Annotated in this window: 93 protein-coding genes, 1 tRNA gene and 3 pseudogenes (2 of these 97 cut by a window edge); 68 read left to right on the top strand and 29 right to left on the bottom strand. The window is 64.3% G+C overall.

Annotation, left to right across the window (positions count from 1 at the left end):
• The 4 genes and pseudogenes from MYA_RS22780 to MYA_RS32530 form a co-directional block, all read right to left on the bottom strand.
• A protein-coding gene (locus MYA_RS22780) for a ferritin-like domain-containing protein (RefSeq protein ID WP_011882455.1) crosses the window boundary here: on the bottom strand, positions 1-180 show its 5' end (the start). The gene continues 339 nt to the left of window position 1, outside the view; the window shows 180 of its 519 coding nt (coding positions 1-180); it begins with the start codon at positions 178-180; its stop codon lies beyond the left edge, outside the window.
• 68 nt (positions 181-248) lie between these two features.
• The gene (locus tag MYA_RS22775; protein ID WP_041494193.1) at positions 249-1,154 is read right to left on the bottom strand and encodes a manganese catalase family protein; all 906 of its coding nucleotides are present in this window, start codon (positions 1,152-1,154) and stop codon (positions 249-251) included.
• A 518-nt stretch (positions 1,155-1,672) separates the two neighbouring features.
• Entirely contained in the window at positions 1,673-1,957 is a 285-nt protein-coding gene (locus tag MYA_RS22770; RefSeq protein ID WP_014725235.1) for a hypothetical protein, read from the bottom strand.
• Between the two features lie 373 nt (positions 1,958-2,330).
• Positions 2,331-2,973: pseudogene (locus MYA_RS32530) on the bottom strand (hypothetical protein).
• 194 nt (positions 2,974-3,167) lie between these two features.
• On the opposite strand from MYA_RS32530, the gene MYA_RS22760 reads away from it, so the two are divergent.
• From MYA_RS22760 to MYA_RS22740, 6 genes and pseudogenes are all read left to right on the top strand, one after another.
• The gene (locus MYA_RS22760) at positions 3,168-4,502 is read left to right on the top strand and encodes an NAD(P)/FAD-dependent oxidoreductase (RefSeq protein WP_014725234.1); all 1,335 of its coding nucleotides are present in this window, start codon (positions 3,168-3,170) and stop codon (positions 4,500-4,502) included.
• Between the two features lie 71 nt (positions 4,503-4,573).
• Positions 4,574-5,668, top strand: a complete 1,095-nt coding sequence (locus MYA_RS22755) for a potassium channel family protein (protein WP_014725233.1) — start codon at positions 4,574-4,576, stop codon at positions 5,666-5,668.
• Between the two features lie 101 nt (positions 5,669-5,769).
• Positions 5,770-6,044 (top strand): annotated as a pseudogene (locus tag MYA_RS32260) (IS3 family transposase); the annotation flags it as partial.
• Positions 6,045-6,605: 561 nt separating this feature from the next.
• Positions 6,606-7,796 carry an EAL and HDOD domain-containing protein gene (locus MYA_RS22750; RefSeq protein ID WP_014725232.1) on the top strand — a complete coding sequence of 397 codons (1,191 nt, stop codon included), beginning with the start codon at positions 6,606-6,608 and terminating at the stop codon, positions 7,794-7,796.
• A 214-nt stretch (positions 7,797-8,010) separates the two neighbouring features.
• Positions 8,011-9,708 (top strand): methyl-accepting chemotaxis protein, encoded by a 1,698-nt coding sequence (locus MYA_RS22745; protein ID WP_041494192.1) that lies wholly within the window; start codon positions 8,011-8,013, stop codon positions 9,706-9,708.
• A gap of 654 nt (positions 9,709-10,362) precedes the next feature.
• Positions 10,363-11,238 (top strand): helix-turn-helix transcriptional regulator, encoded by an 876-nt coding sequence (locus MYA_RS22740; protein ID WP_041494191.1) that lies wholly within the window; start codon positions 10,363-10,365, stop codon positions 11,236-11,238.
• Between the two features lie 11 nt (positions 11,239-11,249).
• Here the strand turns inward: MYA_RS22740 and MYA_RS22735 are convergent, their stop codons facing one another.
• The 6 genes from MYA_RS22735 to MYA_RS22710 form a co-directional block, all read right to left on the bottom strand.
• Complete coding sequence (locus MYA_RS22735) at positions 11,250-12,158, bottom strand: D-aminoacyl-tRNA deacylase (RefSeq protein WP_238539588.1); 909 nt, start codon at positions 12,156-12,158, stop codon at positions 11,250-11,252.
• Positions 12,159-12,237: 79 nt separating this feature from the next.
• The gene (locus tag MYA_RS22730) at positions 12,238-12,840 is read right to left on the bottom strand and encodes a LysE family translocator (protein ID WP_011882443.1); all 603 of its coding nucleotides are present in this window, start codon (positions 12,838-12,840) and stop codon (positions 12,238-12,240) included.
• Positions 12,841-13,653, bottom strand: a complete 813-nt coding sequence (locus tag MYA_RS22725) for a formyl transferase (protein WP_014725227.1) — start codon at positions 13,651-13,653, stop codon at positions 12,841-12,843.
• Positions 13,650-16,232, bottom strand: coding sequence for a lyase family protein (locus tag MYA_RS22720; RefSeq protein ID WP_014725226.1), 2,583 nt, complete (start codon positions 16,230-16,232; stop codon positions 13,650-13,652). Before MYA_RS22720 ends, MYA_RS22725 begins: the two co-directional genes overlap by 4 nt.
• Before the next feature lie 3 nt (positions 16,233-16,235).
• Positions 16,236-17,240 carry a PLP-dependent cysteine synthase family protein gene (locus tag MYA_RS22715; protein WP_011882440.1) on the bottom strand — a complete coding sequence of 335 codons (1,005 nt, stop codon included), beginning with the start codon at positions 17,238-17,240 and terminating at the stop codon, positions 16,236-16,238.
• Between the two features lie 9 nt (positions 17,241-17,249).
• Positions 17,250-18,152 (bottom strand): GHMP family kinase ATP-binding protein, encoded by a 903-nt coding sequence (locus MYA_RS22710; RefSeq protein WP_011882439.1) that lies wholly within the window; start codon positions 18,150-18,152, stop codon positions 17,250-17,252.
• A gap of 600 nt (positions 18,153-18,752) precedes the next feature.
• Between MYA_RS22710 and MYA_RS22705 the strand changes: the two genes are divergently transcribed.
• The 17 genes from MYA_RS22705 (at position 18,753) to MYA_RS22625 (ending at position 34,473) form a co-directional block, all read left to right on the top strand.
• On the top strand, positions 18,753-19,562 hold the full coding sequence (locus tag MYA_RS22705; protein ID WP_011882438.1) for a hypothetical protein: 810 nt from the start codon (positions 18,753-18,755) through the stop codon (positions 19,560-19,562).
• A gap of 69 nt (positions 19,563-19,631) precedes the next feature.
• Positions 19,632-20,468, top strand: a complete 837-nt coding sequence (locus MYA_RS22700; protein ID WP_014725224.1) for an alpha/beta fold hydrolase — start codon at positions 19,632-19,634, stop codon at positions 20,466-20,468.
• Between the two features lie 82 nt (positions 20,469-20,550).
• Entirely contained in the window at positions 20,551-22,152 is a 1,602-nt protein-coding gene (locus MYA_RS22695) for an amino acid adenylation domain-containing protein (protein WP_041494190.1), read from the top strand.
• A complete protein-coding gene (locus MYA_RS22690; RefSeq protein ID WP_034195170.1) occupies positions 22,085-22,342 on the top strand; it encodes an acyl carrier protein in 258 nt (85 codons plus the stop codon). The genes MYA_RS22695 and MYA_RS22690 overlap by 68 nt, the downstream gene beginning before the upstream one ends.
• Positions 22,343-22,371: 29 nt before the next feature.
• Positions 22,372-23,295 carry a chlorinating enzyme gene (locus MYA_RS22685; RefSeq protein WP_014725222.1) on the top strand — a complete coding sequence of 308 codons (924 nt, stop codon included), beginning with the start codon at positions 22,372-22,374 and terminating at the stop codon, positions 23,293-23,295.
• 89 nt (positions 23,296-23,384) lie between these two features.
• Positions 23,385-23,621, top strand: a complete 237-nt coding sequence (locus MYA_RS22680; RefSeq protein ID WP_011882433.1) for a phosphopantetheine-binding protein — start codon at positions 23,385-23,387, stop codon at positions 23,619-23,621.
• Positions 23,618-24,523 carry an alpha/beta fold hydrolase gene (locus MYA_RS22675; protein ID WP_041494189.1) on the top strand — a complete coding sequence of 302 codons (906 nt, stop codon included), beginning with the start codon at positions 23,618-23,620 and terminating at the stop codon, positions 24,521-24,523. Before MYA_RS22680 ends, MYA_RS22675 begins: the two co-directional genes overlap by 4 nt.
• 11 nt (positions 24,524-24,534) lie before the next feature.
• Positions 24,535-25,098, top strand: a complete 564-nt coding sequence (locus MYA_RS22670; RefSeq protein ID WP_014725219.1) for a GNAT family N-acetyltransferase — start codon at positions 24,535-24,537, stop codon at positions 25,096-25,098.
• Between the two features lie 65 nt (positions 25,099-25,163).
• Positions 25,164-25,787, top strand: a complete 624-nt coding sequence (locus MYA_RS22665) for a LysE family translocator (protein ID WP_011882430.1) — start codon at positions 25,164-25,166, stop codon at positions 25,785-25,787.
• A gap of 21 nt (positions 25,788-25,808) precedes the next feature.
• Positions 25,809-26,636, top strand: a complete 828-nt coding sequence (locus MYA_RS22660; protein ID WP_014725218.1) for a thioesterase II family protein — start codon at positions 25,809-25,811, stop codon at positions 26,634-26,636.
• A 59-nt stretch (positions 26,637-26,695) separates the two neighbouring features.
• Positions 26,696-28,207 carry a gamma-glutamyltransferase family protein gene (locus MYA_RS22655; RefSeq protein ID WP_238539587.1) on the top strand — a complete coding sequence of 504 codons (1,512 nt, stop codon included), beginning with the start codon at positions 26,696-26,698 and terminating at the stop codon, positions 28,205-28,207.
• Positions 28,208-28,241: 34 nt separating this feature from the next.
• Complete coding sequence (ilvA, locus tag MYA_RS22650; protein WP_014725216.1) at positions 28,242-29,765, top strand: threonine ammonia-lyase, biosynthetic; 1,524 nt, start codon at positions 28,242-28,244, stop codon at positions 29,763-29,765.
• Positions 29,766-29,796: 31 nt separating this feature from the next.
• Positions 29,797-30,393: a LysE family translocator gene (locus tag MYA_RS22645; protein WP_230681291.1), complete on the top strand. Its 597-nt coding sequence runs from the start codon at positions 29,797-29,799 to the stop codon at positions 30,391-30,393.
• A 363-nt stretch (positions 30,394-30,756) separates the two neighbouring features.
• On the top strand, positions 30,757-31,560 hold the full coding sequence (locus MYA_RS22640) for a transporter substrate-binding domain-containing protein (protein WP_041494186.1): 804 nt from the start codon (positions 30,757-30,759) through the stop codon (positions 31,558-31,560).
• 5 nt (positions 31,561-31,565) lie between these two features.
• Complete coding sequence (locus tag MYA_RS22635) at positions 31,566-32,300, top strand: ABC transporter permease (protein WP_014725213.1); 735 nt, start codon at positions 31,566-31,568, stop codon at positions 32,298-32,300.
• On the top strand, positions 32,297-33,064 hold the full coding sequence (locus MYA_RS22630; RefSeq protein WP_014725212.1) for an ABC transporter permease: 768 nt from the start codon (positions 32,297-32,299) through the stop codon (positions 33,062-33,064). Before MYA_RS22635 ends, MYA_RS22630 begins: the two co-directional genes overlap by 4 nt.
• Before the next feature lie 26 nt (positions 33,065-33,090).
• Positions 33,091-34,473 (top strand): LLM class flavin-dependent oxidoreductase, encoded by a 1,383-nt coding sequence (locus MYA_RS22625; protein WP_041494185.1) that lies wholly within the window; start codon positions 33,091-33,093, stop codon positions 34,471-34,473.
• Positions 34,474-34,886: 413 nt separating this feature from the next.
• Here the strand turns inward: MYA_RS22625 and MYA_RS31425 are convergent, their stop codons facing one another.
• On the bottom strand, positions 34,887-35,075 hold the full coding sequence (locus tag MYA_RS31425) for a hypothetical protein (RefSeq protein WP_148278591.1): 189 nt from the start codon (positions 35,073-35,075) through the stop codon (positions 34,887-34,889).
• A 156-nt stretch (positions 35,076-35,231) separates the two neighbouring features.
• On the opposite strand from MYA_RS31425, the gene MYA_RS22620 reads away from it, so the two are divergent.
• Positions 35,232-36,419, top strand: a complete 1,188-nt coding sequence (locus tag MYA_RS22620) for a porin (protein ID WP_014725210.1) — start codon at positions 35,232-35,234, stop codon at positions 36,417-36,419.
• A gap of 237 nt (positions 36,420-36,656) precedes the next feature.
• Here MYA_RS22620 and tssE read toward each other — a convergent pair whose 3' ends face one another.
• The 4 genes from tssE to tssC are packed head-to-tail and all read right to left on the bottom strand — an operon-like array spanning position 36,657 to position 40,485.
• Positions 36,657-37,088 (bottom strand): type VI secretion system baseplate subunit TssE, encoded by a 432-nt coding sequence (tssE, locus tag MYA_RS22615; RefSeq protein WP_011882424.1) that lies wholly within the window; start codon positions 37,086-37,088, stop codon positions 36,657-36,659.
• A gap of 12 nt (positions 37,089-37,100) precedes the next feature.
• A complete protein-coding gene (locus MYA_RS22610) occupies positions 37,101-37,763 on the bottom strand; it encodes a DotU family type IV/VI secretion system protein (protein WP_041494184.1) in 663 nt (220 codons plus the stop codon).
• Positions 37,760-39,106 (bottom strand): type VI secretion system baseplate subunit TssK, encoded by a 1,347-nt coding sequence (gene tssK, locus MYA_RS22605; RefSeq protein ID WP_081057467.1) that lies wholly within the window; start codon positions 39,104-39,106, stop codon positions 37,760-37,762. The genes MYA_RS22610 and tssK overlap by 4 nt, the downstream gene beginning before the upstream one ends.
• A gap of 56 nt (positions 39,107-39,162) precedes the next feature.
• Complete coding sequence (tssC, locus tag MYA_RS22600; RefSeq protein ID WP_014725205.1) at positions 39,163-40,485, bottom strand: type VI secretion system contractile sheath large subunit; 1,323 nt, start codon at positions 40,483-40,485, stop codon at positions 39,163-39,165.
• Between the two features lie 289 nt (positions 40,486-40,774).
• Here tssC and MYA_RS22595 point away from each other — a divergent pair, with 289 nt between their 5' ends.
• From MYA_RS22595 to tssJ, 8 genes are all read left to right on the top strand, one after another.
• Complete coding sequence (locus MYA_RS22595; RefSeq protein ID WP_041494183.1) at positions 40,775-43,258, top strand: type VI secretion system Vgr family protein; 2,484 nt, start codon at positions 40,775-40,777, stop codon at positions 43,256-43,258.
• Positions 43,259-43,672: 414 nt separating this feature from the next.
• A complete protein-coding gene (locus MYA_RS30215) occupies positions 43,673-44,542 on the top strand; it encodes a T6SS immunity protein Tli3 family protein (RefSeq protein ID WP_238539607.1) in 870 nt (289 codons plus the stop codon).
• Between the two features lie 7 nt (positions 44,543-44,549).
• Positions 44,550-46,526 (top strand): T6SS effector phospholipase Tle3 domain-containing protein, encoded by a 1,977-nt coding sequence (locus MYA_RS22590; protein ID WP_014725202.1) that lies wholly within the window; start codon positions 44,550-44,552, stop codon positions 46,524-46,526.
• Between the two features lie 20 nt (positions 46,527-46,546).
• Positions 46,547-47,836, top strand: coding sequence for a hypothetical protein (locus tag MYA_RS22585; RefSeq protein WP_041494182.1), 1,290 nt, complete (start codon positions 46,547-46,549; stop codon positions 47,834-47,836).
• Positions 47,836-51,372, top strand: coding sequence for an ImcF-related family protein (locus tag MYA_RS22580; protein ID WP_041494181.1), 3,537 nt, complete (start codon positions 47,836-47,838; stop codon positions 51,370-51,372). The genes MYA_RS22585 and MYA_RS22580 overlap by 1 nt, the downstream gene beginning before the upstream one ends.
• A 16-nt stretch (positions 51,373-51,388) precedes the next feature.
• Positions 51,389-53,203, top strand: coding sequence for a type VI secretion system baseplate subunit TssF (gene tssF / locus MYA_RS22575; protein ID WP_014725199.1), 1,815 nt, complete (start codon positions 51,389-51,391; stop codon positions 53,201-53,203).
• Between the two features lie 62 nt (positions 53,204-53,265).
• A complete protein-coding gene (gene tssG, locus MYA_RS22570) occupies positions 53,266-54,282 on the top strand; it encodes a type VI secretion system baseplate subunit TssG (protein ID WP_011881747.1) in 1,017 nt (338 codons plus the stop codon).
• A 46-nt stretch (positions 54,283-54,328) separates the two neighbouring features.
• A complete protein-coding gene (gene tssJ / locus MYA_RS22565; protein ID WP_014725198.1) occupies positions 54,329-54,979 on the top strand; it encodes a type VI secretion system lipoprotein TssJ in 651 nt (216 codons plus the stop codon).
• 60 nt (positions 54,980-55,039) lie between these two features.
• Here tssJ and MYA_RS31420 read toward each other — a convergent pair whose 3' ends face one another.
• On the bottom strand, positions 55,040-55,477 hold the full coding sequence (locus tag MYA_RS31420; protein WP_146125851.1) for a hypothetical protein: 438 nt from the start codon (positions 55,475-55,477) through the stop codon (positions 55,040-55,042).
• Between the two features lie 63 nt (positions 55,478-55,540).
• Between MYA_RS31420 and MYA_RS22560 the strand changes: the two are divergent.
• Positions 55,541-58,215: pseudogene (locus tag MYA_RS22560) on the top strand (type VI secretion system Vgr family protein).
• Positions 58,216-58,429: 214 nt separating this feature from the next.
• On the opposite strand, the gene istB reads toward MYA_RS22560, so the two are convergent.
• Both istB and istA read right to left on the bottom strand, forming a co-directional pair.
• Complete coding sequence (istB, locus tag MYA_RS22555) at positions 58,430-59,203, bottom strand: IS21-like element ISBcen13 family helper ATPase IstB (protein ID WP_011881749.1); 774 nt, start codon at positions 59,201-59,203, stop codon at positions 58,430-58,432.
• Positions 59,200-60,228 (bottom strand): IS21 family transposase, encoded by a 1,029-nt coding sequence (gene istA / locus MYA_RS22550; protein ID WP_041494180.1) that lies wholly within the window; start codon positions 60,226-60,228, stop codon positions 59,200-59,202. The genes istB and istA overlap by 4 nt, the downstream gene beginning before the upstream one ends.
• Positions 60,229-60,320: 92 nt before the next feature.
• On the opposite strand from istA, the gene MYA_RS22545 reads away from it, so the two are divergent.
• From MYA_RS22545 to MYA_RS22445, 20 genes are all read left to right on the top strand, one after another.
• Positions 60,321-62,069: a phospholipase D-like domain-containing protein gene (locus tag MYA_RS22545; RefSeq protein ID WP_014725196.1), complete on the top strand. Its 1,749-nt coding sequence runs from the start codon at positions 60,321-60,323 to the stop codon at positions 62,067-62,069.
• 3 nt (positions 62,070-62,072) lie between these two features.
• Complete coding sequence (locus MYA_RS22540; protein ID WP_014725195.1) at positions 62,073-63,359, top strand: SEL1-like repeat protein; 1,287 nt, start codon at positions 62,073-62,075, stop codon at positions 63,357-63,359.
• Between the two features lie 599 nt (positions 63,360-63,958).
• Entirely contained in the window at positions 63,959-65,368 is a 1,410-nt protein-coding gene (gene leuC, locus MYA_RS22535; RefSeq protein WP_014725194.1) for a 3-isopropylmalate dehydratase large subunit, read from the top strand.
• A gap of 3 nt (positions 65,369-65,371) precedes the next feature.
• On the top strand, positions 65,372-65,518 hold the full coding sequence (locus MYA_RS22530) for an entericidin A/B family lipoprotein (protein WP_011881754.1): 147 nt from the start codon (positions 65,372-65,374) through the stop codon (positions 65,516-65,518).
• A 67-nt stretch (positions 65,519-65,585) separates the two neighbouring features.
• The gene (gene leuD, locus MYA_RS22525; RefSeq protein ID WP_011881755.1) at positions 65,586-66,236 is read left to right on the top strand and encodes a 3-isopropylmalate dehydratase small subunit; all 651 of its coding nucleotides are present in this window, start codon (positions 65,586-65,588) and stop codon (positions 66,234-66,236) included.
• Positions 66,237-66,309: 73 nt separating this feature from the next.
• Positions 66,310-67,377 carry a 3-isopropylmalate dehydrogenase gene (gene leuB, locus MYA_RS22520; RefSeq protein ID WP_014725192.1) on the top strand — a complete coding sequence of 356 codons (1,068 nt, stop codon included), beginning with the start codon at positions 66,310-66,312 and terminating at the stop codon, positions 67,375-67,377.
• A gap of 130 nt (positions 67,378-67,507) precedes the next feature.
• Positions 67,508-67,627: a hypothetical protein gene (locus tag MYA_RS32255; protein ID WP_014725191.1), complete on the top strand. Its 120-nt coding sequence runs from the start codon at positions 67,508-67,510 to the stop codon at positions 67,625-67,627.
• Between the two features lie 82 nt (positions 67,628-67,709).
• Positions 67,710-68,831, top strand: a complete 1,122-nt coding sequence (gene asd, locus MYA_RS22510) for an aspartate-semialdehyde dehydrogenase (RefSeq protein ID WP_034195019.1) — start codon at positions 67,710-67,712, stop codon at positions 68,829-68,831.
• A gap of 507 nt (positions 68,832-69,338) precedes the next feature.
• Positions 69,339-71,486, top strand: coding sequence for a FimV/HubP family polar landmark protein (locus MYA_RS22500; RefSeq protein WP_011881758.1), 2,148 nt, complete (start codon positions 69,339-69,341; stop codon positions 71,484-71,486).
• The gene (truA, locus tag MYA_RS22495; RefSeq protein ID WP_011881759.1) at positions 71,486-72,298 is read left to right on the top strand and encodes a tRNA pseudouridine(38-40) synthase TruA; all 813 of its coding nucleotides are present in this window, start codon (positions 71,486-71,488) and stop codon (positions 72,296-72,298) included. The genes MYA_RS22500 and truA overlap by 1 nt, the downstream gene beginning before the upstream one ends.
• Entirely contained in the window at positions 72,295-72,993 is a 699-nt protein-coding gene (locus MYA_RS22490; RefSeq protein WP_041494179.1) for a phosphoribosylanthranilate isomerase, read from the top strand. Before truA ends, MYA_RS22490 begins: the two co-directional genes overlap by 4 nt.
• 55 nt (positions 72,994-73,048) lie before the next feature.
• Positions 73,049-74,242, top strand: a complete 1,194-nt coding sequence (gene trpB / locus MYA_RS22485; RefSeq protein ID WP_014725187.1) for a tryptophan synthase subunit beta — start codon at positions 73,049-73,051, stop codon at positions 74,240-74,242.
• 7 nt (positions 74,243-74,249) lie between these two features.
• Positions 74,250-75,101, top strand: coding sequence for a DNA-methyltransferase (locus tag MYA_RS22480; protein WP_014725186.1), 852 nt, complete (start codon positions 74,250-74,252; stop codon positions 75,099-75,101).
• A gap of 91 nt (positions 75,102-75,192) precedes the next feature.
• Complete coding sequence (gene trpA, locus MYA_RS22475) at positions 75,193-76,011, top strand: tryptophan synthase subunit alpha (protein ID WP_011881763.1); 819 nt, start codon at positions 75,193-75,195, stop codon at positions 76,009-76,011.
• Between the two features lie 63 nt (positions 76,012-76,074).
• Positions 76,075-76,947: an acetyl-CoA carboxylase, carboxyltransferase subunit beta gene (accD, locus tag MYA_RS22470; protein WP_011881764.1), complete on the top strand. Its 873-nt coding sequence runs from the start codon at positions 76,075-76,077 to the stop codon at positions 76,945-76,947.
• A gap of 100 nt (positions 76,948-77,047) precedes the next feature.
• Positions 77,048-78,358, top strand: coding sequence for a bifunctional tetrahydrofolate synthase/dihydrofolate synthase (gene folC / locus MYA_RS22465; protein WP_014725185.1), 1,311 nt, complete (start codon positions 77,048-77,050; stop codon positions 78,356-78,358).
• Positions 78,359-78,387: 29 nt separating this feature from the next.
• Positions 78,388-79,263, top strand: a complete 876-nt coding sequence (locus MYA_RS22460) for an SPOR domain-containing protein (RefSeq protein WP_014725184.1) — start codon at positions 78,388-78,390, stop codon at positions 79,261-79,263.
• Positions 79,264-79,269: 6 nt separating this feature from the next.
• Positions 79,270-79,764, top strand: a complete 495-nt coding sequence (locus MYA_RS22455; RefSeq protein WP_011881767.1) for a CvpA family protein — start codon at positions 79,270-79,272, stop codon at positions 79,762-79,764.
• A 51-nt stretch (positions 79,765-79,815) separates the two neighbouring features.
• On the top strand, positions 79,816-81,348 hold the full coding sequence (gene purF / locus MYA_RS22450) for an amidophosphoribosyltransferase (RefSeq protein ID WP_011881768.1): 1,533 nt from the start codon (positions 79,816-79,818) through the stop codon (positions 81,346-81,348).
• Positions 81,349-81,591: 243 nt separating this feature from the next.
• On the top strand, positions 81,592-82,782 hold the full coding sequence (locus MYA_RS22445; protein ID WP_011881769.1) for an O-succinylhomoserine sulfhydrylase: 1,191 nt from the start codon (positions 81,592-81,594) through the stop codon (positions 82,780-82,782).
• A 123-nt stretch (positions 82,783-82,905) separates the two neighbouring features.
• Here the strand turns inward: MYA_RS22445 and MYA_RS22440 are convergent, their stop codons facing one another.
• From MYA_RS22440 to MYA_RS22430, 3 genes are read right to left on the bottom strand one after another with little or no spacing between them, the layout of a single operon-like run.
• On the bottom strand, positions 82,906-83,874 hold the full coding sequence (locus MYA_RS22440; protein WP_014725183.1) for an NAD-dependent epimerase/dehydratase family protein: 969 nt from the start codon (positions 83,872-83,874) through the stop codon (positions 82,906-82,908).
• Positions 83,861-84,907 carry a GDP-mannose 4,6-dehydratase gene (gene gmd, locus MYA_RS22435; RefSeq protein WP_011881771.1) on the bottom strand — a complete coding sequence of 349 codons (1,047 nt, stop codon included), beginning with the start codon at positions 84,905-84,907 and terminating at the stop codon, positions 83,861-83,863. Before gmd ends, MYA_RS22440 begins: the two co-directional genes overlap by 14 nt.
• A 35-nt stretch (positions 84,908-84,942) precedes the next feature.
• Positions 84,943-86,007, bottom strand: coding sequence for an acyltransferase family protein (locus MYA_RS22430; RefSeq protein WP_011881772.1), 1,065 nt, complete (start codon positions 86,005-86,007; stop codon positions 84,943-84,945).
• Positions 86,008-86,086: 79 nt separating this feature from the next.
• On the opposite strand from MYA_RS22430, the gene MYA_RS31755 reads away from it, so the two are divergent.
• From MYA_RS31755 to MYA_RS22415, 4 genes are all read left to right on the top strand, one after another.
• On the top strand, positions 86,087-86,377 hold the full coding sequence (locus tag MYA_RS31755) for a hypothetical protein (protein WP_158333100.1): 291 nt from the start codon (positions 86,087-86,089) through the stop codon (positions 86,375-86,377).
• A 123-nt stretch (positions 86,378-86,500) separates the two neighbouring features.
• The gene (locus MYA_RS22425; RefSeq protein ID WP_014725182.1) at positions 86,501-88,693 is read left to right on the top strand and encodes a hypothetical protein; all 2,193 of its coding nucleotides are present in this window, start codon (positions 86,501-86,503) and stop codon (positions 88,691-88,693) included.
• An 18-nt stretch (positions 88,694-88,711) separates the two neighbouring features.
• Positions 88,712-90,178, top strand: coding sequence for a flippase (locus tag MYA_RS22420; protein WP_014725181.1), 1,467 nt, complete (start codon positions 88,712-88,714; stop codon positions 90,176-90,178).
• On the top strand, positions 90,175-92,628 hold the full coding sequence (locus MYA_RS22415; protein WP_014725180.1) for a glycosyltransferase family 4 protein: 2,454 nt from the start codon (positions 90,175-90,177) through the stop codon (positions 92,626-92,628). The genes MYA_RS22420 and MYA_RS22415 overlap by 4 nt, the downstream gene beginning before the upstream one ends.
• Before the next feature lie 612 nt (positions 92,629-93,240).
• On the opposite strand, the gene MYA_RS22410 is transcribed toward MYA_RS22415, so the two are convergent.
• Positions 93,241-94,416: an acyltransferase family protein gene (locus tag MYA_RS22410; protein ID WP_014725179.1), complete on the bottom strand. Its 1,176-nt coding sequence runs from the start codon at positions 94,414-94,416 to the stop codon at positions 93,241-93,243.
• A gap of 214 nt (positions 94,417-94,630) precedes the next feature.
• Here MYA_RS22410 and MYA_RS31985 point away from each other — a divergent pair, with 214 nt between their 5' ends.
• Together MYA_RS31985 and galU are read left to right on the top strand one after the other, a co-directional pair.
• Positions 94,631-94,774 carry a hypothetical protein gene (locus MYA_RS31985; protein WP_011881777.1) on the top strand — a complete coding sequence of 48 codons (144 nt, stop codon included), beginning with the start codon at positions 94,631-94,633 and terminating at the stop codon, positions 94,772-94,774.
• Between the two features lie 227 nt (positions 94,775-95,001).
• Positions 95,002-95,889, top strand: coding sequence for a UTP--glucose-1-phosphate uridylyltransferase GalU (galU, locus tag MYA_RS22405; RefSeq protein WP_011881778.1), 888 nt, complete (start codon positions 95,002-95,004; stop codon positions 95,887-95,889).
• A gap of 745 nt (positions 95,890-96,634) precedes the next feature.
• On the opposite strand, the gene MYA_RS22400 is transcribed toward galU, so the two are convergent.
• Complete coding sequence (locus MYA_RS22400) at positions 96,635-97,753, bottom strand: acyltransferase family protein (protein WP_014725176.1); 1,119 nt, start codon at positions 97,751-97,753, stop codon at positions 96,635-96,637.
• 280 nt (positions 97,754-98,033) lie between these two features.
• Here MYA_RS22400 and MYA_RS22395 point away from each other — a divergent pair, with 280 nt between their 5' ends.
• Positions 98,034-98,483 (top strand): HU family DNA-binding protein, encoded by a 450-nt coding sequence (locus tag MYA_RS22395; RefSeq protein WP_011881780.1) that lies wholly within the window; start codon positions 98,034-98,036, stop codon positions 98,481-98,483.
• Between the two features lie 231 nt (positions 98,484-98,714).
• On the opposite strand, the gene MYA_RS22390 is transcribed toward MYA_RS22395, so the two are convergent.
• The 4 genes from MYA_RS22390 to MYA_RS22380 form a co-directional block, all read right to left on the bottom strand.
• Complete coding sequence (locus MYA_RS22390; RefSeq protein WP_014725175.1) at positions 98,715-99,188, bottom strand: VOC family protein; 474 nt, start codon at positions 99,186-99,188, stop codon at positions 98,715-98,717.
• A 355-nt stretch (positions 99,189-99,543) separates the two neighbouring features.
• On the bottom strand, positions 99,544-100,707 hold the full coding sequence (locus tag MYA_RS22385) for a porin (protein WP_011881782.1): 1,164 nt from the start codon (positions 100,705-100,707) through the stop codon (positions 99,544-99,546).
• A gap of 61 nt (positions 100,708-100,768) precedes the next feature.
• Positions 100,769-101,023 carry a hypothetical protein gene (locus MYA_RS31415; RefSeq protein WP_124260004.1) on the bottom strand — a complete coding sequence of 85 codons (255 nt, stop codon included), beginning with the start codon at positions 101,021-101,023 and terminating at the stop codon, positions 100,769-100,771.
• Between the two features lie 82 nt (positions 101,024-101,105).
• Positions 101,106-102,038 (bottom strand): YihY/virulence factor BrkB family protein, encoded by a 933-nt coding sequence (locus MYA_RS22380; RefSeq protein ID WP_014725173.1) that lies wholly within the window; start codon positions 102,036-102,038, stop codon positions 101,106-101,108.
• A 152-nt stretch (positions 102,039-102,190) separates the two neighbouring features.
• Here MYA_RS22380 and fdnG point away from each other — a divergent pair, with 152 nt between their 5' ends.
• The 7 genes from fdnG (at position 102,191) to MYA_RS22340 (ending at position 111,427) form a co-directional block, all read left to right on the top strand.
• A complete protein-coding gene (gene fdnG, locus MYA_RS22370) occupies positions 102,191-105,262 on the top strand; it encodes a formate dehydrogenase-N subunit alpha (protein ID WP_080957658.1) in 3,072 nt (1,023 codons plus the stop codon).
• A 10-nt stretch (positions 105,263-105,272) separates the two neighbouring features.
• Positions 105,273-106,187, top strand: a complete 915-nt coding sequence (gene fdxH, locus MYA_RS22365; protein WP_014725172.1) for a formate dehydrogenase subunit beta — start codon at positions 105,273-105,275, stop codon at positions 106,185-106,187.
• The gene (locus MYA_RS22360; RefSeq protein WP_011881787.1) at positions 106,184-106,810 is read left to right on the top strand and encodes a formate dehydrogenase subunit gamma; all 627 of its coding nucleotides are present in this window, start codon (positions 106,184-106,186) and stop codon (positions 106,808-106,810) included. The genes fdxH and MYA_RS22360 overlap by 4 nt, the downstream gene beginning before the upstream one ends.
• Positions 106,811-106,917: 107 nt before the next feature.
• The gene (gene fdhE / locus MYA_RS22355; RefSeq protein ID WP_014725170.1) at positions 106,918-107,868 is read left to right on the top strand and encodes a formate dehydrogenase accessory protein FdhE; all 951 of its coding nucleotides are present in this window, start codon (positions 106,918-106,920) and stop codon (positions 107,866-107,868) included.
• Positions 107,869-107,934: 66 nt separating this feature from the next.
• Entirely contained in the window at positions 107,935-109,374 is a 1,440-nt protein-coding gene (gene selA / locus MYA_RS22350) for an L-seryl-tRNA(Sec) selenium transferase (protein WP_014725169.1), read from the top strand.
• Entirely contained in the window at positions 109,371-111,299 is a 1,929-nt protein-coding gene (selB, locus tag MYA_RS22345; RefSeq protein WP_014725168.1) for a selenocysteine-specific translation elongation factor, read from the top strand. Before selA ends, selB begins: the two co-directional genes overlap by 4 nt.
• Before the next feature lie 32 nt (positions 111,300-111,331).
• Positions 111,332-111,427: transfer RNA gene (locus MYA_RS22340), tRNA-Sec, on the top strand.
• A gap of 196 nt (positions 111,428-111,623) precedes the next feature.
• Here the strand turns inward: MYA_RS22340 and MYA_RS22335 are convergent.
• The gene (locus tag MYA_RS22335; protein ID WP_011881868.1) at positions 111,624-112,409 is read right to left on the bottom strand and encodes an enoyl-CoA hydratase-related protein; all 786 of its coding nucleotides are present in this window, start codon (positions 112,407-112,409) and stop codon (positions 111,624-111,626) included.
• Positions 112,410-112,786: 377 nt separating this feature from the next.
• Positions 112,787-114,043 (bottom strand): PucR family transcriptional regulator, encoded by a 1,257-nt coding sequence (locus MYA_RS22330; protein ID WP_014725167.1) that lies wholly within the window; start codon positions 114,041-114,043, stop codon positions 112,787-112,789.
• 354 nt (positions 114,044-114,397) lie between these two features.
• Between MYA_RS22330 and MYA_RS22325 the strand changes: the two genes are divergently transcribed.
• Positions 114,398-115,343 carry the 5' portion of a CaiB/BaiF CoA transferase family protein gene (locus MYA_RS22325; RefSeq protein ID WP_011881870.1) on the top strand. The gene runs 299 nt beyond the window's last position, so the window shows 946 of its 1,245 coding nt (coding positions 1-946); it begins with the start codon at positions 114,398-114,400; its stop codon lies beyond the right edge, outside the window.

The raw sequence follows: 115,343 nt of genomic DNA, 5'->3' as shown, positions 1-115,343 counted from the left end.
CAGGCGTGCCTGCTCGCGCGTTTCTTCGATGTGTTGCTCGATGCGCCGCTTCAGATCCGGATAGTGGTCGATCCGACCGGCCATCGACGTGAGCATCGTCTCCGCCTGTTCTTCCATCGCGTGCGCGTCGCGCAGCCAGTCCATCAGGTTTTCCTCTGCTGCGGTCGTGTCCGTGGTCATTGCGTTCTCTCCGTTCGATTGGGTGAAGCGGCGTTCCGCTCGCAAGCGCACATCCGTTGCGTGACGGTTCATGCGTCATCGGGTTCGTCGGCCGCGCCCGGCTGCGGCGTCGGTGCGCCGGAACCGAGCTCCGCGCCGGTCAGCGGATCGCTGTTGCGGTCCGATGCCAGCCGTTGCGACATCGCGTCGATCGCGTCTGCCTGCTCCGGTTCCAGCATGCCCTCCGCAATGCCGGTGCCGCCGTCGACCGCAGGCTCGCCGGGACGAATCTCCAGGCCGGCGCCGTGATTCCACGGGCCGACCAGCGGGGCAGCGTCCGGCTGCATGCGGAAGTACACGCGGTCGTAGGGCTCGACCGGCGGCAGCTTGCCCGGCGGGAAGTTCGCGGTGATCGCGTACAGCGCCTTCTCGAACGACTTCTGATGCGATACCTCGCGCGTCATCAGGAAGCCGAGCGCGTCGCGGATGCCGGGATCGTCGGTCACGTTGATGAGTCGCTCGTAGATGATTTTCGCGCGCGCTTCGGCCGCGATGTTCGAGCGCAGGTCGGCGGTCGGCTCGCCGATCGTGTCGATGTACGCAGCCGTCCACGGCACGCCGCCCGAATTGGTCAGCGGCGTGCCGGCGCCGTACAGCAGCTGCGTCACGTGGCTGTCGTTGCCCGCGCCGTGCAGCTTGCGGTACAGCTCGGCCTGCTCGTCGACGGCCTCGGCGAGTTCGCCCTTCGCGCCGCGATTGAGCATCGCGACCAGCGAGCCGATCACTTCGAGGTGGCTCAGCTCCTCGGTCGCGATGTCGAACAGCATGTCCTTGCGGCCCGGATCCTCCTCGGTGACCGCCTGCGTGAAATAGCGCATCGCGGCCGCGAGCTCGCCCTGCGGGCCACCGAACTGTTCGAGCAGCAGGTTCGCGAGCCCCGGATTGGGCGCATCGACGCGTACCGTGTACTGAAGCCGTGTGTTGTGAATGAACATGAAGTCTCCATGAAGTGGGTTGCGCGTGAAGATCCGCGATGGCCGTACAGCAGGAAGCGATCCCGCAGTCGATCGAGCGGCCGGTTCGTCGCTCGAGCGGTTGCCGCGCAGAGCGTCTGCGCTCGCTGCGCGACGAGCGGCGTGTTCGCGAACGTAGGTGCGGTTCAACGGAGCCTGAGCGGCGCGTGACGCCGCGCGAACGCGTCGTAGTGATGCGCGTAGCGATCGGACGATGACGGTGCGGTTCGGCGCAATGACCTGTGCGGGCCGACAAACGCTTGTGCCGCTACGGCAAAGTTCGTGGCCGTTTGAGGCGCTTTCGCGATGCGGGGAAGACGAGACGCGAGCGGCGCTTTCGCGATGCGTGCAAGCGTCGGCGGATTTTTCAAGCGCTTGTCATTTCGCTTACGCGCGGCAGAAGCAGCTTTATTGGAAGAGTCGATGCGGGGTTGCGTGTGGCCGGGCACGGCAGCTGGCCGGTGGGAAGGCAAGCCCGCGGTTTTCGCAGGCTTGCGTGCTTATCGCGCCTTCAGCATTTCGTCGGCGAGCCGATAGGCGGTAACGGCGCGCTTCGATTCATAGTCGGCGATCGACGACACGTTGCGACCGGCATCGCGCGACAACAGTCCTTGCAGTGCCGCGGCTGCGAAAAAATCGCGCAGATCGGGCATCGGCTGCTGCTCCGGTTGCGGCGCAGGCACGTCGATCGGCGGCGCGGGCTTCCAGAAGGTGGGCGAAGGCTCGGCGGCTTTCGCTACGGAAGCGGGTTTTCTGATGCTCACATCCTGGGACGGCGGCGTCATTTCTTCCCCTTCGATCGGATATCAGTTCGCGAAACAACGTAAGTCCTCGTTTTGCTCGGAGAGCGGCGTATTTTTTGTGTTTTGAAGAAGTACTAACCGATGGATCGACGCGAATATTCGCCGGTTATGCCGATCTCGTCAAAGAAAATAAATGAGTGCCGGCAGGCGGTGTGGCGCAGCACGTTTCGTTCCCGGCCGCGGCAAGGACGACATACGGTGCGCCGCGCGTGATTGATGGTATGGCCGTGCGAGTGACGTCGCTGTGACACGTGCAACGTGCGATGGCGAACAGGCGTGTGCGCGATTTTCGTGGTGATGTAGCGGCCGCGAGCGGATGCATCACCGTACGAACTCGCGCTACGGGACGAACGCGTCAGGACGGCAAGTACGTGAACGGCTCGCCGTCTTCGCGCTCGACGGACAGCAGCCGCCTGAGCTGATCGAGCGCGAACAACTGCTTGCCGTCGGCGGCGGCTTCGTCGATCGCGTCGTCGACCAGTTTGCGCGCCCGTGCGAGTATCACCACGCGCTGTCGCGCGATCTCGAGCACCATGCGTTGTTCGAGGCTGTAGTGGCTCGATTGCCGGTCGCTCGAGCGGCGCCAGCGTTCGCGCAGTTCGGCCCACGTGACGCGCTCGAACGCCGGCATCGTGCGTACGCGTGCGCCGGCTTGCGCCGGCCCCGGTTGCGCGCGCAATGCGCAGCGCTTCGCGAGCGCGCCATTCGTCTGAAAACGGCGCATAGACGTCGCGCGAGCGGCCGATCGGATTGGCGCGTTCGATTTCCTTTTCGAGCAGGTAGGTCAGCCGTCGCAGCGCGGAGCCGTGCGCGAGCATGTCGGGATCGAGCACGCGAATCCGGCGCGATGCGTCGGCGACATGCGCCTTCAGTTCCCACAGCGTCAGACGCAGATGCTGGACTTCCAGTATCAGGCGCTGCACGTCCGCATAGGTGCACTTCGTCCACCATTCGGTAAGGTCGTTCAGCTTCGGAGGATCGAATGGGGGGAGGATCATTGCCACTGCACAAACACTGTATGGATATACAGTTTAGTGCGCGGTAACATAGCGCCGTCAAGACGAAAAAATGGGGACGGCCGCTCGTGTGCCTTGCCGTGTGTTCGCGCACGATCCGACCTTCGACAGCCCGATTCGGCGGCGACCATCGCGAATGGCGATGCGCGGCCGGACACCTCACGCCACCGAGAACGATGACGACCACTTATCCGTTGCACGATGCATTGACCCGCGCCGACGCGGCGTTTCCGGCCGAAGCCGACGTGGTGATCGCCGGCGCCGGCATCATGGGCTGCGCAGCCGCTTACTATTTGGCGCTGCGCGGACTGAAGGCCGTCGTGTTCGACAAGTCGCGTATCGCCGGCCAGCAGTCGACGCGCGCGTGGGGTTTCGTGCGGCAGCAAGGCCGCGAATCCGCCGAAGTGCCGTTGATGATGGCCGGCATGCGGATCTGGGAGGGGCTCGAGCAGACGCTCGGCTTCGACCTCGAGTGGCGCCAGGGCGGCTGCCTGTACATGGCGGACAACGAAGAAGACTGGGCGTCGTTCCAGGCGTGGCTCGCCGTCGCCCGCGAGCACGGGCTCGATACGCGCACCGTCACACGCGCGGAGATCGACGGGCGCGTGAGCGGACTCTCCGCGCACGTGCGCACGCTCGGCGGGCTATATACGGCTTCGGACGGCCAGGCCGAGCCGCGCCGCGTGGCCGCCGCATTCGCCGCGCGCGCGGCCGAAGCCGGCGCGCGCTTCTTCGAAGGCTGCGGCGTGACGGCGATCGAGACGGCCGGCGGCGCGGTGGTCGGCGTCGCGACCGAGCGCGGCACGATCCGCACGCGGCGCGTGATCTGCGCGGCCGGCGCGACCAGCTTCCGTCTGCTCGACGGCGTCGGCATCCGTCTGCCGCAGCACGCCGTGCGCGGCACCTGCATGCGCACCAACGTGCTGCCCGCCGTGTCGGCGTCGACGATCTGGGGGCACGGCCTCGGGATCCGCCAGCGCCGCAACGGTGCGATCAATCTCGCGGACGACATGCAGGTCGACGTCGATCTCACCGTGGGTCATCTGCGCGGCTTGAGCCTGTTCTGGCCGGAATTCTGGTCGCACCGCGAGAAGTTCCGGCTGCATCTGAACGGGGCGGCGTGGCGCGACCTCAGCGCACGGGTCCGCGGCGCGATCGGGCCGATCGAGCCGCGCGATCCGCAGCCGCAGCCGAATCCTGCGCATGCGCCGCGCGCGCTCGGGAAACTGAAGGCGATCTTCCCCGCGCTGAAGGACGCGCAGATCGTCGAGGCGTGGGGCGGCCTGATCGACGTGCTGCCCGACGGGATTCCGGTGATCGATGCGCCTGAGGCGCCGTCGGGGCTCGCGATCGCGACCGGCTTCTGCGGGCATGGCTTCGCGATGGGGCCGATCGTCGGCCGGCTGCTCGCCGAGTGGATCGACACGGGCGAGCCGTCGCTGGACCTGTCCGCGTTTCGTGCGCGGCGGTTCGTCGACGGAACGATGGTGCGTCCGCGCAGCATGCTGTGACGCGCGTGGGCGCGCACGCTCCCGTCGTAGCCCGTCGTAGAATCGAGCCCGCATTGTTCAGGAGAATCCCGTTGGCAACGCCTTCCGACCAGCGCCGTTCGTTGCGCTCACGCCTGCGTCGCGCGCGCGACCCGTGGCAGGCGCCGCGCGTGCGCACGCTGTTCACGCGGCCCGCGACGTCGCCGCGTCGCACGCTGCTGTTTCGTCTCGGCGCGGTGGTCGTGCTGTGCATGCTGGCGTTCCTGGTGCTGTATCTCGACCGCGACGGCCTGCGCGATTCGACCAAGAGCACGCCGATGGGCGTCGCCGATCTCGTGTACTTCACGATGGTCACTGTCGCGACGGTCGGCTATGGCGACATCGTGTCGGTCACGGCGCGAGCACGGCTGATCGATGCGTTCTTCATCGTGCCGATCCGCATCGGCATCTGGTTCATCTTTCTGGGCACGGCGTATCAGTTCGTGATCCAGCGCGTCATCGAGGAATTCCGCATGAAACGGCTGCAGAAGCAACTGTCCGATCACATCGTCGTGTGCGGATACGGACTGTCGGGTTCGATCGCCGTGCGCGAACTGCTCGAGAGCGGCGTCGACCCGGCAACGATCATCGTGATCGATTCGCAGCAGCAGGCGCTCGAAGCCGCGACGTCGCTCGGCGTGACGGGGCTGCTCGGCGATCCGGCGCACGAGGATCTGCTGCAGCAGGCACAGGTGCGTGCGGCAAAGGCGGTGATCATCTCGGTGACCGACGATCCGACCGCGATCCTGCTGACGCTGTCGGTGCGCAGCATTGCGCCCGAGACGAAGATCGTCGTTCGGATCCAGGAGAATTTGTACCAGCGTCAGTTGCGGCAGGCGGGCGCGGACGTGATCGTGTCGTCGACGAAGATCGGCGCGCTGTTGCTCGCCGATGCGGTACACAGCCGCTATATCGTGCCGTTCGTCAACGACATGCTGTCGACGCGCGGCCGGGCGACGCTGGTGGAGCGCACGGCGCTGCCGCATGAGGTGGGGTGCATGACGAACGTCGTGCCGGGGGCGATCGTGGTCGGGCTCGATCGCTGCGGGAAGATCCATTCGTTTTATGAGGATCCGCCGTGCCGGATCGAGGCGGGGGATACGCTGGTCGTGATTCAGTCGGCGAGGATTCCGGAGGGGGATGGTTGAGGGAGGCTGCCTCTGATTAAATCCAAATTCGCTCGCAAAAAAGATTGAGTTGCACCTTGCGCGCATGAGGTGGCGATGCATGCGCGGTCCAGTAGTGACATTTGGCCCACGGGCGCTGCTTCCGGTTGTTCAACGTGATTGAAGATTTCAACCGCGAAGCCCTTGATATCGAGATCGACTTTTCGCTGCCGTCAGAGCGCGTGAGCCGTGCATGGCGAGGCCCAAAACGCTGCGGTGTGGTAACGCGCCGGAGTCTCTGAGCGCGGCGATTTTCGAATGGGCTCGACAGTACGACATTCGGCTGGACTACAGCCGTCCGTGCAAGACGCAGCAGAACGCATACCTCGAACGATACAACCGAACCGTTCGGTACGAATGCTGCCGGTTTTCCGCTCCCCGCGGATGAGATCGATCGCCTTCGCTGTCGGCACTTCATCGATCTTCACGAATCGATGAGGGTTTATCTGCCGTATCCGCGGACGTTGCAACGACGCGGAAGAAAGATTCATCGATTCCCAATTTCATCTGATGATTTAAACATTTCTCATTACGTCCAACACAATATTTTTCTCATCAGCCAATAAAAAAATTAATTCGCAGTTGATCGTTTGCGAGGGCTGGCAGTCACGCTGACGCGTCCGCGTGGTAGGGCAAGCGAACCGATTTACTCGGCCGTCTTGAGAAATGTCTCCTTGGCCGGCGAGCGCATCAATTACAGTAAGTTTGCAATGTGCCGACATACCGGTAAGAAGCGGAAGAAGAGCACGGGCAGGCGTGAACGTGGGTATCGAGCGACCGGCGATTGTCCGGAACATTTCGTACACATGGCGCGCACCGCAACGCATCCGAACCGCCCATCGATACGTATACGTTGCAGGAACCGCGCAGCGCAGCCAGTGACAGCAATAAGAGACGAAAAAAAACGGGGAATCAGGGAATGATCCAGGCTTGGCAACGGGTACTCAATCAGGGCGCATCGACGTTCGTCGCACGCCAGCCGATCGTCGACCGGGACGGCCGGACCGTCGCCTACGAGCTGCTGTTCAGGAACGGCCACACGGCCACCGCCGATGTCGTCGACGGCTTCGGCAGCACCGCACATGTCGTCGAGCGCACCGTGGGTGCGTTGGGCCTCGATACGGTGCTCGCGGGCCTCGACGGATACCTGAATTGCACGTCGCACTTCCTGCACTCCGATGTGCCGCAGATCTTGACCGGTCCGCGATTCGTGCTCGAAGTCCTCGAATCGTGTGAGCTCGACGAGTCGCTGAAAAAGCGCTGCAATGCATTGCGCGCAGCCGGCTTTCGCGTGGCGCTCGACGATGTCGCGAAGCTCACGCCCGACATCGTCGCGTTCCTGCCGGCAGTCGACATCGTCAAGCTCGAGTGGCCGGCATTCGACCCGCCGAGCGCGCGCGCGATGGTGGGCGATCTGAAACGCGCCGGCAAGATCGTGGTCGCCGAGAAGATCGATAGCCACGAGCAGTGGCATGCCGCAATCGGCAGCGGCTGCGACATGGTCCAGGGCTTTTACTTTAGCAGACCGCAGGTGATGGAGGCGCGCCGTCTGGTGCCTGACCTCGGGCAACTCGTGGATCTGCTCAACCTGCTGATCGAAGACGCTGGCGATCATCGCGTCATTCACGCGCTATCCGACATGCCCGTGCTGGTGGCGCAGGTTCTGCGCCTCGCCAACTGCTCCGGCAACGTGAACCCGAAGCGCACGGCCATCGCTTCGCTGCATCACGCACTCGCTGCGATCGGCACTACACGGCTATTCCAATGGTGCAGCCTGCTGCTCTACAACCATCCCGATCCGGAGACGGTTTGTCGAGATCCGCTGATCGCGCTAGCGAGACAACGTGCTTCCTTCATGCTGGACGTCGCGCTCTTCGAGTCCCCGAACGAGACGGCCTTCGCACAGACCGCTTACCTGACCGGCATGCTGTCGCTGTTGCACGTCGTCTACGGCCGGCAACAGGATGAGTTCGCAGAAGAACTGCCGCTCGAGCCGGGTATGAAAGCGGCTCTTACCGGGCGGTCCGGCAAGCTCGGAGAGCTGCTCGGCGCTGCCGAGATATTCGAGCGCGGACGGGATTCCACATCGGAGGGGCAAGGACAGAGATAGCCGATGGCACTTCCTTTGCCCGGCACGTCTGCGAAGGCCGAATGCGTCTCGCGAACCCATCATCGCCGGCCGAAGGAAGTCGCCAAGCGACCCGGAATACCGGGCGCAACTGCAGTGATTTCGATGGCGATCGGATGCGTCGATTTTGCGCTCGATCGCCGGTCGGCTTGATGAGACTAAGTCGTTATATGGAACGTCAAATGGAGAATGGCTTATGAAGTACTTAGTTAACCTGCGCATTGGAACTCGCCTCAGAGTGGGTTTTGGCATCACGTTGCTGCTGCTGATGGTGACGGGCGGACTCGCCATGTTGCAGGCATCGCGAATTTATGGGGGCACCCGTGAGATCGCCGACAACTGGCTCGTCAGCGTTCAGACATTGGGTGAAATCAGGGCGCTCGCCAACGGTGTCCGGCGGGCTACGCTCCGCTCCGTGCTGGAAAGCGAGGCTTCGGCGAAGAACAGCCAGCGTAGTCAGCACGATGCCGCGCTGGCATCCATGAAAGCTGCGATGGCCAGCTATGAGAAGCTCGTTTCTTCGCCCGAGGAGCGACAGCTTTTCGACAGTCTGGGTAAAGCATGGAGCGCATTCCTGGCCTCCGACGCTAAACTTCTGGCGCTGTCGGAATCGGGCGATGCCGGATTTGCTGCGGCCAGATCGCTTGCGACAGGGGAGTCTGCAATGCTGTTCGCGCAGGCATTGGACCTCGTCGAGCAAGATGTGAAGCTGAACCGCGCGGGCGCGGGCGTCGCGACGGCCGAAGCGGCAACCAACTATCACTCGACGATCCTGTTGACCGGTCTGTTGTGCGGCACGGCGCTGCTGCTGTCTGTCGCTGTCGCATGGTTGATTACCCGTTCCATCGTCACACCGCTCGGTCGCGCAGTCGGCATCGCGGAGACGGTCGCGCGCGGCGATCTCACGTCCAATATCGAAGTATCCGGTCGCGACGAGACGAGCCAGCTTCTGCTGGCGCTGCGGAATATGAACGCGCGGCTGCAGGACGTGGTGGGGCGCGTGCGCTCGAGCAGCGAAAGCATCGCGTCGGGCTCCGCGCAGATCGCTGCCGGCAACACCGATCTCAGCCAGCGTACCGAGGAGCAGGCGGCCTCGCTCGAGGAAACCGCGGCCAGCATGGAGCAGTTGACGGCGACGGTCAAACAGAACACGGAGAACGCGCGGCAGGGGAACACGCTCGCCGGCAATGCTTCTGAGGTCGCGGTCCGAGGCGGGCAGGTGGTGGCGAAGGTCGTCGATACGATGCACGACATTTCCCACAGCTCGGCAAAGGTCGCTGAAATCATCGCCGTCATCGAGGGCATCGCCTTCCAGACGAACATCCTCGCACTGAACGCGGCCGTTGAGGCAGCCCGGGCCGGCGAGCAAGGTCGGGGCTTTGCCGTGGTGGCGAGCGAAGTGCGGGCGCTTGCGCAGCGAAGCGCTTCGGCGGCCAAGGAGATCAAGGAGCTGATCAGTCAGTCGGTGGCCAAAGTGGAGGCCGGCACGTCTCTCGTCGACAACGCCGGCGCCACGATGAACGAGGTCGTCGTCGCGGTAAAGCGTGTCACCGACCTCATGGGCGAAATTGCGTCGGCGTCGGTCGAGCAGCATACCGGCATCGAGCAGGTCAACCAGGCGGTCATGCAGATGGACGAGGTCACGCAACAGAACGCCGCGCTCGTGGAGGAGGCGTCCGCCGCGGCGCAGTCGATGGCATCGCAGTCGAACACGTTGCGCGAACTGGTTTCGATCTTCCGCCTGCCTGACGGGATGGCGGTCACGGCAAGCCAACCGGAGCGTGCGGCAGAGGTCCAGCCGCGCCCGAAGCCGGCTGTGCGAAAGACGGTTCAACGCAAAACCGAGGCCGCAGTCGTTGCCAATGAAAGCGCTGCGAGCTGGCAGTCGTTCTAGTCCGTGATGTGTTCTGGTTTCTGATGGACCGCCGGCGGGCGCATGCGCCCGCCAGCGTCGTTTCTTGTTGAACGGGGCGCTGTGATTCGGCCCAGTAAAAATTTCCGACTTCGAAGTCGAAATTTCCGGCGTGACGTTGTCCTCGAGACGAGGAGTCACCCCGTGAAAACGGGCAAGTTCACCGAAGAGCAAATCCCCTGCGCGTATTACCGCCAAAGCAGTGGCCGGCCATGGCCGCTTAGTTTCTGCTTCTGAATTCCACGTAAAGCGGGGATTATCACGCCAGCCTCCTCCGGGACAGCATTCATCGAATCCCGCTGGCTTCGTTCGCTGCGTGCATTTTCCGACAAATTTCGCCGAGATGGCGTTCCTCGCTTTGCGATTCAGTCCAATCATCTGTCCCGTTCCGAATTCGCGCGATATATACCCGTGCAGTCCGGCGCGAATTCGCGACGCATCGTTCGACCATTTGGGGCGCACTTAAGGTAATCTAACGACGCATGACTACACTCGCCGGTGAGGACAGAGCGGCTTCGCGCGTCACTGGCGGAGCTTCCCCGGCGTGGTGCAACGTGCTTCAGAACGCGCGTGCGGTATCTCTCCAGCAGGAAAGCCGTCGTTTCGCATCAGATTCCCAACCTACGATTGCGACACATGTCTTCTTCAAACTCGATTACGGTTCGAGGCGCGCTGAATTCGGCTGGCGCCGAAGTCGTTCGATCCATGCAATTGCCGTCGGGCATCATCCTGTCAGAATGGACAGGTCATAACACGCTGACCGAATATAAGAGTTCGTCCGAGAACGTGCTGAGCGTCTATTTGTCCGGTGGCGAGAATTGTGCGCAGGTCGATGGCCGGCACATCGTACGCCGAGGCTTTAAAAGCGCGGTCTGTCTGTTCCCGGTCGGCGAAGGCGAATCGCAGTGGCGGATTACCGAGCGCCTCAATTTCCTGCATATTTATTTCGATTTGCCCAATCTGGAGCCCAGTCTGATCCGGTCCTTGCGCCAGCCGGCGGAGGCTTACCGGTTCCGCGAGGTATTCCAGGAGGCGTCCCCCGTCATCAGCGCGGCCGCGACCAGCATCGCGCAGGCCGACTGGAACGATGACACGCTGTCGCTCGGCATCGATAGCCTGATGAGCTGGATTCTGCTGAATGCGATCAGGCGTTACGCGATGGCCGACCTGGAGCGCGTGGATGCGCGCGGCCGGCTGTCGGCGAAGCAGGCCGAGCAGATCCGCGAATATTGCAACGCCAATCTCGGTGAGGCCGTGCGGCTCGAGCATCTTGCCGATCTGGTCAATCTCAGCCGCTATCACTTCCTGCGCAAATTCAAGAACACGTTCGACCGGTCTCCGCACGCATTCTTGACCGAATTGCGGATGCATCGCGCGCACGACCTGCTGAAACATACCGATCACAAGATCATGAGCATCGCACTCGAGTGCGGCTACGCCCAGCACAGCCGGTTCTCCACCGCGTTCAAGCGGCATTACGGCTATTCTCCCGGCGCGGTGCGCGGAAAGTGACAACGCCGACGTCAAGCGACGGTTTTCGCATCGTTGATCAGGCCGGCCAGATCGGGTGACCTCAATTTTCGATGCGAGAGCGCGGGAACGCCAAGTTCGCTCGCGAGACTACGCACCTGCTGCTTGTGCGCGCCCTTAAGGTTGTCATGAAACGCGATCGCATCGACACCGCCCTTGATCGATCGGGCACACGCGAGCAGGTCCGCCAGTCGTTCGGGCGAATCGTAACCGTACGCGACCAGCCAGTGATTGGGCAGCACGTGCGATAGCGCGAGTCCTTGCGTGTCGCCGTAATCGCGCAGCAGTTGCGTGAAGCCGGGCTCGAAGTGGACGCCGCCGATACAGAGCAGCGAGATCGCCGGTCGAGCGATTCGCTCGCCTACCGTCAGCAACGCGCGTGCCAGCACGTCGGCGGCGTCGGGGCACGCCCAAGCGTCCGCGGTGCTGCCGATTTCCAGATCGATGACCGACGGCTCGACGGCGGAGACCAGGCAACCGGACTGCGCGCCGTAGAGCGGGCCGGACCAGTGCGTGGCTTCCATCCAGGTCGAATACGAATCCAGGCCCGCTTGCCGGCGCGCGTGCTCGACAGCCAGAAACAGGCCGCGTGTGACGGCTGGGTCCACCGGGCTGAACGTTCCGCTTTCCATGTCGCCGGTGGTCTGGATCGTGAAGATCCGGTCGGGCGCGTTCTTCCCTTCATGCCAGTTGACGATCACGATCGCGTCGGCGTCGGCGAAGACGCTGTTCGCCAGCGGGGCGTAGCGCCGATAGTCGTGGCTGAACACGTTGTCGAGCTGCAGCAGGCTGTAGCGCACCGCGCCGGATTGCGTGTGCAGGATGGGGCGTCCGTCCACGACGCCATCGGCGTGCCAGTCGATGCCTGATGCCAGAAGTCGCGCGAGCACGCGCGACGACACCGGGTCCTTGTCGAGATCGGTACAGAATGCCAGGACGATGTGATTCACGGTCGAGCGTTTCCTTGAGGGGCGAGCGAGTTCAGAACAGCAGGAACACGATCGAAGAGGCGGACAGCAGCGCCATGATGCGCTGGAGCGTCTTGCCGTGCAGCATGCGGTGCATCATGAGACCGCATACCGCCCAGATCGAGTTGCACGGGAAGAAAACGATCCCGAGCGTGAGCGACAGGAGCGTCGCGTCGACGTAGGCGTTCCCCGTCAACGGCAGGAACGTCGACGCCGCGCTGGCGCCGAGCAGCCAGATTTTCGGATTGACGATCTGGAGCAGGGCTGCCTCGCCGAACGTGATGGGACGCTCGATCGAGCGGCGTTCGGCGTGTTCGGACTGAGCCGTGTAGAGCTTGTAGGCGAGGTACAGGATGTACGCGGAGCCGACCACCTTGAGTGCGTGTTGCAGCAACGGGTGACGGCTCATCACGCTGAACAGCCCGAGCGCGACGACCATGAACAGGACGACCACGCCGACCGAGATGCCGGTCAGCGATGGCAGCGTACGCCGATAGCCGAATTGCGCGCAGTTGGCGGTCGTCATCAAGTTGTTCGGCCCCGGCGAAATGATCAGCGGGGTCGAGAACAGGATGATCTGCAGCAACTTGCCGACAAGTGCATCGTCAACGTTCATCTAACTGGTCTCCTTGCCGCGATTCGGGCCTGCCGCCAGCCGGCGGCGAATGGCGCCGAGGTGATGCACGAGTTCGACGAGCGGGCCGCGGTCGCGCATGCGATAGGTGGAGCCGACGTTCGGCTGCGGCTCGCTGCTCCATGCGGCGATGTCGGGTTCGCGCTTCAGGCGCACCACGAGGCTGTCGATTGCGGCTCGTTCGGCGCGCGAATAGAGCGTTTCCGAATTGTCGTCCGCGCAGAACCGAACCGAATGGCGGCTGATGATGGCGCCGGTATCGAGGCCCGCCGACACGCGGTGGATCGTCGTGCTCAGCTTGTCGAGTTCGCCGTGGTGCAGCGCAAAGAAGAAGCAGTGATTGCCTCGGTAGTACGGCAGGTGGCCACCATGGATGTTGATGATGCGGTCGGCCGGGACGAGCGACAGCAAGGCCTCGCCGATCTTCTTGGTGCCCATCACGATATAGACGTCGGAAAGATCGTCGCGCAGCGCATCGAGCACGGTCGTGTCGTTGATCCATGACGTTTCCAGATACCGCACGCCCGCATGACGTCGAAGCGCGTCCCATGTGCGCGGTTCCCGCTCGCGAACGAAGTAGCGCCGCCGGTACGCGTCATAGCCGAACAGCCTGCGTCGCCATTCGTGATAGCGCGTCCACAGATACGCGCGATAGTGGCCGTTGCGCAGCAGGCGCGATGCCTGTTCTCGCCCGGGCTCGACGATGACGCGAACGCGTCCGAACGCGTCGAGGATTTCCGCGGCGAGATACAGATGATGCGGGCCGTCCGAACAAAGCAGTGTGATGTTTGTCATGCTTGCACACTCATGAAGCACCGATCGAGCGCCTGCCTTACCGCAGTCTCGCGCGATTCGCACGATCGCTGGCGTCGGCGCTGCTCCAGCAGGCGGGCGGCGAGTATCGTCAGCGCGGCGTGCGTGTTGCGCGTCGACGGTCCGCCGCCGCCGTCGAGCCGGTCGAACACGTGCGCCCCTTCGAATTCGTCATGGAGACGCCCGAGCAACGCGGCCGCGGCGGAGCCGAGCGGATCCGCTGCGGCATCCGGCGCGGCATCGGGCGGGCTCGACAGTACGCGACCGACCGCCGCGTGAGCGTCCCTGAACGATGCCATGCGTTGCTGCACCAGCGATTCCGCAACGAGCGTTGCGCCTGCGTTGCCCATGTCGATCGCGCGGCGCGCGGCGTTGGCGTCGAAGCGGATGCCGTCGATCGAATAGACGAGCACGCTCAGCATGTCGATGACGAGTCCGCTCATCTCGCTGACGGTTTCCACCGCAGTGCGGCTTGCCTGATAGGAGTTGCCGGTCGGCAGATGCGATAGCGAAGAGAGCGCCGTGGCGCAATATCCGGCGATGCGATCGTGGCCGAGGCGCAGCCATTCGAGCAGATACGGATTGCGTTTTTGCGGCATGTTGGACGACCCGCCGTACATGCCGTCGGGCAGCGTGACGATCGCGATTTCGCGCATCGACCAGAGCTGAAGATCCGTCGCGATACGGTTCAGATTGCTGCTCAACTCGGTCAGCAGGCAGGCGCAGCGCAGCGCCGGATTCTTGTCGGTGATCGCGCTCAGCGAGTTGAGCGGCCCCGTCGAGAAGCCGAGCAAAACCGCCGTGCGCCGCGGGTCGGTGACGAACGTGGTGCCCGCACCGGCGCACGCGCCGAGCGCAGAAGAGCCAAGACCGTCGCGCAGTGAGGCCAGCGCATCGAGCGTGCCGAGCAATATCTCGCACTGCGCGACGAGATAGTGGCCCGCCGACCCCGGCATCGCGGTCTGGTATTGGCTGTAGATCGGCAGCAGGACCTCGGCCGAATCCGCGGCGCGTCGTGCGAGCGTCTCGCCGAGATCGACGACGCGCCGCGTGACATGCGACAGCGCCTGACGCACGGTCAGCAGGAGGTGCGTGGCATTGATGTCATTGCGTGAGCGCGCCGCCTGAATCATGCCGCCCGTGTCTCGTCCGCAGCGGTCGATCACGTACTGCTCGTAGTCGAAGTAGTCTCCGCGACCGGAAACATGTTCGCTCAACAATGCCGGATTCGCCTCCAGCGTCGTTACCGCTTCTCGCAGCGAGCGAAACTGTTCCGCGCTGAGAATCCCTTGTTCCCGCAGCATGATCAGATGGGCCTTCTCGATCGCGAGCAGATTGACCGTCAGCTTGCCGAAGCATGGGGGAGAGGATTCGTAGACGATGTCGTGAATCGCGTCGCGGTCGGGAATCGTCCGCTCCGGATCGTCGTAGAGCACGCGTGAACGCATCCGCAGCGACAGCGCTTTCCGGAGCACCGAGGACGCGCTGCGGCCGAACGAAATCACGTAGCCGGCGCGATCCGAAAAGTCGAACTTGCCGGCGTTGACGCCTTCGTCGCGAAACAGCCCGGCATCCGCGCAGTCGTCCGGAAAATCGATACCGACGTAGCGGCGCCCGACTTCCGGCACGACGAACGCAACGGCGCTGTACAGCGCGGGTGTCGGTACGACGAACTGGCTGCGACCCGACAGATGGCTGCGCACGTACAGGTCGGCGATCGACCACCCATACGCACGTTCCATCAAACGGGGAATCATGCCGCCGGCCAGGCGCGCATTGATCTCGATGATGGCGATCGTGTCGCCGTGGACCTTCAGTTCCGTGTGCGCGGGACCGAACGCGTAACCGACCGCATCGAGCGCCCGCCGCACGGTATCGACGATGCGGGCCTGGGTCATCGCATCGAGGTCGGCAGGCAGGACGTGCGCCAGCTCCAGGAAATGGGGCGGTTTGGTCAGGAACTTGCGTGTGACTGCGAGCACATGGTGTCCGTCGGCGTCGCTGAACGATTCGACGGAGAACTCCGCGCCCGGAATGAAGCGCTGGCAAATGAACGCGCCGCCCGATGTGTCCGGAAAGTCCTGCTCGCGTTCGACAAGGCGCACGCCGATGCTTCCGGTGCCCTGCCTGGGCTTCACGATGACCGGATAGGTCAGCTTGCGCGCGGCATCCGCCGATTCGATCGCCGTCGTGTACGGGTACGGGACGCTATGGTCGCGCAGCGTATCCTGAAGCCGCAACTTGTCCCGGCATAAGGCGACGGCCTCCGCGGGCGTGCCAGGCAGGCCCAGGCGCTGCGACAGTCGTGCGGCGTTCTCGATGAACGCGTCGCTCGTCGACGCGATATAACGCACGTCCGGAATCTCGCCGACGACGCGCTCGAGCGCGTCGACAGACTGCGTGTCGCAATCGATCACCCGAACGGCAGGCGACAGTCTCGCGAGAAAGGGATAGCGCGCGCGGTCGCGCACGAGAAAGCAGGTTTCGTCATGGTTCAGCGACGTGTCGAGCAGGCTTTGCCCGAACCCGGTGGTGTTCGATTCGATGTAGACGATCGCCATGATTCATTGAAACCGGTGAATGTCAGAGCGATCCCATTTCATCCACGCCCATTCCGTATTCGCGTCGTACGCGGTGGGGTGCCCGATCTCCACGGGTCGAAGCTGATCGTAGGCCGGGCTGTCGTCGTTGCTGGCGAAGGTCGTGTCGACATAGCGGGAGCCATCGTCCGGGCTGAGGAATACGATGGGTGCATCCGGATATCGGTTGCGCACGAAGCGGACGACGGCAAACGCGGCGCCGGTGGTCGGCCCGCGAAAATGGCCGGTGGTCTTGTAGAGTTTGCGCGTGAAGTGATCGGCGAGTTCGGAGCTGACCCAATGCACGTCGTCGAACAGCATGTGCTTCAGGTTGCCGGGCATGATGGTATTGCCGAGCCCGCGCAACTTGCGCGGGCCGTCGATCTGGCCGAACAGGACGCTGTTGAATGTGTCTACGCCGACGAGCGTGCAATCCGCACCGCCGGCGCGCAGCGCGGCCGCGATCCCGCAGCTCGATCCGCCGGAGCCGACCGGTGCGACGAGAATCAGGCGAGGGCCGACGATTTCGAGCAGCTCGCGCGCGATGTTTGCATAAGCGAGCCCGTTGTTCTCGTTGTCGTACTGGCGGCACCAGAAGGCACCTTGCTCGGCGGCGAGAATCTCTTGCAGCCGGTCAAGTCGTGCCTTTTGGTATCCCTGGCTGCCCTTCTTGTCCGTGACGATTTCAACCCGGCCGCCCAGCATTTCGAGCTGGCGTTTGAACGCCGGATCGATCGCGGGATCGCCGATCGCCACGAACGGATGGTTCAGGCGGTTGCATACGATGGCCATCCCGAGCGCAAAGTTGCCGCTCGACGTTTCCACCACGGTCTTGCCCGGCTGCAGGTCGCCGCGATCGCGCGCCTTGCTGATGATGTAATGGGCCGGCACGATCTTCATCGCTTTGAACGACACCATGTGCAAGGCTTGCCCGATCGGAAACAGCACGGCGTCCCGCATCGCATCCAGCGACGATTCGTATTGAAGCATGTACGATTCCTATACCGTTGTGTATTGAATGGATTCGATTCGACGGACCTGCAGGCGCGCTTGGGCATAGGCGGCCGCGGTCGCCGTTTCGGGAGCGTTCGCGTCGTAGAGCAGCCCGACGCACGTGCCGGAATGGGTCGCGACGAGGCCGAGCGCGTCGGTCTCGGCGCGCAGCTTGCGCAGGACGTCGATGTGCGGATGAGGATTGAATGCCTGCGACAACTGGCAGCTGCGCGTCGCGATCTCGCCGAGCTCGCGCAGGTCCTGGGCGCGAACCGCCGCTTTCATCCGCATCAGCATGCCGCGATATTCGTCGCGCACTTCCGCGGACGGATCGCGTTTCTTCCGGTTGAACTCGATCGTGTCGCATTCGCCGCCGCGATCGGCGCTGACGATCACGAGCGCGGGGGTCTTGCCGAGTCGCTCGTCGAGCTTTACCTCGCGGTGATAGAACGACACGACGCCGTCGTACATCACGCCGTCCGTCGGTTCGATGGCGCGCAGGATCGACTCGATGGTCTCGGGCGCCGGTGTTCGGCCGTACGCGTATGCGGCCGCACGGATCGCCGCGACCATGTCGGCGGACGAACTCGCCAGCCCCTTGCCGACCGCGAACATCGACTTGAAATGCAGCATGCCGCCCGGTGGCAGCCCGTGCAGGCGCAGATAGTCCTGAACCGCGCGACATGCCTTGGTCTTGAATCCGACATCCACGGCAACGCGATCGGCGCCGGTGATCTCGAACTCGACGACGCTCTTCAGGTTGACCGGCAACGTGACCAGGAAATGTCGATTGTCCGGCAACACGCCCTGCATCAGCTCGCCGAACGTTCCGTGACATTCGCCTCTGGGGAAAAGCGACAGGAACGCGTCGTTTCGTAGCGCATCGTCTTGCTCTGACAGAACGGCCATTTTCTCCTCTCGGAATGAAGGCAAATCGTGATGTCGAGCCCAGAGCATAGCGACGGCCGCTCGTCCGCTTCTTTATGAAAATTGCGCACTAGTATCGAAATGTTGCTCAGCCGCGCGTGGCGGCGCGAGCCGGATCGATTGAAAAACGCGTGCGGCCGGAGCGGATTCCGTCTCGCCAAAAGCGCCGACGAAGCGCTTCGGATCCTTGCTGGGTATGGGTTTGAGGCCGGGTGAGCGGTGCAGCGTCAGGGACGCTGAGATCGCGCGGCGATGCCGGTGGCGTGGCGAGCTCGAGCGAGTCGACCACTCTTTACGTACGCGGCCGGTGCGGGATAGAGTGTTTCCACCACGGAAGACGGCGTGCCCACTCTCGTTGCAACGAGCCGGTGCGCACGGCATCCGTCGTTGCCCGAGTTTCGTCGAAGTCGACATCGCACGATCGAACATGGATCGGACCGCCGTGTCGATGCGTAGTTATCCGATTCAATTCAATCGAAGCTTCGTTTGCGGCGTCGACGCGTCGACGGGTTTTGACTTTCGAGTCAGGACGCGTCGGTTCGCGGGCACGCGGAAATCACTCAACCATTCTGGAAACGTGAAATGGAAACGGTATTCGCTGGCCGGTTTATGACATTCGACGGACAAGGCGTCGACAGGCGCATGACGCTGCGCGAGGCCGCCGAGTGCGTGCGGGATCGGGAAGTTGCCGTGGCATTGCTGGATGTGGTCGGCCCCGACGAAATCGATGCATGGTGGAACGATCGCGGCTTCCCCGATTTGCGCAACCACCAGTACCACCGCGCGCTGAACGCAACCGGGATAACGCTCGGTCAGCTTCAGCGCTCCCATCCCGAATCGTTGGTGAGCAATATCGCCGAGTACTTCGGTCATGCCGGCGTCGCGAATATCCCGATGCGCGACACGCGCTTCATTCAGTTGTTCATGAAGGAGCTGGGCGCGGAAACGCTCCAGTTCGGCAACTGGAGTCAATTCATGTTGGCGACGAAGCGCGAATATCCGCCTTTCGAAGGCGATCCGTTCAGCTTTGCGCCGCACTGCGACTGCATCGACTTCGGGCGCGATGTCGAACGATGGCCGTTCCGGCTCAATCTCGAGCAGCTGGGCGCCTTCATCACGATACAGAAGGCCGAGAACGAAGCGGGCTTCGTTCTGTGGAACATCCGCCCGGAATCGCGTCGCCAGCTCGACCAGTGGGCCGAAGAGTATGCGCAGCACAAGACGCTGGGCGTGCTCGACGGAGTCGATGCGCTGACGGTGCGGCCACGCAGCGGTCAGCTGTGTGTCTTCAATAGCCGCAATCTGCATGCGGTCGAGCGCTGCTCGTCGCTGCGCCGAACGATCGGCACGTTCCTCGTGTATCACGAGGCGGGCTGGAAACTACTGCACTAGTCCGGTCGACGTCCATCACGCCCGCTCGTCCATCGCAAGATGCATCCAGTCTCGACGAAAACCCTGTCTATGTACGAATCGTTCATTACCGCGTCCGATGGAAAGCAACTGCGCGTACTGCATGGCGACTGGCTCGAAACGAGGCCGTTCCTGACGTTGATACTTCCGTTCGGGCTTCGCGTCGATGCCGCGCGCACGCTGTTCGCGCTGTTGGCGAGCGAATTCAATGTGCTCACCTGGCAAGGGCGCTCGTTGTGCGATCGGCCCCTCGCGCCGCACGAGAGCGGAATGACGCCGGAGGCGCATGTTCGGGACATGTGCTCGGTGCTGGACGCATTTGACGTGCGCAAGACGGACGTCGTCGGGTTTTGCTCGGGCGCCGGCATCGCGCTCGTCGCCGCAACCATCAAGGGACATCGCATCGATCGTCTCGCGCTGGTTTGCGGAGAGTACATGCTGAGCCCCACGGTCTGCCCGCAATCGAATTTTCAACGGGAAGTCGACAGCCTGCTGCCGCTGGCGGCGCAAAGCCTGAATCATGCGGCCGCCTTGTGCGAGAAGCTCACGGCGAGCCGCGTGCGTGCGCCGGCCAAGACCGAATTCGACGAGGAGGTTCTCGTGCCGTTCTCGTCGGCTGCACGTCTGCATCGCCACGGGTTGAATTACCTGACGTATCGCGGCACCGATTTCATGGCGTTGGCCGGCAGCGTACCGCACCCGACGCGGCTGATCTCGACCGACCGCGACGAACAGGTGAGCGCCGCCAGCTCGCGGGTCATTGCGGCGTTGTTGCGCAATGCCGAGCAACACGTCGTGGTGCCGGGCGACCACTACGAAATCCTGCGTGGCAGGAACGCGGTCAACGATTCGATCGTCGAGTTCCTTGGCGGCAGGGGAGCGGCATGACGACGTACGCCTTGGTTCGCTACGGACGGTCCGTCGGTCCCGAAGCGAGTGTCTGTTTGATGTCGAGCCGGCAGGACTGGAGATGAGCATACTCGAGCGATTCGGACAGATGGTCCGGCGTCGTGCCGAGCACACCGCGCTTGCCGCGGAAAGTGCGCGGTACACCTACGCGCAACTTGACGCGCTGTCCGATCGGTTGGCGGCGCGCCTCGCCCGATCCGGCGTTACCGCGGGTTCGCCGGTCGTGCTGCTGTTGCCGCGTTCGCCCGGCGCAGTGATCGCGATGATTGCCGTGCTGAAGGCCGGCGCCTACTACGTTCCGGTCGATCCGGCCGGCCCGGCCTCGGTGCTGAACGAGCAGCTGCGCGAACTCGGTGCGCGCGTCGCACTGACGTTGCCCGAGTCCGTCGCGCAGGTGAGATCCGATCTGGATCTCGCCGGCATCGCGCTTGTCGAGATCGGGCGCGACGGGGTCTTGGCGGACCGGCGCGACGGCGCGCAGACGAGCGCACCCGTGCAGGCGCCGACGCCGATCTCGCCGGCCTACGCGATGTTTACCTCCGGCAGCACGGGCAAGCCGAAGGGCGTACTGGTGCCGCATCAGGCGGTCCACCGTCTGGTCGTCGAGACGAACTACATCGCGCTGAGTCCGCACGATCGTGTGCTGCAGATGGCGCCGATCACGTTCGACGCATCGACGTTCGAAATATGGGGAGCGCTGCTCAACGGCGCGACGCTGGTGGTCGAGGAATCGCCGGTGCTCGATCTGAACGCGCTGGGCCGTCTGTTGCGCGACGAGCGCGTGACGGTCATGTGGTTGACGGCTGCGCTGTTCCATCTGGTGGTGCGCAATCGGCTGCCGCTGCTATCGGAACTTCGCGTGCTCCTCGCGGGCGGCGACGTGGTCCAGGCCGACGCGGTCGCACGCGTGCTCGCCGCATTTCCCTCGCTGACCGTGATCAACGGATACGGACCGACGGAAAACACGACATTTACCTGCTGCCATGTGATGACGGCCGCTGCACCGCCGGTCGCGACGGTGCCCATCGGCAGGCCGGTCACCGGTACCATGGTGTGCGTGCTCGACGCGAGCGGGCAGCCGGTGCGCCCGGGCGAGGTGGGCGAGCTCTATGCGGGCGGTATCGGCCTCGCGCTCGGTTATCTGAACGATCCGGAGAAAACGAGGGCCGTGTTCGTCGACGATCCGCACGACCGGGATCGCAAGCTTTACCGGACGGGCGATCTCGTGCGGGAAGGCCACGACGGCGCCTACGAATTCATCGGTCGCGTCGACAGGCAAGTGAAGATACGCGGCTATCGCGTATCGGTCGAACAGGTGCAGCAGGTGCTCGCGACGGCCGACGACGTGGAGGACGCGATCGTCGACGTCGGACGCGACGAGCTGGGAGAAAAGCGTCTCGTCGCGTTCGTGCAGTCGTCGCGGGATCCCGCCGAGGTCAGGGCGGCCGTCCGGCGTCACCTCGGGCGACATCTGGCGAGCTACATGATTCCCGACGTAATCGAAGTGCAAGTGGCGCTGCCGTTGACCGTCAATGGCAAGGTCAACAGGCGGAGCCTGATGAGTTCGCAGGAGAACCGCAATACCGGAGATGAACATGAGCGAATCGCTGCAATTCAAGGAACCCATTCGGAAACGACTGGCCGAGTTGTTGAAGGATCGTGAGATCGGCGACGACGACGACTTTTTCGACCTGGGCGCCAGTTCGCTGTCGATCGTCGAGCTGCAAGTCAAGATCGAGGAGGATCTGGGCGTGACCGTACCGACGGCCAAGCTGATGCTGGCGCCGACGCTGGCCGGCTGGACCGGGCTTTATCGAGCGGCAGCCGTTGCCGCAACCGCCGTAGAGAAATAGCGCAAAGCGACTCAACCGAGAGGATCGACATGACGCAGTTTTCACTGACTCCAGACGAACTTGCCCGATTCCGTGCACAGGGCTTTTTCGGGCCGTTTCGCGTGTACTCGCCCGACGAGGCGCGCGAGCGCTACAGGGCGATTCGCGCCGAGCTGTTCGACAGGGAACACGCTATCTACGATCTGCCGCCGACGAGCCCGATCGCCAATTACGATCGTCACCTCGACGTGAACCTGCTCAGCGAGCACATCGGCCGGCGCGAGATCGTCGATCGCGTCGCGAGCATGCTCGGGCCGGACCTGTTGTGCTGGCGATCGGAGATGTTTCCGAAGTACCCGGGCGACGAGGGGACGGACTGGCATCAGGCCGATACGTTCGCGCATGCATCGGGCGCGCCGCAGATAGTCTGGCCCGGCGAAAGCCGTTTCGGCGGGGCGATTACCGCCTGGACCGCGTTCACCGATGCGACCGAGGAGAACGGCTGTCTGCGCTTCATTCCCGGCACGCACGAGGAAATGTTCTACGACGAGTCGAAGAAGATGGCCTACGACGCTTCGAAGATCAATACCCAGGAGAAGGACGGGATCAAGCGCGGTTTTTTCGGTTACGACTACCGCTCCCTTCAGAAGGATCCGTCGTGGAAGCCGGATGAGTCGCAGGCGGTGTCGATCACGATGCAGGCCGGCGAGTGCGTGATCTTCTGGTCCACGCTGATGCATTCGTCGTTTCCGAATTCGACGGCCGACGTGACGCGGCTCGGCTACGCGAGCCGCTACGTTCCGACCGGCGTGAAGGTGTATCCGGATACGAACGTCGTCGAGGAGTACGGCAGCGCCATTTCGCTCGACAAGTATGGCGTCGTGCTGGTCTCGGGTGAGGACCATTACGGTCACAACCGGCGCGCGCTCAGCAATGCGCGAGGGCGGGCGTTTGCTTTCGACGACCGCGGCTGACGGCCGACGGCCCGATACCAGCGATATCCGGATCGTCGCCGCGCGCGCGGCGACGGCGGTGGCGATCCGATTCACGTGATGGAGTGAACATGCAGACAACCAGGGCACTCGTGAAGCGCCTGTTTTCCGAAGCGCTCGGCGTCGAGCACGTCGCGGCCGATGCGGACTTCTTCGTGCTCGGCGGCGGGTCGCTGGCCGCGGCGGTGCTGGTCACGAAGGTCGAGCAGGCGTGCGGTATCGAAGTGTCGTTGCTGGACTTCATGAATCATTCGACGGTCGACGGTTTCGCCGCGGTCGTCGAACAACGGCTGAGCAACGTCGCATGAGTCGCGCAGCCTGCTTGTCGAACCCGATGGACGTAACGCGCGGCGCGATCGACGCGAACGGCATCGAGATTCATTATCTGAAGCAAGGCAGCGGCCCGCTGGTCATCTGCTCGCACGGCTTTCCGGACCATGCGCGCTCGTTCCTGCCTTTGCTCGCCGAGCTGGCGCACGCGGGTTTCACGGCCGTCGCACCGTACCTGCGCGGCTACGCGCCGTCCGGCACCGCCCCGGCGGATCAGTACCACACCTGCTACATGGCGCATGACCTGCGCGCGTTGATCGACGCGCTGGGTGTCGAACAGGCGATCCTGGTCGGGCACGACTGGGGCGCACAAGCGTCCATTGCGGCGGCCATTCTGTTTCCGGAGCGCGTCACGAAGCTGGTGGCGCTCGGATGGAGCCGTCCCGACGCGGCGCAGCGGCTGCACTACGACTACCTGAAAGGCATCTGGCACACGTTCTTCTTTCAATCGCCGTCGGCCGAGCAGGTGCTGGCCCACGACGATTTCGCGTTCATCGAGGCGTGGTGGCGCGATGCTTCGCGCAACTGGGACGTGCCGCGGGACATCGTCGAAGCGGTCAAGACCACGTTTCGCCAGCCAGGCGTGCTAGACGCGGCGCTCGCGCAATACCGCTGTCGCCATGTCGCGTTGCGCGACCCGGAGCGTCGTGAACAGCAGGCCCGCATCGCCGCCGGGCCGGTCACCGTGCCGACGCTCCTGATGCACGGCACTCACGATCGCGAAGGGCGTCTCGAAGCATTTTCGGGTGACGGCGTGCCGGAATATTTTTCAGCGGCGCTCACGCGCGAGATCGTCGACGGGGCCGGGCATTTCCTTCACCTTGAAAAGCCGGCCGACGTGAACCGATCGATCATCGATTTCATTGTGGCGCGATCATGAACAGGATTCATTTGCCGGATATCCGCGTCGACGATTTCGCCGAGCAAGACATCGGCCCTTGTCTCGACTACTGGTATCGGTCGCCGCCGGCGCTGATGGAGTCGATGAACGTCGACGTCGACAAGCTGCCGAGCGAGCGACGCATGCGCGAGTTGCTGACGATTCTGGTACGGCGGGCATGCGGCGGTGTCGCGCCTGCGCCGATATTGACGATCCGTCACATCGGTGAGGCGATCGGCGTCCACGAGCTGACGCACCTCGACCCGGGGCGCAGTGCCGTGATGCACGCCCATATCTGGCAGGCCCGATACCGCGGCGCAGGCATCGGACCGGTGTCGTATCTGGCAGCCATGCGCATCTTCTTCGATCGATTCGATCTGGAGAGCATCCGCTTCGAGACGCCTGCCGAAAACGTTTCGGCGCAGCGCGTCAAAAGCAAGCTCGGGATCGAGCCGCACGGCGAGGGCGTCATCGACATGCCGATGCTGCGCAATCCCGTTAAAACGGTCAGCTATCGCGTGCTGCGCGCAGAACTCGACGCCATCGAGAAATTCGTCAGATCGACCGCACGCTGATCTCGATTCGCCGGCAGCGCGTGCTGTCTTCGTAACGCCGTTGAAATGTCCGTCAGGGGGACCTCATGTCGTTTGCTCTTGCATCAGGAATCGAACAATTCAAGCCGCTGGCCGTCGCCGCGTATATTCTCGCGCTCTCGATTACGCCTGGCCCGAACAACGTGATGCTTGCCGCGTCCGGCGCGAACTTCGGATTCGTGCGCACGTTACCGCATTTGCTGGGCATTACGGTGGGCGCAACCGTTCTGGTCGCGCTGAGTGCGACCGGGCTCGGGGTCGTGTTCACCGAATATCCGGCGGCAAGACTGGCGTTGTTCGTGGTTGGCGCGCTCTATCTGGCATACCTCGCGTTCAAGATCGCGAACGCCGGGCGGCCCGCGGCCAAGGACGCGCAAACGAAGCCCTTTTCGTTCGTTCAGGCCGCGACGTTCCAGTTCGTCAATCCGAAAACCTGGCTGATGGCCGCGAACCTGATCATTCTGTTCTCGGTCGACGGTCAGGGCTTCATTTCATCGGTAATCGGAATCTGCATATTGATGGTGGCGATCAATTTTCCGGCCGTGTCCGTGTGGGCCGCGCTCGGCGTCGGGATGCAGAAGCTGCTGCATACCGATCGTGCGCGCGTGATCTATAACCGCACGATGGCGCTGCTGCTGCTCGCATGCGTGCCGTTGCTGTTCTGGAAATAGGCGCGCGCGGATATGCCCGTCATGCCCGAAACCACGCGGCTTCCCCGCGGTATCGTGTCCTTTCCCACCGACGGGCACGCGGACGCCCGGATTTTCTGTCTGCCCTACGCGGGCGGCAGTGCCTCGATCTTCGCCGGCTGGCGACACGCGCTGCCCGCGAGCCTCGAAGTCTGTGCGATCGAATTGCCCGGGCGCGGCAGCCGATTTGCCGAACCGGCGCTGACGCATATGGATGCCGTGGTCGACGAGCTGGTTCGCATGGTCGGCGACTGTCCGCCTGCGCCGTTCGCGTTGTTCGGCCACAGCATGGGGGCCGTCGTGGCGGCTGAGCTGGCACGTCGGCTGGTCGAGCTCGGGCGGCCTCCGATCGCCCTCGTCGCGTCGGCATGTGCCGCGCCGCACCTGCCGATTCGGCGTGAGCACGTGCTGCATTTGCTGCCGCGCGACGCGCTGATCGAAGCGTTGATCCATCTCGACGGGCTGCCGCCCATTGCGCGCGAGCGCAGGGATTTCCTCGATACCTTCATGCCGACGATTCGCGCCGACCTGCAGTGCCGGGAAACCTGGCGCAGCACGCCGCACGATCTGCGCATACCGGTCCACGTGCTGACCGGCGCGGACGACGGGCTGGTATCGGAAGCGGATGCGCTGGCGTGGCACGCCTTCACGTCGACGGAGTTTTCGATACGTCGTTTCGACGGCGGACATTTTTTTATCCATTCGGCAATGCAAGCCGTACTGGATCACCTGGCTGCGATCGTCCAGCATTCGCTGGCGCTTCGTCACGGCGAATCCGTTGCGCCGGCACGCCATGCGTGTGCGCCCGATCACGACAGAGGGATGAAGTGACGCATCTAGAAAATTGGCAGATCCGCAAGGCCGCGATTTCCGCATCGGGCGGCATCGTCGTGAGCCAGCACTACAAGGCATCGAGCATCGGCGCGGCGGTGCTGGAGGACGGCGGCAACGCGGTCGATGCCGCGATAGCCGCGAGTTTCGCGATCGGCGTGCTCGAACCGTGGCAAAGCGGGTTGGGCGGCGTCGGGCATATGGTCGTTGCGCCGGCCGGCCGAACTGCATTCAGCATCGACTTCGCAGCGAGAGCGCCGTTGGCGCTCGAAGCCGACGACTATCGCCTGACCGGAGAACCGGCGCGGGGCATGTTCGGGTGGCCCGCGGTCGTCGACGACCGCAATCTGGAAGGTCCGTTCTCGATCGGCGTTCCGGGGCAGGTCGCCGGCATGACGCTGGCACATCGCGAATGCGGCTCGTTGCCGTGGCGGCGGCTGGTGGAGCCGGCGGTTCGTTGCGCGCGGGAAGGACTCGAAATCGATTGGTACTTGACCTTGAAGATCGCGTCCGTTGCCGCGGGGCTCGCACGTTATCCGGGAAGCAGTGCATGCTATCTGCGGGACGGACACGCGCCTGCGTCGGACTGGGCGGGCGCGGCATCGCCGATCGTGCTGGAGGATCAGGCGGCCACGCTGGAGGCGATTGCCGAGCGCGGCGGCGACGATTTCTATCGTGGTGCGCTCGCTCGCCGAATCGCCGCCGATTTCGCAACCGTGGGGTCGCGTCTGAGCTTCGACGATCTCGCCGCGTATCGGGCCGAAATCACGCCGATCGAAGCGCTGCGCTACCGCGATGCATCCATCCTGACCTCATCGGCGCTCACGGCAGGACCGGCGCTGACGCGCGCGCTGTCCCTGTTCGCGCGGCAAGCGGACGCCGACGGGACGGCACGTCCGGACGCGCGATTCTTCTCGCGCATCGCCGACGCGCTGACGCAGACCTATGCCGAGCGGATCGGCGGCGCGGCGCCGGGCGACGATGCGCGACGCGGGACGTGCACGACGCATATCAGTGTCGTCGATCGACACGGCAACGCGGTCGCGCTGACCCAGACGCTGTTGTCGATGTTCGGCTCCAAGGTGACGTTGCCGCAAACGGGGATCGTCATGAACAACGCCGTCATGTGGTTCGATCCGCGACCGGGAAAGGCCAACTCGATCATGCCGGGCGCCGTGCCACTGTCGAACATGTGCCCGACGGTGGTCAAGCGCGCGACGGGAGACGTACTGGCGCTCGGTGCGTCGGGCGGCCGACGGATAATGCCGGCCGTCATGCAACTCGTCGCGTATCTGGTCGATTGCGGCATGTCGATCGAGGACGCGATTCACTTCCCGCGTGTCGATGCGAGCGGCGACCCGTGGGTCACGATCGACGATCGCTTCGACGCATCGGTTGCGCAGGCCATCGGAGCGGCTCACGAAGTCAGGCGGGCCGCCAATCTCGTCGCACCCAATCTGTTCGGTTGCCCCAACGTCGTCCTGCGCGATGGCCAAACCCGCCAGCTGACCGGGGGCGCCTTCGTCTCGTCCCCGTGGTCGGCGGCGGTGGCCGAGCGCGACGCACATTGAGGCGGCCGCGATTCAGTTCACGTCCGATCACACCATGCACGAAGACTTCAATTATCTGACCAGTATCCTGAACGCTCCCGTCTACGACGTGGCCGTCAAGACCCCGCTCGAATCCCTGTCGCGGCTGTCCGAACGCCTGGGCAGTCGCGTCTTGCTCAAGCGGGAAGACATGCAGCCGAGCTTCAGCTTCAAGGTCCGGGGCGCCTATACGCTGATGGCGCGGCTGTCCGCGGAGGCGCTCGCCCGCGGGGTGGTGACGGCCTCCGCCGGCAATCATGCGCAGGGCGTGGCGCTCGCGGCACACACGCTCGGGTGCCGCGCGCGCGTGTTCATGCCGCACACCACACCCGACATCAAGGTCCAGGCCGTCGCCCGCTATGGCGCCGAGGTCGTGCTGTACGGCGACAACTTCGACGATGCCTGCGATGCCGCGCTGGCCGATGCGCGCGAGCGCGACAGCACCTTCGTGCCGCCGTTCGATCATCCTCACGTGATTGCCGGCCAGGGGACCGTCGGGATGGAAATTCTCCAGCAGACGACCCAACTCGATGCGATTTTCGTGCCGGTCGGCGGAGGAGGGCTGGCCGCCGGCATTTGCGCGTACGTCAAGCGCGTGAAGCCGCAGATCAGGATTTTCGGTGTGGAGCCGAGCGACGCCGACAGCATGTATCAGGCGCTCGAGGGCGGCGCGCCGGTGCGGTTGGCGCACGTCGGCCGATTCTGCGACGGCGTGGCGGTGCGTCAGGTCGGCGCCCACAGCTTCGAGCTGTGCAGGCAGTATCTCGACGGCGTCGTGCGCGTCGACAACGACGAGGTTTGCGCAGCGATCAAGGACGTCTTCGTCGATACGCGCTCGATTCTCGAGCCGTCGGGCGCTCTGGCGCTCGCCGGCTTGAAGGCGTGGCAACGACGCGAGCAGAAGGGCGGGACGCTGGTCGCGATTGCATCCGGGGCCAACATGAATTTCGATCAGCTGCGCTACATCGCCGAGCGTTCGACGCTCGGCGAAAACCGTGAGGCGCGCTTCGCTGTTTCGATCGCCGAGCGTCCCGGGAGCTTTCGCGCGCTCATCGAGCAACTCGGCGATTGTGTCGTGACCGCGTTCGACTATCGCCGCGCAACGGGCGGCGACGCGCAGGTTTTCGTCGGCGTGCGGACGCCGGGAGCCGAGGGCGCGCGCAAGATCGTACAGGATCTGGCGGCGGCCGGATACCGGGCCACCGATCTCGGCGGGAGTACGCTTTGGCGCACGCATGGTCATCAGCTCGTCGGCGCGGAGGCGTTCCGCATCGACGACGAGAAGCTCTTTCAGGTGATGTTCCCCGAGCGCCGCGGCGCCTTGCTGGAGTTTCTGCGCAAGCTCGACGATGCGTGGGACATCAGCCTGTTTCACTATCGTAACGAAGGGTTCGACTACGGGCGCGTACTGATCGGCATTCGCTGCGGCGAGGCGGATTCGGCCCGCCTGTACGGTGCACTGGAGGCGACGAATTTCGAGTTCAGCGAGCAAGCCGATGCGTCGCCGTATCTGGCTTCGCTGCAGGGCGAGCGACGCTGAAAGACCGGTCACTATCTCGGGCGAGGCTACGTTGAACTCCCATCAATTGATGACGATGTGCTTCTACACGATCCTGGTATTGATCGTTCCGGGGCCGACCAACACGCTGTTGTTTTCGTCGGGAATCAGCGTTGGCCTGGCGCGCACGCTGCCGCTCGTGCTTGCGGAAGCGGCCGGGTACGTCATCGCCATTTCCGTCTGGGGCGTTTCGCTGCTGGCGTTCGCGGCGCAGCATCCTCACGTGCTGAGCGTGATCAAGGTCGCCTGTTCGTCGTACCTGCTGCTGTTGGCCGCCAAGATGTGGACGCGAGGCAGGCTGGAGGAAGATCGACGTCCGAAGGCGGTGACGTGGCGGAATCTGCTCGTCGCCACCTTGCTGAATCCGAAAGCCTTTCTGCTCGCAAGTACGGCGTTTCCATGGCAGACGTTTCACGATTCGAGCAGCGCGGCCCAGGCATTCGGCGTGTTTCTGCTCGTTCTCATACCGGTTGGGACCGGATGGGCCAGCCTGGGGCGCGCAACGCGCATGCTGACATCCGGCTCGCACCATGTCACTGCCGTGCTTCGCTTTTCGTCGATGGTACTGGTGCTGTTTTCAGGGACCGTGCTGTATTCGCTCGTCAAATGAGTTGCTGACGTTGCAACGCGACGATGAACGGCGGGGCGGGGCCGGCTGTGATCGAACACGGCTGCTACCGGCGAGGCGGTGTCGAACGGCGCGGTCGTGGGCAACGTGAAGATCCTGACAGTTGCGCTGGGTGCCGGTCGAGCGGGCTTTCTGCCGACGTTCAACGGCAACTGCCGACGGTGTCGGCGCAGCGCCGAACGGCTTGCTCGTAGCCCCCGCGCGATGCTCGACTCGCCACATATCGTCCGAACAGATATTCATCGAAAAAATAACCATTTGGTACACGCGTCGGCACGCATTACAGTCTCGCCTCGTGCCGGCTGCGGCGCCGGTTGTTCCGACGTTTTTCCAGAAATTCGCCACATGAATCGTTCGATGCTCTCTCCGGTCCGCCGTGCCGCGGCCGCGTTGTTCGTGCTCGGCCTCGTGCCGGTTTCCCATGCAGCCCAGCCGACGCTGCGCGTCGGCATCGATGCCGAGTCGTATCCACCGTTCTTTTCGAAGGACGCTGCCGGCAAGTGGAAAGGCTGGGAGATCGACCTGCTCGATGCCGCCTGCGGCAAACTGAACGTTCGGTGCGAGCTGACCGACATTGCGTGGGACGGTCTGATTCCCGCATTGCAGAACCGCAAGATCGACGTGATCTGGTCATCGATGACGATCACTGGCGAGCGGCAGAAGGCGATCGATTTCAGTCGTGCATATTACGAATCGCCGACGGTGTTCGTCGGCGCGAAAAGCGACCGGCGTCGCGTCGACTGCGCGGTACCCGCGACTTTCAAGGGGCGTGTGATCGGCGTCGAGGCCGGTACGAACTTCTCGGCGTTCCTCGATGCCCGCTTCAAGCAGGACGCGCAGATCAAGGCGTTCGACAAGTTCGACAACGCGCTCGCGGATCTGGTGTCCGGCCGCGTCGACTACGTGCAGGAAGGCAAGGGACTGTTTACGGCGTTCCTCGCGTCGCGCGACGGCAAGGACTTCGAGATCAAGGCCACATGCGCGGACAATCCGGTGCTGGGCCTCGGCATCGGCGCGGGCCTGCGTCGCGGCGATGCACTACGCGACAAGCTGTCGACCGCGATCGCGCAACTGCAGCAGGACGGCACGTGGGATGCGATCACCGCCCGCTATCCGAACCTGAAGGGCTCGATCGAGAAGGGCCGCTGACGCCGATGGCCGCTGACGATTCACTGCTTGCACTGCTCGCATTCGGCGACGGCGGTTATGGCCGCATGTTCGCCAGTGCATTCGCGTTGACGGCCGCCGTCGCGGCAGCGTCGTTCTGCACCGGCGCGCTGCTCGGCGTTGCCGGCGCGCTCGGCAAACTGTCGCGGCACGCATCGCTGGCATGGCTCGCGCGGCTCTACACGACGCTCGTGCGCGCGCTGCCCGAGCTGTTGTGCCTGCTGCTCGCATTCTATGTGGTGGCGCCGGCCGTCGAGCGTGCGCTCCGCGACAGCGGGATCGTGTCCGACGGCTTCGCATTCGATCCGTTCGTCGTCGCCGCTTTATCGCTTGGATTCATTCAGGGTGCGTATCTGACCGACATTTTCCGTGCGGCCCTCGTCAACGTCCCGGTCGGTCAGGTCGAGGCCGCGCACGCGTACGGGATGACGCCGTGGCAGACACTGACGCGCATCCGCCTTCCGGCTGCTGCGCGGCTCGCATTGCCGGGCGTCGGCAACGTGTGGCTGAACGCGACCAAGGATGCGTCGTTCATCAGTGTGCTCGGCTCGTTCACGGATCTCCTGAAGGCGAGCCAGCTCGCGGCCGGCGCGACGCGACACTACGTATTCTTCTATCTGGTCACGGCCGCGCTGTTCCTGCTGCTCAGCATCGCGTCGACTGGCGTCTTCGCAGCGCTCGAGCGGCATGCGAATCGTGGGACGAGGCGCGCAACCGCATGATTTTCTCGCTGCCGTTCCTGCTCGATACGGTGATGCCGAAGCTGCTCGCCGCAGTGCCGACGACGCTCGCGCTGACGCTCGTGTCCGGCTCGGCCAGCGTGCTGCTCGGGGTACCGCTCGCGCTTGCGGCCGGCGCCCGCCATACGCCGCTGCGCTGGTCTGCACGCGGCTGGCTCATGCTGATTCGCGGCACGCCGCTGCTCGTCCAGCTCTACCTGTTGTATTACGGATTCGGCCAGATCGTGCCGCGCGAATGGATGCGCGACAGTTGGGCGTCGCCGCTGCTGCGCGACGCGTTCTGGTACGCGATCGTCGCGTTGAGCGTGAACGAGAGCGCGTATGTGGCGACGATCCTGCGCGGCGCGATTGCCGGCGTGCCGGCCGGCGAGATCGAGGCCGGTCACGCATACGGGATGACGCGCCTGCAGGTGCTGCGCCGGATCGTCGGCCCACGTGCTTGGCGACTCGCGCTACCGGCGCTCACCGGCGAGGCGATCCTGCTGCTGAAATCGACCGTTCTTGCGTCGACCGTCACCGTGTTCGACGTGATGGGGACGGCCAATACGCTGCGCTTCGAGACGCTGCGCGTGTACGAACCGCTGGCCGGCGCGGCGATCGTCTATGTCGTGCTGGTCGGGCTGCTCACTTTTCCCGCTGCTCGTCTCGAGAAGCGCGTCAATCGCCATCTGGCGCGTGCGCCCGAACCCGGAATGCCGGTCCAGCGCCGCCGCCCGTCATCCGGCGCGTGGGCGGCGCCCAATTGATTCCTGTCTTGATAGCGAACTACACGATGTCCGATCCTCGCCCCTTGTTGTTTTCCCTGTATGAGCAAGCCAGTGTCGGCTGCGGTGGCGCGCCGAGCCTGTGGACCCATCCGGCCGACGAGCGGCTGCGCGCCAATACGCTAGCCTACTGGTCGGACCTCGCGCGCACGGCCGAGCAGGCGGATCTCGACATGCTGTTCTTCGCGGACGTGCTTGGCCTGTACGACGTTTATGGCGGATCGGCCGACGCGGCACTGCGATGGGCGGTCGAGGCGCCGGCGAACGATCCGATGATGCTCATTCCGGCGCTGGTCGCGCAGACTGAGCGGCTCGCGTTCGGCGTGACAGCGAGCACGACCTATGAGCACCCGTTCGCGCTCGCGCGCCGCTTCAGCACACTCGACCATCTCAGCAACGGCCGGATCGGCTGGAATATCGTGACGTCGTACCTGACCAGTGCGGCGCGCAACTTCGGGCTCGACCGGATGATCGGCCACGACGAACGCTACGCGCGCGCCGAGGAGTTTCTCGACGTCGTGTACAAGCTGTGGGAAGGGAGTTGGGCCGACGACGCGGTCGTCGCCGACAAGCACGCGCCGCGCTATGCACGCGGCGACCGTGTGCGGCCGATCGCGCACGAAGGCGTGCACTATCGCGTGCACGGGCCGCACGTCTGTGCGCCGTCGCCGCAGCGCTCGCCCGTGCTGATTCAGGCCGGCTGGTCGGGGCGCGGACGGGAATTCGCCGCGAAGCACGCGGAGGTGGTGTTCGTCGCGAAGTCGAATCCGCGCGAGATCCGTGCGGGCCTCGACGAGATTCGGCGGCTCGCGACGGAACGCGGCCGCGCTGCGGACGATGTGAAATCGCTGACCGTGCTGCGGATCGTGACCGCGCGTTCGTCGAGCGCGGCGAAAGAGAAATACCATTCGCTGCAGCAGCACTATCACCAGCATGCGCAACTCGTCAGCTATGCGGGCGACACCGGCATCGACATCGACCGCTATGCCGACGACGAACCGCTGACGACGCAGACGGAAGGGCTCACGTCCTACGTGGTGCGCGCAGACGGAAGCGGCAAGCCGCTCACTGCCGGCGACGTGCGACGCAAGTTTGCGAGCGTCACGCGCGGCACCGACCTCATCCTCGTCGGTTCACCGGACGAAGTCGCCGACCAGATCGCCGAACATGCGCGACAGTCGACCACGAGCGGCTACATGCTCAATCCGCTGATCAGCCCCGGTACGCTCGACGATTTTGCCGAACTCGTCGTGCCGGAGCTGAAAAAGCGCGGCCTGTATCGGACCTCGTCGCCGGCTGGTACCTTCCGCTCGCGGCTCAGTGGCCGCGACAGGCTGCCGGATACCGCGCATGGCGCATCGTTCCGGCAATCGGCATCCGGCGGACGCTGACGAACGGTTAGCGACGGAGCAAAGATCGGCGCGTTGCGCGGCATGGATCGTGACGCGCTGTTCCGATTGCGAATCCACCGCTCGCGCGAACCGATTCTACCGGTGTCGCTAGCGTGGCGAATGAGTGGAACGGTCCGATGCGCGGCGGTCGATCACATCGGCCGCCATTGCAGCCCATTCTCGCGGCGGCGAGCATCTGACGGTACGCCGACGAGCGACAAGACCGACGGGTCGTGCCGACGATCAGCCGCGTTTCCGTGAGCCGCACGGCGGCACTGCTCGTCGGCCGTGGCCGCCGCGATTAGCCGGCCGACGCAGCGGTGCCGGTATATGCCGCGTCGATCCATGCGTGCCGACGGTGATCGGCGTGGTCCAACGAATCCCGCCACGATGCGCAGGCCCGGCGGTTTCTCTCACAGCGCACCGTGCAATGCGACGTGACACACGCCCCCGGCGAATCTGCCGCCCTGAATCGATGACGCTGTCAAACGAGAAATCTGGAAATCCATATAGATAAAAAGCGGATCGAGAGCTGTGGCTTGCACCGTATGGACACCGATGCGTTTGATGCACGCGACAAAGGACTCTTCCAGCTTTTGCACTATATCGAAACGTGCGTCGTCGCGAATATTTGCCGACTGGCAATCTTGCTTGCCGCAGCCGTGCTGCGTGGCCAGTGACAGAATCGTTCAAGCATGAATTCGTATTTACTAATTCGTAACCCGAATTGACGGTGACCGGAAGGCAGGCAGCGGAAGATGACGCAAGCAGCACTTTTCAGAACGAGCCATACCATTGCATTCGCGGGCGCGTTGTTGGCGACGACAAGTTCCGCGACGCAGGCGCAGAGCGCCGTCCAGCTGTCGGGGATCATCGACGCGGGCATTGCGTACGTGAACGATAGCGGCAATACCCACGGGCATCAGAGCGCGTGGCAGGCAAAGAGCGGGGACATCAACGGTAGCCGCTGGATCCTGTCGGGCAGGGAAGACCTCGGGGGAGATCTGAACGCGGCGTTCATGCTGGCGAACGGCTTTGCGCCGATGACGGGCACGGCTTCGCAGCAGGGCCGGCTGTTCGGATTCCAGTCCTGGGTTGCGTTGCAATCGCAACAGCTCGGCTCGCTGATTGCGGGGCGCCAGTTCGACGAGGTCGTGCAGTTCGTCGAACCGTTTTCCCTGGGAGGGACGCGATATGGCGGCACGGCGTTCGCGCACGTCTTCGACAACGACAACCTCGACAACTGGACGCGCATCAACAACTCGGTCAAGTACGTGAGCCCGCTGCTGGGTGGCCTCAAGCTGGGTATGCTGTATGGATTTTCGAACCAGGCTGGCGGTTTCGACAACAACCGCGCGTATAGCCTTGGCGCGTCGTATCAATACGGCAATCTCGATCTCGGCGCGGGCTATGTGCAGTTCAACAACGCATCGAATCTCTCTAGCGCCAACGTGAACGGCGCGGCACCGGCCGGCGCACCGTTCAACGCGGCGCGCCAGCGCACCTGGGCTGCGGGCGGGCTGCTCCATTTCGGCAACGGTGCGGCCGGCCTCGTGCTCAGCGAGACGCGTCTCGATCATGCCACGTCGATCAACGACGTCGTGGATACCGCAGTCAGCCTGCCGGGCGACGACGTGCGGTTTCAGAACGTCGAGGTGAACGTGCGCTATAGCGTGCTGCAGAACTGGGACGTTTCGGCCGGTTATACGTTTACTGCGGGCCGCTTCGCGACGCCGGCGGGCGTTCGCTATCCGAAGTGGCATCAGGTCGGCATCGTCAACACCTACTTCCTTTCGCCGACGACGGACATCTACGCCGAGGCGGTCTATCAACGGGCCAACCAACTGGCCGGAACAGGTATCCGCGGCGCGCAGATCGCAAACTTTTCACGGGCGTCCGGCGCGAACCAGCTCATTGCATCACTCGGTTTGCGACGCCGATTCTGATCGGTCGCGCCGGATGGGCGCCTGTGGTGGACGCCGCGCGTTTTTCCTCGGCGGCTTGCATCCTACGTCGATTGGATACACGAAGCGCTGCCGGTTATGACGAAGGCCGGCACACGACGCCGGATCCATCTACGCCGCGAGCGGCACGCCGTCGTCGAGCGTGGACCGGTTGGCGTGCAGCGTGATGCAAGGTCGCCGATCATGATCGCGCTCATGTAACGCGTATTCGACGCTATTTCAGTATCGGTCGAGCGCTGCCTGCAGCATGCGCAGTCGGGTTTTGCCGTCCGGCATGAAGTTCGTGCCGAAGCGCACGAGCCCTGCCTGATGCAAATGACAGGCCATCGTGAAGCTGATCAACATACCAGGCTCGGGCGGATGAATTTCGATTTCTATTCGCTTCAGACGCGGTTCGTAAGCGAGCAGGGTCGCCTCGATCGCGCGCCGCAGCTTGTGCGCCGAGGACGGCAGATGCCGATAGATCTCCGACAGGTCGTCTAGGCCGTAGTCCGGAAGGTGCGCGAGAGACCCGCGCCGACTATTCAGGATGCGCTCGATGTTGTCGCGCACCGACAGGAAAACCTGCACTTCTGACGCGAAGTCGTCCACGCCAGAGCCGTCAGCGAAGTGCCCGGTAATCCGCTCGAATAAGCCAGGTCCTACCCACATCGTGGAGTTCCTTTATTGCGCGATCTGCGCAATCGACGCGATGAACCATCGATCGACCATGAACCATGCGACGCCGACGGCGACGCACGAGGCGACCACCCAAGTCAGCGGAGAAATGCGCAGCGGGCGGGCGTTGGTGCGGTTCACCACGATCGAAGCAGGCGCTGCGTGGTTGTCCTCCGCTGCGGTCGTGCGCCCGAGTCGTTCGTCGAGGGTGCGAATAAGCGCCGCACGCGCTGTACTCCCGTCCATCGCAAACCGTCCGGTGAAGCCAAGCGACAGCACCGCGGCGAATATCGCAAGCAGCACCCGCGGCGACCGTGGCTCGAGCAAGCGATCCTCGATGCGTCGTACCAACTCCTCGCCGGCATCGTTTCTCGAGAAACGTTCCTCCTGGAGCGGCCGCTTCTCCCAGCTTTCGCGAGCTTCTCCCGTGAGGTGCTTCAATGCGGCCTCGTCGAGCAGTGCGCACAGCGCGTAGACCGCATCGTTGATCACGTGATCCTGGAGGTCCCGCAAGCCCAGATCGGAGCGCAGTTGGTCGATCTGCGTGTTGCATTGGCCTCGAAGCGCGTCGAACGACAGCGGCTCTTCGGCCAGTGCGGTGACCGTGCGTGCCGTGTCGCGTAACGCAACCGGGAGCAGGGGCGAATCTGCCATCGTCACCGCACTCATGACGGCAGCACCGCATACAGCTCGAGCGACGCTTCAGGAATCGACGCCGGCACGTAGATCTGGCAGGCATGCGCGTCGATCATCCGCTTGAACGCGGCATCGTTGCTGTCCAGCGCGAAGTACTGGTTTTCTATCCGCACGGGAATCGCGGCAGGCAGGCGCGACATCGGGCGCAGCGCGATGCCGAGCAGCGCGGAATTGACGATCTGCTCGACTTCGTCCGGTGCGCCGACCTTGCAGAGGCGCGGCAGGTGCTCGATGAGGGCGTGTGCGGGCATGGCGGCCTGAACCGACAGATAGTATTCAGCGCCCTCCGTCAGCCGCTCGTCGTTGATTCGGCCGAGCCATGTGGTCGCGCGCACGCGCTCGAGTGCAATCGGCACGACTCGGGACGGAATCACGGCGTCGAGCAGTGTTCTGATCAGCGATTCGAGCTCGGCAAACATCGGCTCCGGCGCGTGGTGATCGTATAGCGGAATCGCCTGGAGCGACTCGGTCGTAGAGAACGTCAGCAGTGAGCCGGCCAAGCGGGCGAGCACGGCGTAGAGCCGTTCCGGATGCTGGTCCGGCGCCTGTACGAGACGGGCGAGTTCGGGCCAGGTGCTATTCACGCTATGTAACAGCCAGAAGAGCGCCACGTCGGACACGGCGAAATCGGCGATCTGATCCGAGCGCTCTTTGCGGCGCACTGCAAGGCTGGCGCTCTTGGCAGACAGGATTTCGGAGATGCGCTGCGCGCGATGCACGAGGCGATCGCTCGCCGACAGGAACAGGCACGGCGGGACGAAGCTCTTGTCCTGTTCGAACCGCCCTTGTGGCGTGCGCACGAGCCGCGCGATCGGACAGGTGACGTAGTCTCCGGCCTGCTCGAAGTCGAACAGAAGGGCTACCACGTTGCGCTCGACGGTGATTTCTTCCTGTCCGTCGCCGTTCAGATCGGCAACGTGCTTGTATTCGCGGGTCACGCGCCGCGGCCGCGCAGGCTTTTCGCCGGGTTCGACGCAGTTGCCGCCCTGAGCGTCCATCAGTGCTACACCAGCAAGCACGGTCACGCTGTCGACCGTTGTCGGCACGTCGTCGAGACTGCGTGCCGCAGGAAGCCAGTCGGCCGTTTCACTATCGATCAGCGTACCGTCCGGCAGGCGCAGCCCGAGCGCCGTGCACTGCAGTCGATTGACGCTCAGTGCTTCGCTGTCGAGCGCAACGTGGACGGCACCCCAAGCGTCGGGGCTTGCGATACGGGCTACACGGTCATGGACGTATTGTTCCCATATCGCCTGCTGCTGGAAGTGCTGCGGCGTCATGAAAATCCCCTTGGCCCACAGCGGTCTGGTTATCTTCATCTTGTTGGTTGTTCTGGAATGGAAGTAGCGGTGTAGAGGTGCGCGACGGAACGCGTTCAATGTTTCGCTTTCGGCATCTGCGAAACCAGGGAGAGGTTGATGTCGACGCCCTCGATCTGAAAATGCGGGACGATGAACAGCTTGATGCGGAAGAACCCCGGGTTGTCCTCGATGTCCTCGACCGTGACCTTGGCCTGCCGCAGCGGGTGTGCCGCCTGAAGTTCATCGCCGGGATCGGTCATTTCCGTGACAAGCGATTTAATCCAGGTATTCAGCTCGAGCTCCAGCAATCGGCTATCGCGCGTCGTGCCGATGTTTTCGCGCTGGATGAGCTTCAGGTAATGTGCGATCCGTGACAGCAAGAAGATGTACGGTAAACGGGCATTGATCCGGCTATTCGCGGAGGCGTCGCGTGCATCGTAAGATCGCGGCCGTTGCGTTGAATGCGCCGAGAAGAAACACGTTTGATCGTGATTGCGGGTATACGAAAGGGGAATTAGGCCGATATCGGCGAATTCATTCTCGCGTGTTTCCGAAATCAATGCGTCCGTGGAAATCTTACCCAGTTGCCCGGCGCCGAGGTCGTACCGATGCGCGGGAATGTCATTGATGACGCCACCCGCTTGCGGGCCGCGAATCTGCACACACCAACCGTTTCGTACGAAGCTGCGCACGATATTGACCGCAAAAGCGAACGCCGCGCTTGTCCACAGATATGCGCTGCGACCAGATTCCCTGACATTCTCGGTGTAATTGAATGCGCGCACGGGCATCGTATCGAATCCGTACGGCAAACGTGCAAGGAATCGCGGCATTGTGAGCGCGATGTAGCGTGCATCCTCAGTTTCACGGAAGCCTTTCCACTTCAGGTATTCGGCCCGCTCGAACCAGCTCGGCAGATCGCGGATGCCTGCGACGGCTTCCATCGTGGTTTTCCCGAAGAACGCAGGCGAGACGGCGCCGATGAACGGCATATGGGCCGCGGCCGCGACTTTCGAGATATTGCGCAATAGTGCGATGTCCGGGCCGCCGTGATCGAATTCAAAGGCCGAGACGATCGCGGCGATGGGCTGCCCGCCCGGCATGTCGTATTCGCCGACGTATGTCAGCCGGAACAGGCCACTCTGGATGATGTCCGGTGCATCTTCGAAGTCTTGACGCAGCGCTTCTTTCGAGACATCAAGCACCTCGATTTTGACGTTTTGTCGAAAATCAGTCCGATCCACCAGGAATTGCAGGCCGCGCCACGTCGATTCGAGTGTCTGAAATGCGCAGTGGTGGAGGATGGCGTCGAGCTGTCTGCCGAGTTGATCGTCCAATTCAGCCAGATACCAATCGATCAAATCGGAATCGATGCACGCAATCGTATTTATGCGCATTTCTGAAGATAATTTGGCGTCGGTGTATTGGTCGCACTGAGCGCCTTCACTCATCGGACGTTGCATCTGGCATGGCCGGATAACAGAGGAATGCGACATATAGCATGGCGAACATCTTAAAAATAGCGAAATACGTGAACAATTGTCAGACTTCGGACAAATACAACAAACGGCCTGAATAATGCACGCTCGCTCTTCCACGACAAGTGCGAGTGTAGTTACTGTTCTTCCTCGGCTCTGAGCGCGATGCAGGTGTTTAGCAGCGCTATCTGGATACGGGGTTACAACAATGTCGAACCTGTTTGACGATGCGAGGCGGTTCGTATCGGACTTGACCGGGGTGTCGGGGCGCCAGGCATATTTCTTCGAGGTGCCGGGGACCGAGAGCGCAGTTGCACTCTCGGTCGTGTCGGTGATGGCGGTCGAGCGGATGGGATATCCCACCGAGGTGCGAGTGGTGCTCACGCATCCGCTGCAACTCACGCGTATCGACTACCTGAATCGCGACGCGGTCTGCACGATCGTGCCTGACGATGGTGTGCCACATCGTTTCTCCGGTTTTATCGCGCGCTTCTCGACGCTGCAGACCACCGCGGACTTCACCAAGTACGAGATCGTGCTGAAGTCGCACTTCGCGCGACTGGAAGCGGTGAGCACCAGCCGTATCTACCAGCACCAGACGACGCCGCAGATCATTGAGGCAGTGCTGCGCAGCCATGGCTTGGAAGGCCACCAGTTCGCATTCCGGCTGCGCCGCGAGTATCCGAAGCACCTGTTCCGCTTTCAGTACAAGCTCGACGACCTGTCGTATGTGCGGATGCTGATGCAGAAGGCCGGCATCTACAGCTACATCGTCGAGACCGAGCATGGCGATCAGGCGGTGTTTGCCGACGACGTCGACCATTACCAGTGGGACCCGCACTTGACTGCGGCGTATCGCGAGACTGCGGGGCTGGAGGCGACCGGCGCCGAGGCGGTGACCGCACTCAAGACGCATACGGTGACCGTGCCGCAGTCGTTTGTCGTGGCCGATTACAACCCCGAGCAGGCGTGGGAGCGTTTCCGGGACGACGCAAACGTTGCACCGCAGGATCCGACCACGTACGGCCAGACCTACGTCTACGGCACTCACCATCTCGATCAGGACGGCGCGAAATGGGAGGCGCAACTGCGCCATGAAGCGGCGATCGCATGGCAGATCGTGTACGAAGGCGAGAGCAACGTGCTGGCGCTGCAGGCCGGGCGCGTGCTGAATCTCGACACGGTATTGCCCGATGCACCCGACGGACAGGTGGTGATCGAAGTGACGCATAGCGGCGCGCGCGATCGGGCTTACTCGAACAGCTACATCGCAATTCCCGCTAACCGGCGCTTCCGGCTCCAGCTCGAAGACGCGAAGTGGCCGAAGATTGCCGGGACGCTGAGCGCTCGGGTGACGAGCCCCGACAAGTACAAATACGCTTACCTGACCGGGGCAGGCTACTACACGGTTCGATTCGACGTGGACTTCGCGGACTGGCCGGCGGGCGGGGAAAGCGTGCCGCTGCGGCTGGCGAAGCCCTTCGCGGGCAAGTTGCAGACGGGCTTCCACTTCCCGGCGCTGGACAACGATGAAGCGGTGATCGCGTTCCGGGACGCGGACCCCGACAAGCCGGAGATCATCGGCTTCCACCATCACAGTCAGGCGCGCGATCTGGTGACGAGCGATCGCCGCTGGCTGTCGCGCAACGTGATCCGCACGCAGTCGAACAACAAACTGCGGATGGAGGACTGGGCGGGGCAGGAGGGCGTCAAGCTCAGCACCGAGCATTCGGGAACGAGCCATCTCGATCTTGGCTATCTGGTCAATCAGAGGCTGGAGTATCGAGGCGAAGGATTTGAGCTTCGCACTTCCGGTTACGGCGCAATCCGGGCGGGCAAAGGCCTGCTTGTTTCGGCGGACGACCAGCCCGATGCCGAGGGCAAGCAACTCGACATGAAGGCGGCCTCGACGCAGCTCAAAGAGGCGTTGCAATTGATGCGAAGCCTCGAAAAAGCTGCCCGTTCGGCCCAAGCTCAGGTGAACGCCGTCGAGCAACAGCGGCAGTTGCTTGCCGAGAGATTGGACCGCCTACAGCGTGCGGTCCTATTGGCGACTGCGCCGGAAGGTGTAGCCGTCACTAGCGGCGATCACCTTCAGTTGTCCGCGAAGACGAATCTTACGGCAACTGCGATCGAAAACGCCGATATTGGTGCGGGGAAAAACGTCTCGTTGTCTGCCGCCAACGCAGTATCGATTTTCGCGCAGAACGAAGGGGTCAAGGTCGTAGCTGCGAAAAATGATATTCAGGCCATCGCTCATTCGGGCCAGGTGCTGATGACGTCCGCGAAAGACATGAAACTCGTCAGCGTCGAAGGAGAGCTCCATGCGTTCTCCCGTAACGCAGTCGTCATCTCGTCTGGCGGTGCTTATATCAAACTATCGGGCGGCAATATTGAACTGGGGTGTCCGGGCTCGATCATTTTCAAGCGCGCCGGGACGTTTGCGCAGGGGCCAGCAAGTCTGCACGAATCGTATCCGCCGCTCGCCAATTCTGGGCCTAATTCACGCAAATTCGTACTTCATTATGACGGCCATCCTGACGATGTCATAAAGGGGCAGCGCTACCGCATTCATAAGGAAAACGGGGCGGTGATTGAAGGTGTGAGCAATGACAGCGGAGAAACGAGCGTTGCGCAAAGCGAGATCGCAGAAGTGGTCAGAATTGAACTGCTCGGTAAGGATAAATCGTGATTAAATTATTTAAAAATCGCGTGCGTGACGTAGGCCTAATCGCGGGAAGGCAGCGATTGTTCATGACTGCGTTGATGATGCCACTCTCTTTCACTGGGTCAATGAGTAATGGTCTCTATCGAGGCTATTGCGCTATTCGCTCTAGTCAAAAATACGTCGCCATTCCGTCGCTGGCATTTTCGGAAACACGGGAAATGCTTTTGCATATCAACTATTCTCACGACGGTGAGCGGACGTCTAGAGAAAAAATCTCGCATGGTGAATAACGTAACTATGAAAGTCGCGAAGCCAAAGTTCGCGGCTGAGTCCTCATGTGTTTCGGATGGCGGTGATGTGACGTTGGTGGCTGTTCCTTAACCAATACCGTGTATTTCATCTTCATCTATGGCATTGGCTCGGAGGGAGAGTGGTTTGATGGTGATGAAGTACGGCGAGTTTCATGCAGAGCAAGGTCGTGTTGATGCGTTAAATCAATCTGCTGGGAAAGGAGGGGTAATGCTTGGATTTCTCAAAAATGTTCCGTCCGGGCTGGATTCATTGGCGATGATGGTGCGATTTCGTTTGATCGCAGTGGTGGAAGTGGTCTCTTTGAGGCGAGGATTTATTTCGCCGATTATTTTAGTGTCATTTGCACTGGCGGCGTGCGCTAGTTTCGAGCAACGGAATGTACCTGTATCTTCCGCCGTTGACTTTCGCGAATACGAGGTTTATCGGATCGATAATAATCGCTACATTACGATTCGCAGCAGGTATCCTTGCATCGGCGGGCAAATGGATGGGCAAATTTTTTACTATGACGATAGCAAAAATGTTCGAACGCTTGTTTCATTTACGGGGGGTGAAAACACCGGGGTGTATCGTGGTTATTACGCCGTCCGTTCTTCGTCGAATTATGTTGCGATTCCCTCGAGGTCGGAGTCTGATGTAAGGGGTGGATTGTTGCACATCAATTACTCTCATGATGGGGGGCAAACGTTTCAGTGGTTTTTATTGGGGAATGATGACTCACATTATGCGGTAATTCAAAATGAGAGCGATCTTTATGTTACGAAGATTGATGATAAGGATCCGGCTGGATACTCGGATCGATATGATTATGTTCTAGATATTAATCAAAACGTGGATCCGGATGATTCGCATTATAGCAACACCCCACCAGCTCTCGGAAGATATGGTAAGCCTGTCTCTCGTCAGAAAATTCCATTAAGCATCAAATCTCCGTCTGGGGCTACTCATTGGACTTGCCCGGTGTTGCCTAAGGATGAAATATCGATCAGTAAGTGAATAAATTATGGAAATCGTGAAACCAAAATTTTCGGCTGAATCGGTATGTGTTCCCTGTGACGGTAATACTACGTTAGTGCCGGTTCCTCGCCCAATGCCGTGCGTTGTCATCTTTGTCCACGGTGTCAACTCAGAAGGTGAGTGGTTTGGGGATGCTGAGGTTGGTATAGTTAATGGTCTTAACGAGCGTCTTGGTCGAAGTGATCTCGAGGAAAATGGGTTTTCCAATGATGATCCTCGCTCTCTAAAATCATTGAATTTGAAAAATAGTCCGGTTATAAGATTTTACTGGGGGTATCGTGCACCCAAAGACCAAACGAATGCGGGAACGTTTCCGTGGCGTATTCCGCTCAAAACCCGGCTCGAGGCGAAGATAACGCCGAATAGTGCTCCCTACGCTTACCCGGCGTATTCATACAGACCAGATTCGCATCGTCCATCCACGCCGAATGTCCGTGGTGCCACATACTATTGGGGTGGTGGCCCTTTCCAGAATGGGACTAGCGCGCTGAGTATGTCGTGGTACGACGGCTTTAACCCGCACGTATTTGGTATCAATATCGGCAGTCCAATCATTAATCCGGAGCGCGACCGACCACTCAATGCCTGCCCCAAGCGCACCTACTACGTAAATGCCTCCAAGCGGCTCGCGAAGCTGATCGATACCATTTACGACAAGCATCCCAAAGATACGATCGCTGTCGTCAGTCACAGCCAAGGTACGATGATTGCGTCCCTTGCGATGTTTTACGTCAAGAAGGTCCCGGACACACTGTTCCTGTGTAACTCGCCATACCGGCTTAATGAGACCGCTATGGATGATTTCCAGATGGGAGACAAGGCACCTACTACAAAAGCGCGCGTCAAGACATTTTTCAATATGCTTGATCGCTTTCAGCAATCCCAGGCTGACGCCGAGGCCAAGGTGACACCCGAACAACTCGACGGCGTCGGCGGCTGGCTCGACAAGGCTTCGGTCATGCAGTCTTCTCGACCGGGCAGGATGTCTACGGGCGAGCAGCATGGCGGGACGGAGAGCGATGCCGAACTGGTACTCGAGGATCAGGCCGATGCCAAGCTCAAATGGAGCCCATCGATCCCGACCGAGGAGCCTGTTCAGGGCGACGCGATTTCAAGCCATCACAATCATGGGCGCGTGTTCATTTACTTCTCGCCACATGATCGCGTGATGGGATCGACGCCGCTTCAAAGTATAGGTTGGAAGGGCGTGGGCAAGAGTTTGCCTGATCCGGATCGTCCTCAATCTTTCGCCAAGATTGACCCTTTCGCCAAGTACAAGGGCGTGCTTTATCAGCGGCAATTCATGCGCTCGTCTGAAGTGGGCGGTGCACCCTGTGCGGAAACCTCCCGCTACCCGTCCAAGGGAGGAGGGCCGTGGAATCCGAAGCCTCCAAAAATCATGGGCGTCAAGGATGAGTTGACCGCCATCGATCCAAACGAGACGGTTAACGTCAATGGTCCTAAGGTTCCGTACCCTGTGCCGGCATACGATATGAATAACTTCGACGAAAATCACGAACTGGAAAACCATAAGACGCTCGCCACCGACGACGATTACAAATACTACAAGGAACTTTACGAAGATAAACCGAAGTATGTACCCGAGGCGACTTCACCTTACGACGTATCAAGCCAGACACGTTCGCGGCCCCAGACACCGAAAGAAGTGAACGATGAATTTGAGGCGACAATCGCCACGCCAACCAATCACAGCACGATTCTAAAGTACGGGAGGGGTATGCTCGTCGAACGCATTCTCGCCTACGACCTACCCATAGGTCGTGCCGACAGCTTCGCCGATCGCCCCTTCTGGAAACAGTTGCTAAAGATGGCTGATTGGCTCGAGGAAGATCCGGAATACGAGCAAGGTGGCGACTACGAAAATGCGGGTATTGCCCCGGAGGGCGTCGACTGCGAAACCAACGGTGACGTCCACGCGCGGTCGATTTATGCAAAATCTTGAGTTCAACTACTTAGACGTCTATGGCTATTGATGTCGACGCTCTTCCTCCGCGCATCGAATCGTACCCGCAGCCGCCATCGCTGCTGGTCTGGTCGATTATTTTCGTCGCCTGCACGGTGGGAGGCGGTACCGCTGCGCTCTTGGTCTGGCCCAAGCGGTTTCCTACTGCGACGCCCGTCTTCTGGATTGCCATAGTGATTGTCCCGCTTTTGGTGGCGGCTATCGTGACCCTCGTCCCTTTCCTGCGTCATGCCGGAAAGGTGCGCGCAATCACGTCATGGAATGATCGACGCGATCGCTATGTCGCGGGCGTGTTTGACGAGGAGAGTCGGCCTATAGCCGTGCTCGGAAGCTTCTGCCGATTTCCGGTCCACGATGCACGTAGTCCGGTTTCGAAAGTCGCTTCGGGGGAGATCGTTCTCGTTCCTCAACAGACGCCGGACAAAACTGCCACCGTTGCCGCGCGTTGGTTTGCGGCACCGGAGTTTTCCATCGGAACCGAGCCGCGTGAGTACGACGCGGATCGACAACGCGTCTTGTTGTTGGACCTCCTTTCCGGGATCCTCGATGCACTCGAACCCCGGATCGGCGCATTACCTGCGGCTCTGCCACTGAAAGTTGCGCTATTCATCGACGCGCCGTCGTTTGATGACGATATTCGCCAACATTTTCGGTCGTTCTGGAACGCCCGCGCGTTGCGTGCGTTCACGTTCGATGCCGAACAGAGCATCCCAGGCCTGATGTCGCTAGACCGGTGGTTGGACAGGCAGGCCGATAGCAATCCGGATTACGCGATGCTGCTGGTAACCATTCAGTTGCATGACCTGGTCACTCAATCTCCGCCGCCTGGCAGTGGCGAAGCCGCAATCGCGCTGCTAATGGCCCGGCACGACGTCGGAGAGCGTCCTCGACTCGGTGCCTCGGCGTATCTCCATCGTCCTAGACAGGGCACTCTTGCCTCGCTTCAGCAAGCGTTGTCGCTTGCGTTGAAATGGGGCAAAGCTAAACCAGCGGACATTCAACATCTGTGGCATACGGGCTTCGATAAGGTCGGGCAACAGGCGTTGATGGCGGCGGCGCGCACAGAAAAAGTTGCCCTGGTGGAAAGCCAGCAAGTGCCGGGCGAACACAATGTCGACCGTATCGTCGGCGACGCGGGTATTGCTGCCGACTGGTTCGCGCTCGCCTGTGCAGTCGAGTTTGCGCAGTCATTTGGTGGCCCGCAACTGGTGGCAAGGCACAACGAAGCCAACAGCATTGTGTCGGTCGTTCGTCCGGCCGTACCTTCTTCTCTTGAACCCAGTCTCTAATGGACCGCAAATTCTGGCTTGAACTCCTTTTTGTGGCGCTAGCGACCGCACTTGCAGCTCTGGGCATATGGCTCCTCGTGGAACTGGGCGGGATCAATACCGCTGATGCCGAGCGACTTGCGTGGTTGGTGCTGCTGGCCGTTGCGCTTCTGGTGCTCGTCGGTGTAATCGTGAGCTGGCGTATGCGCCATCGTTCCGCAGACGGCCGACTTGCGGGCTGGCCCGGTGTACGGCAAGCCGATTCTTTGGTCGAGGCCACCGACAAAAACACTCGCGCTCTGGCAGACCTGTCCCAGGTTTTGCGTTCGCGTTACGGCTTGCGCTGGCGCTATCGTTTGCCGTGGTTCCTCGTTGCTGGCGACGCCGCGACCATCGGGCGGTTTTCGCCCGAACTCAACGAGCAGGGATGGCTCCTTGCCGACGACGCAGTGCTGTTGTGTGCGCAAATCAAGGCCGACGGTAGGGTCGACGATATGTGGTTGACGCAGATCCGCCGCCATCGCACCGCCCGCCCCATCGATGCAATCGTGCTGGTACTCGACGAATCGACGATTCTGCCCGACTCGGTCCGAGGCACGAGCAGCCCCTGGGGCCTCCACCTCGCGCGCATCAGCAACTTGCTGAGGTGGGCCGCGCCAGTATTTGTGCTCGACCTTGCGGGTTCGGATGCCGTTCATCGTGCGGACACTCCCGTGAATGGCTGCGAGCTTTCACGAGCGAGCGATGCATCCGCCGTCGAAACCGCGCTACTCGAATTACGCAATCGATTGGCCGACGTCAGTGTCGGCCAGCTCGCGCACAACCCTGCCGACCGCTACGCGTCAGATCTCTCGACCCGTCTCGATACGCGTAGCGCACCGCTGGCTCGCTGGATCGCGAGTTTGTCCGACTGGCAACGTCGTGCCCAACCGGTTGCCGGTGTGATGTTCGCACCGTGGCCGGCATCCGGAGCGACGACAACGGGCACCGACAGTCTTCACTTTCCGTTGTGGCGCTATCTGACCGATGCAGCCAAGCGTACGCCGGGCCGCCGTACGGCGACGCATCCTCTCACGATGGTCTCGGGAATCGCGCTGGCGGCCGTCGGACTGTGGGGCGCCGGCATGCTCATCTCGGGCCTGACGAATGCCCGCGGCCTGGCGCTGACGAATGACGTGCTTCGCACGTTCAATGGCGCCAACAGTCCGGCGACCCGTCTGCGCGCCTTGCTCGCGCTCCAGCAGCGCATCGAGTTCTACGAAGCGCGCGTCGAGCGTCCGACGCTGTTCTCGCGCTTCGGCCTGAATCACGATCAGGACGTGCTCACCGCGTTATGGAAGCCCTATGTGCGCGAAGCGCGCCCGCAACTGCTTGCGCCCGTGCAACAGGACATCGAAGGGCAACTGGTCGATCTCACGCAGATGCCGACCGCCCAAGTCGATGACCAGGTCAATCGCCTCGCTCGCGACGGTCACGCCACGCTCAAGACGTACCTGATGATGGCGGACCCGTCGCGCGCCGATGCGGCGTTCATGACGCCGCAACTGGTGCGCCATTGGAACGGCGGCATCGGACTGTCTCCGGGCGAAAAGCTCGACCTGTCGCAGCGGCTGCTGGCGTTCTACGCGCAGCACCTCGGCGCGCATCCCGACTGGCGCATCGCCGCGCGTGACGAGCTCGTCGCGGGCGCCCGCCAGACCTTGCTCGCCGTGATCGGCGTGAAAAACTCGGAAGACATGATCTATCAGGGCATCCTCGAATCGGTCGGTCGCAAGTACCCGGACCAGACGCTCGCGTCTCTGACCGATGGCACCGACACGCGCGGACTGCTGAAAACCACGGCCAGCGTGCCCGGCGCGTACACGCGTCAGGCATGGGACGGGACCATCGAGGCCGCGATCGACGACATGGCGAAACGCAATGGCGTGACGGCCGACTGGGTGCTCGGCGCGACCAGCGCCAATCGCAACGCGTCGGCCGCGACGCCCGAGGCGCTGCGCGCGTCGTTGCGCACGCGCTACTTCGCGGACTATGCGGACCGTTGGCAAACCTTCATGAACAGCATCACGTGCGAACCGGCGCGGACCTTGCCGGCCGCCGTCGCGCAGTTGAAACTCATCGCCGATTCGCGGCAGTCGCCGGTGATCTCGCTGATGAAGTCGCTCGAGTTCCAGGGCGGAGCGGGCGTCGTGAAGACATCGCTGTCCGACACCCTGGTGAACAAGGCGCAGAACATGTTCGCGAGCAAGGACAATGCGCCGCAGCCGGCCGCGCCCGACCCGGCCGGACCGCTCGGCGTGTCGTTCGGCCCCGTGTTGCATCTGATCGCACCGGGGAACGCTGCGACGGCAGGCGCAACGAGCGACCTGAGCCTGCAGCGTTTCATCGAACGCATCACGATGCTGCGTCTGAAGCTGCAACAAATCGCTGACAGCCCGGACGCCGATAGCGAGTCGCGACAAGTCGCGCAGTCGCTGTTCCAAGGCAAGAGTTCGGAACTGGCCGACACGCTCGCCTATGCGCAGCTTGTCGCCGCCAGTCTCGGCGAGCAGTGGGCGGGGATGGGGCAGTCGCTGTTCGTGCAGCCGGTCACGCAAGCCACTCAGGCCATTCTGGAGCCGGCACAGGCGAGCTTGAACGACGCATGGCGCCAGACCGTCGTCGCGAGCTGGAACCGCTCGTTTGCCGGCCGCTATCCGTTCGCCAACACCAACAACGACGCATCGTTGCCGGAGCTGTCGCGCTTCCTGCGACCGCAGGGCGGCTTGGTCGGCGTGTTCCTCGCCACGCAGCTGGCGGGCGTGCTGACGTTGCAGGGCGACCAATGGGTGCCGGCATCGAGCGGTTCGGGCGCGAGCAGCGCGGCGCGCACGATCGATCCGGCCTTTCTCAATGCGATCAACATGCTGCAGCGGATCGCCAATCACCTGCTGGCGCAGGGCGAGCCGCAGTACGCATTCGACCTCAAACCGGTACCCAGCCTCGGCGTGACGGACACGCGCCTAACGGTAGACGGTCAAAAGCTGCACTACTACAACCAGCAGGAGACGTGGCAGACGTTCACGTGGCCGTCGAACGAGCCGCAGAAGGCGGGCACGCGTCTCGAATGGCAGACCGAGCGAGCGGGCACGAACCTGAACATGGAATTCGGCGGCCGGTGGGCGCTGGTCCGGCTGCTGGAGCGAGCACACGTGAGCCCGGTGGATACGGCCACCTATCTGATCACTTGGCAGGCCGCGCCGCAGGCGCCGCAGTCGAAGGCAGGCGTCGCGAAGACGGACGATGGCGAGTCGTTGACCACGCAGGCGCCGCTCGCTCCCGCGCCGGCATCGCTGGCGTATCCGCTCACCTACCTGATGCGCACCGATGTGGGCAAGGGGCCGCTCGAACTGCTGGCGTTGCGCGGGTTCGCATTGCCTTCACGCGTCTTTGTGCCCCGAACGACGCCGTCCCGAGCGGCCGGTACGGCGTTGCAGCCGCCGCCGCTTCCGCCGGGCGCACTCGCCGCGGCGCGCCACGCATCCGTGCCGATCCCCGGCGGGTCTCTGCCCGAATGACACAACAGGACACCGAATGACGAATCCGATCAAGGATAACGAGATCCTGCGCTATTACGAGGCGGAGATGCGCTATTTGCGCGACGCCGGCCGGGAGTTTGCCGATGCATTTCCCGATCGCGCGCGCGAGCTGGGCCTGGATCGCGGAGGCGAGCGCGACCCTCATGTGGAACGGCTGCTCGAAGGCTTCGCGTTCCTGATGGGCCGCCTGCGTCACAAGCTCGACGACGAGCTGCCCGAGCTGACCGAAGGGCTCGTCAGCATGCTGTGGCCGCACTATCTGCGCATGATTCCGTCGCTGTCGATCCTCGAGCTCACGCCGGACATGGGTGCGCTGCAAAAGCACGAGACGCTCGGCGCCGGCCTCGAGGTGACGTCCGGACCGATCGCGACGGGCCACACAGACGGCGCACCCGCACACGTCGAATGCGTGTACCGCACGACGCAGCCGATCGATCTCTACCCGATCACGCTCACCGACGCAGGCGCGTGGGCGCGCGAAGACGGCCGCTCGGTCATCCGGTTGCGCCTGGCGATTCAGCCGCAAGCTCAGCGTGAACGACTGCATGTACCGCGACTGCGGCTGTATCTCGACGCGGACCGGCCGATTGCGCTCGCACTGCATGCCGCGTTGACGGCGAAACCGCTGGCAATGCACGTGCGTGTGCCCGGTTTCCCGGAAGATCGCCCCGGTGCGCCTCAAGATATGCCGGGGCTTCGGATCGAGGCGGCCGGCTACGCGGGCAACGAACGTCTGTGGCCGAAGGCCGACAACGCGTTTGGCGGCTACCAGTTGCTGCTGGAGTACTTCACGTTCCCCGAGAAGTTCATGTTCGTCGACCTGCTCGGGCTCGACATCCAGGCGCTTCCACCGTCCGCGCCGCATGTCGACGTCGAGATCGTGCTGGCAAAGCCGTGGCAGGACGACATGCGTTTCAACGCGCAGAACGTGCGGCTCTACTGCACGCCGATCATCAACCTGTTTCCCGTTCAGGCCGATCCGGTCAAGGTCACTCAGTTCGAGACCGAGTACCGGGTACGGGCGCGCGAGCAGCACGGCCCGTTGGTCGATATCTACTCGATCGACGCGGTGCACGGCATCGATCGCGGCCGACGCTTCGAATATGCGCCGTTCGCGGCATTCCGCCATCGTGGCGGCATGCTGCGCCATACGATGCCCGAGCGATATTTCCATTCGCACGTGCGACGCGCGCCTTCCGGACGGTTCGATACGTGGGTCGTGCTGGGCGGCCACGCTTGGGAAAGCGAGCATGCGCTGCCCGCGGAAACGCTGTCGCTGTCGGTGACGGGCACCAACGGCATGCTGCCGCGCAAGGCGCTGCGCGATGCCAGCATCACGCGGATGCGCGCGGGCTTCACCAACATCGCGGCAGTGCGCAATCTGACCGCACCGACGCTGCCGGTCTACCCGCCGACCGGCGATCGCTTCCAATGGCGTGTGCTGTCCCATCTGGCGCCGAACTATCTGTCGCTGCTCGATGCGGAAATCCTGCGCGGCTCGCTCGCGTTGTACGACTGGACGGACGGGGAGTTGAACCGGCGTCGCATCGAGGCGATCACCGACGTGCGTCACCGGCCATTGCAGAAGCTCGTGAAGGGCGGCCTGATGCGCGGCGTCGAGATTGCGGTGACGATCGACAGCACACGTTTCGCGGGCAACGGCGATCTCGAGCTGTTCGGCGCCATGCTGAACCGGTTCCTCGGCCTCTATGCGACGGTCAACCTGTACACGAAGCTCGTCATCGTGTCGCAGCCGACCGGTCAGCGGCTCGAATGGCCCGATACGAAGGGCGAAGGAGCGCCGTTTTGAACGCACTTCCGACCCGGTCGGAACGCAGCTTGACGACCCTGCCGCCAGCCCACGCGGACCGGATGTTGTTGCCGGCGCTGTTGGATCAGGCGCATCGGATGAATTTCTATCGCTTCTGCGCGTTGATCGAACTGGCGTCACCCGATGCAGCGCCGCTCGGCGCCACCGATTCGCCCGCGACGGATCCGGTCCGGTTCCGCTCACGTGGCCAACTTGGGTTTCCGGCGCGCGAGATCGATGCAGTCGAATACGACGCGGACGATCCGGCGAAGCCGGTTGCGGTGCGTACGACGTTCCTCGGTCTGTACGGCGTCGACGCGCGGATGCCGACGTACTTCGTCGACGAAGTGGCGCAGAACCGCGACGGCGCCGAGCCGCTGTCGGCGTTCCTGGACCTGTTCCACCATCGTATTGCGACGCAGTTCTACCGGATTTGGCGCAAGTATCGCTATCCGGCCGGTTTCCGGCCGGATGGCTTCGACACGGTCTCCCGCGGTGTGCTCAGCTTTGTCGGTCTTGGGTTCCGGTCGCCGGACACACATGCGCCTGACTGGGGGCTGCCGCAGGGCGTTGGTGCGCGAACGCTGCTGTCGATGCTCGGACTAGCCGCTCAGAAGACGCGTACCGCGGAAGGGCTCGCCGGCGTGCTGACACATGCGATACCGGATGCCGCGATCGACGTCGAGGAGTTCTATCCGGTGTGGCGTACCGTCAACGATTTCGAGCCTGCAGCGCTCGGCGAACAATGTCTGCTCGGACGCGGATTCTACGATCGGGCGAACACGGTACGCATCGTGATCACGCCGCACACGCGCGAATCGGTCACCGCGCTGGTGCCCGGGCAACCGGCATACCGACAGATCACCGCGTTGCTGCGCTTCTACCTCGGCTACGAAAGCGAAGCGCTGCTCGAGATGCAGGTGCATCCTGACCTGATGCCGGAACCGTTGTTGGCCGCCGGTCAGGCGAACCTCGGCCTGACCACGCAGCTCGGGTCGCCGCCTGCGGTAGGGCGCGGACCCACTCGCGTGACACGGGTGCAGTTGGGGCGCTGGAGCGGGGCGACGGAAACCGTATAAGCCCGCAATACGATTCGCTGGCACAACGCGACGCAGAACTCGAAACATGGACAACAATCAGATGAGCATTTTAAGGATACCGATTGGACGAAGCTTCGTCGGTGCAGTGGCCACCGTGGTGGTCGTTGCGACGGCCGGTTGCGGCGTCGGCCAGGCCGTGAAGGACAGCACGGTGGACGCTGCGAAATGGGCCTTCACGACGCAGGTGAAGACGATGAACCTGGACCTCGTCGCCCGCTCATCGCTCAACGCCAACGCGGCCGGGCAGCCGTTGTCGACGGTGGTGAGGCTCTATCAGTTGAAGGACGCGAAGACCTTCGAGCAACTCGACTATACCCAGTTGCAGACCAACGATCTCGAGGCGCTGAAGGCGGATCTGCTCGCGACCAAGGACGTCGTGCTGCGCCCGGGCGCGAGCGCCAGCGTGGTCGAGCCGATGAACCCGGACGCACAGGTGGTCGGCGTCGTGGCGTTCTTCCGTGAGCCGGGGGACGGCGCGGTGTGGAAACTGGCGGTGCCGAAGAAGCAGTGGAAAAAGACCGATCCGGTGAAGATCGAGGTGCGCGACAACACGCTCAATCTGGTCGGTACAAAGGATCGGCCGATAACTCACACCGCGCCCCAGCAGAGCGCACCGGCCGCGCCCAAGCCCATACCTAAAGCAACCACTCAATCCGGCACACAGGATGAAGGATGAACATCGGGACTCGCTTTCGTCAGGATTGGGCGGGATGAGGTGGCCATCGAAGAAAAATGGTCAAGCAGCAAGGTGCTGCTCACGATCTACGACGAGCAACCCAGCGTTGCCCGATGTACCAGGGGCGGCGCAGTAGAAAACGGTTAGACGGGCAGGCAATCGGAGTGCAGCATTGCGATTACGTTTTGTGATTAGGAAATCGAAGTTGTTGCTATTGGTATCAACGACCGTAGTTGGGAATACGCAAGACATGATCAAAGAATTGTCAAATTTGCGTTGCGGGATTGGACTGTATGACGAGCGTTTGATAGCGTCATACGATTCGCACGGTACGACTCCAATTTGCCAAGCTGTTCCGCGACGCAAACCTACAAGGTTCTGCAGCCGACCTTCGAAGCCAACAACACGCGGCGTTCGTAAATGGGCTGGATTTTCGTCGGAAGCAGATGTGCTGTTCGATGGCAGGCACATAGCCACGTTGCGCGGGAATTCGCTCATGAAGAAGAACCTTCGCGGGCACCGATTGCGGAGTCGTACTGTCACTACGACGGGTGAACACCAATGGCAAGTTCGTTTGACGACGCGAAGCGGTTCGTTTCAAACCTGACGGCGATTTCGGGGTGCCAGGCATATTTTCTCGATGTGCCTGGCACCGATAGCGCGGCTGCGCTGTCGGTGGTGTCGGTACACGCCACCGAACGGATGGGCGCGCCCACCGAGGTGCACGTGGTGCTGACCCATCCGTTGCCACTGGTGCGCGCCGACTACCTGAACCGGGATGCGGCCTGCACAATCGTGCCGGATGACGGGGCGCCGCGGCGGTTCTCCGGGTTCATTGCACGCTTCTCCGGGCTGCAGACCACGCACGACTTCACGAAGTACGAAATCGTCCTGCGGTCGCACTTTGCGCGCCTCGAAGCCGTCACGACGAGCCGCATTTACCAGCATCAGACCACCCCGCAGATCATCGAGGCGGTGCTGCGCAGCCACGGGTTGGAAGGCCACCAGTTCGCATTCCGGCTGCGCCGCCAGTATCCGCAGCACCTGTTCCGCTTCCAGTACAAGCTCGACGACCTGTCGTACGTGCAGATGCTGATGCAGAAGGCAGGCATCTACAGCTACATCGTCGAGACCGAGCATGGCGACCAGGTGGTGTTTGCCGACGACGTCGACCATTACCAGTGGGACCCGCACCTGACAGCCGCGTACCGCGAGACAGCGGGGCTCGAGGCGACCGGCGCCGAGGCAGTGAGGTCGCTTAGGACCCACGCGGTGACGGTGCCACAGTCGTTCCGTGTGGCGGACTACAACCCCGAGCAGGCATGGGAGCGGTTCAAGGACGAGGCGAACGTCGCGCCGCAGGACCGGACCACCTATGGGCAGCCGTACATCTACGGCACGCACCACCTCGATCAGGCGGGCGCGAAGTGGGAGGCGCAACTGCGCCATGAAGCGGCGATCGCATGGCAGGTCGTCTACGAGGGCGAGAGCAACGTGCTGGCGCTGCATGCCGGACGCGTGCTGAACCTCGACACCGAGTTGCCCGATGCGCCGGACGGTCAGGTCGTGATCGAGGTGACGCACACCGGCGCGCGCGACCAGTCCTACACGAATCGCTATATGGCGATCCCGGCGAACCGGCGCTTCCGGCTGAAGCTCGACGAGGCCGAGTGGCCGAAGATCGCCGGTACGCTCTCGGGCCGGGTTACGTCACCGGACAAATACAAGTCGCGTACCTGACCGCGGCGGGCTACTACACGGTCCGATTCGACGTGGACTTCGCGGACTGGCCGGCAGGCGGGGAAAGCGTGCCGCTGCGGCTGGCAAAGCCCTTCGCGGGCAAGTGGCAGACGGGCTTCCACTTCCCGGCGCTGGACAACGACGAAGCGGTGATCGCGTTCCGGGACGCGGACCCGGATAAGCCGGAGATCATCGGCTTCCATCATCACAGTCAGGCGCGCGATCTGGTGACGAGCGATCGCCGCTGGCTGTCGCGCAACGTGATCCGCACGCAGTCGAACAACAAACTGCGGATGGAGGACTGGGCGGGGCAGGAGGGCATCAAGCTCAGCACGGAACACTCCGGCACGAGCCACCTGGACCTGGGCTATCTGGTCGACGAGAAACTGGAGCGGCGCGGTGAGGGTTTCGAACTGCGCACGTCGGGTCACGGTGTCGAGCGCGCGGGCAAGGGGCTGCACCTGACGGCCTGCGACCGCCCGGGTGCGAGCGGGAAGCAACTCGACATGCAGGAGACGATCGCGCAACTGGAGCAAGCGCTGGCGTTGGCGAAGTCGCTGGGTGATGCGGCGCGTACGGCTAAGGCGATGCCGGCCGACACCGATGCGCAACAGCAGATGAAGGACGAGCTCGACGGGCTGAAGAAACCGGGATTGCTGATGAGTACGCCCGCGTCGGCGGGGATCATCGCGGGCCAAGGCGTGCAGATCGCAGCCGAAGACAACATCTCGGCCGTGGCGGGGAAGAGCGCTGACTTCAGCGTCATGAAGCGTTTCACGGCGACTGCCGGCGAGCGAATCTCGCTGTTCGCGCAGAAGCTCGGGATCAAGATCTTTGCGGGGAAAGGGCCGGTCGAGTTGCAGGCCCAGAGCGGCGCGATGTCGCTCGCCGCAGACAAGGATGTCAGCATCGTTAGCGTGACCGGGCAGGTTGATCTCATTGCGGCGAAGGAGATCATTCTGGAATGCGGCGGCGCCTTCATCCAGTTGAAGGATGGCAACATCACACTCGGTGGCCCCGGTGACCTCCTTTTTAAGGTCATCACGATCCAGAAGCAAGGGGCAGCGTCGATGAATACGCCACTGAACTTGACTCATCCTGCGCTAGCTACGTTGCCAACAACGCCGCTCATTCTGAATGCCATTGCCTCGCCCGCCTCGAAGGCCGTTGTACCAGCAGGCATGCCCTACAAGCTGTTTGCTGACGGGATACTGGTGAAACAAGGTGTATTCGACGAGACGGGACTACTCCAGATCGACCATCACGTCACAACTCAGCAATACAAACTCGAACTCGCGAATGGCGTTACGCATACGTTTCCTGTCAGCGAGGATTACCGCGGCGAAAGTGCCAATGCGGCGCTCGCGAACAGCGGCTACCACTTTCATGAAAACAGCAGGAATCCAGACATCACCCCGCCGGGTGACCGAGCGGCACATCGCCAGCGATACAGTGATCTGATAGATATCGCGCCGGATTCTCAGACTGGAGCATAAAACGTGGCCGACCCGTCAAATATCGTCACGCCGATCGCTCGTAGCGAGAAACGCTCGGCGACCTTCTGTTCACCATGGTTCGTTGACTTTGCCGCAGAGGGGCCTGCCGAGTTTCACCCCGTAGAAGCATCGTATATGCCGTTAGTGATGTCAAACGCATTTGAAATCTGAGCCACTTCGCGCCTGATCGCGCAAAGTAAAACTGAGCCAGTCGTTACTTCTTCGATGTCGGGACGTGCCCGGCTTTGCGTTGCTGTTTCAGTCTGTAGCTGTCTCCTTTGATCTGGATGATGTGGGCATGGTGGAGGATGCGGTCGAGCATCGCTGCAGTGAGGGTGGTGTTGCCGCCGAAGGTTTCGTCCCACTGCGCAAACGGCAGGTTGCTGGTCAGGATCATCGAGCCACGCTCGTAGCGCTTGGCGACGATCTGGAAGAAGTGACTGGCCTGATCGCCCGAGAGCGGTAGATAGCCGATCTCATCGACGATGAGCAGCCTCGGGCCGAGAATGTTGTGCCGAAGAACGGCGTCGTATCGCTCCTGTCGGCGTGCAGCCTCGAGCTGTAACATCAGATCCGCCGCCGTGATGAACTTCGTCTTGATGCCGGCCTGCGTCGCTGCATATCCGATGGCGATCGCGAGGTGCGTCTTGCCCACGCCCGACGGACCAAGCAACACGGCGTTCTCGCCTCGCTCGATGAAGCGTAGCGTGGCAAGCTCGTCGATTGCCTCGCGCGGGACCCCGACGGCGAAGCTGTAGTCGTAGTCATCCAGTGTCTTGATGGCGGGAAACCCGGCCATGCGCACCAGTGTTTGCCGCGAACGAACTTGCCTCGTCTCTCGTTCGTGCGCGAGCGCGTTCTCGAGGAAGTCGAGGAAACTCCATTGCTTGGCCGCCGCGTCGCTGGCCAGAGCGACGTATCGGTGCATGAGTCCCTCGAGCTTCAGGCTTTGGCAGTGCCCGTCGATGCGTTCCTGCTGCAAGTTCATGCGCGCACCTCGGTCAGTAATTGCTGGTAGACGGACAACGGGTGCTGGATCGACATCGCGGGATCAACGCGCGGCCGAGCGACGGCGCGAGCCGGCAATCGGGGCAATGTGTAGCCAGGCATATCGAGCAAGCAAGCCCGTTCTCGTTGCTCCAACAGAATCGCGGGTGCCTGCCCGGTAACCGGATGCACGCGCTGGTTGGCCACGTCGCGCAGCCATTTACTCACCTCGACGTTCGCAGTCGCGGCATCGAGCATCAAGCCGGATTGTTTAAGCTGGCTTGCCAGCGGCACATAGAAATTGCCGCGCAGATAGCGGTGGAATCGCTCGACCTTGCCCTTGGTCTGCGCGCGGTACGGTTGGCACAATCTGGGCAGGAAGCCGTACCGCTTGGCCAGATCGAGCAGGCCGGCGTGCCAGCGATGTTGGCCGTCGCCATAAGCATCGCGTTCGACAACGATGGTCTTGGCGTTGTCGTAAAGGATCTCGCGAGGAATGCCACCCAAGGCTTCGAACAGCGCATGATGACAGGCAACCAGCGTCTCGGCGCGTTCATCGGTGGTGAAGTGTGCCCAGCGCCAACGACTGAAGCCGAGCGTGGCGGTGAAGGCGTAAAGCGGGTCGGTGCCTCGTCGGAAGACAACGAAATCGCACTGCATCTGCCGACCGGGCTCGGTCTCGAACCTTACGACTGGATCGGGCTTCGGCATGGGCTTATGCGTGTTCATGAAAGCCTGCAGGCTTCGCAGTTGGCCCTCGTAGCCGCGCGCCCGCAACTCGCGCAGCAGCGCCGGCGCTGCGATGATCTCCGGTGCTGCGGCCCTCATGCGCTCGATGATGTACGCCTCGAACGCTCCGAGCTTGGTTGGCCGCGGTTCACGCGGCTTGTAGCGCGGCACTTCCTCAGCCGACAGGTACCGCGCCACCGTGTTGCGAGAAATGCCCAGGCGCCGCGCGATCTCGCGCTCCGATACGCCTTGGGCTTTGAGCACATGGATTTGCATCCACTGTTCCTTCTGGAGCATCGCCAGCCTTTGCGCGCAAAAGGCTGACTGTACTGAAAGGTGGCTTAGATTTACTTCGCGCGAAGTGGCTCATTATTACTTTGCGCCCAACAGTGAACGGCAAGGAGGCGTTCGGGGCGCTCTATGATGCGATTTGCAATGCCAAGCACAGTATCGATTACGTTTGCTGGGGGTTTCAACCGTCGATGTATTTCAAGCGTGACGGTGGAAAGTCGCTACGCATCGGCGACTTGCTTATCCAGCAGGCCAAGCAAGGGGTCAAGGTTCGCATTCTCTGTTGGCTGGATTCTGCGTGGGTCGCACAGTTCAGCGAACAGGAAGCGCCAGAATACAATCTGAAGCGCTTCGTGACCCAGAACGAGGACACACAACAGAGAGCGTACGATCGGAACTGGTATTACTGCGCGCGGCAACCTCGCGGAACGCAACGATCTACGATCGCGCCCGCCGGATCGAAAATGTACCCGCAACTTGCTTCGAATGCCTGGCCATTGCTCGGCACCCAATCACTCAAGGATATTGGGATCGAGGTGGTGATGCGGGATTTTTCACTCGGTGATCGTAGCGAGATAATGTATCGAGAGGCGTTGCTGCGTGGGAGCGGCAAAGGTCCGACCCACACTGCCATCGGCGCGTATGGTGCGGAACCGTCTCATCATCAGAAGACAGTGCTGATCGACTATGAGGCCCCTGCGCTGGCACTGGGCTTCGTGATGGGACACAACACACTTGATGCCTACTGGGATGATGACTCGCATAGCTATGTGAAAAAATCTCCGGATCGCGGTCGTAACGGTGAGACACCCCGACAGGACATGTCGGCGAGGATTGCGGGTCCGATTCTCGAACATCTGAACGTCAACTTCTGCCGGGCATGGCAGCACAGCACGAAGGAAGATCTGCTAGCGAAGCGCATGCCGCTGGCCAAGCAACTGAAGTTATCGACCACGGCCGGGACACCGGTCATGGCTCAGATCAATCGCACGCAGTCGCAAGAGGGCGTGCGTAACATCAAGTCTCTTTATCTTCAAGCGGTTCGCAACGCGACGAAGTTCATCTATATCGAGAATCAGTATTTCAGGTGGCCGGATCTGGCCGATGAAATCAAGAGCGCGGTGAAGAAGCAATTTGGGCAGGGGCGCGATATCGCCAAGCACGGCTCCGTTCATCTCTTTGTCGTGACCAATTCGAGTGACGAGGGGATGGGGCTGGGTGCCGGCACGACCTACGACATGCTGAACGCATTGGGCCGTGCGGATACCATGCCGAACGTTGCACGGATAGAAACTGCCAAATCGCTTGGCAAGCAAGCGACCGCAGCACAGCTGCAGTTGAATAATGCCTCTGGTCCAGAGGAAAAGCAGAAGGCGCAGGCGAAGCTCGATAGCGTCAGGCGGCAAGCCCAGATCAATGACGATATGAAAACGCTGATCCTGCCGCAGGAGATTCGTGGATTGAAGGTTCACCTCTGCACATTAGTCGCGCCGGATTCCCCGCCGACCAACTGGATGCCAGTCTATATCCACAGCAAGATTATGATCGTAGACGATGTGTTCCTGACACACGGTTCGGCCAACATCAACCGCCGCAGCATGGAAGTCGATAGTGAGCTAAACATCTGCCATGAACATATGGGCGTCACGCAGCCATTGCGTAGACGGCTGTGGGCCATGCATACCGGAGGAGTAGAGGAGGGTGCATCAGACTCAGCGGGGAACGCGGCGACGGCTTGGGAGCACATCATTAAACTGAATGCTAGTAATCAGAAACGCGGGCAGCCACCTATCGCCTCTCTCGTCGGCTTCAAGTGGACGTCGACAAAGCGCACGCGGTTGGACTAAACAATGAAACGAAACACTGCTACTGCGATCTGCCTGGCGCTTGCGCTTTGCGCTTGTTCGAACAAGGACAATTCGATGCCCTCCGAAGCTGACATGAACGCCGTGCGCGCGAAACTGGCCTTTACCTGCGTTCACGAAGTCGACCATCTGCCGCCGCTCGATCCGGAAGCAGACACACTGTTCAAGTACGCACTGTATTTGGAGAAGCAGGAGGGGCCGAAGAACTACGATGCAGCAGCCCGATATTACCGGATTGCGGCTGCCTACGGACACTTCAAGGCGAACCACAATCTGCAACTGCTGGTGTCCGAAGGTTTCGCGCACTCGCCCGATGCGCCAAAGGAGACGATTGATCTGGTCGAACAGTTGATTACAGCTGGCGTTGCGGGGGGCTACTACGACATGGCCCATTATCTCGAACTCGGTTATGGCGTAAAGCAGGACGAGAAGAAGGCGTTGACCTATTTCAGAAAAGCCGCCGACCTGGGAAGTCCAGAAGGGCAATTTCGTGTCGGAGACCTGCTTTCCCCCAGGGATCGCGCACCGGACATTGCCAGAAAAATGATCGAGTGTGCAACCGATCAAGGATACGGCAAGGCGGCGAATTACCTAGGCATCGATTTGTCGACTGAAAAATCGTACCCCGCAGCCGTCAAAGCATTTCAGAAGGGCGTGCGAGCGGGGGTTGCTGAATCGGCGTTTGCGTTGCGGCACGGATTTGATACTCAACCATCGGATAGGGTTTATTTCCTCGGGTTATCTAATGACCTCGAACGCTCGCGCCGCTACGAAGCGATCTGGAAATTTCTCAACGACAATGAGGATCTCAACCCGAAGGTACCGGACATTGACAAGATCGTCCCGCTGCCTCCCGTGAAGTTACCGCCTTGGGACGGCACGTTTCAGTGGCAAAAAGAGCAGGAAGCGGCCAAACCGCCGCAAAAACCGTCCGACCAACTAGTCGAGCGCCTCGCGCGCGAAAAGAACCTCGACCCGACGACTGGGCTGCCTCTTGTGTCAGCACCTAAAAGCACTCAGGAGGATCGCATGCCACTGGGCACCGCGGCGCGCACAGGCGAGGTGTGTCCGCAGGACGGCATCTGGTCGGTACGGCATGTTTCTCGAGTTTGTCTCGAGGCAACGCGGTATGTCAGCAAGGGCGAAATCATGCCGCCTCTCGCTGTCGACAATCCCCGGCCACTTCCCGGGCTCGATGCATTACTCGGCATGCGTGTGCACAGTACTGACGAGGTCTGGCGCCTCGAATCTTATGACCGACGCGTATTGTGATCACTGACCGCTTGGTACGGCCCATTCCGAAGAGCGCGAGCGGCAGTCCGACAGTGAGCGCACTGTGAAGCACCCGGGTTGAGAGAATTTCGATAAGCAAGTCGGCAGAGTCGGGCTCATCAGGCAGTGCTTCAATTCGATATCACGCAGTCGCTCACATTCGCGCGTCGCCGCGACTTTGCCGATGTGGACGATTCGGGGCTGCCGGCCTTCGTATTGGCACTTTGGGGAGATGTGCCCTCGCTCGATTCCGGGCCGGTCCCGCCATGTCCGTATTGCGCGTAGGCCACTCACACGCGCATTCGCCCCCGACCAATATCTGCACTTACCGCAATTTCGGCGCCGGGACTCCTGCGCGCTCTTCACGCGTCGCCCCGTCTCGCCTCTGCGGCGCACGCCGCAAAATGACAAATAGGCCCTCCGCGTCTGATCAAATCCGGCACTGATTTTGGCTGGTAATCCCGATACAGGTATTGCCGCTACCAGCCAAACCACTGTTTTTAATGGGTTTTTCGCGCCCGCACTGCGCGGCGGCGCGTTGCGCGTGGCATAATCGACCGCACCCGCAAGGCTTGTAGTCATCACGACCCCGCATACCCATGGCACAGACTCTCTACGACAAACTGTGGAATACCCACGTCGTCCACACCGAAGACGACGGCACGGCATTGCTCTACATCGACCGTCAACTGCTGCACGAAGTCACGAGCCCGCAGGCGTTCGAAGGGCTGAACGTCGCGCACCGCCCGGTGTGGCGCATCAGCGCGAACCTGGCCGTGTCGGACCACAACGTCCCGACCACCGATCGCAGCCACGGCATCGCCGATCCGGTCTCGAAGCTGCAGGTCGACACGCTCGACGCCAACTGCGACGCCTTCGGCATCACGCAGTTCAAGATGAACGACCTGCGTCAGGGCATCGTGCACATCATCGGGCCGGAGCAGGGCGCGACGCTGCCGGGCATGACGATCGTCTGCGGCGATTCGCACACGTCGACGCACGGCGCGTTCGGCGCGCTCGCGCACGGCATCGGCACGTCGGAAGTCGAACACGTACTCGCGACGCAGACGCTGCTGCAGAAAAAGAGCAAGAACATGCTCGTGAAGGTCGAAGGCACGCTGCCGCGCGGTTGTACCGCGAAGGACATCGTGCTCGCGATCATCGGCAAGATCGGCACCGCGGGCGGCACCGGCTACGCGATCGAATTCGGCGGCTCGACGATCCGCGCGCTGACGATGGAAGGCCGGATGACCGTGTGCAACATGGCGATCGAAGCCGGCGCCCGCGCCGGCATGGTTGCCGTCGACGACACGACGATCGACTACCTGAAAGGCCGTCCGTTCGTGCCGACCGGCGCGGAATGGGATCAGGCGGTCGAATACTGGCGCGAATTCAAGTCCGACGAAGGCGCGCAGTTCGACCGCGTGGTCGAGCTGAACGCAGCCGAGATCGTCCCGCAGGTCACGTGGGGCACGTCGCCGGAAATGGTCACGTCGATCGACGCGCGCGTACCCGATCCCGAGCGCGAGAAGGATCCGGTCAAGCGCGACGCGATGGAGCGCGCGCTCGCCTACATGGCGCTCGAGCCGAACACGCCGATGGAGTCGATCAACGTCGACAAGATCTTCATCGGTTCGTGCACGAACGCGCGCATCGAAGACATTCGCGCGGCCGCGTACGTCGTGAAGAAGCTGAACCGCCGCATCGCACCGAACGTGCGCCTCGCGATGGTCGTGCCGGGCTCGGGCCTGGTGAAGGCGCAGGCCGAGCGCGAAGGGCTCGACAAGGTGTTCACCGACGCCGGCTTCGAATGGCGCGAGCCCGGCTGCTCGATGTGCCTCGCGATGAACGCCGACCGGCTCGAGCCGGGCGAGCGCTGCGCGTCGACGTCGAACCGCAACTTCGAAGGCCGGCAGGGCGCGGGCGGCCGCACGCACCTCGTGAGCCCCGCGATGGCGGCGGCGGCGGCGATCGAAGGCCATTTCGTCGACATTCGCAAGCTGGGGTAACGCGTGAAGGCATCGCAACGTATCGTGCGCGTGCTTGCCGCGCTGGCGCTCGTCGGGCTCGGCTTCGGCCTGACGGGCTGCAACACCGTCCGAGGCTTCGGCCAGGACGTCAACGCCGCCGGCAACGCGCTGCAGCGCGCCGCGGACTGACGCTCGCCGAAATATTGTCGATGTGCGCCGGCCAGGCATGCCGGCCCTTCAACCGGATAGACGGATCATGGAAAAATTCAATGTGCATACCGGCGTCGTGGCGCCGCTCGATCGCGAGAACGTCGACACCGACGCGATCATCCCGAAGCAGTTCCTGAAGTCGATCAAGCGCACGGGCTTCGGCCCGAACGCGTTCGACGAATGGCGTTACCTCGACCACGGCGAGCCCGGCCAGGACAACTCGAAGCGCCCGCTGAACCCCGACTTCGTGCTGAACCAGCCGCGCTACCAGGGCGCGTCGGTGCTGCTCGCCCGCAAGAACTTCGGCTGCGGCAGCTCGCGCGAGCACGCGCCGTGGGCGCTCCAGCAGTACGGCTTCCGCGCGATCATCGCGCCGAGCTTCGCCGACATCTTCTTCAACAACTGCTACAAGAACGGGCTGCTGCCGATCGTGCTGACCGAGCAGCAGGTCGATCACCTGTTCAACGACACGTATGCGTTCAACGGCTATCAGCTGACGATCGACCTCGAGGCGCAGGTCGTGCGCACGGGCGACGGCCGCGAGTATCCGTTCGAGATCGCCGCGTTCCGCAAGTACTGTCTGCTGAACGGCTATGACGACATCGGCCTGACGCTGCGTCACGCGGACAAGATCCGCCAGTTCGAAGCCGAGCGGCTCGCGAAGCAGCCGTGGCTCAACAACAAGCTGGTCGGCTGATTTCGGCCGCGGGCGGGCGCGCGTGACGCGCTCGCCGACCTGCCACCTACATTACCCAGTCCAGGAATAACGCATGAAGATTGCAGTGCTGCCCGGCGACGGCATCGGTCCGGAAATCGTCAACGAAGCGGTCAAGGTGCTGAACGCCCTCGACGAGAAGTTCGAGCTCGAGCACGCGCCGGTGGGCGGCGCCGGCTACGAGGCGAGCGGTCATCCGCTGCCCGACGCGACGCTGAAGCTGGCGAAGGACGCCGACGCGATCCTGTTCGGCGCGGTCGGCGACTGGAAGTACGACTCGCTCGAGCGCGCGCTGCGCCCCGAGCAGGCGATCCTCGGGCTGCGCAAGCACCTCGAGCTGTTCGCGAACTTCCGCCCGGCGATCTGCTATCCGCAGCTCGTCGATGCGTCGCCGCTGAAGCCGGAGCTGGTCGCGGGCCTCGACATCCTGATCGTGCGCGAGCTGAACGGCGACATCTACTTCGGCCAGCCGCGCGGCGTGCGCGCCGCACCGGACGGCCCGTTCGCCGGCGCGCGCGAAGGTTTCGACACGATGCGCTACTCGGAACCCGAAGTGCGCCGCATTGCACACGTCGCGTTCCAGGCCGCGCAAAAGCGCGCGAAGAAGCTGCTGTCGGTCGACAAGTCGAACGTGCTCGAAACGTCGCAATTCTGGCGCGACGTGATGATCGACGTGTCTAAGGAATACGCGGACGTCGAGTTGTCGCACATGTACGTCGACAACGCGGCGATGCAGCTCGCGAAGGCGCCGAAGCAGTTCGACGTGATCGTGACGGGCAACATGTTCGGCGACATCCTGTCGGATGAAGCGTCGATGCTGACGGGCTCGATCGGCATGCTGCCGTCGGCCTCGCTCGACAAGAACAACAAGGGCCTGTACGAGCCGTCGCACGGCTCGGCGCCGGACATCGCCGGCAAGGGCATCGCGAACCCGCTGGCGACGATCCTGTCGGCCGCGATGTTGCTGCGCTATTCGCTGAATCGCGCGGAGCAGGCCGACCGGATCGAGCGCGCGGTGAAAACGGTGCTCGAACAAGGTTATCGCACCGGCGACATCGCGACGCCGGGCTGCCAGCAGGTCGGCACCTCGGCGATGGGCGATGCGGTGGTGGCGGCGCTGTAAGCCGCGTTGCACGCATATGGCCGGCCGGTACGGCGGCCGGGATGAAAAACACGTGAATCGGCCGCGAAATCGGCCGGTCCACGCACGGTTGGCCGTTGTGCGGGCAACCGGCTTTGTGTAGACTTGAACGATGGCGCTGATTTCCCTGATCTCCCCGGTCTTGAAATCCCACGGCAACATTGCCCGTGCGGATGCGCGCGCCATCGTCATCACGAAAACCATTACCACGAAAACGATCATTAAACGCTGATCGTCCGTCGTGCCCGCCTGTTTCCCCGCGCGGTCACGCCGGGGGCGGAAATGGCGGGGAAGCTCCATTCAAAGGGTTAGTCATGAACGTAGGTCTCGTAGGTTGGCGCGGCATGGTCGGCAGCGTGCTGATGCAACGCATGCAGGAAGAAGGCGATTTCGACCTGATCGAACCGGTGTTTTTCAGCACCAGCAACACGGGCGGCAAAGCGCCGTCGTTCGCGAAAAACGAGACCACGCTCAAGGACGCGACCAACGTCGAGGAACTGAAGAAGTGCGACGTGATCATCACGTGCCAGGGCGGTGACTACACGAACGAAGTGTTCCCGAAGCTGCGCGCGGCCGGCTGGAACGGCTACTGGATCGACGCGGCGTCGTCGCTGCGGATGAACGACGATGCGGTCATCATCCTCGATCCGGTGAACCTCGACGTGATCAAGGACGCGCTCGTCAAGGGCACGAAGAACTTCGTTGGCGGCAACTGCACGGTCAGCCTGATGTTGATGGCGCTCGGCGGCCTGTTCCGCGAGAACCTCGTCGACTGGATGACGGCCATGACGTACCAGGCCGCGTCGGGCGCGGGCGCGCAGAACATGCGCGAACTGCTGTCGCAGATGGGCGCGCTGCACGGCTCGGTCGAGCAGCAACTGGCCGATCCGGCTTCGGCGATCCTCGACATCGACCGCCGCGTGCTCGCGACGATGAACAGCGACGCTATGCCGACGAGCCAGTTCGGCGTGCCGCTCGCCGGCTCGCTGATTCCGTGGATCGACAAGGATCTCGGCAACGGGATGTCGAAGGAAGAGTGGAAGGGCGGCGCGGAAACCAACAAGATCCTCGGCAAGCCGGCGATGGGCCAGCCGGGCTCGATCCCGGTCGACGGGCTGTGCGTGCGCATCGGCGCGATGCGCTGCCACTCGCAGGCGCTGACGATCAAGCTGAAGAAGGACGTGCCGCTCGACGAGATCAACGGCATCCTCGCGTCGGCGAACGACTGGGTGAAGGTCGTCCCGAACGAGCGTGAAGCGTCGATGCGCGATCTGTCGCCGGCGAAGATCACCGGGACGCTGACGGTGCCGGTCGGCCGCCTGCGCAAGCTGGCGATGGGCGGCGAGTACCTGTCGGCATTCACGGTCGGCGACCAGCTGCTGTGGGGCGCGGCCGAGCCGCTGCGCCGCATGCTGCGCATCCTGCTCGACAAGTAAGCATCGGGCCGCGCACGCGCGCCGCCGGCGCGCGAAGCGAGACGCCTGCCAGCCCGTTCGCGGGCGGCAGGCGTTTTTGTTGATGTCCGGCGCTGGATGCGCTCATGAGCAGGCTGGGGCCGCGCCGCCGATACCGCGGCTTCGCGGCCGGCGCGGAAGTGGGCGTGGATGTCGATGCGGTGCGCGTTGCGCGCATCGCGTCGATGGCGGCCGCGTTCGTTCCCGCCAGAACGCCGCCGGCGACATTCAGGCCGACGAATGGCGCGTGCTCGATCATGCGCGCCGCGCGCGATCCCGCGATCCATTGGCGAATCGGTCGGTCGGCCGTATCGGCCGGCGACGAATTCGGCCGGAATCGGATCGCGTGAAGTAAACTATGCGGTTACGACGCGCAGAGCCGCCGAAAGCGTCGCGTTCCGCGCGACGCTTTTGCATTTCTGCGGCGAGTTTATAGACGCTTCCCTACGCGAATCCGAGCCGCGCCCGCGCGCGGCGATAGAGCCCACGATGTCCCGAAATTCCCTGTTTCCGCGTCAGTCCCGCCTGTCGCGCGCCGTGTGCGGCGCACTGGCGGTCCTGGCGCTCGGCGCGGCCGCTTCGGCCGGTGCGGCCAGCCCCGGCGAACTGCCGGCGTCGGCCGCCGGCGGCGCCGTTCCGCTCACCGTGACGGTCCAGCCGGGCCAGTCGCTGAACGATCTGGCGAAGGCCGCCACGCAGTCGCATGACCCGGGCGTGCTCGCGCGTGCCGGTCGCGCGCTGTTCGACGCGAATCCGCAGGCGTTCATGAAGCGCGACCCGAGTCGGCTGAAAGTCGGCGCGACGCTGACCGTGCCGGCGCTGGACGCTAGCGGCGCTGCGCTCGTGCCGGCCGGGGCAGGCGCGGCATCGGGCGCATCGGCCGCGTCCGCGGCAGCTGCGGGCTCCGGCGCGGCGGCGAGCGCGCAGCACGGCGCGTCGGCTGCCCATCCCGGCTCGGCCGCCGTGGCCGCGCCGACGGCATCGGCCGTGTCGAGCGCCCCGATCGCACCCGCGGCGCCGGCCGCTCCCACGAGCAGCGCGAACGCCCCGGCCGCCAACGGTGCATCGAGTTCGGCCGGCGCATCGGCGACGCACGGTGCATCGTCGGCCGCAACCGCTCAACCGGCGGCGCCGGTCGGCGGCGCCAGCGGGCCGCACGTCTGGAACGGCGCGATTCAGTCCGCACCGTCGTCCGCGAGCGAGGCTGCGGCGCAGCCGGCCGCAGGCGGTGCGGCTCAGCACGCACAGCAGCCGCCCGCAGCGGCGGCGGCTGCGAGTGCGTCGCAGCCGCGGCCGTCCAGCCTTCAGCAATTGCTCGCGCTGAAGAATCGCGTGCTGATGGAGTTGCAGAAGCACGGCATCGGCAAGCCGGCGCCGTCCGGCAACGTTGCGCCTGCGCCGGCCGCTGTGCGTCCGGTTCAGGGCGATGTCGCGGCACCCGGTGCTGCGTCGTCGGCGGTCGCGGGCGACGCGGCGTCCGGTGCGGCTTCCGGTGCCGCCGCCAGCGCAGTGGCGCCGGCGTCGGCCACCGTGCCGCCGGCCGTGACGAGCGTTGCGCCGCCGCCGTCGCCTCGCGCGACCGGTCAGATGGACTGGCGTCCGGCCGCAGCAGCCGGCGCGGCCGTTGTCGTCCTCATTGCGGGTTTTGCATGGCGCAAGCGCAGGAAAGCGCGCGCCGCGGACGCCGCTGCGGCGTCGTCCGCCGACGTGCCTCCGGCGCAATCCCGTGATACGGCACCCGTCGACATCGACATCGACACCGACCTCGGCGCATCGTCGCGTGCCGTCGAGCCCGTGCCGCCGACGCTGCCCGCCACACCGTTTTCCCGCGATGCGGCGACCGACGTGAGCCTCGTGACGGCCGCCGCGGTCGCGGCAGAGACGGCCGACGTGCGGGAGGCCGATGTCGCGCCGCCGCCGGAAGAGGCGTCGACGCACGACGATCACGCCGAAGCCGAAGCCGAAGCGCCCGCAGCAGCGCACGCCGCAGCAGCGCTCCCGCCCGACGTGCCTGCTGCTGCGCCCGCCGCTGCAGACGCGCCGGCTGAAACGGCGCCCGCGGCTCCTACACCGACCGACACGCAGCACGAGGCGCTGATGCAGAACGCGATCAACGCGTTGAACAGCCTCGACATGCCGTTGCCGCCGCGCATCGCCGACGAGCACGCCGTGCCGCAAGCGCCGGAAGCCCAAACCGAAAGCGAGCAATCAGCAACTAACGGTCAAGCCGCACCGCGCCCGCCACTGGGCGTGGCGGAAGCATCGAATGAACGATCCGTCGAGCACGACGACGAGTTCGATTGGGACCCGGATGCGACCACGCCTGCCGAGCAGGCGGGCGGCGCGTCCACGGTGCCGACGCCGTCCCCGCTGCCGCCGCTCGGCGCCCGGTTCGGTGCATTGAAGCTCGATTTCGATCTCGATCTGCCGTCCGCCCCCGATGCCGAGCTGCCCGCACTGACGCCGGAGGAGCTTGCGCGCATTGCCCGCAACAAGCTGGATCTGGCGTTGGAGTACGTGGAGCTTGGCGACCTGTCGGGCGCGCGCACGCTGCTGCAGGAGGTGGTCGACGCAAACGACGCCGCCACGCGCGACGATGCGCGCGCACTGCTCGCGAAACTGGCGGCCGACGCGTGATGCGGATCGCGCTCGGGGTTCAGTACGACGGCGCCGCGTTCTGCGGCTGGCAGGCGCAGCCGCACGGCAAGACCGTGCAGGATGCGCTCGAGCGCGCGCTCGGCGAGTTCGCGTGCGTGCCGTTGCACACGACGGTCGCGGGACGGACCGACACGGGCGTGCACGGGCTCGGCCAGGTCGTCCACTTCGACACGGCGCTCGATCGCGCGGAATTCTCGTGGGTGCGCGGCACCAACGCGTTCCTGCCGCCGACCGTGTCCGTGCAGTGGGCGAAGGCGATGCCCGACACGTTCCACGCGCGCTTCTCGGCGTTCGAGCGCACCTACTACTACGCGCTGTACGTGCATCCGGTGCGCTCGCCGATGCTGGCCGGCCGGGCCGGCTGGATCCACACGCCGCTCGACGACGACGCGATGCGCGCCGCCGCCGTGCACCTGATCGGCGAGCACGACTTCTCGTCGTTCCGTTCGTCGGAATGCCAGTCGAAGACGCCGGTCAAACACCTGTATCAGATCGACGTGCGACGTTCGGGGCACTTCATCCATTTCCGCTTCCGCGCGAACGCGTTCCTGCACCACATGGTGCGCAACCTGATGGGCTGCCTCGTCGCGGTCGGGCGCGGCCGCTACCCGGCCGACTGGCTCGCCGACGTGCTCGCGGGCCGCGATCGCAATCTCGCCGCGCCGACGTTCATGGCGGACGGGCTGTACCTCGCCCACGTCGGCTATCCGGCGGAATTCGCCGTCCCGCCCGCGCAGCTCGGCAGCGTGCCGTGGAGCAGCGTCTGGGCCGATCTGGACCCCCAACCATGACGGAGCTGGCCGTGTTTCCTTCGACTTCCGCGTCCGGCGTCGCGCCGCGCACGCGCATCAAGCTTTGCGGGCTGTCGCGCGTCGACGACGTGCTGCACGCCGCCGCGCTCGGCGCCGACGCGATCGGCCTCGTGTTCTACCCGAACAGCCCGCGCGCGGTGACGATCGTGCAGGCGGCCGAGCTCGCGCAGGCCGCGCCGCCGTTCGTATCGGTGGTCGGGCTGTTCGTCAACGCGACCGAGGCCGAAATCGAGGCGGTGGTGCGCGACGTGCCGCTGACGATGCTCCAGTTCCACGGCGACGAGACGCCGCAGCAGTGCGAGGCCCTCGGCCGCGCGGCGCGGCTGCCGTGGTTGCGCGCGGTGCGCGTCGGCCCCTCGACGCAGCCGGCCGATTTGGTAGAATCGGATCTTCATTATTCGAAAGCGCGCGGCCTCCTGTTCGACACCCTGGTGCCGGACTACGGCGGTAGCGGCAAGGTCTTCGATTGGTCACTTATTCCCGCAGAGCTCGCGCATCGGGCCGTTTTGAGTGGTGGCTTGAACGCGCAAAACGTCGGTGATGCGATCCGCCGGTTGCGTCCGTTTGCTGTCGATGTCTCGAGCGGCATCGAAGTGGCGGGCGCAAAGGGCGTGAAGGATCACGCCCGGATGGCGGCGTTCGTACGCGCGGTGCGCGACGCGGACGCCGGGTGATGCAAGCCGGTGCGGCCCCCACAGTGCGGCGCACCGACCGATCGAGAGTGACACCATGTACAACCTCCCTGATGATCACGGCCACTTCGGCCCGTATGGCGGCGTATTCGTCGCCGAAACGCTGATTCACGCGCTGGACGAACTGCGCGCCGCGTACGAAAAATTCCGCAATGACCCCGAATTCGTCGCCGAGTACGAGCGCGAGCTCAAGTACTTCGTCGGCCGGCCGTCGCCGATCTATCACGCGCAGCGCTGGAGCGAGATGCTCGGCGGCGCGCAGATCTACCTGAAGCGCGAAGACCTGAACCACACCGGCGCGCACAAGATCAACAACGTGATCGGCCAGGCGCTGCTCGCGAAGCGCATGGGCAAGAAGCGCGTGATCGCCGAGACGGGCGCCGGCCAGCACGGCGTCGCGACCGCGACGATCTGCGCGCGCTTCGGGATGGAGTGCGTCGTCTACATGGGCGCGGAAGACGTGCGCCGCCAGGCCGCCAACGTTTACCGGATGAAGCTGCTCGGCGCGACGGTCGTGCCGGTCGAATCGGGTTCGCGCACGCTGAAGGACGCGCTCAACGAGGCGATGCGCGACTGGGTCACGAACATCGAAAGCACGTTCTACATCATCGGCACGGTCGCGGGCCCGCATCCGTATCCGGCGATGGTGCGCGACTTCCAGCGCGTGATCGGCGACGAGTGCCGCGTGCAGATGCCGGAGCTGGCCGGCCGTCAACCGGACGCGGTGATCGCGTGCGTCGGCGGCGGCTCGAACGCGATGGGCATCTTCTATCCGTACATCGACGACACGTCGGTGCAGCTGATCGGCGTCGAAGCGGCCGGCGAGGGCCTCGCGTCGGGCCATCACGCGGCATCGCTGATCGCCGGCAGCCCCGGCGTGCTGCACGGCAACCGCACGTACCTGCTGCAGGACGAGAACGGCCAGATCATCGAGACGCATTCGGTGTCGGCCGGCCTCGACTATCCGGGCGTCGGCCCCGAGCACGCATGGCTGAAGGACAGCGGCCGCGCGCAGTACGTGGCGATCACCGACGAAGAAGCGCTGAAGGCGTTCCACGACTGCTGCCGGATCGAAGGGATCATTCCGGCGCTGGAGTCGAGCCATGCGCTTGCATATGCCGTGAAGCTCGCGCCGACGTTGCCGAAGGACAAGATCCTGCTCGTCAACCTGTCGGGCCGCGGCGACAAGGACATGCACACCGTCGCCGAGCGAACGGGCATCGCGCTCTGACCGCCCGATGCGTGACCTGATCGAACAACCGGGCGGCGGCGCCGCGAGCGAAGCGGAGGCCGCGCAGCCGGCCGCCGCCGCGCCGCGCGCGCTGCCGCTCGGGATCGAGCTGTACAACCGCGATTTCATGACCGAAGCCGCGCGCCTGCCGGATGCGTCGATCGACCTGATCGTCGCTGATCCGCCGTACGGGCTCGGCAAGGACTACGGCAACGACTCGGACAAGCGTTCGGGCGACGCGTTTCTCGCGTGGACGCGCGAGTGGCTCGATCTCGCGATTCCGAAGCTCAAGCCGAGCGGGTCGATGTACATCTTCTGCACGTGGCAGTACGCGCCGGAAATCTTCAGCTTCCTGAAGACGAAGCTCACGATGGTCAACGAGATCATCTGGGATCGGCGCGTGCCGAGCATGGGCGGCACGACGCGCCGTTTCACGTCGGTGCACGACAACATCGGCTTTTTCGCGGTTTCGAAAGCGTATTACTTCGATCTCGATCCGGTCCGCATCCCTTACGACGCCGACACGAAGAAGGCCCGCTCGCGCAAGCTGTTCGAAGGCAGCAAGTGGCTGGAGATGGGCTACAACCCGAAGGACGTCTGGTCGGTCTCGCGCCTGCATCGGCAGCACGCGGAGCGCGTCGATCATCCGACCCAGAAGCCGCTGGAAATCATCGAGCGGATGGTGCTCGCAAGCTGCCCGACGGGCGGCCGCGTGCTCGATCCGTTCATGGGCAGCGGCACGACCGCGGTGGCCTGCGCGCGGCAGGGGCGCGACTTCGTCGGCTACGAGATCAACGAAAGTTATTGCGCGATCGCGCATGAGCGCGTGAACGCGCTCGCCGCGCAGGCGTGCGCGTGAGCCGCGCCGCCGCCGTGCCGATCGCTCGCTTTGCATGGGATCGGAGTTAAGCGCTGAAGCGCCCGCTCCGGTCGACACAAGGAAAATTGCCATGTCCAACCGTATCCAGCAGACCTTCGCGGCGCTCGCCGAACAAGGCCGCAAGGGCCTGATCCCGTTCATCACGGCCGGCGATCCCGATCCCGCGAAGACCGTCGAGTTCATGCACGCGCTCGCCGCGGGCGGCGCCGACGTGATCGAGCTCGGCGTGCCGTTCTCGGACCCGATGGCCGACGGCCCGGTGATCCAGCGCTCGTCGGAGCGCGCGCTCGCGCGCGGCGTCACGCTCAAGACCGTGCTCGCCGACGTGAAGCGCTTTCGCGAGACCGACCAGAAAACCCCCGTCGTGCTGATGGGTTATGCGAACCCGATCGAGCGGATGGGCGTCGACGCGTTCGCGACCGAAGCCCACGCGGCGGGCGTCGACGGCGTGCTCGTGGTCGACTATCCGCCCGAGGAAGCCGGCGTGTTCGCCGAGAAAATGCGCGCCGCGCAGATCGATCCGATCTTCCTGCTCGCGCCGACGTCGACCGACGAACGCATCGCGGACGTGGGCAAGATCGCGAGCGGCTACGTGTACTACGTGTCGCTGAAGGGCGTGACCGGCGCCGGAAATCTGGATGTTTCGAGCATTGCGGGTAAAATCCCGGCCATCAAGTCGCGCGTGCCGGTTCCGGTGGGCGTCGGCTTCGGCATCCGCGACGCCGAAACGGCGCGCGCGGTGGCCGAAGTGTCGGATGCCGTCGTGATCGGCAGCCGTCTGGTGCAATTGCTGGAAAGCGCCGCACCGGAAGGCGCCGCCGCCGCGCTGAAGTCGTTCATCGCCGAGCTGCGCGCCGCGCTGGACGGCGCCGGCAAGACGGCGCGATAAACACAACACAGGAAGCGGGAACGGCCGCAAGGCCCGCCCCGCCACGGAACAGGAAACCATACGATGAGCTGGCTCGACAAACTGTTGCCGCCGAAGATCAAGCAGACCGACCCGAAAAGCCGCAAGGGCATTCCGGAAGGGCTGTGGGTCAAATGCCCGTCCTGCGAGGCCGTGCTGTACCGCAACGACGTGGACGCGAACCTCCACGTGTGCCCGAAGTGCGATCACCACATGCGCATCGGCGCGCGCGAGCGTCTCGACGCGCTGCTCGATCCGGAAGGCCGCTATGAGATCGGCCAGGAAATCGTGCCGGTCGACTCGCTGAAGTTCAAGGACAGCCGCAAGTACCCCGATCGTCTGAAGGAAGCGATGGACGACACGGGCGAGACCGACGCGATGGTGGTGATGGGCGGCGCGATCCACACGCTGCCGGTGGTCGCGGCCTGCTTCGAATTCTCGTTCATGGGCGGCTCGATGGGCTCGGTCGTCGGCGAGCGCTTCACGCGCGGCGCGCAGAACGCGCTCGAGCAGCAGGTGCCGTTCATCTGTTTCACGGCATCGGGCGGCGCGCGCATGCAGGAAAGCCTGCTGTCGCTGATGCAGATGGCCAAGACCACCGCGATGCTGACGAAGCTGGCCGAAGCCAAGCTGCCGTTCATCTCGGTGCTGACCGATCCGACGATGGGCGGCGTGTCCGCGAGCTTCGCGTTCCTCGGCGACGTCGTGATTGCCGAGCCGAAGGCGCTGATCGGCTTCGCTGGCCCGCGCGTGATCGAGCAGACGGTGCGCGAGAAGCTGCCGGAAGGCTTCCAGCGTGCGGAATTCCTGCTGAAGACGGGCGCGATCGACATGATCGTCGACCGCCGCAAGCTGCGCGACGAGATCGCGCAATTGCTCGCGCTGTTGCAGCGGCAGCCGGCCGACGCGCTGGCCTGATTGGCGCGACGTTGTGAACTGCGCGCGTCGCCCGGCTGATCCGCCGGGCGGCGCGCTTCGTTTTTTGGCGTAGTGGCCGTACCGATTCAGATTTGATCCGATGAGCACTTTCCCCACTCTCGACGCCTGGCTTTCGCATCTCGAGCGCGCCCACCCGGTCGGCATCGACATGGGCCTGACCCGCATCGCGCAGGTCAAGGCCGCGCTGCAGCTCGAATTCGCGTGCCCGGTCATCACGGTCGGCGGCACGAACGGCAAGGGCTCGACCTGCGCGTTCCTCGAGGCGATCCTGGTTCACGCGGGCTACAAGGTCGGCTGCCACACGTCGCCGCACCTGCTCGAATTCGCCGAGCGCGCGCGCGTGAACGGGCAGCAGGTCGCCGACGCCGAGCTGCTGCCGCATTTCGAAGCGGTCGAAGCCGCCCGCACGTCGCTGCCCGAGCCGGTCTCGCTCACGTACTTCGAGTTCACGACGCTCGCGATCCTGCATCTGTTCGCATCGCGCGGGCTCGACGCGGTGATCCTCGAAGTCGGCCTCGGCGGCCGCCTCGACGCGGTGAACGTGATCGACACCGATTGCGCGGTCGTCACGAGCATCGACATCGACCACACCGAATACCTCGGCGACACGCGCGAAAAGATCGCGTTCGAGAAGGCGGGCATCTTCCGCGCGGGCAAGCCGGCGATCTGCGGCGACCCGGCGGCGCCGCATACGCTCGTCGACCACGCCGCTGCGATCGGCGCGGACCTCTGGCTGGTCGGCCGCGATTTCCGCTACGAGGCGCAGCCGGGCGCGGAGCGCCAGCAATGGAGCTACCTCGGCCGCGACAAGCGCTATCCGGCGCTGGCCTATCCGGCGCTGCGCGGCGCGAATCAGCTGATCAACGCGTCGGCCGCGCTTGCCGCGCTCGAAGCGCTGCGCCCGGTGCTGCCGGTGTCGGCGCAGGACATCCGCCTCGGGCTCGCGAACGTCGAGCTACCCGGCCGTTTCCAGGTGCTGCCCGGCAAGCCGGCGATCGTGCTCGACGTCGCGCACAACCCGCACGCGGCCGCGGTGCTCGAGCAGAACCTCGGCAACATGGGCTTCTTCCCGTACACGTACGCGGTGTTCGGCGCGATGCACGACAAGGACATCGACGGCGTGCTGCGGCACCTGAAGGGCGAGATCGACCACTGGTGCGTGACCGATCTGCCGCTGCCGCGCGCGGCGAGCGCGGAGCAGCTCGAAGCGGCGCTGCGCCATGCCGGCGTGCAGGACGGCCCCGATTCGAGCGTCACGCGGTTCGCGTCGCCGGCCGATGCGTTTCGCGATGCACTAAAAAGAGCATCCGAGAATGATAGAATCGTGGTTTTCGGCAGTTTCCATACGGTGGCAGGTGTGATGGCCTACCGGAAATCGCAGCAACACTGACTGTCGGGCAGTTTCGGACTCAGCCATTCATGGGAATTTTCTCGTTCGGCAAGAAAGACGACGACGCGCCCCCGCGGCGCGGCGGTCGTACCGGGGCCTCCCGGAACGTGCGCACCGAGCGCGCGGAGCGCGTCGAGCGACGTACGCGCCGCACCGAGCGGCCGGAATCGGACGCGCTGCTCCTCGATCCGACCCTTCCTGAAAAGCAACGCGCGCGCCGGCGCCTCGTCGGCGCGATCGCGCTCGTCGTCGCCGCGGTGATCGTGCTGCCGATGGTCCTCGACTCGCATCCGAAGCCGGTGACGGACGACATCGCGATCGACATTCCGAATCGCCCCGCACATCAAGCGGTCGCGCCGCGCGACGACGACGCCGCCGACGTGCAGGCGGGCGTCGCGCACGACGAGCCGCCGGCATCCGATGCGGCGGTCGCCGCCGCTGCGCAAGACACGAAGGACGCGAAGGACGCGAAGGACGCGAAGGACGCGGCCAAGCCGGCTGCCAAACCCGATACCACGACGGCCACGGCCAGCGTGACGCCGCCGAAAGCCGCCGCAAAGCCGGCCGCCAAACCGGCCGCGAAGCCCGCTGCGCCCGCGCCGAAGCCGGCGCCCGCAGCAGTGGCGGCAGCCAATACCGACGTCGCGGCCGACGCCGGCGACGCCTCTTCGCCTGCCTCGCCGGCCGGCGCACGCTTCGCGGTGCAGCTCGGGTCGTTCAAGGACGACGTAACGGCGCGTTCGTGGGCGACGAAGTTGAAATCGGCGGGCGTGCCCGCATATGTCGAGCATCGCAAGCAGGCGGACGGCAGCACGGCTACACTGCTGCGTGCCGGCCCGTTCGCGGATCGCGCGGCGGCGTCCGCCGCGATCGCGAAAGTGCGCGAAGCCGGGCTCACGCAGTAACGTGCGATGCTGACTGCTTTCGACTACGCTGTATTGGCGGTGATCGCGTTGTCTGCGCTGCGTGGCGCATGGCGCGGTTTCGTCTCGGAGATTTTCGGGCTGATCGGCTGGATCGCGGCGGTCGTGATCGCGGCCCGCTATGTCGGACTCGTGGAGCCGTACATACCGGCGAACTGGCCGGGCGGCGCGCTGACACAGTGGGTGCTGGCGTTCGCGTTGATCGTGATCGGCGTCGTGTTCGTCGCCGGCGTCGCGAATGCGCTGTTGTCGCGCATCGCGCAGGTGACGGGCCTCGGCGGTGTCGATCGCTCGCTGGGCATGATGTTCGGCCTCGTGCGCGGCTGCGTGCTGGTGGTGCTGCTGGTCGCGGCGGCCGGGCTGACCGAGTTGCCCAAACAGGATTTCTGGCGCAATGCGCTATTGCGTCCTTTCGCCGAGCAGGGCGTGCACGAGCTGAAGCAGCTCCTGCCCGACGGCATGGCCCAGTACGTACGCGTGTGACGACGCGGCCGGGCAGGACGTAACCGATTTTGTCATCTTGAAGGACATGCCATGTGCGGCATCGTAGGTGTTATTTCCCAATCCCCTGTCAACCAGCTGATCTATGACAGCTTGCTGTTGCTGCAGCATCGCGGTCAGGACGCAGCGGGCATCGCGACGGCGGACGGCAGCAATTTCCACATGTACAAGGCGAACGGCATGGTGCGCGACGTGTTCCGCACGCGCAACATGCGCAGCCTGCCCGGCACCTTCGGCATCGGCCAGGTCCGCTATCCGACGGCCGGTTCGGCGTCGAGCGAAGCCGAGGCACAGCCGTTCTACGTGAACGCGCCGTTCGGGATCATCCTCGCGCACAACGGCAACCTGACGAACTGGCAACAGCTGAAGGACGAGATGTTCCGGATCGATCGCCGGCACATCAACACCAATTCCGACAGCGAAGTGTTGCTGAACGTGTTCGCGCACGAGCTGCAACTGTCGACCACCGGCCTGGAGCTCGATCCGGCCTCGCTGTTCAAGGCAGTCGCGGGCGTGCACCGCCGTCTGCAGGGCTCGTACGCCATCGTGTCGCTGATCGCCGGCTACGGCCTCGTCGCGTTCCGCGATCCGTTCGGCATCCGCCCGCTCTGCATCGGCAAGCTCGAAACCGAACACGGCACCGAATGGATGGTCGCGTCGGAGTCGGTGGCCGTCGAAGGCATCGGCTTCGAATTCGTGCGCGACGTGGAGCCGGGCGAAGCGATCTTCATCGACAAGGCCGGCAACTTCCACAGCCAGCAGTGCGCTGAAAATCCGACGCTCAACCCGTGCATGTTCGAATACGTGTACCTCGCGCGTCCGGATTCGTGCCTCGACGGCGTGCCCGTCTACAACGTGCGCCTGCGCATGGGCGATTACCTCGCCGAGAAGATCCGCCGCGAGCTGCCGAACGTGCCGATCGACGTCGTGATGCCGATCCCCGATTCGTCGCGTCCGGCGGCGATGCAGGTCGCGGCGAAGCTGGGCGTCGAGTATCGCGAAGGCTTCTTCAAGAACCGCTACGTCGGCCGCACGTTCATCATGCCGGGCCAGGCCGTGCGCAAGAAGTCGGTGCGCCAGAAGCTCAACGCGATGAGCATCGAGTTCAAGGACAAGCACGTGCTGATCGTCGACGATTCGATCGTGCGCGGCACGACCTCGCACGAGATCGTGCAGATGGCGCGCGATGCGGGCGCGAAGTCGGTGATCTTCGCGTCGGCCGCGCCGCCCGTGAAGTTCCCGAACGTGTACGGCATCGACATGCCGACGCGCGGCGAGCTGGTCGCCCACGGCCGCACCGATGAGGAGGTCGCGAAGATCATCGGCGCCGACCACCTGATCTATCAGGACGTCGACGACCTGCGCCGCGCGGTGCGCGACATCAACCCGAAGCTGGAAGGCTTCGAGGCGTCGTGCTTCGACGGCAACTACATCACCGGCGCCGTGACGCCCGAGTACCTCGACGCGATCGAGCGCGCGCGCCTCGCACCGGCATCGCAGGCCGATCGCGACACCGCGAGCGACACCGCGCGTTCGCAGATGAACCTGCAACTGTCGGTGGAGTGACGCCGGCGCACGCTTGCGACGAAGCGTGATAGGATGGCGCCTTGCGTCGATTTGATTCAGCTTGCGGACGCGGGGCGATCTCCCAAAACAGCTAAAGCGAAGGCCGGCGGCAGCCGGCCCGAGTCGACCGCTGTCGTACCGCACCGAAGCCCGCTGATGCCGACGCATAGCGGGCTTTTTGTTTTGGCCTGATTTGTGGCTGGGCGCGCGCGATGCGCGGCCCTCGAATACGGAAAACGGAACATGGACGACTCCCTCAACTTCGACACGCTCGCCGTGCGCGCGGGCACGCAGCGCAGCGAATACAACGAGCACTCGGAAGCGCTGTTCCTCACGTCGAGCTTCTGCTTCAAGAGCGCAGCCGACGCAGCGGAGCGCTTCGCGAATTCGGAAGACTATTTCACCTATTCGCGCTTCACGAACCCGACGGTCTCCATGTTCCAGGATCGTCTCGCGGCGCTCGAAGGCGGCGAGGCGTGCATCGCGACGGCATCCGGGATGGCCGCGATCATGTCGGTCGTGATGTCGGCGCTGCAGGCGGGCGATCACCTCGTCAGCTCGCGCAGCCTGTTCGGTTCGACGCTCGGGATGTTCTCGCAGATCTTCAGCAAGTTCGGCATCACGACGACCTTCGTCGATCCGACCGACCTGAACGCATGGCGCGAAGCGGTGCGGCCCGAGACGAAGATGTTCTTCCTCGAAACGCCGTCGAACCCGCTGACCGAGCTCGCCGACATCGAAGCGATCGGCAAGATCGCGAAGGCCGCGAACGCGCTGTTCGTCGTCGACAACTGTTTCTGCAGCCCGGTGCTGCAGCAGCCGCTGAAACTCGGCGCCGACGTCGTGATGCACTCGGCGACCAAGTTCCTCGACGGCCAGGGCCGCGTGCTCGGCGGCGCGCTGGTCGGCTCGAAGGAATTCATCATGGGCAAGGTGTTCCCGTTCGTGCGCAGCGCGGGCCCGACGTTGTCGGCGTTCAACGCATGGGTGCTGCTGAAGGGGATGGAAACGCTGTCGCTGCGCGTCGAGAAGCAGTCGGCGAATGCGCTCGAAATCGCGCGCTGGCTCGACGCGCATCCGGCCGTGGCGCGCGTGTTCTATCCGGGGCTCGAATCGCATCCGCAGTACGAGCTCGCGAAGCGGCAACAGAAGGCGGGCGGTGCGATCGTCTCGTTCGAGCTGAAGGGCGACACGCCCGAGCAGCAGCGCGCGAACGCATGGCGCGTGATCGACGGCACGCAGCTGATCTCGATCACCGGCAACCTCGGCGATACGCGCACGACGATCACGCATCCGGCGACGACCACGCACGCGCGCGTCACGCCGGAAGCGCGCGCGGCCGCCGGGATCACCGAGGGGCTGATCCGCCTCGCGGTCGGCCTCGAGTACGCGGGCGATCTGCGCAACGATCTCGCGCGCGGCCTCGGCGGCTGAGCGCGACAGCGCGGCGTTCTGCGCCGGTCATGCAACGGGCCGCTCGACATCGAGCGGCCCGTTTTTTTTGCCTGCCGTGTTTCTGCCGGCGACGCACGCACGCACGCGCACGCGCCGCGCGAATCAGCCGGCGTGCGCAGCCTGCCGCGGCGCGTCGCGCACCGCGTCCATCATCCAGCGCAGCGTGTCGTCGAGCGGCGTCACCGGCAATTCGCCAACCGCGCGCCGCAGCTTGTCGCGCGAGCCGCTCAGGCGCTTCACTTCGTTGTGCCGCACGAAGCGCGGATCGATCGTCACGTCGATCACGTAGCCGGCGATGCGCGACAGCATCGCGAGCACTTCCTTCAGCGAATACGCGCGCTCCGAGCACACGTTGAACGTCTCGCCGGCCGGCGCGGCTTCGAGCAGCTTCAGATACGCGGCCGTCACGTCGCGCACGTCGGAAAAATCGCGGCTCACGTCGAGATTGCCCAGAGAGATGCGCGGCGCGCGGCTCGCATAGTGCGACACGAGCTTCGGCAGCAGGTAGGCATCGTCCTGGCCCACGCCCGTGTAGTTGAACGGCCGTGCGATCACGATCGGCAGGCGATCGGCCCACAGCTTCGCCGCGTATTCCATCGCGAGCTTGCTGACCGCATAGTCGTTCGCCGGCGCGGGCGCGACCGTTTCGTCGATCACGCCGGCCGTCGAGTTGCCGTAGATGTTCGCGCTGCTCGCGAGCAGCACCGCCGACGGACGGCGGTCGAGGCCCGCGAGCGCGGCCAGCAGGTTGCGCGTGCCGACGATGTTGACCGCGTAGGTCTGCGACGGCTCGTCGCGTGCGACGTGCGCGCGGGCCGCGAGGTGCACGACGGCATCGGGGCGCGCATCGGCGACGGCCGCGCGCATCGCGTCGGCGTCGAGCAGATCGACCGGCAGCAGCGTGCAATGCGCGAAGGCAGGATCGTCGGGGCGCGCCGTGCCGGGCGCGACCGTGCCCCACACGTCGTAGCCGGCCGCGGCGAGGCGCTGCGCCATGTAGCGGCCGGTGAAGCCGGTCACACCCGTGACGAACGCACGGCGCGACGGGCGGCCGGCCTCAGTACGTGTCATGTTGACGATTCCGCGTCAGGTCCGCCTCGACCATCATCTGGCAAAGTTGCTCCAGCGTCGTCTGCGGCGCCCAGCCGAGCTTGGACTTCGCCTTGTCCGCGCTGCCGATCAGCAGATCGACCTCGGCAGGGCGGTAGAACTTCGGATTCACTTCGACCAGCACGTTGCCGTTCGATGCGTCGAGCCCGCGTTCCTTCTCGCCCTTGCCGGTCCATTCGATCTGGTAGCCGGCCGCCGCGAACGCCATCTGCACGAAGTCGCGCACGGTCTCGGTGCGATTGGTCGCGAGCACGTAGGTGTCGGGCTCGTCGACCTGCAGCATCCGCCACATCCCTTCGACGTATTCGAGCGCAAAGCCCCAGTCGCGCTTCGCGTCGAGGTTGCCGAGCTCGAGCTTGTTCGCGTGGCCGAGCGTGATCTTCGCGACGGTGTCGGTGATCTTGCGCGTGACGAACTCGCGGCCGCGCAGCGGCGATTCGTGATTGAACAGGATGCCGCTGCAGCCGAACAGCCCGTACGACTCGCGATAGTTGACCGTCATCCAGTGCGCGTACAGCTTCGCGACGCCGTACGGGCTGCGCGGGTAAAACGCGGTCGTTTCCGTCTGCGGAATCGCCTGCACCTTGCCGAACATCTCGGACGTCGACGCCTGATAGAAGCGCGTTTTCGGGCTCACCACGCGGATCGCCTCGAGCAGGTTCAGCGGGCCGATGCCGGTCACCTCGGCGGTCGTCGCGGGCTGATCGAACGACACGCCGACGAAGCTCTGCGCAGCCAGGTTGTACAGCTCGTCCGGCTGCGTGCGTTCGAGCAGCCGCAGGCTCGAGCCGGCATCGGTCAGATCGTGTTCGACGAGCGTCAGGTTCGGATGCGTGGCGACGCCCAGTTCCGCGATGCGCCAGAAGTTCACCGAGCTCGTGCGACGGTAGGTGCCCGTTACTTCGTAGCCCTTGTCGAGCAGCAGCTTGGCCAGATAGGCGCCGTCCTGCCCGGTGATCCCCGTGATGATGGCCTTCTTGCGAGTTTGGCTCATGGCAATGTCCTGGTCGAAACGATGGATTGAGAAAGTCAGGCGGTCGTGCGCGCGGCGGCCGGCAATGCGCTGCGAGCGGGGCCGCGGGTCAGGCGTCGCTCGAAGCCGTACCAGCTCAGCGTCGCGTAGGCGAGCGTGATCGCGAGCGCGAGCGCGGCCGTGACGAAGCGGTTCAGGTGCAGCGGCCACAGCGCGTACAGCACGCTCAGGTGGATCAGGTAGACCGTGTAGCTGACGGTGCCGACGTAGACGAGCAGCGGGTTCGTCAGCACGCGCTGCACGATGCCGCGGCCGCGCAGCGCGATCACGACGATCGACGTGCAGAGCAGCAGTGAGATGCTGTAGAGCGCGGCGTTCGACAGCGGCGTGTTGGCCGCGCGAAAGCGCGGGAACGACAGGTGCAGCCAGCCGAGGATCGCCAGCGCGACGAGCGCGCCGACGATCGCGAGCGGATAGAACGGCTCGAGCGCGCGACGGTCGCGGCGCAGCAGGATGGCGAGCAGCGCGCCGGCGGCGAGCAGGTCCATCCGGAACGGCGTCAGGTAGTAGATCGGCCAGAACGAATCGAACCACGGCGTCGCGATCGCGCGCAGCACGGGCGCCGCGACGACGAGCGCGGCGGCCACCCACAGCAGCGCGCGCTCCGAACACCACAGCACGATGAACGGCCAGAAGATGTAGAACTGCTCCTCGACGGCGAGCGACCACAGCACGTTCAGGCTGTCGTGGCCGATGCTGCCGAGCGACAGCCCGATGTTGGTCGAGAAGAACGCGAACCAGGGCCAGTGCGGCAGCCAGCTCGCGCCGAACAGCAGCGTCGACACGACCAGCAGCAACACGTACGGCGGCAGGATGCGCCGCACGCGGCGTGCGTAGAAGTGGCCGAAATACGACTGCCCGCGCGCCTTGCGCTCCAGCAGGATGCCGGTGATCAGCAGCCCGCTCAACACGAAGAACAGATCGACCCCCATCCATAGCGGCGCCTTCAGCGCGTGCTGCAGGAACACGGCGCCGACCGCGATCGCGCGCAGCCCGTCGAGCTGCACGATGCGGCCGTGTTGCGGCGGCGCGCCAGCGGCCTGATGCGACAGGTTCGTCATCGCGCCGCTCCTTCGCGACGCGCGGCCAATGCGCCGCCGTGCCGCGCATTCGATGCGTGAACGTAATCCATGCGTTTAAATGAAATATCGAATCGAAATCGATTCTAGGGAAAAGAAATCGGCAAAAAAACGCAGCTCATTTATTCGCCTGGAAAGATTCGAATTGCGCGCAATTCGTGCGCTGCATGAAAGGTTTGCAGGCCGTGTGCCCCGTGTGGCGGGCCGATGCGGCATTTTCTACGGGACGCCGAACCAACATGCGGTCGTTATTGCCGCATTCCCGCCATTTCTTTGCTGCGCGCCGCGAGATATTTCATACGGAAACATCCCCAAATATTTCCAAATTTCTTGTGATTATTTTTGCTTGTAACCTGCATCGCGACGTTTGAAACCCATTTAGTGACAGGGCGTTTGCGCGGGCCTTTTTACCGCGCCGCCGGTCGCTTCTGCATCGAGTCTGGAGAGCGCATTGCGACGTGTGATTCTGGTTGGCATGGCCGTATGCGCGGCGCTCGCGGCGAGCGCCGCCCCGGCCGAAAACGTGTTGCCCGCGACCACGTCGTGGATCGGCAATACGTTCGGCTATGGCGACGGCAGCTGGACGCAGATCGATATCCGCGCGATCGCGGTCACGCCCGACGGCAAGGTGTATACGAACGCGCCGTGGGACGAGAGCGGCGCTGAAGCGAGCGTCTATCAGGATGGCAAGATGCTCGGCTTCGCCGGCGGCACGCACGGCTGGGGCAACCTCGGCGGCAGCGCGGTCGCGGTCAACGGCAAGTACGCGTACGTCGCGATCGGCGTCGGCAACGAGCGCGGCCATCTGCAGTCGCCCGGCATCTGGCCGGACAAGGGCAAGCAGTGGTTCGGCATTTCACGGCGCACGCTCGGCGACATGAAACAGCCCGCGCCGTTTCGCGCGGCGCCGCAGGTCGCGCCCGGCGGGCGCGCCGATGCGGGCCGCGCACGGATGGCCGCGAGCTTCATGGTGATGAACGAGGTGGCGGCGCCGGCGCGCTCGGAGGTGGGCGAGTCGAAGGCCGAAGTGGGCGGCCTCGCCGCGGACGACAAGACGCTGTTCGCGACGAACCCGACGCACGACGAAGTCGACGTGTACGACGCCGACACGATGCAGAAGAAGGCCACCTGGAGCGCGCACGAGCCGGGCCGCATCGCGCTGGCCGGCGACGGCACGCTGTGGCTGCTGACCGACACGCTCACCGGCCCCGCGCGGCTCGCGCACGTGCGCGCCGACGGCCGCAAGCTCGACGACGCGCCCGCGCTGCCCGAAGGCACCGCGGCGGTGGACGTGGCGGTCGATGCGAAAGGGCGCGTGCTGATCGCGGACAACGGCCCGCGCCAGCAGGTGCTGATTTTTTCGAAGGGCGGCCACGGCTATGCGCCGTCCGGCACGCTCGGCGAGCGCGGCGGCATCTTTGCCGGCCCGGTGCCGGGGCGTCCGGGGCCGCAGCGCTTCAACGGCTTGACCGGTGTCGGCGTCGATCGCGCCGGCAACGTGTACGTGTCGATGAACGGCATCGGGCCGCGCCACGACACGATCGGCGCCGGGCTCGGCGCGGTGCTCGAAAGCTACACGCCCGACGGCAAGCTGCGCTGGCAGGTGCAGGGGCTGCTGTTCGTCGACGGCGCGTGGCTCGATCCCGCGCGGCCGAACAGCGTGTACACGGGCAACAAGCGCTTCGAGCTCGACCTGTCGAAGCCGCCTGGGCAGGACTGGAAATACGTCGGGTTCCTGTCGAACCGCTTCAAGTATCCGGACGACCCGGTGTTCCACACGGACCAGTATCCGGGCATGCCGTTCGCGCGCCGCCTCGACGGCCGCACGTTCCTGTACCTGACCGACATGTACGCCGATCACCTGAAGATCTACCGCTTCGACGCCAAGCGCGACGGCGAGGTCGCGATTCCGTCGGGGCTGATCGCGGGCCGTGCGCGGCCGGTCGACAAGGTGCCGAACAAGCCGCCGGGCGGTGACTGGATCTGGCGCGATGCGAACGGCAACGGCCGGCTCGACGCCGACGAATTCACGATCAACACGACCGGCAAGGCGAAGGCGGGCGGCTGGGGCTGGTGGGTCGACACGAAGGGCGACATCTGGCGCACGAGCGACGTGCGCGGCATCCATCGCTTCGCTTACGGCGGCGTCGACAAGGCCGGCAACCCGATCTATTCGTACGACAAGGTCACGACCTATCCGATGCCGCAGCCGTTCACGCAGCTGCGCCGCGCGCTCTACGAGCCGCAGACCGACACGCTGTACGTGACCGGCTATACCGCGGACGCGCCGCCGCAACCGGGCATCAACAAGGAGGTCGGCCGCGTGCTGGTGCGCTTCGACAAATGGTCGAGCGGCTCGCCGGTGCTGCGCTACCAGGTCGCGTTGCCGTGGCAGCTCGACGCGAAGCCGATCTTCGATCTGATCGGGATCACCGTCGAGGGCCGCTACCTCTTCACGGTCGAGCCGGTCGGGAAGATCCACGTGTACGACAAGGAAACCGGCAAGGAAGTGGGCGTGATGAGCCCCGGTGCAGAGGTCGGCCGCGCGTCGGGCTGGGTCGACGTGCCGTTCGGCATCAGCGCGTTCCGGCGCGAGAACGGCGAATACCTGGTGTTCGTCGAGGAAGACGCGCGCGGCAAGGTGCTGATGTACCGCTGGAAACCGTAACGGCCGATAGGCAAGAGCATGGACAAAGGCATACTCAAGAACGTTTCGATCAACTTCATCGGGCTGATCCTGCCGACCTTCGTGTCGCTGGTCACGGTGCCTGCGTACATCCATGCACTCGGCGTGGAGCGCTACGGCGTCGTCAGCCTCGTGTGGACGCTGATCGGTTATTTCGGGATCCTCGATCTCGGGATGAGCATGGCCGCGCAGAACCACATCTCGAAGGCGCTCGCGAGCGGCGATGCGGCCGAAAGCGCGCGCGTGTTCTGGAGCGCGTTCTGGCTCAATCTCGGCACCGGCATCGCGGGCGGCCTGCTGATCTACTTCGGCGCGTTCGTCTATACCGCGTACTTCACGAAGGTGTCGGCGGCGATGCAGCACGAGGTGTATCTCGCGCTGCCGTGGCTCGCGCTCGCGATTCCGCTCGCGAACGTGTCGTGGGTGTTCGCCGGCGCGATCAACGGCGCGGAACGCTTCGGCGTGTTCAACACGAACCAGACGATCGGCACGTTCCTGTTCCAGCTGTTGCCGCTCGGCGCCGCGTGGTGGATCGCGCCGAACCTGCAGACGGTGCTCGCCGCGGCGGTGGTCGCGCGGCTGATCGCGGCGGTGATGCTCGGCCACGCGAGCATCAAGGTGCTCGGCATCCGCCGCATCGATCCGCCGCAGTGGGGCACCGCGAAAGGGCTGTTCAACTTCGGCGGCTGGATGCTGATCGCGAGCATGGCCAGCATGATCGCCGACACGCTCGACCGCGTGATGCTCGGCGCCGGCATGGGCGCGAAGTTCGTCACCTACTACACCGTGCCGCAGAACCTCGTCACGCGGCTCAACATGCTGCCGAACGCGCTGGTGCGCACGCTGTTTCCGCGCCTGTCGGCGGTCGGCCGCGATCACGCCGACACGCTCGCGCGCCAGTCGCTCGAATTCCTGAACGGCGTGTTCACGCCGGTCGGCATCGTCGCGATCTTCGCGCTCGCGCCGTTCCTGACGCTGTGGGTCGGCGCCGATCTCGCCGCGCATTCGGCGCCGGTCGGGCGCGTGCTGGTGATCAGCGTGTGGCTCGTCGGGCAGGCGAGCGTCACGCGCATCCTGATCCAGTCGCAGGTCAATCCGGCGCGCGCCGCGTTCGCGGGGCTCGTCGAAATGCCGTTCTTCGTCGGCGCGCTGTGGTTCGGCATTCATCACTTCGGGCTGATCGGCGCGGCGGTGGTCGTCGCCGTGCGCGCGCTGGTCGACTACGGCGTGCTGCTCTACCTGTCGGCGATCCGGATGCGCGCGATCGTGCTCGACATGCTCGCGCATCTCGCCTTCCTGCTCGCGAGCCTGCTGCTCGCGCAAGCATGGTCGGGGCTCGGCGAGTCGATCGGCCTGTGCGCCGTCGTGCTCGTGCTGAACCTGGCGTGGTCGCTCACGATGACTCCTGGGCTGCGCGCGCTCGTGCGCGACCTGTTCGTCCGTCTCAATGCGAGGAAAACCGTATGAATCGCGATCTGGCGGAACACGCCTTGAACTTCGCCACGGCCGACGCGGCCGCGGCCGGCGATGCCGTACTGCGCCGCACCGAAGCGCCCGCTCGCGCGAGCGCACGCGATGCGTCGCGTCCGCTGCGCGTCGCGATCGTCCACGACTGGCTCGTCACGTATGCGGGCGCGGAGCGCGTGCTCGAACAGATCATCGCGTGCTTTCCCGACGCGGACCTGTTCAGCCTCGTCGATTTCCTCGACGACCGCGCGTTCGTGCGCGGCAAGCCCGTGACGACTTCGTTCATCCAGAAGCTGCCGTTCGCGCGCACCAAGTACCGCAGCTACCTGCCGCTGATGCCGCTCGCGATCGAGCAGCTCGACGTGTCCGACTACGACCTCGTGATCTCCAGCAGCCATGCGGTCGCGAAGGGCGTGCTGACCGGCCCGGACCAGCTGCACATCAGCTACGTGCATTCGCCGATCCGCTATGCGTGGGACCTGCAGCATCAGTATCTGGAGCAATCGAATCTGACGCACGGGCCGAAGTCGCTGCTCGCGCGGATGATCCTGCATTACATCCGCAACTGGGACACGCGCACCGCGAACGCGGTGGACGGCTTCATCGCGAACTCCGCGTTCATCGCGCGGCGCATCCGCAAGGTGTACCACCGCGACGCGGCGGTGATCTTTCCGCCGGTGGACGTCGACGGCTTCTCGCTGAACGACGTGAAGGACGATTTCTACCTGACCGCCTCGCGGATGGTGCCGTACAAGAAGATCGACCTGATCGTCGAAGCGTTTTCGCGCACGCCGGAGCGCAAGCTCGTCGTGATCGGCGACGGCCCCGAGATGCAGAAGATCCGCGCGAAGGCCGGCCCGAACGTCGAGATCATGGGTTACCAGCCGTTCGCGGTGCTGCATGACCGGATGCGGCGCGCGAAGGCGTTCGTGTTCGCGGCCGAGGAGGATTTCGGAATCTCGGTGGTCGAGGCGCAGGCGTGCGGCACGCCGGTCATCGCGTACGGCAAGGGCGGCGCGCTCGAAACGGTGCTCGAGCCGACCTCGCACGCGCATCCGACCGGGTTGTTCTTCGACGAACAGACGCCGCATGCGATCGTCGCGGCGGTCGACGAGTTCGAGCGGGCGCCGCAGCGCTTCGCGCCGCGTGCGTGCCGCGCGAACGCCGAGCGCTTCTCCGCCGACACGTTCAGGCAGCGCTTTCTCGACTACGTCGAGGCGGCGCTGCCGGGCTCGACCGCGCAGCGCAGCACGGCCGTCGCGCCGCTGCCGGTCGCGCGCGGCCCGGCGACGCTCGTGCTGGACCAGAGCGGCGTGCTCGGCGGCGCGGAGCTGTCGCTGCTGGAGATCATGAAGCACATGCGCGCGAACGCCGACGTGCTGCTGTTCGACGACGGCCCGTTTCGCGCGGCGCTCGACGAGATCGGCGCGCGCGTCGACGTGCTCGACCAGGGCGCGCTCGCTGGCGTGCGCAAGCAGGGCGGCGTGTCGGCCGGCGCGTTGAAGCAGCTCGTCGCGCTCGTGCGCAACGTGGCGCGGCGCGCGCGCCGTGCGGAAGTGATCTACGCGAACACGCAGCGCGCGATGGTGGTCGCGGCGCTGGCCGGGCGGCTCGCGCGCAAGCCGGTGGTCTGGCATCTGCGCGACATCGTCAGCGGCGACCATTTCGGCGGCAAGCAGCTGAAGGCCATCAAGTATTGCGCGCGGTTCGGCATCACGCGCGTGATCGCGAACTCGGACGCGTCCGCGCAGGCGTTCCGTGCGTTGACCGGCTTCACGCCGCAGCACGTCGACGTGGTGTTCAACGGCATCTCGGCCGGACCGTTCGACGCGCTGGAGAACGTCAGCCAGGCCGCGTTGCGCGCACGCTTCGGGCTGCCGGAGCACGCGTGGCTGGTGGGCTCGTTCAGCCGGCTCGCGCACTGGAAGGGGCAGCATCTGCTGCTGGAAGCCGCGACGCGCCATCCCGACATGCACGTCGTGCTGGTCGGCGCGCCGCTGTTCGGCGAGGACGAGTACGCGGCGCAGCTGCACGAGACGGTCGCGCGGCACCGGATGGGCGATCGCGTGCACTTCCTCGGGTTCCAGCGCGACGTGGCCGCATGCATGAAGGCGGTCGACATGGTCGCGCACACGTCGATCACGCCGGAGCCGTTCGGGCGCGTGATCGTCGAGGGGATGCTGGCGCGGCGGCCGGTGGTCGCGGCGCGGGCGGGCGGCGTCGTCGAGATCATCGAGGACGGCGAGAACGGGCTGCTGTGCGAGCCCGGCAACGCGGCCGCGCTGGCCGATGCGCTCGGCAGGCTCAAGCACGACGGCGCGCTGCGCGAGCGGCTGGTCGCGAGCGGGCGAGCGACCGCGGTGCGCCGGTTCGGCACCGAAACCTATGTCGAGCGGGTCGAGAAGATCCTCGCCGATACGGCGAAGGCCGCGAAGGCGAAGAAGCGCTAGGCGCGAGGCGTCGAGGCGTGTCGATTCTTGTCGGCACGAGGCGGCGAGGAGGGGCCCTCATGCAGTGGTGTGCTGCATGAGGGCCTCTTGTTGTTTGGCGCGCAAGATGCGGCGCGCGGGGCGTCATCGTCGTCGTAGTCGAAGATGCGCAACGCCGGCTCGTCGATCGGTGTTCTCTCGGCGGGTGCGGTTTTGTTTCCGCGTTCGTTTCTATGTGCCGCTTCGGGCCAGCCGACGCGTGGCTGTGGGCGGGAGCGAGTGGTCGCTTGCGGGGTAGCACGAGACGCGGCCGGAAGGCGGCGATGACAGACGCTTCGCGGCGCTGATGCAGAGCCGGCTCGGTCCGCCTCTGGGGCAACTGCGGCAACCCCGGCAACTGCGGTGCAGCGGTCCGGCCGGCGTCGCTGCGGTTTCGCGTGGCGCCTGCATGCACGTGCGTCGAGTTTGCGCGTCGGCGCGCGCATGCCATCCAAGCCCAGCGCTTCGTCGACGCTGCAAGCACCACCCGTCCGACCCATCGCGACGCACCTTCGCGGGCGGATCGCCGCGCTGCCGCTGAAACGGCGCCGCCGGGCGGAAGTCGATCCGAGCGGGCATGCCGGAGTGCCGCGTTCAGGCAGCCTGTTCGGGCGTCGGCGCGACGGCGCGCGCCGTACGCGCGGGCTTGAAGCTCGCCGACCACGTCATCGCCGGGCGTTCGAACAGCCGGTAGAACAGATACGCGACCGGAATCGCGGCGGCCATGAAGCCGAACGACGGCCAGATCGACAACTGCAATTCCGAATGGAACAGCACCGAGCCGAGGCACACGAACAGCGGCAGGTGGATCAGATACAGCGAATAGCTGAAGTCGCCGAACCAGCCGAGCAGCCGCAGCAGCGGCGTCGGGCGCGGCGGGCACGCGAGCGCGCGGTACAGGAAGCACGCGAAGCCGGCCGCCCACAGCTGGAACGCGCCGTACTGGCCGAAGTGGAACGCGCCGCAACCGGCGGCGAGCAACAGCGCGGCCGCGCCGTACCACCAGCGCGACGGCACGGCGGTCGCGCCGCGCGCGGGCTGGGCGCGCACGTCGGCGATCCACGCGCCGACCGTCCACGACAGCCAGTACGACGTGAAGAACTGCAGATCGTGCCGCTCGAGCAGCCACGCCGACGCGACGTTCACCAGCGCGACGGCCGCCACGATCGCCGGCATCCCGACGCGCCGGCGCAGCGCGAACAGCAGCGGATAGATCACATAGAACTGCACCTCGAGCGACAGCGTCCACAGCGCGCCGTTCGAGCCGTACGTGTAGCCCGCGACGCCCTGCAGCGACAGCAGGTTCACGACGAATGCGCTGAGCCCGATGTCGCGGATCTTGTGGCTGACCGGCGCGATCTGCAGGCTGATCGCATCCATCGCGAGCGTGAACAGCAGCGCGGCGAGCAGCACCGGATAGATGCGCGCGAAGCGGCGCGCCCAGAAGTTCGGCGCATCGAGCCGGTACGCCGGGTTGGCCGCGAGCTTGAGCGCCGCGTTGCGGTGTATGCAGTAGCCGCTGATCACGAAGAAGATCGGCACGCCGGCCGACCCCCACGCGAACGGGAACGTCAGATAGCCGACGATCACGCTCGGGTCGAGCGCGTGGCCGTAAGCGCGATGGAAGCCTTGCATGCCGACCCAGACGACCTGCCGGCAATGAAAATAGGCGACGAGCAGCGCCGCGAACCCGCGCATCGCGTCGATCACGTGTTCCTTGTGATCGGCGACGGGCGGCGCAGTCAAAGGCGATCCGCTGAATGCTTGCATGCGATTCGAATCCTTGCGACGGATGAAGGGGATGGTCCGATCGTAATGCGCAAGAATTCGAGCGAATCAATAAAAAAATCCCGCCGGCGAATAACCGTATTTCGGATCGTGGTTTTATATCGGGGTGAAAGCGGGTTCGGACGGGGTGCAATTATTTGCGGATTTTTTTCTGATAGTTTGAAGCTCCGGATGATTGATGCAAAGGAGCGGCAAGATGGATATGCATTGGATCGCGAGCGCAGCGGTACTGCTGGTCATGGCCGTGCTGTCGGCCTACCGCGAGGCGCTGAAGAACGAGCCGATTCGCCCCGGCGTCGAACGGGGCGGCGTCCCGTATATCGAGGAATTCGAATCGTAACTATTTGTATCCGAAGAATCGGTAATTTGTTTCCGTAGCGATGCCGTATGCGGCAATATCGACCGGATTATGAATTATCTGTTTTCCGGATGGTCGGATAATCGGTCCATATCGAAAACATGCGGATTGGAATTGGCTGCGCCGCCGGTTCCCGATAAACCGCCCGCAAAACATTCGCGCCGGGTCGCTGGGCGACGCGGCGCATTCAACGCAATCAGGATGCGAACATGTTGAAAGTCACCAAGGCCGTGTTCCCCGTTGCCGGTCTCGGCACGCGGTTCCTCCCAGCAACGAAGGCGAGCCCGAAGGAAATGCTGCCTGTCGTGGACAAGCCGCTGATCCAGTACGCGGTCGAGGAAGCGATCAACGCAGGTATCACGGAGATGATCTTCGTGACGGGGCGCAGCAAGCGCGCGATCGAGGATCATTTCGACAAGTCATACGAAATCGAGGCCGAACTCGAGGCGCGCGGCAAGGAAAAGCTGCTCGAGCTCGTGCGCGGCATCAAGCCGAGCAACGTGGACTGCTTCTACGTGCGTCAGCCGGAAGCGCTCGGGCTCGGCCATGCGGTGCTGTGCGCGGAAAAGCTCGTGCACGGCGAGCCGTTCGCGGTGATTCTCGCGGACGATCTGCTGCACGGCGAGCAGCCGGTGCTCAAGCAGCTCGTCGACGTGTTCGACCACTACCACAGCTCGGTGATCGGGGTCGAGACGATCGCGCGCGAGGACAGCCGCTCGTACGGCGTCGTCGAGGGCCGCGAATGGGAAGAGGACATCATCAAGCTGGCGGGCATCATCGAGAAGCCGGCGCCGGAAGATGCGCCGTCGAACCTCGGCGTGGTCGGCCGCTACGTGTTCATGCCGACGATCTTCGATCATCTGCGCCGGATCAAGCCGGGCGCGGGCGGCGAGCTGCAGCTCACCGACGCCGTGCAGTCGCTGCTCGCGAACGAACAGGTGCTCGCGTACCGCTACTACGGCACGCGTTTCGATTGCGGCAGCAAGCTCGGCTACCTGAAGGCAACCGTCGAGTTCGCGCTTCAGCATCCGGAAGTGAGCCGCGAATTCGAGGCGTATCTGCGTACCTGTCTGCCGGCGCTCGCTGCCGTCGCATAAGTAGCCCCGCTCCTTTCGCTGTTTCAGGTGGTGGTTGTTCCGTTGGCCCCGGCCGCTTCGCGCGCCGGGGCATTTTTGCGTGCGTACGTGCGATGCGGTGGCAACGGTGGGGTGGTGGGCGCGTCATGCGCGCGGTCGATCGGCCGCTGTCCGGGGGAGTGGGCTACGCGTGCGGCTGCCGGGCCGCTGCGTTGCGTGTCGCGACCGGCTGCGCGCGCGGGGTGGGGTGCGTGGCGGGTGCGCGCGTCGGGACGCGCACATGGGGGCACACACGTCCGCACGGACATGTCGGGACGCATATGTCGGGAGACACACGTTGGGGCGGCCACGTCGGGACACGCACGCCGGAGCGTACCCGGCGGGACACACGCGCCGGGACGCATATGTCGGAACCCACCTGTCGGGTCGGCCGTGTCGGGACGCACACATCGGGACGAGCACGTAGGCGCGCGTGTAGGGATGCACCCGTCAGGGCCTCTATGTTGGGATACGCACATCGGGACGCACCGGTCGGTCGCATATGCCAGGACGCACATCTCGCGATGCACCCATCGAAGCGCGCACGTCGAGCCGCATCGGCCAGCGCTTACGGTTGGATGCGCGTGGCGGTTCGAGCACGTCGGCACGGAACGCGTATGCAACAAATCCATCGCGGCAACGTTAGCCGGGCTCGCAATCAACCACCCAACCCGCCGCGCGAACGTCGCCGGCCATAGCGCCGTCGTCGCTAAGATCCGCCGTTCCGTCAGCGCGCAGACGCGCTCGGCCGCGCGACGAAGTACCGCGCGAGCATCGCGGCGATCGGCTTCTTGAAGTCGAGCAGGCGCTTTTCGAGGTAGCGCCACGACAGATGAGCGAGCAGCACGGCGAGCGCGAACTGCAGCAGCTCGGGCAGCGCGTCGCGCACGAACGCGGGCAGCGGCACGCGCGCAAACAGCGCGGGCATCGTGCCGAAGCGCGCCGGCACCAGGTTGTGGAACAGGTAGAAGCCGTAGCTGATCGTGCCGAGGTAGACGAGCGGCGCCCAGTCGAGCAGCGCGACGGCCGGATGGTCCGGCTCTGTGACGATCCACAGCATCAGCGAGCCGAGCGACGCCGACAGGCCGAGATCCGCGAGCCCCGTGACGACGTCCGGCAGCGGCGTGAGCGCGGGCAGCGCGAGAAAGAACACGACGCCCGCCGCGCCGACCCATCCCGGCGGCACGCGACGCAGGACGCCGCGGCCGTGATCCGCGAGCGCCATCGCACCCACGCCGCCCAGTGCGATCAGCGCGAAATTCCACGGCGAAAACGCGTAGATCAGCACCGGCGATGCATCGACCGCATACAGCGCGAGATGCGCGAGCGCACACAGCGCGACGGCCGCGACGCCGAGCGCGACATGGCGCGCGGCCGGCACCGCGAGCAGCGTGAGCGGCGCGATCAGATAGAACTGCTGCTCGACCGCGAGGCTCCAGAAGTGCGACGTGGAGCCCGGCCAGCCGTCCTTGACGACGCCGATCCAGTAATTGGACAGGAACGTCGCGTGCCACGCGAGGCCGAGTTTGACGCCGCGCTGGTAGAACAGCGCGTGCGCGATCGCGAGCGCGGCGAGCAGCAGGTAGTAGACGGGAAAGATCCGCAGCGCGCGCTTCGCGAGGAACAGCGCGAGCGCATGACGGCGCGTCATCGTGCCGCATTCGATCGCCTGACGGTTGCGATGCAGTTCGCCGACGATCAGGAATCCGCTGATGATGAAGAACGTCCACACACCGAGCTTGCCCACGTCGACGGCGAGGACGTGGCCCTTGTGGGACAGGAAAACGAGAATGACGGCGATGGCTCGCAGGCCGTCGAGTCCTTTGACGTATCTGACTTCGCGCATGAAGGCATCCGGGGCACTGAGCGAGGCCAGTATAGGTGCGCAAATATCGAACGTAATTCGCGTTCGGCTGCGTTCGAGCACTGCGTTCGACGCATACGTGCAGGCGTTTTTCGATGCTCGAACGTCGGCGAAGTCGGTCGAGCGCAACAAAACCTGCGGGAAACCCCGCGAAAACGCACAAAAGTACTCCACGAAGCGTCGACGCGCTTGTAGAATCCGGCGTTGAAGCGCGCGCGTTGCACGCTTCGTGTATCCAACGACCACACCTGGTAGGAGAAACATGGCGACTTCCGCAAAAAAGGTGGCCAAGAAGGCTGCCGCACCGGCCACCAAGAAAGTGGCTGCCAAAAAGGCTGCGCCCGCGAAGAAAGTAGTGGCCAAGAAGGCTGCCGCGAAGGCAGCACCGGCCGCTCCGACGCCGCTGAAGGACAAGTTCACGAAGGCATCGCTCGCAACGCACATCGCTGAGCGCGCAGCTGTCGAAGTGAAGGCGGTCAAGGCAGTGCTCGTCGCACTCGAGAACGTCGTGCTGGGCTCGATCCACAAGAAGGGCGCGGGCGAATTCACGCTGCCGGGTCTGCTGAAGATCACGGCGCAAGTCGTGCCGGCGAAGAAGAAGCGCTTCGGCAAGGATCCGTTCTCGGGCGAAGAGCGCTGGTTCCCGGCGAAGCCGGCCAGCGTGCGCGTCAAGGCACGTGCGCTGAAGAAGCTGAAGGACGCTGCTGCGTAATGCAGCGTGACGGTCGCCGCGTCCACGCCGGCGACCGTTGCAACGTCCGACGATCCCCGTACGCGAAAGCGTGCGGGGATTTTTCATTGATGGCGTCGGCCGCGCGGCCGATCGTGTGCGGCACGACGCGATGCGCTCGCGCCGACCGATGCGCTCGCGCGCGCTGCGCACGTGGCGAACGCGACGCGCTGCAGTATGCAGTAGCCGGCGGCACGCGCGCGGCGGCTGGCGTCAGTTCGCCGTGCCGGCGTAGGCAGCCTGCAACGCGGCAACGTCGAACTTCGTCATCTGCATCATCGCGGCGGCCACGCGCCCGGCCTTGACCGTGTCGCGATCGGCCATCATCGGGATCAGCGCGTCCGGCACGATCTGCCACGACACGCCGAACCGGTCGCGCAGCCAGCCGCAGCCGTCGGCGGTGCCGCCGTTGTCGAGCAGCGCGCTCCAGTAGCGGTCGAGCTCGGCCTGGTCCGCGCAACTGACCATCAGCGAAACCGTGTGGTTGAACGTCTCGGTGCGCGGATGGCTCATCGCGATGAACGGCTGGCCGAACAGTTCGAATTCGACCATCCGCGTGCCGGCGGTCCCCTGTACCGCGGTGACGCGCACGACCCGCGAGTTCGGGAAAATGCCCGCATAGAACGCCGCGGCCTCTTCGGCTTCGGTCGTATACCAGAGGAACGGCGTGATCTTCTGAATCGTCATCGAGCGTCTCCTGTCAGGTGTCGGGGAAGGCTGGCAATTCGCCTCCCGCCATCGTTACGACGCACGACGTACGTCGAAATCGACAGCTGGCAGCATACGCGGTTCAGGTTCGGGCGGACGCCGGCAACACGTAGTGCCGGGCACGGGTTCGGCATGCGCTCAGGCACGCGACAGACGGCCCGAGCGCCGCTGTCGAACGCCGCCGATACTGTCCGTCACAGGACGCGCATCGGGCGGCCGACATCGCGCCGCCACGCACGGGACGAAAAAAAACCAGCCGCGGCCGAAGCCGGGGCTGGTTTTGCAGTTCGGCGACATGGCGTCGAAGACGCCATGCACACCGGAAACGTACTTCTTAGAACTTGTGGCGCAGGCCGAGTGCGACGATTTCCTGCGAGCTCGTGCCGGCGACGCCGTACGAACCGATCGCTGCTTGCGCATCGGTGCCGTCCGCGTTCTTGCCGCTGGCGTGCTGATACGCGCCAACCAGGTAGACGTCCGTGCGCTTCGACAGCGAGTAGTCGGCGCCGAGCGAAACCTGATGGTACTTGCCGTTGTTGTTGCCGCTACCCTTCGTGTAGATGTAGCCGAGGCCCAGCAGCAGCGGTGCCGACGCCTGGTACGTGACGAACCCGCGACCCGTGTTGTACTTCTGGTTCGTACCGAACGTCGAGTTCGCGTCTGCCTTGTACTGCGCGTTGCTGTAGCCGGCGCCAACCGTGACCGGGCCGAACGCGTATTGCGCGGCAACCTGAGCGATGCCGATCGACGCCGCCGACGTGAACGCGTTGTTGATGAACGTGGTGCCCGAATCGCCGTCGAAGATCGAGTCCGACGTGCCTGCCCAGCCGGTGCGCTGGCCAGCCGCATTCAGTGCCGACGCGTTGCTTGCGTGGAAGTAGCCTGCAGCCACGCCGAGCGGGCCGTTGTTGTAGGCTGCTGCCGCTGCCCACGTCTGGCCCTTGCCGGTTGCGCCAGCGACGCCGCCAAGTGCGTACATGCCTTCGAATTGCAGACCGCCCCAGACCGGCGACGTGTACTTGATCGCGTTGCTGACGCGCAGGCTGTTGTCGTTGTTGTCGACGTCGCCCGGCGTAGCGAACACGCTGCCGAAGTAGTTGTCAGCCGTCACTGCCTGAACCAGGTCGACCAGCGGGTCGTACTGGCGGCCGAGCGTCAGCGTACCGTACTGGTCGCTCTGCAGACCGACGAATGCCTGGCGGCCGAACATGCGCTGGCCTTGGCCCAGTGCGCCGTTCGTCGAGTTGAAGCCGTTTTCCACCTGGAAGATTGCCTTCAGGCCGCCACCGAGGTCTTCGGTACCCTTCAGGCCCCAGCGGGCACCTTGCAGGTTGCCGCTGCCCATCGACCACGAATTGTTGCCTTGACCAGCGTTACCGTGAATGTAGGTGATCGACGTGTCGATCACGCCGTACAGCGTGACGCTCGATTGAGCGTGAGCGGCGCCGGCTGCGCCCAGCAGGGCCAGCGACAGGGTCGAGAGAGCAAGTTTCTTCATCGTTGAGTATCTCCACGCAAGTGATTCGTGATTCGTTATTTGTTGCGGATTGGAGAATAGCTCAGTGCAATACGGGCAAGAAAGCCCAAAAAATAAAGTGTCTCCAAAAGGTAACAGAGCGAAAAAATCCATATATATCAAGCACATCAACAACTGTTCCTGTTTTTGAAACAGTTGACAAGTTGTGCGCTGCGATTGTTGCAACAGTTGATGCGCCGTGCAGCAACAGCACGTATTTCGCCGTTGTGTGCACAGAAATCGAAGTGTGCAAACGTTTGCCGATGCAGATGGCGGCGGCACGCGATGCAAACGGCATCTCAACGCGTCACGAAAGGGGCGACGGCGCGGGGCTTGCGAAACGCTGCGCGTTCGCGTAATGGCACGCGGCCGCTACGGCGTCAGTTGCCGGGCGCGCGCTTGGCGGGAGGCTGCGGCGGCGCCGATGCAGCGGGCAGCGGGTCGCCGCGGCGATGCGCATCGCCGCGCGCGGCCGCGAATTCAGCCCCGAGCAGCAGCACGGCCGCCGAGAAGTACAGCCACATCAGCAGCACCGCGAACGACCCGGCCGCACCGAACGCGCTCGCCGTGCCGGCCCGCGCCAGATACAGCGCGAACAGCTTCTTGCCTCCAGAGAACAGGATGGCCGACACGACTCCGCCGACCATGGCGTCGCGCCACGCGACGCGCGCGTCGGGCAGGAACTTCATCAACGCGGCGAACGCGCCGGCCAGCACCGCGATGCCGACGAAGAACTGCAGCACGTTGGTGATGAATACGTATGGCGAATCGCCGAGCAGCCACGTGCCGACGAACGTGATCGCCGTGTCGAGCACCAGCGAAACGATCAGCAGGAAAGCGACGCCGAGCACGAGCCCGAACGACACCAGTCGCACGCGCACGAGCCCGAGCATGCTCGACCAGCGGTTTTCGGTGCTCGGCCAGATCACGCTCAGCGCGGTGTTCAGCGACGCGAACGTCGCCGACGCGCCGATCGCGAGCGCCGCGAACGAAATCAGCGTGGCGATGCCGCCGCTGCTGCCCGCGCGATGCGCGTTCTGCACGATCGTCTGGATGCTGGCCGCCGCATCGTCGCCGATCAGCTGGTGCGCCTGCTCGAACACCTGGCCGCGCGCGGCGTCGTCGCCGAAGAACCAGCCGGCCACCGCGATCACCATCACGAGCGTCGGCGCGAGCGAGAACGCCGAGAAGAACGCGATGCCGGCGGCCATCGCCGAGCAGCGGTCGGAGGAGAAGCGCTTGAACGCGTTGAGTGCCCAGTTCGCCTGCTGCTGCGCGAGACGGGTGGCTTCGGACGTGATCGGTCGTTTCATGACGGTTCGGTCTGTTGATGAACGCGGGTGAACGCGGGGCGTCGGTGGAGCGGGCATATCGGTATTGATCCGAGGATTCGATCATAGTTGCCTGAACTGTCTATAATTCCTTTCAGCTTCACCCCAACCTCACAAAATCGCCCGAGACCACCATGCTACAAATGTCCCGGCGCCAGTTCCTGAAGGTGACGGCCACGTCGCTTGCCGGATCGAGTCTTGCCCTGCTGGGCTTTTCTCCGACGCAAGCGCTCGCGGAAGTCCGACAGTACAAGCTGGCGCGCACAGTCGAAACGCGCAACACCTGTCCGTATTGCTCAGTCGGTTGCGGCATCCTGATGTACGGCCTCGGCGACGGCGCGAAGAACGCGCAGTCGAGCATCATCCACATCGAAGGCGACCCCGACCATCCGGTCAATCGCGGCACGCTGTGCCCGAAGGGTGCGAGCCTGATCGACTTCATCCACAGCCCGAACCGCCTGACGCGTCCCGAGTACCGCGCGCCGGGCTCGGACACGTGGCAGCCCATCTCGTGGGGCGACGCGCTCGACCGCATCGCGAAGCTGATGAAGGCCGACCGCGACGCGAATTTCGTCGAGACGACCGACGACGGCGCCAGGGTCAACCGCTGGCTGACCACCGGCATGCTGGCCGCATCGGCGGGCAGCAACGAAGTCGGCTACCTGACGCACAAGGCTGTGCGCAGCCTCGGAATGCTCGTATTCGATAATCAGGCGCGTGTCTGACATGGCCCGACGGTGGCAGGTCTTGCCCCGACGTTTGGCCGTGGAGCGATGACGAACCATTGGGTCGACATCAAGAACGCGGACGTGATTCTCGTGATGGGCGGCAATGCAGCCGAGGCCCATCCGTGCGGTTTCAAGTGGGTGACGGAGGCGAAGGCGCACCGCAAGGCGCGACTGATCGTCGTCGACCCGCGCTTTACGCGTACGGCGTCGGTCGCCGACTATTACGCGCCGATCCGCACCGGCACCGACATCGTCTTTCTGGGCGGCGTCATCAACTATCTGCTGACGAACGACAAGATCCAGCATGAGTACGTGAAGAACTACACGGACTTCTCGTTCATCGTGCGCGAGGATTTTGCGTTCAACGACGGCATCTATTCCGGCTACGACGCCGAGAAGCACGCGTACCCCGACAAGTCCAGCTGGGACTACGAGCGCGGCGACGACGGCTTCGTGAAGGTCGACCCGACGCTGCAGCATCCGCGCTGCGTCTACAACCTGCTGAAGCAGCACTACGGGCGCTATACGGCCGAGCTCGTCCAGCAGGTGTGCGGCACGCCGAAGGAGAAATTCCTGAAGGTGTGCGAGATGCTCGCGACCACGGCCGTGCCCGGCCGCGCCGGCACGGTGCTGTACGCGCTCGGCTGGACCCACCATTCGATCGGCGCGCAGATCATCCGCACCGGCGCGATGGTGCAGCTGCTGCTCGGCAACATCGGCATCGCCGGCGGCGGGATGAACGCGCTGCGCGGCCACTCGAACATCCAGGGGCTGACGGATCTCGGGTTGATGTCGAACCTGCTGCCCGGTTACATGACGCTCCCGATGCAGGCCGAGCAGGACTTCGACGGCTATATCAAGAAGCGCGCGCAGCAGCCGCTGCGGCCGAACCAGCTCAGCTACTGGAAGAACTACAAGGCGTTCCACGTCAGTTTCATGAAGTCGTGGTGGGGCGACGCGGCCAGCGCCGACAACAACTGGGCGTACGACTACCTGCCGAAGCTCGACAAGCAGTACGACCTGCTGCAGGCAATCGAGTTGATGAGTGCCGGCAAGATGAACGGCTACATCTGCCAGGGCTTCAACCCGCTCGCGGCCGCGCCGTCGAAGGCGAAGACGGCCGCCGGGCTCGCCAGGCTGAAGTGGCTGGTGGTGATGGACCCGCTCGCGACCGAGACGTCCGAATTCTGGAAGCCGCACGGCGATTTCAACGACGTCGACGCGTCGAAGATCCAGACCGAGGTGTTCCGGCTGCCGACCACGTGCTTCGCCGAGGAGAACGGCTCGCTCGTCAGTTCGAGCCGCGTGCTCCAATGGCACTGGAAGGGCGCGGAGCCGCCGGGCGAGGCGCGCAGCGATCTCGAGATCATGTCGGGGCTGTTCCTGCGGATGCGCAAGATGTACCAGGCGGAGGGCGGCAAGTACCCGGACCCGATCGTGAACCTCACGTGGCCGTACGCGAACCCCGAGAGCCCGACGCCCGAAGAACTGGCGATGGAGTTCAACGGCCGTGCGCTCGCCGACTTGCCCGACCCGAAGGATCCGACGAAGACGCTCGTGAAGAAGGGCGAGCAGCTCGCCGCGTTCGCGCAGCTGAAGGACGACGGCACGACCGCGAGCGGCTGCTGGATCTTCTGCGGCGCGTGGACGCAGGCCGGCAACCAGATGGCGCGACGCGACAACGCCGATCCGACCGGCATCGGCCAGACGCTGAACTGGGCGTGGGCGTGGCCGGCCAACCGGCGGATCCTGTACAACCGCGCGTCGTGCGACGTGAGCGGTAAGCCGTTCGACCCGACCCGCAAGCTGATCGGCTGGAACGGCAGCGCGTGGAAGGGCGCCGACGTGCCGGACTTCAAGGCCGACGAGCCGCCGGAGAACGGGATGGGGCCGTTCATCATGAATCCGGAAGGCGTCGCGCGCTTCTTTGCGCGCGCGGCGATGAACGAAGGTCCGTTCCCCGAGCACTACGAGCCGTTCGAGACGCCGCTCGCCGCGAACCCGCTGCACCCCGACAACCCGCAGGCGCTGAACAACCCGGCCGCCCGCGTGTTCGCGGACGACCGCGCGTCGTTCGGCAAGGTGTCGGAGTTCCCGCACGTCGCGACGACGTACCGCCTCACCGAGCATTTCCATTACTGGACCAAGCATGCGCGGCTGAACGCGATCATCCAGCCCGAGCAATTCGTCGAGATCGGCGAAGACCTCGCGAAGGAAGTCGGCGTCGCGCACGGCGATCGCGTGAAGGTGTCGTCCAAGCGCGGCTACATCGTCGCGGTCGCGCTCGTCACGAAGCGGATCAAACCGCTGACGATCGACGGCAAGAAGGTTCAGACGGTCGGCGTGCCGTTGCACTGGGGCTTCAAGGGAGTGGCGAAGCCCGGCTATCTCGCGAACACCCTGACTCCGTCCGTCGGCGACGGCAACTCGTACACACCGGAATTCAAGTCGTTCCTGGTGAAGGTCGAAAAGGCGTAAGGGGAAAGAGATGGCATTGCAATCGCTGGATATCAAGCGCGTCTCGGCCACCACGACGCCGCCGCCCACGGCGCGCGAACCGGTGACCGGGAGCGTCGCGAAGCTGATCGACGTATCGAAGTGCATCGGCTGCAAGGCATGCCAGACGGCGTGCATGGAGTGGAACGACCTGCGCGACGAGGTCGGCACCAACGTCGGCATCTACGACAATCCGGCCGACCTGTCGGAGCACTCGTGGACGGTGATGCGGTTCGCCGAATACGAGAACCCGGCCGGCGACCTCGAGTGGCTGATCCGCAAGGACGGCTGCATGCACTGCGAGGACCCGGGCTGCCTGAAGGCGTGCCCGTCGCCGGGCGCGATCGTGCAGTACAACAACGGGATCGTCGATTTCCACGAGGAGAACTGCATCGGTTGCGGCTATTGCGTGACCGGCTGCCCGTTCAACGTTCCGCGGATCTCGAAGAAGGACCATCGCGCGTACAAGTGCACGCTGTGTTCCGATCGCGTCGCGGTCGGCCAGGAGCCGGCGTGCGTGAAGACCTGCCCGACCGGCGCGATCGTGTTCGGCACCAAGGAGGACATGAAGCAGCACGCGGCCGAGCGCATCGAGGACCTCAAGGAGCGCGGCTTCGAGCATGCGGGGCTGTACGACCCGCAGGGCGTCGGCGGTACGCACGTGATGTACGTGCTGCACCACGCGGACAAGCCGTCGCTGTACCACGGGCTGCCCGACAATCCGTCGATCAGCCCGATGGTGAAGCTCTGGAAGGGCATCGCGAAGCCGCTCGCGGTCGCCGGGCTCGCGCTCACCGCGCTGGCCGGGTTCTTCCATTACACGCGGGTCGGTCCGAACGAGGTCAGCGACGACGAGGAAGCCGCCGCCCGCGACGAGGCGCGACGCATCAAGGAGGACGCGAAATGAAGCACGACGACCCCAACCTGATCGTCCGCTACACGCCGAACGAGCGGAGCAACCACTGGATCACCGCGATCACGTTCGTGCTGCTCGCGCTGTCCGGGCTCGCGCTGTTCCATCCGTCGATGTTCTGGCTCACCGCGCTGTTCGGCGGCGGCCAGTGGACGCGGATTCTGCATCCGTTCGTCGGCGTCGTGATGTTCGTGTCGTTCGCGATTCTCGTGGTGCGCTTCTGGCATCACAACGTGCTCGACGCGGACGATCGGCAATGGCTGAAGCAGATCGGCGACGTGGTGAACAACCGGGAGGACCGGCTGCCGCCGGTGGGGCGCTATAACGCCGGACAGAAGCTGCTATTCTTCACGCTGGTGGCTTGCCTGCTGCTGCTCCTGCTGTCCGGGATCGTGATCTGGCGTCGCTATTTCTCGTTCTACTTCCCGATCGGCGTGATCCGCGCGGCGGCCGTCGTGCATGCGGCGGCGGCGTTCGTGCTGATTGCGAGCATCATCGTGCACATTTACGCGGCGTTGTGGGTGAAAGGCTCGATCGGCGCGATGGTGCGCGGCACCGTCACGCTGGGCTGGGCCCGCAAGCATCACCCGAAGTGGTTCCGTGAGAGCGTGAAGTAGCGCATCGGCGCGCACGCCACGCCGGCTTCGGCGTGGCGTTGCGCGAACCGCAGGAATCGCCCCCGAAGCGCCGATTCGTCGGCGCTTGTTTTTTGGAAGACATACTCGTGACACAACGCATTCTCGAGCCGACCGAGATCTCGGCACTCGATCATTCGGCCATTCCGCGCTTTCGTCTGCCGGAGCGCGGCTCCGTGTTCGCGGCGCGCGCCGCGCGGCTGCGCAAGCTCGCCGACCTGAACCCGATCAGCGGCTATCTGCGGCTGATGGCGACCGTGGCCGACGCGCAGCACGCGACGCTGCAGGCGCTGAACCTGCCGCTGCCGTCGCCCGAGGCGATCGCACGCGCGCAGCAGCATTCGATGCCGCTCGTGCCGGCGCTCGACGGCGAACGCAATCCGCAGTGGCGGGCCGTGCTGTACGAGCTGCTCGATCGCGTCGAAAGCGCCGGGCTCGTCAATCCGTCGCTCGCGAAGCTGCTCGACCGGCTGCGCCTGACGGCGCCCGCCGAACTCGACGCGCAGGCCGACGCGATCCTCGCGCTGCGCTTCGCCGAAGTCGACCCGGCCACCGCGCCGTTCCTGATGGCCGCGCTGCAGGTCGTGTGGACCGACCTCGCGAGCCGCGTCGCGCCGGCCGACGTGCCGTATCTCGACCAGCCCGGCTTGTGCCCGGTGTGCGGCACGCACCCGGTCGCGAGCGTCGTGCGCGTCGGCGGCCAGTTCCAGGGCTACCGCTTCCTGCAATGCGGGCTGTGCACGACCGAGTGGCACATGGTGCGCACCAAGTGCTCGCACTGCGATTCGACCAAGGGCATCGCGTACCACGGGATCGAAGGCGGCAGCGAAGCGGTGAAGGCCGAATCGTGCGACGAATGCAAGACCTATCGCAAGATCGGCTATCAGGAGAAGGACTACGAATTCGAGCCGCTCGCCGACGATCTCGCGAGCCTCACGCTCGACCTTCTGATGAACGAAGCCGGCTACCAGCGCAGTTCGCCGAACCCGCTGCTGTGGCCCGACGTGTCGCGCGAAGCGGACGCCGACCGAGCAGACTGAGCGCGTGACACCGCAGCCCGCCGCGCGCCGGCTGCGGGCCGCGCATCGAAATGGAGCCACTTCGACGTGACCGAACCCGGTTTGAATGAACTGAATGCCGTCCTCGCGCGCGTGCCGTCGGTGGAGCGCGTGTTGTCGTCGGCGCCGCTGCAGCCGCTGCTCGCCGACTACGGCCGCACGCGCGTGCTGAACGCGGTGCGCGCCGAGCTCGAACGCTGGCGCAGCGACGCTCGCACCGATCCTGCCGCGGCCGAGCCGCTCGACGAGGCGCGCATCGCTGCCGCCGTCGCGCGCACGCTCGCCGCGCAGAGCGCGAGCGCGGTGCGGCCGGTATTCAATCTGACCGGCACCGTGCTGCACACGAACCTCGGGCGCGCGCTGTTGCCGGACGACGCGGTGCGCGCGGTGGTCGACGCGCTCACGCAGCCCGTCAACCTCGAATTCGATCTCGCGACCGGCCGTCGCGGCGACCGCGACGACCTGATCGACGCGCTGCTGTGCGAGCTGACCGGCGCGGAAGCCGCGACCGTCGTCAACAACAATGCCGCAGCGGTGCTGCTCGCGCTGTCGGCGCTGGCCCCGAAGCGCGAAGTGATCGTGTCGCGCGGCGAGCTGGTCGAGATCGGCGGCGCGTTCCGGATTCCCGACATCATGAGCCGCGCGGGCGCGAAGCTGCGCGAAGTCGGCACGACCAACCGCACGCATCTGCGCGATTACGCGGACGCGATCGGCCCGCGCACTGCTCTGCTGATGAAGGTGCATTGCAGCAACTACGCGATCAGCGGCTTCACGCGCGAAGTGGCGCTCGCCGAGCTCGCGCCGCTCGCGCGCGAGCACGGGCTGCCGGTCGCGGTCGATCTCGGCAGCGGTACGCTGGCCGATCTGACGCAATGGGGCTTGCCGCACGAGACGACCGTGCAGGAGACGATCGCGGCCGGCGCGAACCTCGTCACGTTCAGCGGCGACAAGCTGCTCGGCGGTCCGCAGGCCGGCCTGATAGCCGGCGACCGCGCGCTGATCGCGAAGATCAAGAAGCATCCGCTCAAGCGTGCACTGCGCGTCGGCAAGCTGACGCTCGCCGCGCTCGAACCGGTGCTGCGGCTCTACCAGGCGCCCGAATTTCTGCGCGAGCGGCTCACGACGCTGCGCCTGCTGACGCGGCCGCAGCGCGACATCGCCGCCGCGGCCGAGCGCTTGCGCGCGCCGTTGCAGGCGGCGCTCGGCAGCGGCTACGACGTGCAGGTCGAGCCGATGTTCAGCCAGATCGGCAGCGGTGCGCTGCCGGTCGACCAGTTGCCGAGCGCCGGGCTCGTCGTGCGCACGCCGGACGGCAAGCGCGGCGGCCGGGCGCTCGCGCAGCTGGAGAAGCGGCTGCGCGAATGGCCGCGACCGGTGATCGGCCGGATCGCCGACAACGCGCTGCGGCTCGACCTGCGCTGCGTCGAAGCCGCCGACGAAGCGGTCCTCGTCGCGCAATGCGTGCAGATCGCGGGGCCGGCTGCATGATCGTCGGCACTGCGGGACATATCGACCACGGCAAGACAACGCTCGTGCGCGCGCTCACGGGCGTCGACACCGACCGGCTGAAGGAGGAGAAGGCGCGCGGCATCTCGATCGAGCTCGGCTATGCGTACACGCCGCTCGAGAACGGCGACGTGCTCGGCCTGATCGACGTGCCCGGCCACGAGAAGCTGATCCACACGATGGCGGCCGGCGCGTGCGGGATCGATTTCGCGCTCGTCGTGATCGCCGCCGACGACGGCGTGATGCCGCAGACCCGCGAGCATCTCGCGATCCTGCAATTGCTCGGCGTCACGCATGGCGCGGTCGCGCTGACGAAGTGCGATCGTGTCGACGCCGCGCGCGTGGGCGCCGTGCGCGACGAGATCGCCGCATGGCTGCATGGGTCGACGCTCGACGGCGCGCCGGTGTTCGACACGTGCGCGACGCGCGCGGACGACGCCGGCGTCGCCGCATTGAAACGTCACCTCGCCGACGCGGCGTTCGCGTGGCGCGCGCGCCGCGACGACGGGCTGTTCCGGCTCGCCGTCGATCGCGTGTTCACGCTCGCCGGGCAGGGCACCGTCGTGACGGGCACCGCGTTCGCGGGCCGCGTGACGACCGGCGACACGCTTGCGATCGTGCGCACCGGCCGCGCGGCACGCGTGCGCAGCATCCATGCGCAGAATCGGCCGGTGGACACCGGCCATGCGGGCGAGCGCTGCGCGCTGAACCTGGCCGGCGTCGAGAAGGCGGACGTCGAGCGCGGCGATACCGTCGCCGATGCGCGGCTGGTCGCAACGTCGCCGCGGCTCGACGTCGAATTGACGCTGCTCGCCGATGCGGGATTGACGCTGACGCACTGGGCGCCGCTGCACGTGCATCTCGGCACGCTGCATCGCGTCGCGCACGTCGCGCTGCTCGACGGCGACATGCTCGCGGCCGGGCAGCGGATGCGCGTGCAACTGGTGTTCGACGAGCCGGTGTTCGCGCTGCCGGGCGATCGCTTCATCGTTCGCAACCCGCAGGCGACGCGCACGGTCGGCGGCGGCCGCGTGCTCGACCCGTTCGGCCCGGCGCGCAAGCGGCGCACGCTGGCGCGCCGCGCGTGGCTCGATGCGCTCGCGACGTGGCTCGACGAAGGGCGGCTCGATGCATTGCTCGCACAGGCGCCGCTCGGGATCGCGCGCGCGACGCTCACGCACCTGACGGGCTTCGCGCCTGACGCATTGGCGTTGCCGACGGACGCGCTTTCGATCGGTCAGCGCGAGCGCGGTGCGTCGAACGACGGCAACGTGATCGCGCGTGCGCACTGGCAGGCGTTGCAGGCGCGCGCGATCGACACGCTGCGCGCGTATCACGAGCGCGTGCCGGACGAGCAGGGGCTCGATGCGGCGCGGCTGCGGCGCATGGCTGCGCCGCTGGTCGGCGATGCGCTGTGGCGTGCGCTGGTCGATGCGCTGGTGGACGGCGGCGACGTGACGCGCAGCGGGCCGTGGCTGCATTTGCCGACGCATGCGGTGAGCTTCGATGCCCGCGAGGACGCGCTGGCGCAACAACTGTTGCCGCCGATTCATGCGGGGCGTTTCGATCCGCCATGGGTGCGCGATCTCGCGCGCGAGACGGGCACGGCCGAGGACGCCGTGCGCGCGCTGTTGCGCAAGCTCGCGCGGCGCGGCGACGTGCATCAGGTCGTGCGCGATCTGTTCTATCACGCGGAGGTCGTGCGCGAGCTGGCCGCGCTCGTTGCGGAACTCGCGCCGATGCACGGCGGCGGCCTCGATGCGGCGACGTTTCGCGATGCGACCGGGCTTGGCCGCAAGCGTGCGATCCAGATTCTCGAGTTCTTCGACCGGGTTGGGTATACTCGCTTTCACCGCGATCTGCACTTCCTGCGGCCCGATAGCGGTTGGGCCGGTATTCAGGCGTAGGCGCTCGTCGGTTTTCCTGATTTTTCCCGCACGGAAGGCATTCGTATCCGGTGGTACGGCCGGACTTCAAATCCGGTTGGGGGTGTCAGACGCTCCCGGGTCAGTTCGACTCTGGCTGCCTTCCGCCAGTCAACGCTTGTCGCGCATTCCGCGCGACTTCCGTAAATGCGCCTCAGGCCGCTAATGCCGCTCAGTTGAGCAACTGAACGGCATTTTCGTTTTACGAAGAGCGCGGTAGTAGAGGCTGCCCTGAGAGGTCGACTTTTCGGCACGATGCTGAGCTTGCGAATATGCCATCACCGCGCCGGCGACATCATCAGAGCGTCATTTCGACTGGAACGTCGGTGCGCGCTTGTCGAGAAAAGCCGCCGTACCTTCGGCCTTGTCCTCCGTCGCCGCGCACACCGCGAACAGCGCACGCTCGAGGCTCAAGGCCTGCTCGAGGCTCGCCTCGACCCCCTGGTTGACGGCCGTGATGGCGAGCCGCGTTGCGATGGGAGCATTCGCGGCGATCTGATTCAGAATCTGCTCCGCGCGCGCGATCAACTTGTCCGCTTCCACCACCTCGTTGACGAGGCCGATGCGATGCGCTTCGTTGGCGTCGATGAGCGCCGCGGTCAGGATCAGCTGCATCGCGATTCCCTTTCCGACGAGCCGCGGAAGCCGCTGGGTACCGCCGAAGCCCGGAATGATGCCGAGCTTGACCTCCGGCTGTCCGAACTTGGCATGTTCGGATGCGATGCGCATGGTGCAGGCCATGGCCAGCTCGCAGCCGCCGCCCAGCGCGAATCCGTTCACAGCGGCGATGACCGGCTTGCCGAGCGTCTCGATCAGATTCATGGTCGAATGCCCGAGCCCTGCAAATTTCTCCGCGGCGACGGCCGACAGTGCGGCGATCTCGGAGATGTCAGCGCCTGCGACGAACGCCTTGTTTCCCGAGCCCGTTACGATCACGCCATGAACGGCATCGTCGTCGCGTGCGTCCTCGAAGGCCGCGGTGATTTCAGTGAGCGTCTGGAAATTCAGTGCGTTCAACGATTTGGGGCGATCGACGGTGACGTACGCAATACCCGACTTCTTTTCGTATTGGATGTTCTGGAAATTCGACATGTTCGAAGAGCTCGACTTGAGTGTATGAGGATGCGTGTGCGTGCAATGCAATGCGGCCGTTGCGGTCCGCGATGCAGACGTCGCGAACGCATGAATGTGACGGCCGCCATCTCGTCGGTGCGACACGTGCGCCTGACGCGTTCATGAACGTAAGCGGGCGGCCATCGGATTCAGGTGTCGAGACATCCTAACTCGGTGGAGTCGATATGTTCATGTCCAAGCCTGCCGTTTCTATGGCAAAACCGGTCAAACGGCAGGCCGTAACCCAGCCAGACATCCGGCAGCGACGATCGCACGGCTGCTCCGAGTGATAGGAGTCGTCGCCGGCTCGGACGATGGCCGTCACTGCGGCGAACGACAACGCGTCATGGACGCACTCACGCAGGCAACGCGCAAGCCCCGTCGCGCAACTTCAGTGCGATTTCGAGCTTGGCGATCCATCGCGCGTCGTCCAGCTTCGCGCCGAGAATGCTCTCCACCCGTTCGAGCCGATGGTCGAGCGTATTCGGATGGATGTCGAGCGCGGCCGCCGTCACTTTCCGACGCCGTCTGTTGGTGAAGAACGCCTCGATCGTGCGGGTCGCGCCCGACTCGACCGACAGTTCGTTCAGCAGCGAAAGAAAGTAATTCAGCGCGCTGTCGTTCCCTCGGATGCATTCCTCGATGACGATGTCCGAGTAGCGATGCACCTTCTGATCCGGCGCGAAGCGATTGCCGAAATCCAGCGCGCGTATCGCCTCGTCGGCCGATGCGGCCCAGCCTTGTGCGCCGACGCCGGCGAGGCCGATCCCGATCGACGTGACGGACGGCAATCGTTCCTGCAGTGTCGCCATGTATTCCGCGACACGTCTGTCGCTCGCGCTCGCGGATTCCTGCTGTATCGACGGAACCCAGATGACGAGGCGATCGTGATGGCGGGCGTCGACCAGCGTATCTCGCGAGGTCTTGAGGATGCCCGCCGTCACTTGCACGATCTGATCCAGTGCGCGATCGGCCTGAATCGGCTCGCCGTCGAGCGCCGACGACGCCAACGCAACCGCGATTCTCGGCACGGCATGATCGAGGCCCAGCGCCTTGGTGATCTTGCGAAACGCATCGTCGTCGCGCGATCTGCTGAACACCACGTCGTGCAACTGGTATCGCAACGATTCCTGCCAGCGCGCCTGCCGGTACTGCTCATCCAGATAGGCGGAGGAGATCAGTTGCGACATGTGGTCGAAGTAGTCCATCAGGTACGGCGAAATCTCGAACAGCAGTTCGTCGCGCAAGATGTCGTGCTTGCTGCCCAGATCGGCGCATGCGCGCCAAACCTCTCTAAGCGCCATCCGGAAGGCTCGCAGCAGCGACTGCAGAGAAATGCCCTGATGAACTCTTCGTCGTCCGAAGTCCTGAAACGTCTTCAGACTTTCATTGTCGGGAAACTCGCCATCGACGATCGATTGGAACCACAGGCGCTCCGAAATCGATATGGAGTCGACGATGTCTTTCTTCACAGAGATGGGGAGATCCTCGTAGCCGTCGATATCGCCTAATGCTGCATAAGTGCGCTCGATCACCGTCGACAGATCGTCGGAGATTGTCTTGATCTGTTGCCGCAATAACGCAGACGGCGACGGAACATGTATCACTCTCATTGTGGCCAATCGTTCTCTAGGGTGGTGCCGGACCAGAAATTCTCGGGTGCCTCGGTCTCGATGGCACATACGCATTGCGCGACGCCACGTGCAAATTCCATTGCATGTGTCGTTTGCGCTGAGCTTTGCGTTCACGGGCCGAAGACTATCACCGATCGAAAAATTGCTCTCTGAAGCGCAGGGCATCGTGCGGCGAAAGTCGGCGTTCGAGTTGGCGGATTGTGACAAACCACATGCGGGTCGGAGACATCTCCCATGTCGGTCGTCTGCGCACCGGGATAAGGTATCGGCAGTTGGCGAGCACCAAAAGTCCGAGTCACCCATACAACACGCAGAGTACCTGCTACAGACATCATGCAGAACCCCGACAGCATTTTTTCTGAAGTCAAAGTCGTTGATTTCGCAAGCTATATCGCCGGTCCCGCGGCAACCACGATACTGTCCGATTTCGGTGCGACGGTTATCAAGGTAGAGCCGCCCGGCACCGGCGACCCCTATCGAAACCTCTACAAGCTGGCGCCGAACCCCGTCTGCGACACCAACTATCCCTGGCAGCTCACCAACCGCAACAAGCAGAGTCTTGCACTCGATCTCAAGTCTCCCGCAGCAAAAGACATTGTCGAAAAACTGGTCAAATGGGCCGATGTCGTCGTGGTCAATTTCCCGCTCAGCGTCCGCGACAAACTCGGCATCTCCTACGAAGCGCTCGCGCCGCTGAACGACCGTCTCATCTACGCGGACATCACCGGTTATGGCTTGAAAGGCCCCGAGGCCAACCGTCCCGGCTTCGACGTGACGACCTATTGGGCGCGCTCCGGGCTGATGGAAGTGACGCGCGACGGCGATAGCCCGCCCGCCGTTCCCATCCCCGGGATTGGCGATCACGCGACGGCCAGCACGCTGTTCTCGGCGATCGTGACGGGCCTTTATCATCGCGAGAAGACGGGCAAAGGCTCGCGCGTCTCCACCTCGCTCATTGCCGAAGGCGCATGGGCCTCGGCGCTCTGGACCGAGGGCGCGCTCAACGGCGCGAAGTTCTACGGCGCGCATACGCGCAATGCGCCGCTCAACGCGCTGTTCAATCCGTACCGCACCGCGGACAACCGCTGGCTGCTGCTGATGTTGCTCCAGGCGAACAAGGAATTCCCCGGCCTGTGCAAGGCAATGGATCTGCCGTCGCTGCTCGAAGACCCGCGCTTCGCGGACTCCGAGGGCCGCACCAAGCACGCCACCGAACTCGTCGGCATTCTCGACAAGGCATTCGCCGGCCATTCGCTCGAATACTGGAAAAAGACCTTTG

Source organism: Burkholderia sp. KJ006, from assembly GCF_000262695.1.
Taxonomy (GTDB): Bacteria; Pseudomonadota; Gammaproteobacteria; order Burkholderiales; family Burkholderiaceae; genus Burkholderia; species Burkholderia vietnamiensis.
Note: the sequence above shows the minus strand (reverse complement) of the source record. Positions and strands in the feature narration are given on the sequence as shown.

Excerpts from the sequence above, each read along its gene's own strand:
- folC (WP_014725185.1), top strand. The coding sequence starts at position 77,048 with ATGAGCACTTTCCCCACTCTCGACGCCTGGCTTTCGCATCTCGAGCGC.
- MYA_RS22430 (WP_011881772.1), bottom strand. The coding sequence starts at position 86,007 with ATGACGAACCTGTCGCATCAGGCCGCTGGCGCGCCGCCGCAACACGGC.
- MYA_RS22725 (WP_014725227.1), bottom strand. The coding sequence starts at position 13,653 with ATGACAAACATCACACTGCTTTGTTCGGACGGCCCGCATCATCTGTAT.
- MYA_RS22675 (WP_041494189.1), top strand. The coding sequence starts at position 23,618 with ATGAGTCGCGCAGCCTGCTTGTCGAACCCGATGGACGTAACGCGCGGC.
- MYA_RS22540 (WP_014725195.1), top strand. The coding sequence starts at position 62,073 with ATGAAACGAAACACTGCTACTGCGATCTGCCTGGCGCTTGCGCTTTGC.
- MYA_RS22660 (WP_014725218.1), top strand. The coding sequence starts at position 25,809 with ATGCCCGAAACCACGCGGCTTCCCCGCGGTATCGTGTCCTTTCCCACC.
- MYA_RS22390 (WP_014725175.1), bottom strand. The coding sequence starts at position 99,188 with ATGACGATTCAGAAGATCACGCCGTTCCTCTGGTATACGACCGAAGCC.
- MYA_RS31415 (WP_124260004.1), bottom strand. The coding sequence starts at position 101,023 with ATGCCGTTTGCATCGCGTGCCGCCGCCATCTGCATCGGCAAACGTTTG.
- purF (WP_011881768.1), top strand. The coding sequence starts at position 79,816 with ATGTGCGGCATCGTAGGTGTTATTTCCCAATCCCCTGTCAACCAGCTG.
- MYA_RS22635 (WP_014725213.1), top strand. The coding sequence starts at position 31,566 with ATGGCCGCTGACGATTCACTGCTTGCACTGCTCGCATTCGGCGACGGC.
- MYA_RS22400 (WP_014725176.1), bottom strand. The coding sequence starts at position 97,753 with ATGCGCGAAGTCAGATACGTCAAAGGACTCGACGGCCTGCGAGCCATC.
- MYA_RS22595 (WP_041494183.1), top strand. The coding sequence starts at position 40,775 with ATGTCGAACCTGTTTGACGATGCGAGGCGGTTCGTATCGGACTTGACC.
- MYA_RS22360 (WP_011881787.1), top strand. The coding sequence starts at position 106,184 with ATGAAGCACGACGACCCCAACCTGATCGTCCGCTACACGCCGAACGAG.
- MYA_RS22440 (WP_014725183.1), bottom strand. The coding sequence starts at position 83,874 with ATGACACGTACTGAGGCCGGCCGCCCGTCGCGCCGTGCGTTCGTCACG.
- asd (WP_034195019.1), top strand. The coding sequence starts at position 67,710 with ATGAACGTAGGTCTCGTAGGTTGGCGCGGCATGGTCGGCAGCGTGCTG.
- MYA_RS22630 (WP_014725212.1), top strand. The coding sequence starts at position 32,297 with ATGATTTTCTCGCTGCCGTTCCTGCTCGATACGGTGATGCCGAAGCTG.
- MYA_RS32255 (WP_014725191.1), top strand. The coding sequence starts at position 67,508 with ATGGCGCTGATTTCCCTGATCTCCCCGGTCTTGAAATCCCACGGCAAC.
- MYA_RS22580 (WP_041494181.1), top strand. The coding sequence starts at position 47,836 with ATGGACCGCAAATTCTGGCTTGAACTCCTTTTTGTGGCGCTAGCGACC.
- MYA_RS22585 (WP_041494182.1), top strand. The coding sequence starts at position 46,547 with ATGGCTATTGATGTCGACGCTCTTCCTCCGCGCATCGAATCGTACCCG.
- trpA (WP_011881763.1), top strand. The coding sequence starts at position 75,193 with ATGTCCAACCGTATCCAGCAGACCTTCGCGGCGCTCGCCGAACAAGGC.
- MYA_RS22460 (WP_014725184.1), top strand. The coding sequence starts at position 78,388 with ATGGGAATTTTCTCGTTCGGCAAGAAAGACGACGACGCGCCCCCGCGG.
- tssE (WP_011882424.1), bottom strand. The coding sequence starts at position 37,088 with ATGTGGGTAGGACCTGGCTTATTCGAGCGGATTACCGGGCACTTCGCT.
- MYA_RS22620 (WP_014725210.1), top strand. The coding sequence starts at position 35,232 with ATGACGCAAGCAGCACTTTTCAGAACGAGCCATACCATTGCATTCGCG.
- MYA_RS22740 (WP_041494191.1), top strand. The coding sequence starts at position 10,363 with ATGTCTTCTTCAAACTCGATTACGGTTCGAGGCGCGCTGAATTCGGCT.
- MYA_RS22760 (WP_014725234.1), top strand. The coding sequence starts at position 3,168 with ATGACGACCACTTATCCGTTGCACGATGCATTGACCCGCGCCGACGCG.
- MYA_RS22705 (WP_011882438.1), top strand. The coding sequence starts at position 18,753 with ATGGAAACGGTATTCGCTGGCCGGTTTATGACATTCGACGGACAAGGC.
- MYA_RS22445 (WP_011881769.1), top strand. The coding sequence starts at position 81,592 with ATGGACGACTCCCTCAACTTCGACACGCTCGCCGTGCGCGCGGGCACG.
- MYA_RS22335 (WP_011881868.1), bottom strand. The coding sequence starts at position 112,409 with ATGTCGAATTTCCAGAACATCCAATACGAAAAGAAGTCGGGTATTGCG.
- MYA_RS22410 (WP_014725179.1), bottom strand. The coding sequence starts at position 94,416 with ATGCAAGCATTCAGCGGATCGCCTTTGACTGCGCCGCCCGTCGCCGAT.
- selB (WP_014725168.1), top strand. The coding sequence starts at position 109,371 with ATGATCGTCGGCACTGCGGGACATATCGACCACGGCAAGACAACGCTC.
- fdxH (WP_014725172.1), top strand. The coding sequence starts at position 105,273 with ATGGCATTGCAATCGCTGGATATCAAGCGCGTCTCGGCCACCACGACG.
- leuD (WP_011881755.1), top strand. The coding sequence starts at position 65,586 with ATGGAAAAATTCAATGTGCATACCGGCGTCGTGGCGCCGCTCGATCGC.
- MYA_RS22590 (WP_014725202.1), top strand. The coding sequence starts at position 44,550 with ATGGAAATCGTGAAACCAAAATTTTCGGCTGAATCGGTATGTGTTCCC.
- MYA_RS31985 (WP_011881777.1), top strand. The coding sequence starts at position 94,631 with ATGGATATGCATTGGATCGCGAGCGCAGCGGTACTGCTGGTCATGGCC.
- tssJ (WP_014725198.1), top strand. The coding sequence starts at position 54,329 with ATGGACAACAATCAGATGAGCATTTTAAGGATACCGATTGGACGAAGC.
- tssG (WP_011881747.1), top strand. The coding sequence starts at position 53,266 with ATGTTGTTGCCGGCGCTGTTGGATCAGGCGCATCGGATGAATTTCTAT.
- accD (WP_011881764.1), top strand. The coding sequence starts at position 76,075 with ATGAGCTGGCTCGACAAACTGTTGCCGCCGAAGATCAAGCAGACCGAC.
- MYA_RS22750 (WP_014725232.1), top strand. The coding sequence starts at position 6,606 with ATGATCCAGGCTTGGCAACGGGTACTCAATCAGGGCGCATCGACGTTC.
- MYA_RS22775 (WP_041494193.1), bottom strand. The coding sequence starts at position 1,154 with ATGTTCATTCACAACACACGGCTTCAGTACACGGTACGCGTCGATGCG.
- MYA_RS22695 (WP_041494190.1), top strand. The coding sequence starts at position 20,551 with ATGAGCATACTCGAGCGATTCGGACAGATGGTCCGGCGTCGTGCCGAG.
- MYA_RS22395 (WP_011881780.1), top strand. The coding sequence starts at position 98,034 with ATGGCGACTTCCGCAAAAAAGGTGGCCAAGAAGGCTGCCGCACCGGCC.
- tssK (WP_081057467.1), bottom strand. The coding sequence starts at position 39,106 with ATGAAGATAACCAGACCGCTGTGGGCCAAGGGGATTTTCATGACGCCG.
- MYA_RS31755 (WP_158333100.1), top strand. The coding sequence starts at position 86,087 with ATGAAATATCGAATCGAAATCGATTCTAGGGAAAAGAAATCGGCAAAA.
- galU (WP_011881778.1), top strand. The coding sequence starts at position 95,002 with ATGTTGAAAGTCACCAAGGCCGTGTTCCCCGTTGCCGGTCTCGGCACG.
- leuB (WP_014725192.1), top strand. The coding sequence starts at position 66,310 with ATGAAGATTGCAGTGCTGCCCGGCGACGGCATCGGTCCGGAAATCGTC.
- gmd (WP_011881771.1), bottom strand. The coding sequence starts at position 84,907 with ATGAGCCAAACTCGCAAGAAGGCCATCATCACGGGGATCACCGGGCAG.
- trpB (WP_014725187.1), top strand. The coding sequence starts at position 73,049 with ATGTACAACCTCCCTGATGATCACGGCCACTTCGGCCCGTATGGCGGC.
- istB (WP_011881749.1), bottom strand. The coding sequence starts at position 59,203 with ATGAACTTGCAGCAGGAACGCATCGACGGGCACTGCCAAAGCCTGAAG.
- MYA_RS22700 (WP_014725224.1), top strand. The coding sequence starts at position 19,632 with ATGTACGAATCGTTCATTACCGCGTCCGATGGAAAGCAACTGCGCGTA.
- MYA_RS22720 (WP_014725226.1), bottom strand. The coding sequence starts at position 16,232 with ATGGCGATCGTCTACATCGAATCGAACACCACCGGGTTCGGGCAAAGC.
- MYA_RS22770 (WP_014725235.1), bottom strand. The coding sequence starts at position 1,957 with ATGACGCCGCCGTCCCAGGATGTGAGCATCAGAAAACCCGCTTCCGTA.
- MYA_RS22665 (WP_011882430.1), top strand. The coding sequence starts at position 25,164 with ATGTCGTTTGCTCTTGCATCAGGAATCGAACAATTCAAGCCGCTGGCC.
- MYA_RS22640 (WP_041494186.1), top strand. The coding sequence starts at position 30,757 with ATGAATCGTTCGATGCTCTCTCCGGTCCGCCGTGCCGCGGCCGCGTTG.
- MYA_RS22690 (WP_034195170.1), top strand. The coding sequence starts at position 22,085 with ATGAGCGAATCGCTGCAATTCAAGGAACCCATTCGGAAACGACTGGCC.
- MYA_RS22415 (WP_014725180.1), top strand. The coding sequence starts at position 90,175 with ATGAATCGCGATCTGGCGGAACACGCCTTGAACTTCGCCACGGCCGAC.
- MYA_RS22710 (WP_011882439.1), bottom strand. The coding sequence starts at position 18,152 with ATGGCCGTTCTGTCAGAGCAAGACGATGCGCTACGAAACGACGCGTTC.
- MYA_RS30215 (WP_238539607.1), top strand. The coding sequence starts at position 43,673 with ATGGTGATGAAGTACGGCGAGTTTCATGCAGAGCAAGGTCGTGTTGAT.
- MYA_RS22330 (WP_014725167.1), bottom strand. The coding sequence starts at position 114,043 with ATGAGAGTGATACATGTTCCGTCGCCGTCTGCGTTATTGCGGCAACAG.
- MYA_RS22730 (WP_011882443.1), bottom strand. The coding sequence starts at position 12,840 with ATGAACGTTGACGATGCACTTGTCGGCAAGTTGCTGCAGATCATCCTG.
- MYA_RS22685 (WP_014725222.1), top strand. The coding sequence starts at position 22,372 with ATGACGCAGTTTTCACTGACTCCAGACGAACTTGCCCGATTCCGTGCA.
- MYA_RS22610 (WP_041494184.1), bottom strand. The coding sequence starts at position 37,763 with ATGAGTGCGGTGACGATGGCAGATTCGCCCCTGCTCCCGGTTGCGTTA.
- ilvA (WP_014725216.1), top strand. The coding sequence starts at position 28,242 with ATGCACGAAGACTTCAATTATCTGACCAGTATCCTGAACGCTCCCGTC.
- MYA_RS22500 (WP_011881758.1), top strand. The coding sequence starts at position 69,339 with ATGTCCCGAAATTCCCTGTTTCCGCGTCAGTCCCGCCTGTCGCGCGCC.
- MYA_RS22680 (WP_011882433.1), top strand. The coding sequence starts at position 23,385 with ATGCAGACAACCAGGGCACTCGTGAAGCGCCTGTTTTCCGAAGCGCTC.
- MYA_RS22380 (WP_014725173.1), bottom strand. The coding sequence starts at position 102,038 with ATGAAACGACCGATCACGTCCGAAGCCACCCGTCTCGCGCAGCAGCAG.
- MYA_RS22745 (WP_041494192.1), top strand. The coding sequence starts at position 8,011 with ATGAAGTACTTAGTTAACCTGCGCATTGGAACTCGCCTCAGAGTGGGT.
- MYA_RS22385 (WP_011881782.1), bottom strand. The coding sequence starts at position 100,707 with ATGAAGAAACTTGCTCTCTCGACCCTGTCGCTGGCCCTGCTGGGCGCA.
- truA (WP_011881759.1), top strand. The coding sequence starts at position 71,486 with ATGCGGATCGCGCTCGGGGTTCAGTACGACGGCGCCGCGTTCTGCGGC.
- MYA_RS22425 (WP_014725182.1), top strand. The coding sequence starts at position 86,501 with ATGGCCGTATGCGCGGCGCTCGCGGCGAGCGCCGCCCCGGCCGAAAAC.
- istA (WP_041494180.1), bottom strand. The coding sequence starts at position 60,228 with ATGCTCCAGAAGGAACAGTGGATGCAAATCCATGTGCTCAAAGCCCAA.
- tssF (WP_014725199.1), top strand. The coding sequence starts at position 51,389 with ATGACGAATCCGATCAAGGATAACGAGATCCTGCGCTATTACGAGGCG.
- MYA_RS22455 (WP_011881767.1), top strand. The coding sequence starts at position 79,270 with ATGCTGACTGCTTTCGACTACGCTGTATTGGCGGTGATCGCGTTGTCT.
- MYA_RS22715 (WP_011882440.1), bottom strand. The coding sequence starts at position 17,240 with ATGCTTCAATACGAATCGTCGCTGGATGCGATGCGGGACGCCGTGCTG.
- MYA_RS22420 (WP_014725181.1), top strand. The coding sequence starts at position 88,712 with ATGGACAAAGGCATACTCAAGAACGTTTCGATCAACTTCATCGGGCTG.
- leuC (WP_014725194.1), top strand. The coding sequence starts at position 63,959 with ATGGCACAGACTCTCTACGACAAACTGTGGAATACCCACGTCGTCCAC.
- MYA_RS22490 (WP_041494179.1), top strand. The coding sequence starts at position 72,295 with ATGACGGAGCTGGCCGTGTTTCCTTCGACTTCCGCGTCCGGCGTCGCG.
- MYA_RS22480 (WP_014725186.1), top strand. The coding sequence starts at position 74,250 with ATGCGTGACCTGATCGAACAACCGGGCGGCGGCGCCGCGAGCGAAGCG.
- MYA_RS31420 (WP_146125851.1), bottom strand. The coding sequence starts at position 55,477 with ATGAGCGAATTCCCGCGCAACGTGGCTATGTGCCTGCCATCGAACAGC.
- tssC (WP_014725205.1), bottom strand. The coding sequence starts at position 40,485 with ATGCGCATAAATACGATTGCGTGCATCGATTCCGATTTGATCGATTGG.
- MYA_RS22625 (WP_041494185.1), top strand. The coding sequence starts at position 33,091 with ATGTCCGATCCTCGCCCCTTGTTGTTTTCCCTGTATGAGCAAGCCAGT.